Here is a 100,457-nt window from a genome sequence, read left to right on the forward strand (position 1 = left end):
CGGAAACGAGGCGGCGTCGCGCGCGGAGCGGGAGGGCGTCGACCGGATCGCGCTCGATGCCCGTGACGCCGATGTCGAGCTATCCGCGACAGGACAGGAGCAGGCCGAGGCGCTCGGCACCTGGCTCGCTGAGCGTCGCTCAGCCATCGACGGATTCTGGGTGTCGCCGTATGTGCGCGCCCGGCAGACCCTCGCGATCGCGCTGGGGGAAGACGGCCCCCACCCCCCGGTGGTCGTGGATGAGCGACTCAGGGATCGCGAACTGGGGATCCTCGATCTGCTGACCAGTCATGGTGTCGCCCGTCTGGAGCCTGGGGAGATGGAGCGACGCCGTCACCTCGGCAAGTTCTACCACCGACCCCCGGGCGGTGAATCGTGGGCCGATGTCGCACTGCGGCTTCGTTCGTTCCTGCGCGACGCGACGGAGATGGAGGGCGGGAGCGCGATGGTCGTCGCGCATGACGCCGTCGTGATGCTCCTGCTCTATCTGATGCTCCCCATGGACGAGGCGCAGCTGCTGGAGTTCGCGGCGACCAACACCGTCCTCAATGCGTCGGTGACCCACGTCGTGCGGGCCGGGAGGGGGTGGGAGCTGGTCGAATTCGCCTCGGTCGATCACCTCCGCCGTGAGGGCGCCGAGATCACCGTCCACCCGGGGCACCCCGATGTCGAGCCCGAGTAGCCCCGTCGGTCGGCAGCTGCTCCGGGAGTGGGGGCTGCCCGATCCTGGCGAGTCGAAGAAGTCCCGCGGTCGGGTGATGGTCGTCGGCGGGTCGCGTCGCTCACCGGGCGCAGTCCTCCTCGCCGGAGAGGCCGCCCTGCGGGTCGGAGCGGGGCGGCTCGGGCTGGTCGCACCAGCCTCGATCGAGGCGCAGCTCGGGACCGCGATCCGCGAGGCGGCGATCTTCGCCCTCCCCGCCGAGGCGACCGATCCGCTCGGGCGCGCCGTGCGCGAAGAGCTGGAATCGGCTGATGCGGTGCTGGTCGGTCCGGGATTCGACGACGCGGACGAGACGCGCGACACGCTGCTCGCCGTCGCTGACGCGCAGGTGGCCGCTCTGGTGCTCGACGCCTTCGCGATCGGCATCCTTCCTGACATCGACCGCACGCGGCTCCCGTCGACGCTCATTCTGAACGTCAATCTCGAAGAGGCCGCGATCCTCCTCGGCAGGGAGATCGGCGCGGACCGCGTCGATGACGTCCTCGAGATCGCACGGCGGTTCGACGCCGTGGTGAATTGCTACGGCGTCGTGGCCACCCCGTCGGGCACGGCCTGGGAGATCGGCGAAGGTGGCCCCGCGCTCGGCACGTCGGGGAGCGGCGATGTGCTGGCGGGCGCGATCGCCGGCTTCGCGGCACGCGGCGTCGACCCCGACCGGGCCGCGGTCTGGGGGAGCTGGACACACGCACGCGCGGGAGATCGGCTGACCGCCCGCATCGGCATCGGGTTCCTCGCCGGCGACCTCGCTCCGGAACTGAGTCTCGCCCTGGGCGAAGTGCTGTCGACCCCCGGTTCCGGGCACTGACCGCACATTTCGGAGCCCTTGGCAAGGGTGGTCTGGAACACCGTCCGCGGGCGTAGGAAATACGGATGAAGGCTCATCCCCCCACCACCAGCGCCGACGCGCCCGACGTCGTGGCGCCCGACGACCCGCGCAAGCCAGAATCGCCGACGGACCTGGAGAAGCGGTCGTGGAAGTACGTTCTCGGCAAGACGGTCCGCGAGTTTTCGTCCGACCAATGCACCGACATCGCCGCAGCGCTGACCTATTACGCGGTGCTCTCGATCTTTCCCGGGCTGATCGCGATCTTCTCGCTGCTGGGCATCGTCGGCCAGGGCGAGGCAGCCAGCGCGGCCATCCTCGAGATCATCGACCAGGTCGCCCCGGGCGATACTGCGGATGCGATCCGCGGACCGATCGAGCAGATGGCGAGTTCGCCGGCCGCGGGGTTTGCCCTGATCGCCGGCATCGTCCTGGCGATCTGGGCGGCCTCGGGGTACGTCGGTGCGTTCACCCGGGCGATGAATCGCCTCTACGAGATCGACGAAGGACGCCCGTTCTGGAAGCTCAAGCCCGTCCAGCTTCTCGTCACTGTGATCACCATCGTCCTCGTCGCCGCCGCCGCGATCATCCTCGTGGTGTCCGGCCAGGTCGCCGAGGCAGTCGGGAACGCGCTCGGGCTGGGGGAGGTGGCGAAGCTCACCTGGTCGATCGTGAAATGGCCGGTCCTCGCGTTCATCGTCGTCCTGATCATCGCGATCCTCTATTACGCGACCCCGAACGCGAAGCAGCCGAAGTTCCGCTGGATCAGCATCGGGGCGCTGCTCGCGATCGTGGTGCTGGCGGTCGCGACGCTGGCCTTCGGCCTTTACGTCGCCAACTTCTCCAACTACGACAAGACCTACGGCTCGCTCGCCGGCATCGTCGTCTTCCTGCTGTGGCTGTGGATCGCGAACCTCGCCCTGCTGTTCGGGGCCGAGTTCGACGCCGAGCTGGAGCGGGGCCGGGAACTGCAGGCCGGGATCGCCGCCGAGGAGAACATCCAGCTGCCGCCGCGTGACACCCGCAAGAGCGAGAAGTCCGCGGAGAAGGAGGAGAAGGATGTCGCGGAGGGCCGCCGCATCCGCGAGCAGCACGACGACCAGCCGCCTGCCGCGCCCGCGGACCACCGCGAATGAGGGCGTCTGGCCTCAGAGCCCGAGGAAGAGCTTCAGCGACCGCGCGTTGCGGACCGCGTTTCCGTCGCCGTCGTTGTTGAAGTAGGCGAAGACGTCGCGGCCGGCATCCGCCCATTCGCGGATCCGATCGGCCCACCAACGCAGGTCATCGTCGGAATACGAACCGCCATAAAGGTGCTCGTGGCTCGGACCGTGGAGGCGCACATAGACGATGTCCGAGGTCGCGCGCAGGACGCACGGCAGCCCTGCGCCGCTCATGATGCAGTACGCAGCGCGGTGCCGTTCGAGGAGGCGGAACACGTCCTCGTCGTACCAGGACGGATGCCGCAGCTCGACGCTGACGCGGATCCACTCCGGGACCAGGTCGAGGAAGTAGGACAGCCGCGCATCGTCGCGCTGGAACGTCGGGGGCAGCTGCACGAGCAGGACCGCCCTCGTGTCACCGAGTGCGTGCCATCCCTCCCTGACTCGCTCGACCCACACCTCGGGCGCATAGAGCCGCTTGGCGTGAGTCAGACCTCGCGGTGCCTTCGCCGACATCGCGAAACCATCGGGCGTGCGCTGGTGCCAGCTGCGAAACCGGCTCGCCGGCGGCCAACGGTAGAAGCTCGCGTTCAGCTCGACCGTGTCGAACTCCTTCACATACGCCCCGAGGCGGTCGGCGGCGGGAAGCCCCGGTGGGTACAGCACACCATCCCAATGCGCGTAGCTCCAGCCGGACGTTCCGATGCGGATCGTCATCCTGGCGACCGCCCCGCATACTCGCTCACTCGTGCTCCGGCAGCAGCGGCGTCGACCAGCCCGGATCGCGACCGAGCTGCGCCGCGCGGGCGACCGAGGCCGCGCCGAAGCGATCGCGCACCGCGTCGAGCACCGTGTCCAGACGCGCGCCGTCCTCCCAGTCGATCGGCAGCTCCGGCTGGAGGTCTTCGACGTGGCCCAGCTGCGACAGCGAGACGCCGATGAGGGTGATGCCGCGCTCCTCGATCTCCGGCAGCGCGGCGGCGAGCAGCCCTTGCGCGACAGCGAGCAGCACCGCAGTGCGGTCGGTCGAGAAGCGCATGGTGCGGGACCGGGTGGCTTTGGCGAAGTCGCCGTAACGGAGGCGCAGGACGACCGAGCGGCATGTCCGGTCCCGATCGCGCAGCCGGCGCGCGAGCCGATCGACGATCTGAGTGAGGATGACGTCGAGTTCGGCCGTCGTGCGTGGGCGGCTGCCGAGCGCGCGCTGCGAGCCGATGGAGCCGCGTCGCCGTGTGGTGTCGACCGGGCGCGGGTCTCGCAGCCGCGCGAGCGCGTGCAGGTGCGCACCCGTCGCCTTGCCGAGCAGCCGCTCGGCGGTCGCTTCCTCGAGCTCGGCCAGCTGCCCGACGGTGGTGATGCCGAGCCGGTGCAGCTTCTCGGCGGTCACCGCACCGACGCCCCACAGCCGTTCGACCGGCAGCGGGAGCAGGAACGCCTCCTCCCGGTCGGGCCCGACCACCAGAAGCCCGTCGGGCTTGCTGACCGCGCTGGCGACCTTGGCGAGGTACTTGGTGCGCGCGACCCCCACCGAGATGGCGAGGCCGACCTCCGCACGAACCCGCTCACGCAGCCGCACCGCGATCTGCTCCGGTGTGCCGGCTATCCGCCGGAGACCGCCGACCTCCAGAAACGCCTCATCGATGGAGATCCCCTCCACGAGCGGCGTCGTATCGCGGAAGATCGCGAACACGTCCTTGCTGGCTGCGGAGTACGCGTCCATCCGCGGCGGGACGACCACGGCATCCGGGCACACCTCGCGCGCCTGCCGGCCGCCCATCGCGGTGCGCACCCCACGCGCCTTCGCCTCGTAGCTCGCCGCGAGCACCACGCCCCCGCCGACGATGACCGGGCGGCCGCGCAGCGCAGGCGCATCCCGCTGCTCGACCGAGGCGTAGAAGGCGTCGAGATCGGCGTGCAGCACCGTCGCCTCGTCCCGCATCCCGCCCCCACCGATCCACCGTCCTGCGGATCGTCCCACGCACCGCCGACATGAGCCTTCGCGCAGCACCCTGAGCGTTGGCCGTGACCGGAGACGGGACGCGGCGACCGGCGTAGCCTGGTCGAGTGAGCCGTTCCCGTCGTGTGCTCGACCGTCGCCCTGTGCTGTGGACCTCGGCGATCGTCGTGTCACTCGTGGCCGGCGCTGCGATCCTCGTGCCGATGGCGGCGAGCGGGGCCGTAGACCTGCCCGACAAGACCGTCCAGCAGCTGATCGAGTTCGCCGGTGCGAGCGAGGTCGATGCGCTCAGCGGCACGATCGAGCAGACCTCGGAGTTGGGACTTCCGGACCTGGGGGCTCTGACCGGGTCCATGGGCGGGTCCGAAGGCGCCTCGGACGACGAGTCGTCGGCGGCCGACATCGATGACCTGATCGCGCTCGTCACCGGCTCGCACACGGCGAAGCTCTACCTCGACGGTGAGAGCGCCCGCCTGCAGGTGCTCGATCGGCTCGGAGAGCGCAACGTCTACGTCGACGGAGCGGCAGGCGAGACCTGGTACGTCGACAGCGAGACGCAGACGGCCACGAAGCTGAACCTCCCCGGCGACGCACCCAAGGGGTCGGACGCTCCTGACGCGGACGAGACTCTGCCCACCCCCGACGCGATGCTCGACGATGCTCTCACCCGACTCGACGAGACCACCGACGTGACGGTCGGGACCGACTCGCGCGTCGCCGGCCGCGACGTGTACGAGCTGATCCTGGTGCCGCGCACCGCCGACACGCTGATCGGCGAAGTGCGCTTCGCCATCGACGGTGAGAACGGCGTCGCGCTCGCCGCATCCGTCACCCCTCGCGGCGCGAGCGCACCCGCGTTCGAGATCGCCTTCACGCAGGTCGACTTCTCGGCGCCCGACCCCGCGGTCTTCGCATTCGAACCCGGCGCCGACATCACGGTCACCGAGAAGGACGTCACGCCGCCGGATCACCACGGGACGAAGACGGATGCCGCGGCCCCGACGGTCTTCGGAGAGGGCTGGTCTGCGGTGGTCGAACTGCCCGGCACCTCCGAAGCGGGCGAGCAGAGCGTGTTCGCGGACCTCGACCCCGAGCAGCGCGCGATGCTCGAGAGCGTCACCACCGCCGTCGACGGCGGCAGGGTGCTGCAGACGGCGCTCGTCAGTGTGCTGATCACCGATGAAGGTCGTGTGCTGGCGGGCGCGGTGCCGGCATCCCGCCTGGTCGAAGCCACTCAGACCGGTCGCTGACGGCACGCCGGTGACGGATCCGCGGTGACGGGGCCGACTCCCGTGCGCCCGACTGCGGGCGCAGAGCTTGCGATCGAGACGACCGGTCTCACCAAGCGCTTCGGTGCTCAGACCGCCGTCGATGCGGTCGACCTCGCGGTGCCGCGCGGTGCGGTGTACGGCTTTCTCGGGCCGAACGGGTCGGGCAAGACGACCACGATCCGGATGCTGCTGGGGCTGCTGAACGCGACTGACGGCGAGGCGCGGGTGCTCGGCTCGCCGATGCCACGGTCGCTGGACATGGTTCTGCCGCGCGTGGGCGCGCTCGTGGAAGGTCCGGCGTTCTCACCGTTCCTCACCGGGGAGCAGAACCTGCATCGGTTCGACGCGGCCGACCGGCACTCTTCGGGACGGACGCGGAAGGCGCGTGTCGCCGGGGCGCTGGAGCGGGTGGGCCTCACGCATGCGGCGAGGAAGAAGGCCCACGCCTACTCGCTCGGCATGAAGCAGCGACTCGGTCTCGCGAACGCGCTGCTGATGCCGCGGGAGCTGCTGATCCTCGATGAACCCACCAACGGGCTCGACCCGCAGGGCACACGGGAAGTGCGCTCCCTCATCCGCTCCTTCGCCGCCGAAGGCACGACCGTATTCGTCTCGAGCCACCTGCTCGCCGAGGTCGAGCAGCTGTGCACCCACGTCGGAGTGATGAGCGGCGGCAAGCTGGTCGCACAGGGGACCCTCGCGGACTTCCGTCGGGCGGGGGCACGAGCGCGCGTGGAGCTCCGCACCGCCGACCTCGAGGCCGCCCGCGCGGTGCTCGCGTCGCTGGGGGTCGAGGTCGACGTGCGGGACGCGGCATCCGATCTTGATCTGCTCACCGGGGCGATGCCCGACAGCGCCCAGCCCGAGACGATCGTCGCGGCGCTGGTGGCTGCCGGTGTGCGCGTGCGCGGGTTCGAGGTGGTCGGCGAGAGCCTCGAGCAGCGTTTCGTCGAGCTGACCGGCGAGGGCTTCGATGTCGTCGCCTGAGGTCGCCGCGCCGACCGCGCGCGCCGGATCGGGCACCCTCCAGCTACTCGGCAATGAGCTGGCCACCCAGTTCCGGCGGTGGCGCACCTGGGCCATGCTCGGCGCGCTCGCGCTCATCCCCATCCTGCTCGGCATCGCGGTCCGGATCGTCGGCGGGTCCCGCCCCGGCAGGGGTCCTGCCTTTCTCGATCAGATCACCGACAACGGGCTCTTCGTCGCTCTCGCGGCGCTGACCGTCGCCATTCCGCTCTTCCTGCCTCTCACCGTCAGCGTCGCCGCCGGTGATGCGATCGCCGGCGAGGCCAGCCACGGCACGCTCCGCTACCTGCTGATCGCCCCCGCCGGTCGGGTGCGGCTGCTGCTGGTGAAGTACCTCTCCGCTGTGGCCTTCTGCATCGCCGCCACCGTCACCGTGGTCGTCGTCGGCACGCTCGTCGGGTGGATCCTCTTCCCCGTCGGCCCGGTCACGCTGCTCTCGGGTGTGCAGGTGTCGGTCGGTGAGGGGCTGCTGCGGCTGCTCGCCGTCGGGGCGTATGTGTCGGCGTCGCTGTTCGGCCTGTCGGCGATCGGACTGTTCCTCTCGACGCTCACGTCGGTGCCGATCGGCGCGATGGCGGCGACGGCGATCCTGGCGGTCGCCGCCCAGATCGTCGGGGCGATCCCTCAGCTGGAGGCCCTGCACCCGTGGCTGTTCACCGATCGGTGGCTCGACTTCGGCGACCTGCTGCGCTCGCCGATCGTCTGGGACTCGTTCGCGGCGAATGTGCTGCTGCAGGGCGCCTACATCGTCGTGTTCGGCGCTGCGGCGATCGCCCGCTTCCGCACGAAGGATGTGCTCTCCTAGGTGGTGGATACTTCACTCATGACGCAGGGAACCGTGTACCAGCCCGGGGTGTGCAACATCGGCCCGGCCGAGATCCGCCGGCGGCGCAAGTCCGGTTACCTCGGATTGGTGGTCTCGGTGCTCTTCCTGGTGGTCGCGTTCGTGCTCGGGTGGGCGGCCCCGTGGCGGCTGCTGGTCGCGGTGCCGGTGTTCTTGTCGGCGGTGGGCTTCCTTCAGGCGGCGTTCCACTTCTGCGTCGGGTTCGCCTCGCAGGGGCTGTTCAACTTCGGGGAGCTCGGCCACGAGGAGACCGTGTACGAAGCCGAGTTCCGTCGCAAGGATCAGCGCAGGGCGCTCCTGATCACGGGGCTGTCCTTCGCGATCGCCGCGGTCGTCGCGCTGATCGCCTTCCTCATCCCGGTGGCCTGAGCCACCCGCTTTACCCGGGTGTCGGTACGAATCCGCTGGGCGGCTTCTCGTCCAGAAGGCTCCGGACGAAGTGGTCCCAGAACGTCATGAGTGCGTACGGGCTGAGCGTGTAGTGGTTCACGCCGGGCCAGACCTTGAAATCGAATCGCTTCCCGGCCCGGATGAGCGCGTCCGCGAGGGCGAACGAGTGATCGACGGTGGCGTTCTCATCGATCTCGCCGCAGGCGATCAGCAGATCCCCTTCGAGCCGGTCGGCGAGCGGCACGTTCCCCAACCCGACATACGCATCGCTGTTCCGGTCGACGTCCGTGCCGAGGTGCCAGCCCCACCTCCCGTATGGCATCTTCTTCGTCACGTGCACCCCGGCGCTGCTGACCGCGGCGCGATAGAAGTCCGGGAACATCAGCAGCATCCGTGCTGCGTTGTACCCGCCGTAGGAGTGGCCGATTACGCCTACTCGACGCAGGTCGAGCTGCGGATGGCTTTCTGCCAGGGCCGTGATGGCGGTGACGTGGTCTTCCAGGCCGCGACCCGTGTGGAAGTGCTGGAACGTCCACTGCCGGAATCCGCGCTCGCGGCCGGGGGTGCCCCTGCCGTCGACCATGATCGCCGCGAACCCGAGCGCGTTGTATGCGGGGAGGTGCACCTGCCTGCTGGACATCTTGCTTCCGCCGATGAAGGCATGCGGCGCATGAGTCGTCTGAAAGCCGCCGTAGACGTCCTCGATCACCGGGATGCTCTCGCCGTCGTGTGGATCGTCTGGCAGCGACAGCACTCCCCAGAGGTCCGTGACCCCGTCGTCCGCCTTGACCCGGAAGGCCTGCGGCACGACATACCCGGCGTCGAGCAGCGGCCCGATATCGGTGCGCTCGAGTTCGAGCACCACGTCACCGCCGGCATCCGCGTCGCGCAGCACGATGACCGGCGGGTCGCTGACGGTCGACTGGTGATCGACGAAGAATCGTCCACTCGGGCTGATGCTCTGCACCGGCGGCTTGCCCTGGCCGAAGACCAGGTGGAAGAACTGCGGTTCGGGCGCCGCGAGATCGTGATCGGCCGGCTCGGGCGTGAGCAGGCGCTGGGTGCCCCCGTCGAGTCCGGCGCGGTAGACGCGCCGCCAGTAGGGGTTTCCGCCGTCCTCGGCGGTGCCCGCGAGATAGGTGATCTCGCGGCGCTCACTGTCGAGATGGAGGATGTCGCGCACGACGATGTGGCCCGTGCTGATGCGGTTGCGGCACTCGCCGGTGGCGAGGTCGTAGCGGTACAGGTGTCCCCAGTCGTCCCGCTGCGAGAACAGCACCGCCTCCCCGGTCTCGGGGAGCACGCGGATCAGCGGGAGGTTGTACAGGAACTGATTCGATTCGTAGAGCGGCCCCTCGTCGAGGACGATCGCCTCGCGTCGCGCGCCGGTGCGGGTGTCGATCTCGACGAGCGCCGCCCGAGCGCCGCCCTGCTGGTGATGCAGCAGGTACAGGCGGGTCTCGTCGGCGGACCACGTGACCTCGCTGCTGCCGTTCACCATCAGCTGCGAGACGAGCCCGTCCGACGCGTCGACCTGCACCCACGTCCCCGTGTCCAGGTCGATGACACGGCACTCGGATGCCGGTGGCTCGCCCTCGTCCTCGAGTTGGACGCGCCACGAATGCACCTGTGGACGCGCGGCGCCCGACGGTGGCAGGTTCTCGACCATGTGCTTGAACGCCATGCCGCGCTCGTCGGGTCGCATCGTGATCACCCGACGTCCGGAGGGAGAGTGGACCGTTCCGACCGGCGGAAGGTTCAGACCCATCCGGCGGAACGGCACGACCATGTTGTTGTCCGCAGAGAGCTCTCCCCACGCGAAGTCGGTCTCGCCGTCGAACGTGAGCTGCGTCTCTGCGTCGCCGTCCACCAGCCAGAGGTCGTTCTCGTGCCGGCGGAGTCCCCGGCCATCGGGACCGGGAAGGATGCCGGGACGCACCTCGGCCGATGCGACCTCCACGCCGAGTTCGGCGAGGGACGAGGCGACGGTCTTCGTTGCGGCGACCGGGTCGACGAGCACGAACTGCGCTCCGTCGTCGCTCTCGCGGCGGTACCAGAAGGTGTCTCCGTCGCCCGTCCACACCGGCGTCACGCGTCGATTGCTCATGAGGCCCGGGATCTTCTCGGGGGCCAGAGCGGCGGCCCTGTCATATCGATCGAGCATGGAGGTCACAGCATCCGTCCCCTCACCTGTCGCTCGACGAGGGGGAGCGGAAGGCCCGCGGCGTCCAGCACCGCACCGTGGAAGTCGGCGACCCGGAAATCTTCGCCGAGCTCGGCCCGGATATCCTCGCGAAGCCGATGCAGGAAGTCATCTCCCAGCTTGTAGGCGAGCGCCTGCGCGGGGATGTCGCACGAGTAGCGAAGGGTCTCGGACTCGATCTCGGTCTCGCCCATGAACGAGTGCGCGCGCATGTAGTCCCGGCCCCGCTCGAGGCTCCACCCGAAGGCGTTCATCCCGGTGTCGACGACGAGCCGGGAGGTCAGGAATGCCTCCATCACCAGTCGTCCGAAGCGCTCCTCCGGTTCGCGGTACATCCCGATCTCGCCCGCGAAGCGCGCGGCGTACTCCGCCCACCCCTCGGTGAACGCGGTCGCGCCCGAGTGTCGCCGGAGCGGGTGCAGGTCGGTCGTCTCGTGCTGCAGCGCCAGATGGAGGTGATGCCCCGGAACGAGCTCGTGATAAACCAGCGTTGCAACCATCGACAGTGAGGCCTTCGAGAGATTGGCGCCGTTGAAGAAGTACACCCCCGACTCCCGGTCGGGCTGCGGAGGCGAGTAATAGCCGAACGTCATCGAACCGGAGACAGCCGACGGCAGGGGCGCCACGCTGTACCCGGCGTCCGGAAGCGTTCCGAAGTGCTTGTCCGCCTCGGGAGCGAACCGGTCGATGTAGCGCTGGAAATGCGCCGCGATGTCCTCGTCGGTGCTCGCACGCCAGCGCGGATCCTCGGCGAGCGCCGCATGATACGCCTCGGGGCTTCCGTCGAAGCCGACGCTCGCCACGAGCGCCCGCATCTCGTCCTCGATGCGCGCCATCCGCGTGTGCCCGCGCTCGTGGACCTCGTCGGCCGAGAGCGGCTGCGTCGTGTGGATCCCGACGAGCTGCTCGTAGATCTCCGCACCGCCGGGATAGCTGCCGAGCCCGACCGATTCGGGCGCGCGTGCGGCGTAATCGGCGCTCCCGAGCAGACCGAGGAGGTCGTCGAACGCCGGCTCGACCTCCGCGGTGATGCGCCGCTGGATTCGGCTCAGCGCGGCGGGCGAGAGGATGCCGAGCGAACGCTCCGAGACCGCGCGCAGGCTCTTCGTCGCCACGTCCTTGAGTCCGACGACGAGCGGAAGGGCCCGGTCGAGCTGCGCCGCCGGCATGTGAATGCCGCGATCGGCCTGACCCGCGGTGCGCTCGGTGAGCTGGCGAACGAGTCCCCCGTAGTCGCCGATCAGCTCGAGATGCCGCTCGACGTCGGCCGGACCCTGGACGCTGGCGCTCTCGAGCGCCTCGTGGACGATGTTCAGGACGAAGGCGCCGGAGTATGCCGACGGGGCGAACATGCTGAAGAATCCGTCGCCGAGGGGATCGAACGCGAGCCAGTACCAGTCCTCAGAGCGTGTCCACCCCGTCGCCAGCGTGCGGGCGACGGACAGATCGAGGGCGAGATCGGCGGGCAGCGCGGCCGTGTCGAGCCGATCGATCCGCGCGACGATGTCCTTGCCTTCCCGCGTCCGCCGCGAGATCGCAGCGATCCCGATGTCGGGCACCTGCTCGAGGGTTCGCCCCAGCGCACGCGCGACGAGGGGGGTCTCGGACACGACCCGCCACGTGGCGTCGAGCAGTTCCCGAGCGGCCGACTCCGTGTCCATTTCGTGTGCGGTGGTCGTCGGAGGCTGGGCCATGGTGCGCGCTCCCGTGTCTCTGTCGCGTCTCGTCCGAGCAACGATAGGCCGCCGGCAACCCCGCGGGCATCGCCGAACGGTCGAAGACGTTCCCTCCCGTCTTCGGCAGTTGTAGGAATCGCCTCAGGCGTCGGGTCCGTGGAGGCCCATCAGGCGAACGATCCTCAGCCCCAGGTGGGCGGTCAGGCGGTCATCGCCGCTGGACAGATCGAGGCCGGTGAGCTCCTGGATGCGCCGCAGCCGGTAGTAGAGGCTTGTCCGGTGGGCGAACAGCTGCTCTGACGCAGCCTTGACGTCACCGGCATTGTCGAGGAAGACCTCGAGCGTCTGCACGAGCGAGTCGGTGCGGGACCCCTGTTCGATGAGTTCGAGCAGGCCGGGGTGGATCATCGTCCGCAGTGCGTCATCCGGCACCTGGTCGAGGAGCTCGTAGACCCCCAAGGACTCGATGTCTGTGACGGAGCCCAACGTGTGAACGCGCCGGCCCACCCGCGCGGCGCGAAGCGCCTCCGCGACGCCGAGGCGGGCATGTGCGAGGTCGCTGCGGGATCGGCTCACCCCGACCCGGCAGTGCGCCGCGCCCGACTCCGAGAGGACCGTGTCCCTCAGCCCGGTTGCGAGCGCGCGGAGTCGCTCACGCGCGTCGTCGCCCAGGGTATCGGCGACGACCAGGATCACCCTGTCGCCCTGTTCGAGCGTCAGCAGATGCTGCGGGAGGCGCCGGCTGCGCACGGCGGCCAGGCCCGAGGCGAGCGCGAGCCGGTCCGCTTCGGTGGATAGTCCGCGGGGCCGGTCGCTCGCGGCGACCTCGGCCACGATCACGGAGAACGAGGCCGCGTCGAAGAGGCCCTCCGCGCGGATCGCGGCGGCGGCTGAGGCGCGGGCGCCGTCGTCGTCGCCCAGCAGGCGATCGAGCAGTTCGCGCTCGCGGTCGCGGACGGAGCCGGCGCGCAGGTGCTCGCGATGGATGAGCGCAGCTGCCTCCGCGGCGGCACGCTCCGCGGCATCCAGGTGCTCGTCATCCGTCGTTCCTTCGGAGCGCAGCAGCCACACGAATCCGAGGAGCGACCCTTGGTGGAGGATCGGATACCCGACCCGTGCGTCGTCGAGCCCCAGGTCGGCGCGGGGCGTGACCAGGTAGAGGCCGGTCGCATCGTCGCGGCACGTATAGACATGGTCGACCAGCTCTCGCGGCACCGCGCGCCGGATGATGGACTCCGCCCGGGCGCGGTCGACGTCGCCGCGATGCGGGCTGTGCGCCAGAAGGTGCAGCCGCGCGTCGTCGATCGCCACCGAGCGCTCCAGTCTGCCGGCGAGCTCCTCTACGAGCTCCTGGAGGTTTGCGGCCATCCCGCGATCATAGTCAGCGCCGGATGACGGCCACTCACGCGGGCATATGCCGGTCGAACCACCGGATCACGCGGGTGAGGAAGTCGGTCATGACGGAGTAGCTCCGGATCCCATGACCCTCCTGGGGATAGACGACCAGCGCCGACTCGACGCCGTGAGCGGTGAGTGCCTGATGGAACTCGCGAGCCTGCTCGGGTGGCGTGGAGCGATCCCGTGCACCGGCGACGTTGAGGCACGGCGTCCGCACCCTGCTCGCCTGAAGGACCGGGCTGCGGGTGTGCGCCGCGCTCCCTGGATCTTCGGGGTCGGCCCGGAGGAAGGCCTTGCCCCAGCCCGCGACGTTGCTCGTGAAGCTCTGGCTGTACCAGTCGGTGACCGGCGAGATGGGCACGGCGGCGGCGAACCGCTGATCCTGGGTCACCAGCCAGGACGACATGAACCCGCCGTAGCTGCCGCCGATGAGCCCGATCCGGGTCGCGTCGACGATGCCCCGGGCGACGAGGGCGTCGATGCCGGCGAGGAAGTCGAAGGTGTCCCGCCCGCCCATATCGCCGACGACGCGTGCCGCAAACTCCTGACCGCGACCTCCGCTCCCGCGTGGGTTGGGGCTGAGCACCGCATAGCCGCGCGACACGAGCAGCGGCACCCAGGGGTAGCGCATCGACCAGGAGTCCTGGAACGCCCAGACCGGACCACCGTGGATGTTCACCACGAGAGGGAAGGGCCCGTCCCCGTCTGGCAGGGCGAGGATCCCCTCGATCGCCAGTCCGTCCGGTGCCTCCCACGACACGGCCTTCGCGCGTCCGCAGCTCTCCAGCAGGTGATCGGTGCCCGCATGCTGGACGCTCGCGAGTACCAGCGCGGCGCCGTCGGCGATCCGCACGACCTGATGCGGCAGGTGGTAGGCCTCCTCGATCACGAGCGCGTCGCCCGTCGCCGAGAAGGCGGCCTCGGGGTAGCGGTACCCCCAGGACCGTGGCGCGCTGTGGTTCTCCTCAGAGCGACCGGATGCCGCGTCGAATCGTCCGAGGACGGATTCGAGTCCGCGCTGACCGACGAAGCCCAGTCGATGATCGTCGAACCACCGGGCTGAGGTCACGTCGGTGCTGCGGGTGTCCACACGGACCTGCGCGCCCGAGGCGAGGTCGAGCACGATCAGCTCTCCCGCCGCCACCTGCCGGTCGCTGCAGATCGCTTGAACGACGCTCGCGTAGTGCCCGTCCGGCGAACCAGACGGGAGCGCGAGCTGCACGTCGCTCGAGTGGAGCACGTACGACGTGCGCGTCGCCGGGTCGATGATCGACAGCGAGGCGTCGTACCAGGAGTCCTCGCCCGGTGAGTCGCCGGCGATGGCCAGAACGCGGTCCGGCCCGCACCAGCTCGCCTCCCAGCAGTTCAAACCCTCGGGCAACGCCGGCGTGAGCGCCCCGGTATGCGTTTCATAGATCCACAGGGTCCGCCACGCGCACTCCGGTGTACCGGTTTCGACGATCGGGTGCCAGGACGGCAGATCGTCCGCCGGGCGCGTATGCGAGCCCGAGCCCTGCCCGCCCGAGAGCTCGGCTCCACGACCGGCCACGCCGAGCAGCACCCGCTGACCGTCGGGCGACCAGTGCAGATACTCGATGGTGCCGTCGACGGCGGGGGGCTCGATGACGTCGGTTGAATCGGTCACCGCCGCGATGCGAAGTTGGAAGTCGCCCACCCCTTGAGGATCGGCGAGGTACGCGAACCGGGTGCCGTCGGGGGAGAACCGTCCGCAGCGGGAAGCGCCCGTGCCCGCCGTCGCAGGCACGAGTCGTCCGTCCGCGATCGTGAAGAGGCGCGTTTCGGGGACGCCTTCGAGCCGCTCGAGGACCGACCCGACCACGAGTACGTGCGAGCCATCCGGCGACAGCTCGGGGTCGCTGAGTGCGTGGGGGCGGCCGAACGCCGGCCCGTGCCATGCCGTCAGGTGCGCTGCGACAGCGGCGTAGTCGTCGAGATGCCGGATGTCGTGCACTCTGCCTCCTCAGACCGCGGACTCTGTGGCCGATGATCCCAGGCGGAACAGGGGCACGAAGTCGGGGTCGACGATAGCGGGCCGGGTGAGGCGGAACGCGGTGATGTCGTGTTCGCTGCCGCCGGTGGTCAGCAGGTCGGCGAGGATCCGACCGACCAGACTGGCGAACTTCCCCGCGTGCCCCGCGCCGTTGAAGACGGCGACATGCGGATGCCCCGGCACCGTGTCGAGCACGAAGTCCCGGTCGGCGGGCATGTCGTAGACGCAGGTCCTGCTCGCGAGGAGCGGACCGGCCGCCCCCGGCAGGTACTCGGCCAGGAAGGCGTGGAGCACCCGCGCCTCTTCGGCATCTCCTTCGAACACCCGGTCGGCGCTGGAGATGAAGTGGCCGCGCATGTCTCGCGCGATCTTGACCGCCGCTTCGCCGTAGACCGGGAATCCGTAGTGCACCTCCTCGGCGTGGTGGATCCAGATCGGGAATCGGTCGGGCGTGAAGTCGGACAGCTTCGGCCCGGTGAAGTAGCCGACCTGCTCCTGGCTGAGCGTGAGCGGGAACGACAGCCCGAGGTCGGGCATCAGATCGCCGAGCCAGGACGCGGCCGCGACGACGAGGTGGTCGGCGTCGAACGTCCCCTCGGCGGTGGTGACCGTGACTCCGCGCGGCCGGAGCTGCACGCCCGTGACCGTGGTGCGCGGGCGGAATTCCACCCCGCCCGCCAGCGCGAGCGACATGTGCGCAGAGACGGACTTGCGGATGTCGAGGATGCCGCCGTCCGCCTGGTACAGCCCGATCGTGTCGTCCGGCACCCGCCACTGCGGGTAGCGCTCCCGGATGTCGTCGACCGTGAGCTCCTCGTAGGCGATGGCGGCGGCATCCATCGCCCGACGGTAGTCGTCGATCTCCGCGGCGCCCGATCCGACGGCGGCGGAGAGATCGATCCCGCCGGTCTTCGTGTAGAGCTTCAGCCCGGAGCGCTCCTCGACGTGTGCCCACGCGTCGAACATGGCGTCCGTCAGCTTCGTGTAGTCGTCGCGGTGGTAGGCGCGCCGGATGATCCGCGAGTGATCTCCGGACGATCCGAGCGAGTGACCCAGGTCGAACTGCTCCAGCACCAGGACGCGCTCGGCGCCGGCCTCGGACAGCCAGTACGCGGCAGCCGAGCCGATGGCTCCCGCGCCGATGACGATGTGCGAATACCCCGTGGTCATGGTCAGGCCTCCGCAGCGCTGTCGAGGGAGCCGGCCACGACGTCGAGGATCCGGCGTCGCGCCTCCGGGTGCGAGAACCCGTTGTGGCCGTATGAGAAGTGATGGAAGCGCGCGTCGGGATTGCGGTCGGCGAGGACGAGCGCGAAGGGCGCCTGGGCGTCATGCACCCCGCAGAAGAAGTCGAGCGGAGCAGGGATCGCGTAGTGGTCGAAGCCCCAGTCCGAGGTCGCCCACTTCAGCTCGGCCAGGAGCGCCTGCCTTCCCGCTCGCTCCGCGTCGATGCGCCGGTGGAGGTCGGCGACATCAGGTTCGGTACCAGGCGGCGGGCCCACCAGCTCCGAGGTGGCGGCAGCGGGCGTCGGCTCGGAGCGCTCCCGCAGGCGCCGGGCCGCCGTCTTCTCGTCCAGCCGGGCGACGAGCGCGGGTGCATGCCGGAGCAGCCGATACCCCACGGCCGCGGCCGATGACGAAACTCTTCGTGCGACCGGGTCGAACCAAGGAAGCGTGGGATTGATGGGCACAGCACCAGTGACCCGAGCGGGCATGGTCGCGGCGACGGCCATCGTCACCATGCCGCCGTTGGACTCCCCGAAGCAGGCGAAAGACTCGATGTCGAGGGAGTCGAGCAGTTCTCGCAGGTCGTCCGAGTAGGCGGCCACAGGTCGGCCGGGCCGGAGCGTCGAGCCGTGGGCGCCGGGCCTGTTCGTCGCGATGAGCCGAACGTTGCGCCGCACCGCTTCACGGTGGAAGATGCCGCCTTCCGTACTCGTGCTTCCGCCGCCGTGGAAATAGAGAGCCGGCGTGCCGCCCGGCGCCCCGAATTCCTGCCACGTCAGCCGTCGTCCGTCGGCAAGCGTCATCGAACGAAGTGGGGGATCGACCAGGGGGATGTCATCCATCGGTGCCGCCGCGCTCCGCCAGGGCAGTCTGGATCTCTTCGACCCGCCGCTTGTTCAGCGGGTAGTTCCAGATGATGGCCGCTGCCCCGAACAGACCGAGCGCAGGCAGGACGGCGAACGCGAACGTGATCCCGATCGCGGCCGTCGTCGTCTGCACGTCGGCGGTGGCATCGAACCCGAATGCGGCGATCAATGCGAGTCCAAGAGCGGATGCCACGCCGATCAGCGACTTCTGGAGGAAGGCGAACATCGATCCGTAGAGCCCGCCGTGATCCTGCCCGGTGTGGAGCCTGCCGAAATCGACGATGTCCGCCGACATCGTGTAGACCACGACCGACCCCGTGATGACGAGCGTCTCCACCGGGAACAGGAGGAAGCAGGCGATGGCGGCCCCAGGGCCGGGCGTGATGAAGACGAAGGATGCGCTCGCCAGGCCGCCGAGGATCAATGCGATCGCCCACACGCGGTGACGTTCGAAGCGCCCGGACAGCGCCGTCCAGATCGGGATGCCGATGATGCTCGTCAGGAGCGCGATCCCCAGGATGGCGGGCAGTTCCGCGCCGATACCCAGATAGACGTCCATGTAGAGGTACGCCAGTCCCGAGCTCATCCCGGTGAGGAGGTTGACGGGGAGGAATGCCGCGAGCAGGCGCAGCAGAGGTGGGTTGCGGCGGACGGCGTCCCAGAGATCCCGCACACGGTGCCTCGGCCCGGGCACGGGCGGTGCGAAGGGCCGATCGACACTCCGAGCCGGCACCCGCACGATGAAGAGCGCGGTGGCGAGGGGCAGCGCGATGGCGCAGATGACCGCGGTCAAGCCCAGGCTCTGGAAGTCCACCTCGGTGGTGTCCGACACCCCGATCTGCAGTGCGAGGAACGGGATCATGAAGAAGAGCAGCTGTCCCACGACCTGGGCCATGCCACGCCATCCCTGAACGCGGGCACGCTGCCCGTAATCCGCCGACAGTCCGTAGCTCCACGCCTGGATGGGGATCTCCATGACCTTCCAGCCGAGGTAGGTCACCGCCATCCAGATCCCGAAGTAGACCACGTCCGCCCCGGAGGGCGGACGCAGCAGGAACCAGACGCCCAGCACCGAGAGCGCGCATCCCGCGATGAGCCAGCCGCGGCGCGTGCCGGTGCGGGAATAGGTGAGGTCGGAAAGATAGCCGATCAGCGGGTACGTGACCGCGTCGAACATCTTGGTGAGCAGCAGCGCCACGGCCAGCGCGCCGAGCGAGATGCCGGCATTCGCGGCGTACACGCCCGAGATCAGGCCTTCGGGGCCGTGCATCACGCCGAGGATCACCGTGGGGAGGGCGAAGGCCACCAGCATCCCGCGCCGAAGAGGCTGCGCGGCCCCGGGCATCGCGGCGGTGTCGCGGCGCCGCGCTCGAGTCGAACGGTGCGGCATCGAGCTGTCTCCTCTGCTCCGTCGCAAAGCCGACGGGTGCGCCCAACCTAGACGCGCACGGCAGCCCTCGCCAGCTCACGATGTGGAAGAGCGGATGCCGCTGCTTCGACTCATGTCGAAAGCTCGCCTGCCTCAGTGTCTGACAAGGCAGGCGCAGGGAAATACGGCATCCTCCCGATGGATGCCGGGTGCCTTAGCGAGCAGTGTCACTCAGGACAAAGCGCCTGAGGAGGCACCCATGTACGTCAGCGAGGACACGTTCGTCCACCTTCGCCAAGCCGCCGATGAGCGACAGCTCCGGGAGCTCGAATACCGCCGTATCGCCCACGAGCGCGGTGCGGACACCTCGTCGACCGCCGCGCGAGGTCTGCGGCGGCTCGCGCAGCGGATCCGTCGCATGGGGCACCCGGCGCCGAGGCCGCTCACCCACCCGTGACGGCTCCGCAGGCGGGGCCGCTCCCCATCGCGATCGCGCCGCGCTCGACCGTGCCCATTGTCGGAGGACGGTGGGACGATGAATACATGCGAGCTACGGTCAGCCCCTCGCTGGTCGGCCGGGAGGCCGACCTCGACGCGCTCCGCGACGCCTACGCCGAGAGCACCGCGGGCTCCACCAGAGCGGTGCTGGTGGGTGGCGAGGCGGGCATCGGCAAGACCCGGCTGGTGGCAGAGTTCCTGCGATCCCTCCCGCCGGAGGCGATCGTGCTGCGCGGCCAGTCCGTCGACTTCGATCGCGACGCGCCCCCGTATGCGCCGATCCAATCCGCACTCCGGTCGCTCGCACAAGAGATGGGCGAAGCGGCGGTCCTCGACGCTTCGGGTCCGGCGGGCGACGCGCTCGCCATGCTTCTCCCTGAGCTGAGTCCCACCGCATCGGTCGGCGATCCACCCGTCCGGGGTGGGGCCGACCGGCTCTACGACGCCGTTGCCGAGGTGCTCGAGAACGTCGCCGCCGTCCGGCCCGTCGTGCTGGTGATCGAAGATGTCCACTGGGTCGATCCGCAGAGTCTGGGGCTGCTGCGCTTTCTCATCAGGGTGATCGAAGACGCACGAGTGGTGATCGTGCTCACCTTCCGCAGCGACGAGCTCGGCCGTGGCAGCGCCCTGCGGGCCTTGCTGCCCGAGCTCGACCGCAATCGCCGTGTCGTGCGGCTCGAGCTCGCCCGCCTCGACCGCCGGCAGGTGCGGGAGATGGCCACCGCGATCCTCGACGGGCCACCCGACGAAGACGAGCTCGCGCAGGTTTACCTGCGCACGGAGGGCGTGCCGTTCTTCGTGGAGGAGCTGGTCTGCTGCAGCGGGGTGCGCAGCATGGACAGCTTCCCGGACACGCTTCGCGACATCCTGCTCGCTCGCTACGAGCAGCTCACCGACCCCACCCAGCGCATGCTCCGGCTGATCGCCGCCGGCGGCGTGCGCGTGGAGCACGAGCTGCTCGTCGCGGTATGCGACGAGTCGCCCGAGGCCATCGACGCGGCGGCCAGCGAGGCCATCGCTGCCAGCGTGCTGCTGGTCGACGACACCGCCTACGCATTCCGGCACGCGCTCGTGCGCGAGGCGATCCACGATGAGCTGCTGCCGGGGGAGCGAGTGCGGTTCCACACGCGCTACGCCCAAGCCCTGGTGGCGCAGTCCAGCACCAGCGGTGCGGACGCCACAGCGATCTCGTACCACTGGATGGCGGCGCACAACGTGCGCGAGGCGTTCATCGCGTCGATCGCAGCCTTCCAGCAGGCGAGGACTTCGTTCGCCTTCGCCACCGCCGCCACGATGGGCGAACGGGCGATCGAACTGTGGGACCAGGTGACCGACGCGAGCGATCTCGCCGAGCGCACCAAGGTGGAGATGCTCGGCGACACCTCGTATGTGCTGCGGAACGCGGGCGAGAGCGAGCGGGCCATCGCACTGATCGACGAGGCGATCTCGCTCTGCGACCCGACCGACGCGGCGGCCTACGCACTCCTGCTGCGCCACAAGGCGTCGTACCTGGCCAACGTCGGCCAGACCGGATCGATCGAGCTGCTGCGTCAGGCGCTCGCCGTGCTCGACGGGCAGCCGCGCAGCGTGCTTCGCGCGAACGTGCTCGGTGAACTGGCCGCCCGCCTCATGCTCATCGCCCGATTCGACGAAGCCATCGAGATGGCCGACGGGGCTTTCGCCGAGGCGACCGCGGTCGACAACCGAGCGCGCATGTCAGTGGCATCCAACATCCGAGGTTTCTCCCGATTGGCCGGCGGCGACATCGACGCCGGCCTCGCCGATCTCGCGCTCGCCCGGGAGTTCGCCGTCGGCAACGATTCGGCCCGCCTTCGCTACTGGGTCAACCAGTCGGATGCACTGAACCTGCTCGGTCGCTACGAGGAGGCGGTGCGCACCGCCGAGGAAGGCGCCGAGCGCGCACGCCAGCGGGGAGTGGAGCGCACCTCGGGGGCCATGCTGCTGTCGAACGTGATCGGCCCGCTCTATGCGCTCGGTCAGACCGGTCGCGCTGACGAGATGCTCGATCGCGCGCTCGAGCTCGACGCGCCGATCGGCTTCAGCGCGCCGCTGCGGCGCCTCAAGGTGCAGGCGGTGCTGTGGTCGGGCGACCGCCCGCTCGCGGAGCGACTGCTGCGCGGTTGGCGCGGCTCACTCCGGCAACAGGGGCAGATGGATGTGCAGGCCGCGCTCGGTCTCGCCGTCGTGAGCGGTGAGCTCGCGCTCGCCCGCGGCGAGACCCGCGAGGCCTGGGAAGAGGTGCGGGTGCTGGTCGACCCRCAGCGCCGCTCGTTCCCTGCGTACGACCTTCCGCTGATCGCTCTCGCCGCGCGAGTGCTCGGTGCGGCACGCGTCACGGGGATGACGCTGTCCGGCGCGGACGGCGAGCCTTGCTCGACGGATGAGCTCGAACGGGAGGTGCGGTCAGCGCTCGCCGTCGCGAGCAGCTGGCCGGCGGCACCCACGTATGCGGCGATCGTCGATGCCGAACTGGCGGGGCCTCGCGGCACCGGCACGGATCCCGCGCGTTGGCAGCGCGCCGTCGACGCGACTCGCGAGGGGATCGCCCCTGCCCAGCTCGCGCCTTATGCCGCACTCCGCCTCGCCGAAGCGCTCGCCAACGCCGGCGATCGCACCGGTGCGCGGAATGCCGCACAGACCGCACGGGAATGGGCCGAGGCGATCGGCATGGGCCTCATCGTCGACGGCGTGACCGAACTCGAACGTCGCGTCGGCGCCGTGGGCGGCGAGCACCGCGATGGGGGGACGGATGCCGCATCCCTCGAGTCGCTTCTCACCGAGCGCGAGCGCCAGGTGCTCGATCTCGTCGCGCGAGGGCTGAGCAATGGCCAGATCGCCGAGCAGCTCTTCATCAGCACCAAGACCGCGAGCGTGCACGTGTCGAACATCCTCCGCAAGACGGGTGCGACGACCCGCACCGAAGCCGCCTATCTGTCGGCGCACGGAACGCACTGACTTCTGGCGCGGCTCTCCGCAGACAAGCCGGCGCGACCGTCTGAAAGATAGGGCTTATGCCTCATGCCTACGGGCCACCTCAGGGACGAGCGTCGGGTTTGTCGAAAACCCGCCATTGGAGGCCAGTCATGGCAATCATCCTGCTCATCACCATCGCCGTCCTCGTGCTGGTGGCTGTCACCGCGACGCTTGTGCAGGTCGCACGCGACGGCTATCGCGCGGTCCCGACGCGGACCGAGCTGCTCCCGCGCCCCTAGCGGCGACCGGCTGCGCGTGACACGCCCGGCGCGCACGCCCCGATTTGACCCAGTGGAGCGCAGAGCATAAGCTGTACAAGTTGCCCCGCGACGGACAGAGTCGGTCTGCAGGACACAAATTCTCTTCGTGAGACGCCATCGTCGGCCGCTTCGATTTCAATCGAAAAGCGCCGATTTGACAAGCGGAACACGAAGAATAAGATAGAGAAGTTGCCCTGAAGAGGAAGCCGAGAGGCTGAATCGCAGGAGCATCCGATCCTTGAGAACTCAACAGCGTGCACTTGTCAAATTGCCAAAAAACCTCGCGGTCAGCTTCGGCTGGCCGGTGAGATTCTTTTGAGATTAAACGAGATGTCAGCAATGACATCCGATCGTCAGATCAAACTCGCTCAGACGGACCTATTCCGGTTTGTTTGCAGCACATTTCTTTCACGGAGAGTTTGATCCTGGCTCAGGATGAACGCTGGCGGCGTGCTTAACACATGCAAGTCGAACGGTGAAGGAGAGCTTGCTCTTTGGATCAGTGGCGAACGGGTGAGTAACACGTGAGCAATCTGCCCCTGACTCTGGGATAAGCGTTGGAAACGACGTCTAATACCGGATACGAGCTGCGACCGCATGGTCAGCAGTTGGAAAGAATTTCGGTCAGGGATGAGCTCGCGGCCTATCAGCTTGTTGGTGAGGTAATGGCTCACCAAGGCGTCGACGGGTAGCCGGCCTGAGAGGGTGACCGGCCACACTGGGACTGAGACACGGCCCAGACTCCTACGGGAGGCAGCAGTGGGGAATATTGCACAATGGGCGCAAGCCTGATGCAGCAACGCCGCGTGAGGGACGACGGCCTTCGGGTTGTAAACCTCTTTTAGCAAGGAAGAAGCGAAAGTGACGGTACTTGCAGAAAAAGCGCCGGCTAACTACGTGCCAGCAGCCGCGGTAATACGTAGGGCGCAAGCGTTATCCGGAATTATTGGGCGTAAAGAGCTCGTAGGCGGTTTGTCGCGTCTGCTGTGAAATCCCGAGGCTCAACCTCGGGTCTGCAGTGGGTACGGGCAGACTAGAGTGCGGTAGGGGAGATTGGAATTCCTGGTGTAGCGGTGGAATGCGCAGATATCAGGAGGAACACCGATGGCGAAGGCAGATCTCTGGGCCGTAACTGACGCTGAGGAGCGAAAGGGTGGGGAGCAAACAGGCTTAGATACCCTGGTAGTCCACCCCGTAAACGTTGGGAACTAGTTGTGGGGTCCATTCCACSGATTCCGTGACGCAGCTAACGCATTAAGTTCCCCGCCTGGGGAGTACGGCCGCAAGGCTAAAACTCAAAGGAATTGACGGGGACCCGCACAAGCGGCGGAGCATGYGGATTAATTCGATGCAACGCGAAGAACCTTACCAAGGCTTGACATATAGAGGAAACGTGCAGAAATGTACGCCCCGCAAGGTCTCTATACAGGTGGTGCATGGTTGTCGTCAGCTCGTGTCGTGAGATGTTGGGTTAAGTCCCGCAACGAGCGCAACCCTCGTTCTATGTTGCCAGCACGTAATGGTGGGAACTCATGGGATACTGCCGGGGTCAACTCGGAGGAAGGTGGGGATGACGTCAAATCATCATGCCCCTTATGTCTTGGGCTTCACGCATGCTACAATGGCCGGTACAAAGGGCTGCAATACCGTAAGGTGGAGCGAATCCCAAAAAGCCGGTCCCAGTTCGGATTGAGGTCTGCAACTCGACCTCATGAAGTTGGAGTCGCTAGTAATCGCAGATCAGCAACGCTGCGGTGAATACGTTCCCGGGTCTTGTACACACCGCCCGTCAAGTCATGAAAGTCGGTAACACCTGAAGCCGGTGGCCCAACCCTTTTGGGAGGGAGCCGTCGAAGGTGGGATCGGTAATTAGGACTAAGTCGTAACAAGGTAGCCGTACCGGAAGGTGCGGCTGGATCACCTCCTTTCTAAGGAGCATCTGGCATCCTCTTGAGGGTGTCCAGGCGCCAGATTCGAGACACACGTTCTCGACTGGTAGCTCATGGGTGGAACAATTGACAAGGTGCCGGAGAGATCCTCCTGAACTTAGTACGCTGCTTGCAGCTGGAAACGTTGGGGTGGGGAGAGCCGGCACATGCACGCTGTTGGGTCCTGAGGGACCGGGTGCCGCGAAAGCGGCAGCTGAACCTCTGGACCTTCTTCTGTTTGCCGGAACACGGTGAGCGGGGGTGGGTACCGCCCGTACTTTGAGAACTACACAGTGGACGCGAGCATCTTTGAGATGACTTTCGTGGAATGAGAAACCGGCTTGCCGGTGGCTCTGACGCGTGGTCATTTCACATAGATGATCTTTTTAGATCATTAGTCAATTTCATACCGGGTCTTTGATCCGGGCCGAAGAGACGAACTCATGTGATTTTCAAATCTTTAAGAGCAAACGGTGGATGCCTTGGCATCTGGAGCCGAAGAAGGACGTAGCAATCTGCGATAAGCCTCGGGGAGTGGATAAGCACACTTTGATCCGAGGATTTCCGAATGGGGAAACCCCGCTGGGCGGCGTGCCGACCCAGTGACTCCCGCCTGAATATATAGGGCGGGTAGAGGGAACGTGGGGAAGTGAAACATCTCAGTACCCACAGGAAGAGAAAGCAACCGCGATTCCGTTAGTAGTGGCGAGCGAAACCGGAACAGGCTAAACCGAGTACGTGTGATATCCGGCAGGAGTTGCGTATTCGGGGTTGTGGGACTTTTCRGGCTGCTCTGCCGAGCAGCCGGCGTTACAAGAAGGTATAGACGAACGGCTTTGAATGGCCGGTCATAGAGGGTGCGAACCCCGTAGTCGAAATGCCTCTCTTGGCGCGAAGAGTATCCCAAGTAGCACGGGGCCCGAGAAATCCCGTGTGAATCTGTCAGGACCACCTGATAAGCCTAAATACTCCCAGATGACCGATAGCGGACAAGTACCGTGAGGGAAAGGTGAAAAGTACCCCGGGAGGGGAGTGAAATAGTACCTGAAACCGTKTGCTTACAAACCGTTGGAGCCTCCTTAGTAGGGGTGACAGCGTGCCTTTTGAAGAATGAGCCTGCGAGTTAGCGATATGTGGCGAGGTTAACCCGAGTGGGGTAGCCGTAGCGAAAGCGAGTCTGAATAGGGCGATTCAGTCGCATGTCCTAGACCCGAAGCGAAGTGATCTAYCCATGGCCAGGTTGAAGCGACGGTAAGACGTCGTGGAGGACCGAACCCACTTAGGTTGAAAACTGAGGGGATGAGCTGTGGATAGGGGTGAAAGGCCAATCAAACTTCGTGATAGCTGGTTCTCTCCGAAATGCATTTAGGTGCAGCGTTGCGTGTTTCTTGCCGGAGGTAGAGCTACTGGATGGCCGATGGGGCCCAAAAGCTTACTGACGTCAGCCAAACTCCGAATGCCGGTAAGTGAGAGCGCAGCAGTGAGACTGTGGGGGATAAGCTTCATAGTCGAGAGGGAAACAACCCAGACCACCATCTAAGGTCCCAAAGCGCGTGCTAAGTGGGAAAGGATGTGGAGTTGCTTAGACAACCAGGAGGTTGGCTTAGAAGCAGCCACCCTTGAAAGAGTGCGTAATAGCTCACTGGTCAAGTGATTCCGCGCCGACAATGTAACGGGGCTCAAGCACGCCACCGAAGTTGTGGCATTGATATTATTGGTAGGCCTTCGTGGTCCAGCCGTATTGATGGGTAGGAGAGCGTCGTGTGGSCAGCGAAGCGGCGGTGTRAACCAGCSGTGGAGSCTACACGAGTGAGAATGCAGGCATGAGTAGCGAAAGACGKGTGAGAAACMCGTCCKCCGAAWGAYCAAGGGTTCCAGGGTCAAGCTAATCTKCCCTGGGTAAGTCGGGACCTAAGGCGAGGCCGACAGGCGTAGTCGATGGACAACGGGTTGATATTCCCGTACCGGCGAAGAACCGCCCAAACCAATCCAGTAATGCTAAGTGTCTGAATCCCTTTGACGGATCCCTTCGGGGTGAAGCGTTGGGCCTAGCACACGACCCTATGCTGAGGCGGTTAGCGTATTAACAGGTGTGACGCAGGAAGGTAGCCCAAGCCAGGCGATGGTAGTCCTGGTGCAAGTGCGTAGGCCGAGCTGTAGGCAAATCCGCAGCTCACAGAGGCTGAGACACGATGCGGATAAAAAGTGGGTGATCCTATGCTGCCAAGAAAAGCATCGACGCGAGGTTCCAGCCGCCCGTACCCCAAACCGACTCAGGTGGTCAGGTAGAGAATACCAAGGAGATCGAGAGAATCGTGGTTAAGGAACTCGGCAAAATGCCCCCGTAACTTCGGGAGAAGGGGGGCCTTCGGCGTATAGGGATTTACTCCCGAAAGCGTTTGGAGGCCGCAGAGACTAGTGGGTAGCGACTGTTTACTAAAAACACAGGTCCGTGCCAAGTCGCAAGACGATGTATACGGACTGACGCCTGCCCGGTGCTGGAAGGTTAAGAGGACCGGTTAGCCGCAAGGCGAAGCTGAGAATTTAAGCCCCAGTAAACGGCGGTGGTAACTATAACCATCCTAAGGTAGCGAAATTCCTTGTCGGGTAAGTTCCGACCTGCACGAATGGCGTAACGACTTCCCAACTGTCTCAACCGCGAACTCGGCGAAATTGCATTACGAGTAAAGATGCTCGTTACGCGCAGCAGGACGGAAAGACCCCGTGACCTTTACTATAGTTTGGTATTGGTGTTCGGTGTGGCTTGTGTAGGATAGGTGGGAGACTGTGAAGCTTGGACGCTAGTTCAGGTGGAGTCATTGTTGAAATACCACTCTGGTCACTCTGGATATCTAACTTAGAACCGTAATCCGGTTCAGGGACAGTGCCTGATGGGTAGTTTAACTGGGGCGGTTGCCTCCCAAAAAGTAACGGAGGCGCCCAAAGGTTCCCTCAACCTGGTTGGCAATCAGGTGTCGAGTGTAAGTGCACAAGGGAGCTTGACTGTGAGACTGACAGGTCGAGCAGGGACGAAAGTCGGGACTAGTGATCCGGCAGTGGCTTGTGGAAGCGCTGTCGCTCAACGGATAAAAGGTACCTCGGGGATAACAGGCTGATCTTGCCCAAGAGTCCATATCGACGGCATGGTTTGGCACCTCGATGTCGGCTCGTCGCATCCTGGGGCTGGAGTAGGTCCCAAGGGTTGGGCTGTTCGCCCATTAAAGCGGTACGCGAGCTGGGTTTAGAACGTCGTGAGACAGTTCGGTCCCTATCCGCTGCGCGCGCAGGAAATTTGAGAGRATCTGACCCTAGTACGAGAGGACCGGGTTGGACGAACCTCTGGTGTGTCAGTTGTTCCGCCAGGAGCACCGCTGATTAGCTACGTTCGGGATGGATAACCGCTGAAAGCATCTAAGCGGGAAGCCGGCCTCAAGATGAGATTTCCATGCCTTCGGGCGAGAGGCTCCCAGCCAGACTACTGGGTTGATAGGCCGGATGTGGAAGCGTGGCAACACGTGAAGCTGACCGGTACTAATAAGCCGATGATTTGATAACACACCGTTCTAGGTGCTTGCGTCCACTGAGTGGTTCTCGATGTACGGTCGAGAACCGCATGAGCTGCAACAGCAGCCGTCACACACGATGTGACAACTCATGCTTTGAACGATTGAAACATCAATAGTGTTTCGGCGGCCATAGCGAGAGGGAAACGCCCGGTCCCATACCGAACCCGGAAGCTAAGCCTCTCAGCGCCGATGGTACTGCAGGGGGGACCCTGTGGGAGAGTAGGACACCGCCGGACTTCTTTCGAGAAATGGCCACCCAACGCTGGGTGKCCATTTCACGTTAACGCGCACAATCGTTGTCGAGTGAGTTCCCACCGATAGAGAACGTCGGGTTCGCGCTCGTCATTGTCGCCGTCGGTGCTGCGCACTTCGACGAAGCCGCGCCGTTCGTAGAAGGTGCGCGCTCGGGTATTGCGCTGGAACGCCCAGAGCTGCAGATCCTCGGCCGTGCTCTCCTGCGCAAGGCGCAGCAGCCGCGATCCCACGCCCTGGCCTTGTGCCGACGTGGCGATGTAGAGGTGATTCACCCAGCCGGGGCTGAGCGCGAGCACGCCGAGAAGCACTGCGTCGTCCGTCGGGCTGACCGCAACCGTCACGTCGTCGGAGGGCAGCAGGACCCCCGCAACCCACCCATCGTCTTCCTCCAGGGTGTGGATGACCGCGAGCCAGGGCATCGCCTCGGCTCTCGACTGGCGGATGAGCCGGGCGATTGCCGGTGCATCCGCGAGGCGCGCGCCCCTGATGATCTCGCTCGTCGTCATGATCGACACGCTAGCGCGCGCCCCTCGTGAGGAACACCGTGCCGACCCCTACCTCTTCGGCTGAGGTATAGTCCATATGGACTAAACGTCACGGACTATTCGGTCCCACCCCCTTCCCCACGCAAAGGCTCATCATGAGAGACGCCGTCGATCGCCTCACCCCGCTGGCGGTGATGGTGCTCGCGCTGCTCGGCGAAGGCGACATGCATCCGTACGAGATGATGCGGCTCATGCGGCAGCGGCGGGACGACCGGCTCGTGCCGATCGCGAACGGCACTCTCTACCACACGGTCGCGCGGCTGGAACGGACCGGGCTCGTCGCCGAGGTCGGCGTCGACCGTGACGGCAACCGTCCCGATCGCACCACCTACACACTCACTCCGCGTGGCAGCGATTCCGTCTGTGAATGGGTGCGGCGCGAGCTCGCGCGCATCGATCACCCCGCGGAATTCCGCGTCGCCCTCGCCGAATCGCACAATCTCGACCGCGACGAGGTGATCGGGCTGCTGCGCCTCCGCCGTGCCGCTCTCGCCGCGTCGCTCGCAACACTGCGCGAAGGTCGCGCCGCGGCGGTCGAGAAGGGCGTCCCCGAGCAGTTCCTGCTCGAGGTCGAGCGTGCCGTGCTGCTGCAGGGCGCCGATCTCGCCTGGCTCGACGGAATCCTCGAGCGCCTTGAAACCTCCAGCTTCTCGTGGGGAGCGGTCATCGCGCCGACCCCGCACTATCTCGAATCCCGAAAGGCCGCACGACTATGACAGAGCAATCGACGGATGCCGCGGCATCCGCTCCTCTCGGGGAACCCCGCCTGATCACGGGCGTCAACAAGACGCAAGGACCCAAGAACCCGTGGCCGGCCCTGTGGGCCCTCGTCATCGGGTTCTTCATGATCCTCGTCGACACGACGATCGTCTCGGTCGCGAACCCGGCGATCAAAGCCGCGCTCGACCCCGACAGCGCGAACCTCGACAACGTCGTGTGGGTCACGAGCGCGTACCTGCTGGCGTATGCGGTGCCGCTGCTGATCACGGGGCGCCTCGGCGATCGCTTCGGACCCAAGCGCATCTACCTCATCGGACTCGTCGTCTTCACCCTGGCTTCGCTCGGCTGCGGACTGTCGGGCACGCTGACCCTGCTGATCGTCGCGCGTGCGGTGCAGGGCCTCGGCGCTGCGCTCATGACCCCGCAGACGATGGCCGTCATCACCCGCACCTTCCCGCCCGCGAACCGCGGCGCTGCCATGGGTCTGTGGGGTGCGACCGCCGGTGTCGCGACGCTGGTCGGACCGCTGGCCGGCGGGCTTCTCGTCGACGGCCTCGGGTGGGAGTGGATCTTCTTCATCAACATCCCGGTGGGCATCGTCGCGTTCGTGATGGCCGCGATCCTCGTGCCGAACCTGCCGACCCACCCGCATCGCTTCGACATCCTCGGTGTGCTGCTCAGCGCTGTCGGCCTCTTCCTCATCGTCTTCGGACTGCAGGAGGCGCAGCACTACGACTGGGGTGTGATCTGGGGCCCCATCACCGTGTGGGGCATGATCATCGCCGGCATCATCGTCATGGGGATCTTCATCTGGACCCAGGCGCGCACGAAGAACGAGCCGCTCGTCCCGCTGGAGCTGTTCAAGGAGCGCAACTTCAGCGTCTCGAACATCGCGATCTCCACGGTCGGATTCACGGTCACGAGCATGTCACTGCCCCTCATGTTCTTCATCCAGCTCGCGCTCGGCCTGACCCCGACCCAGTCCGCACTGCTCCTCATCCCGATGGCGGTGCTGTCGGGCGTCCTCGCCCCCTTCGCCGGCAAGCTCCTCGATCGCACCGATCCCCGATTCCTCCTGGTGCCCGGGCTGCTGGCGGTCGCCGGGTCGCTGTTCTGGTACTCGGCGATCATGAACGTCGACACCCCGGTGTGGATGTTCCTCCTGCCTTCGGCGCTGATGGGCATCGGCAACGCGGGCATGTGGGGTCCGCTCGCGACGACGGCGACCCGCGGCCTCCCGATGAAGCAGGCGGGCGCCGGCGCGGGCATCTACAACACGACGCGCACCGTCGGCTCGGTGATCGGCTCGGCGGCCATCGCAGCCTTCATGCAGGGTCGCCTCGAGGCGAACCTCCCCGGTGCGTCGCAGGCCGCCAGCGGCTTCGGCGGCGGCACCCTGCCGCCGTTCGTGCTGGAGGGATTCTCCACGGCGATGGCGCAGTCGATCCTGCTGCCGGCCAGCGTCATCCTGGTCGGGCTGGTCGCGGTGCTCTTCCTGCGCCGTCCGGTCGTGCTCGACAAGCACTGAGGTCTCCCACCCGCGACCCGCACGCAGGCCTCAGGTCCGCGTGCGGGTCGCGGCACTTCCGGGAGCGCGCGAGCGGGTGCCGCAGCCGAAGGTCAGTCGGGGTCGGCGGGGTCGATGGGCGCGTGGTGGTCGAAGCCGGCGGTCCCGCGCTTCCAGTAGCCGCTCATCGCGACCTGCTCCGCGGAGAGCCCGAGGGTGCGGCGCAGGTGCCGACGGAGGGCGACGAGAGCGGATGCCTCGCCCGCCGCGAAGACGAAGGTCGAGGGCGTCGGATCGAACGCCGGCAAAGCGGGTGCATCGAGATCGTTCGTCCGCACTCTTTCGAAGAGCGCAATGAGCGCTTCGTCGCCGGCGCCTGCGGGCAGAGGGTTGATGCGGACATCGCGGCGACCGGAGGTCTCGGCGATGTAGTCGCCGACCCAGCCCCCGTCGTCCGCCGTGATCGCAACGAGGTCCACGGATGTCGCGGCGGGCACTTCCGCCGCCCATCGTGTGGCCGAGGGCAGCGCCGTCTCGTCGCACACGAGCACGAGCCGGGCTGCGCCCTGCGGCGCGCCCTTCGAGCCGCGCGGGCCGACGATGACGAGCTCGTCGCCGGTGCGTGCTGCGGCTGCCCACACCGCCGCTGGTCCAGGGGAGGGATGCAGGTAGAAGTCCAGGTCGACGGCGACGTCGGACCCGGTGGTGACCACCCGGAGCGGCGTGAAGTCCCGGGCGTGCATCGAACCCTCCGGCCGGACGATGCCGTCTTCGCCGGGTCCGGCCGCGGTCGGTGCGATGAGCTCGCCGGTCACCGGGTCGGGGAAGAACACCCGGACGTGGTCGGACGGACCGCCGCTGACGAAGTCGCCGAAGTCTGGTCCGGTGACCCGCACGCGCAGCATCGACGGAGCGATCTGCTCGACGCCGATGACGCTGGCCCGACGGGCCGTGAACCGGTGGCGTCCGCCCGCGCGGAAGAACGGCGAGGTCGGGTCGGGGCCGGGTCGGGCGTTCCGTGGAGCGGTCGGACTGGACTGGGTCGCGGCATCCGGCATGAGCACTTCTCCTTCGGCCGCGAAGACGGAGCGGCCCCTTAGAGCAAACCACGTCGGCCTATGCGTGAGGTGCGCAGCGACGAGACGAACCGTGTATCGATGGCTCTGGGCGTTTCGTCTCGCTCGCTCGCTCAACGACCGGGCGGTGAGGTGGGGCGTTTCGTCTCGCTTCGCTCGCTCAACGACCGGGGGCCGCGGCGGACGGTGGCAGCGTCACCACTCCGCTGGCGCCGTCGACGGTCACCTCGTCTCCGGTCGTGATGGCCTCCGTCGCACGCGCCACTCCCACGACAGCCGGAATGCCGTACTCCCGTGCGACGACGGCGCCATGGCTGTTGGCGCCGCCCATCTCCATCACGAGCCCGCCGGCCGTGAGGAACAGCGGCGTCCAGCCCGGGTCGGTGGACGGTGCCACCAGGATCTCGCCCGGCTCCAGGCGGGCGCCGACCGGATCCAGGATGACCCGCGCCGGCGCGGTGACGATTCCCGCCGACGCGGGTGTTCCCCGAAGGGCTCCCTCCTGAGCGGCCTCCGAGCCGGAACCGACGGCCTCGAGCTCTGTTCCGTCCGAGAGCAGCATCCGTGGCACGTGCCGGCGGCGCAGTTCGGCGTCGTACCGTTCCCTGCGTTCGCCGACCGTGGCGCGCAGGTCTTCTCCTGCGGCGGCGCGCTTGGTCTCGTCGAAGTCGAGGAAGAAGACGTCCTCTGCCTCGGCGATCCGGCCGGAATCAGCGAGCTCGGTCCCGATCTGGAGCATCGCTCTGCGCGCCCGGTGCATCGCTGTGATGACGAGGAACTTCGGCATCTCGCGCATGCCGACGAGCGCCCGAGCACGGCGCAGGCAGAACCGCACGGCGACCGCACGAACCCGGCTGACCCGGCGGGCGCGCCGGATCAGCGTCACGCCCATGGCCCGGGCGTCGCGCGCACCGTCCGCGAAATGCTGTTCGGGTGTGGCCGCGTCCGGGTCCAGGCGGAGGTACCCGGACAGCACGCCGAACAGGTGCGCGGGGTCGTCCGACCATCGCGGCATCCCCAGATCGATCTCGGCGACGGCGCGGTGACCGTACTGCCGGAGGAAGTCCGTCATGCCGCGCTGCAGGACAGCGGGCAGGGTGCCCGCCCGGTAGCCGTCGGCGAGGTCGCGGGCGGTCTGCGTGCCCAATGCGGTCGCCGAGTCGGCATCGTCCCGCGCGCGCACGGCGACGCGCCACAATTCGAGATCCATTTCGGTCGTGACGTTGTCGGGCACGCTGCGAAGGACGGTCTGCAGATCACCGGGCTGTGTCGAGCCGCGCAGCAGTCGTCCGGCGAGCCCGAGCATGGCGAAGCCGGCGACGGCGCCCGGCAGGCTGCGCGGTGCGAGCGGCATCGCGTGGAGGAGCAGGTCGACGACGCCGTCGACCCGAGTCGGGATGTCGCGGCCGGCCGGGATGTCTCTCGCACGGACCTCGTCCGCGAGCCGTCGCACTCGGCGCTGCGCGGCCGCCGGGCTGACGAGCGCCTGAGCGACGACGAAGGGCAGCCGGATCCGAGTGGCGAGACGAAGCGCCGGCCCGATGAAGCGGCGTCGGGACCCGGGCAGCACAGCGAACCGCGGGTCGTCGAACAGTCCCCGGAGCACGACGGCGGACCGTGCCTCCATCACATCCAAAGCACGAGGGAAGATCTCACGACCCACCGCAGATCGCACGATCGGAGTCGCGTCCACGAAGATCCGGTCGCCTCCGATCGCGAAACCGCCAGGCCCGTCGATGACTCGGGCAGGTCGGCGGCCGATGAGATCGAGGAATCCCGAGCCGACCACCCGGAACGCGGCGATGCCCATCGGTGTGAGCGGTCGGTGCAGTCCCTGGGCGAGGCTGACGCAGAAGTAGACGCGGGCCTCATCGGCGGGCAGGGGCACAGCGCGCACCGGGACGGGAAACAGCGTCGTGATCGGCCGGGACTGCGTCACCCACGCGTGTCCGTCGGCGTCCACCGCCCACTCGATGTCCTGTGGGCTGCCGAACGCCCGCTCCACCCGATCGCCGAGCGACACAAGGTCTCGCACTTGCGCGTCGGTCAGGCTGGCCGGCCGCTCGGCGGCCGAGCCGCCCCGCCGCCGGTCGAGGATCTGCTCGGTCTCAGTGTCGACGACGAAGTGGTCGGGGTCGACGGCTCCGGACACCACCGCGTCGCCGAGGCCGCGAGCTGCGTCGAGCACCGCCTGCCGTCGCCTTCCGGTCACCGGGTCGGCCGTGAAGAGGACGCCCGCCGATTCGGCGTCCACCATCCGCTGCACGACGACGGCAAGCGCCACCCCGGCGCCGTCGATGCCCTGCGCGGCGCGGTACGCGACCGCGCGGTGGGTCCACAGCGACGCCCAGCACCGGTGCACCGCGTCGAGCACGTCATCGATGCCCGCGACATTGAGATAGGTGTCCTGCTGCCCTGCGAAGCTCGCGCCGGGCAGGTCCTCCGCGGTCGCCGACGATCGCACCGCGACGCGCCCGTCGGCCCCGGACTCCAGGCGCGCGTACGCCTCCCGCACGGCTTCGGCCACCGGTTCGGGGAACGGTGCATGGAGCACCGTCGCGCGCGCGGCCGCGGCATCCGTCCCGGTTCCTGCCTCGACGGCAGTCTCCCGTACGGCCTGCCGGTACGCGTCCGTGGTGATGCAGAAGCCCGGCGGCACATCGAAGCCGGCGTGGATCAGCTCCCCGAGATTCGCGGCCTTTCCGCCGACCGCCGCGACGTCGTCGGCCGACACGTGCGCGAGATCGACCACGAGGGCGCTGTCGCCGTCGGCGGAGGGTGCGCTGCCGGGCTCGACCATCTGTCGTCCTTTGGAACGGGTGCTTCCACAGCTGTCAATTCAGGATCCCGCCGCGCGGACCCGGCCGCAAGACACCGCGTACGCCCACGACGGTTGGGCGCCACTGCCGGCGTGCGAGACGTGCCCGCCGGTGCCGGAGAATCGGCGGGACCTTCGGCCCGGCATCCCTGTCACTCCATCCCGAGGATGGTCCTGTGAGCAGGTGTGAGCGGAGGAGGCTCCGATGGAACGCATAGTCCTCGGCTACGACGGCAGTCCCGCCGCGGTGTCAGCGCTTGACTGGACGGCCGCTCGAGCCGTCCCCGGACACACGAGCGTCGATGTTGTCCTCGTCGCCTCGCCGCTCTATAAGGAGCGCGCGATCGAATGGCAGCGTCTCGGCAGGGCGCAAGCGCTGCTGGATGAGCGCGTCCCAGGTCTTGACGTGGCAGTGCACCGCCTCGAAGGAGGTGTCACGGATTCGATCGCGCGGGCATCGGACGAAGCGGATCTGGTCGTCGTGGGGATCAACCCCGGGCACCCCATCCGCGCTGCCGCCGGAGGATGGATGCCGCTGCGCTTGAGCACCCGCTCCGAGGCGCCGGTCTGCATGATCCCCGTCGGATGGCGAGACACGGACGATCCCGTGACGGTGGGAATCGGGAGCGATGAATCCTCGGATGCCGCACTGGACTTCGCCGCTGCTGAGGCGCTGCGGAGTTCGACCGATCTCCGGCTCGTGCACTCGTGGCTGATGCCCGCGCCGGCTCTCGATGCGTCGACCGTCCTCGCCGTGACCCCCGAGGAAGTGATCGAGGACAACTGGCAGGATCTCGAAGGCGCCGCACAGCGGGTTCTGATCGAGCATCCGAATCTCTCGGTGCAGAGCGAACTCATCAGGGACAGCCGATCCGCAGCGCTGCTGCGATTCGATGGCAGATCATCGCTGATCGTCATCGGCACCCACCGCCGCGGTGTGCTGGTGGGCAGTCTGCTCGGCTCGGTCGGTCAGGAGATCCTCTGGCGGGCGGAGTGCCCGATCTGCGTCGTGCCGCCCCATTACGGCGTGCCCGCTACTTCGGTGGCTGCCCGTCCGGGTGTTCGAGCTGGAAGATAGCGGCCTGCGTCCGCCGCTCCAGCCCCAGCTTGCTGAGCAGGGACGACACGTAGTTCTTCACGGTCTTCTCCGCGATGCCGAGATGCTCGCCGATCTGGCGATTGGTCAGGCCGTCGGCGATCAGCCGGAGGATCTGACGTTCGCGCAGACCCAATGACCCCATTCGCGGATCGTCGGCGGCGCGTTCGTGGATGTGGGCCTTCGCCTGCCGGACGGCGTCGGCGTCGAGGATGATGCGGCCATTCGCGACGGCGCGGATGGCGTCCACCAGGCGGGAGCCGCCGATGTCCTTGAGCACGTAGCCCGCGGCTCCGGCGAGCACTGCGGCCGACACCGCCGCGTCATCGTCGTAGGCCGTCAGGATCAAGCAGGCGACCGAAGGCAGGCGGGAGCGCACGTCGCGGCAGACGTCGATGCCGCTGCCATCGGGGAGGCGGACATCCAGCACCGCGACATCCGGCGTCGTCGCTTCAATGCGGCCCAGCGACTGGCGTGCCGTCGCCGCCTCGCCGACCACTTCCATGTCGGGTTGAGCATCGACCAGGCCGACGAGCCCCCGGCGGACGATCTCATGGTCGTCGACGAGGAAGACGCGGATCATCGGGCGTCCCCAGAGCGGTCGGCAGGTGAGGACGACGCGATGGGCGCCGTCCAGCGGGCGGCTGTGCCGGCTTCCGACGATCTCACCTCGAACTGCCCTAGCCGATCGGCCGCGCGCGCCTGGAGATTGTCGAGCCCGCTGCGTGGTGCGCCGTCGTCGATCCCGACACCGTCGTCGTCGACCACGACCGTAACGCTGCCGTCCTGCGCCGCGACCTCCATTGAGATGTGGTCGGCGTGCGCGTGCCGTGTGGCGTTGCTGAGCAGCTCCCGCGCCACCGCGACCACCTCGGTGGCGAGGTCATCGCGGACCATGAGGTCGACGGGACCCGTGAAGCGGATGGCGGGCGGCCGGCGTGCCGACCCCGACACCGCGCCGACGACATCGAGAAGACGATGGCGCAGCGATTCCTCGTCTCGATGGGAGAGCGCGAAGATCACCGTTCGGATCTGCCCGATCGCGTCGTCGAGCCGATCGATCGTCTCGTCCAGGGTGTCGGCATCGGGTCCTGGTCCAAGTCGGCTGCTCAGCGCCTGCAAGCCCAGTCCGGCCCCGAAGAGCTGCTGGATGACGTGATCATGCAGGTCGCGGGCGATCCGCCGTCGGTCGTCTGCGAGGAGTGCTCGCTGGGCCTCCTCGCCGGCCCGCGCGAGTTCGAGCGCGATGCTTGCGCGAGAGGCGAGGTCCGCGGCAGCCTCGGTCTCGGCGGGGGAGAAGCGGCCGGCATCGGGGCTTCGGGCGATGCACAGGATGCCCCAGAACTGGGCGTGCGTGCGCAAGGGGACGGCCAGGGCTGGACCGCTGACCCCGTCGAGCGTGACGAGGAGAGGATCCCGATCGGTGGTGTGCTGCTGCGGCCGAACGTGCGCGGCAGCGTCATCCAGGACGCGCCCGGCGAACGAGCGGAACGGCTCGAAGGCTGCTCCGCGCAGCGATGCTTCATCCGGACCCGTTGCGGCGCCCACCTGAAGCCGGCCATCATGCGCGTTGAGGATGAGCACCGTGACCTGGTCCGCGCCCGAGATGTCTCGCACGCGATGGGCGATGAGATCCAGCGCCTTGTCGGTCGGGGTGGCGCCGATCCCCGCCGAGAGCTCCGCAGCCGCGGTCATCCACCGGGCGCGAATCCGGGTCTCCGCCAGAAGCCGGGCGTTCTCGATCGCGAAACCCGCGGTGAGGGCCAGCGCCCCGACGAGCTGCTCGTCCTCTTCGGCGAAGTCTCGGCTGCCGGAGTTCGTCAGATAGAGATTTCCGAAGACTTCACCGTGCACTCGCACGGGCACACCGAGGAAGGACTCCATCGGAGGATGATGCGGAGGGAAGCCGACTGATCGCTCGTCGTCCGCCATGTGGGCCAGCCGAATCGGATGGGGATCGGTGAACAGAGCTCCCAGCAGGCCGCGTCCTTCGGGCAGATGGCCGATGGCGGCTGCCTCCTCCTCGGTCAGCCCGACGTACAGGAACTGCTCGAGCCCGTCGCGTTCGGGGTTGATGACGCCCATCGCCCCGTACTGTGCGCCGACCAATTCGGTCGCAGCTTCGACGATGCTGCGGAGGACGAGGGTGAGATCGCTCTGCTCCAGCACCGCCTGTGTGGCGCGGAGCAAGGCGCGGAGTCGTCCTTGGGCGCGCAGGACGCGCTCACTCTGCGCTATGAGTGACGAGATCGCCTCTTCGAGCTCGGTGCGCGGTCCGTCGGGAAACGAGAGTGGCCCGGATTCGGTCACGGTGATCCTCCGTCCCCAGCCGTCTCCGCAAATCTAGGACGGCGACCGTCGGTTCGCCAGCGTCAGGTCCACTCGTCGTTGCTCGATGCCGCGTACCGATCAGGTTCCGGCCCGCGCTCGAAGGAGCGACCGCTGATCGACGCCGGGACGATGCGCACCCAGCGGTATTTGAGCGTCGGAATCCACGGCGTCAGTGGGAGCCCATCGGCGTCGTCGATCTCGTGCTGCAGCTCAAGACGCTCTGCGACACCTTTCACCACAACGCTCGCCGCATACGTCTCGTCGTGTTCGTCGACTTCGAAGGCGACGTGGGGGTTCACCGCGAGTTCTGACAGCTTCGAGCCGGGGGCTGTACGGAAGAACAATCTGCCCCCGTCGACCGCGTAGTTGACGGGGAAGATGTCGGGCTCGCCCTGCACGGTCAGGGCAAGACGACCCAGTTCGGACCGCGACAACAGCGCCCAGCACTCCTCTTCACTGAGCGCTGCGACGACCGCATCATCCGTAGCATCCATGACGTCATCTCCATCGTTTCTCTCGGCCGCAACGGCGGCTGCCCTTCTCTCAGCGAACCCCAGGATGCCTCCACGGGCAGGGCCGAAGGTCCCGTCGCCCCAACCCGCTCCGACCGGCGCGACTACGCGAAAGCCATGCGTTTGCTATGAGCTCGCCGGGCGGCCCCCATTCTTAGCGCTGTCTCAGAAGCGGCCCAGGAAGGTGGGTCCCATGGCTGCCATCACCTCTCCTCCGCACCCCTCCGGCACGCCCTCTGCGCGACCGGTCGCCGCTGCGCCCGAGCGACGTGCTCCCGGGGCGAGCCGGGGGCGATGGAACGTCCTGGCAGTTTCCCTGATCTGGATCACGAGTCTGCTGATCGTGGCGCTGTGGGTGCAGGGCGGAGGCATCGTGGCGCTCCTCGCTCACAACGCCGAGACGCTCAACACCCTCGGCCGGCTCACCGGGCTGGTATCGGCGAACCTCCTGCTGTACCAGGTTCTGCTGATGGCCCGCGTACCGATCTTCGAGCGGGGGTTCGGGCGCGAAGGAATCACCCGGATGCATCGCATCGTGGGCTTCTGGTCGTTCTGGCTGCTGCTCCTGCACATCGTCCTCCTCGTGGCGGGATACGCCGCCGCGGCGGCGATCAATCCGTTCCTGCAGCTGTGGCAGTTCATCTGGGACTATCCGGGCATGCTGCTCGCGACAGCGGGCACGCTCCTTCTCGTCATGGTGGTCGTCACCTCGATCCGTCGCTCGCGCCGCCGGCTCCGCTACGAGTCGTGGCACCTGCTGCACCTGTACGGCTACCTCGGCGTCGGTCTCGCCATCCCGCACATGCTGTGGACGGGGGCGGACTTCACCGCGTCGCCGCTCGCGACGGCGTACTGGTGGGGACTGTGGGTCGTGGTGGCGGCATCCGTCCTCTTCTTCCGGATCGGCGTCCCGGCGGTGCGGGCGATGCGCCACGAAGTGCGGGTGGTCGGCGTGAAGCCGGACGGGCGCCGGGGAGTGACGGTGCGGATGCGCGGTCGCGACATGAGCCGTCTCGATGCGCGGGCCGGCCAGTTCTTCGTGTGGCGATTCCTCGACGGCTCCGGCTGGATGCGCGGTCACCCGTTCTCGCTCGCCGCTGCCCCGCAGGGCGATGACCTCGTCATCTCGGCACGGGTTGTCGGGGATGGCACGCATCGCCTGACCACGCTGCGACCGGGCACCCGGGTGATCTTCGAGGGCCCGTACGGGCACATGACGGGCGAATCCCGCACCGGGACCAAGCTGCTCATGCTCGGCGCGGGTGCCGGCGTCGCTCCGCTGGTGGCCCTGCTCGAGTCCGAGCCGTACGGACGGGGCGATGCGACGCTGATCACGCGCGACCACGATGACGACGAGCTGCTGCGGCGTCTCGAGATCGAGACGCTCGCTGCGGCGCGCGGCGTCCGTCACTTCACGCTGAATGGGGCCCGCTCACACAGCGGGTCCATCTGGCTCCCGGCCTCCCACTCGGCCTGGAGCGGTGCGCAGCTGATCCACCACCTCGCGCCCGATCTCGCCGAGTACGACGTCTTCCTCTGCGGGCCGATCCCGTGGATGGACGCCGTGCGCGCCGACCTCGCGGCCGCCGGCGCGGCACCAGATCGCATCCACAGCGAAGCTTTCACCCTCTAGCCCCACCGGCGATCGGAGACCCTATGAAGAAGATCATCTACGGCGCGTTCGCGACCCTCGCAGGTCTGGTGCTGCTCTTCAGCTACCGCACCTCGGTCGGCGAAGCTCTGCCCACCGGTCAGTCGACGAACACGACCGGGACGACTTCGACCGGGACGAGTTCGACCGGGACGACTTCTACCGGGACCGATTCGAGCAGTACCGCGTCCGGGCTGACCGACGGCACGTTCACGGGCGCGGCGGCGAACACCCGCTACGGCGGGGTCGCGGTGCGGATCACCGTGTCGGGCGGGATGATCACGAAGGTCGACGTCCCGCAGTATCCGTCCAGCAACGGCCGCGACCGGCAGATCAACCAGCAGGCGATCCCGATCCTCGTGTCCGAGACGGTCTCCGCGCAGAGCAGCCGCATCGACATGGTCTCGGGCGCGACGTACACGAGCGATGGCTACCTGCAGTCGCTGCAGAGCGCCATCGACCAGGCGACAGCATGACCTCCGCCACTCCCGCGCGGCGTGCGTGGGTCGAGACCATCATGGGGACGGCGATCAGCATCCACCTGATCTCGGAGTCGGCGGCCGACCGGCCTGCGGTGGATGAAGCGGTGTCCGGATGCTTCGACCAGCTGCGTGAGATCGACCGGCTGTTCTCGACCTATCGCGCGGACTCGGACATCTCAAGGCTGCGACGAGGTGAAGCAGCGATGGCCGACCTCGACCCCCGCGTCGGCGAGGTCGCGGAGGCGTGCCTCCGGTGGGAACAGGCGACGGGCGGACGCTTCTCCGCGCACTGGCAGGGCTGGTTCGACCCGACCGGGTACGTGAAAGGCTGGGCGGTCGAAGCCGCTGCGCGCCGCCACCTCGCGCCGCTGCTGGCGGAGCCCGGAGTCCTCGCGGTCGGCGTGAATGCCGGAGGCGATCTGCAGCTGTTCACCGCAGACGGGGCGGACTGGACCTGGACGATCGGCATCGCCGACCCCGCACGACCCGGCGAGGTCGTCGCGACGCTGGAGGTCCGCAACGGCGCGGTCGCGACATCCGGCACTGCCGAACGCGGCGAACACATCATCGACCCGCGCACCGGCGAGCCGGCGCGGAGCGTGCTGAGCGCGACCGTCGTCGCGGACGGGCTCGCGGCGGCCGACGTATGGGCGACCACGGCGGTGGTCGCCGGGATCGACGACCTCTCCTGGATCGGCGAGTCCTCGACGCACACGGGCCTCGTGGTGGGGCAGGGCGGCACAGTGCGGCGCTGGCTCGGCGCCACCGAGGTCAGCACGACCGCAGCGGTCGCACCGGGCCCCGCGCTCGTCTAGGCCGAGGGGAGGACGAGGAGGAAGGTCGTGCCCTGAGGCGAGGTCGTCTCCACCGCGACCGTGCCGCCGTAGCGGGTCGCGACATCGCGCACCAGCGCGAGCCCGAGCCCGAATCCGCGCCGTCGCCCCGTCTCGCCGGCGCGGGCGAACCGCTCGAAGATGCGCTCCGCGTCGGCTTCGCGGATCCCAGGACCGTGATCGCTCACCCGGATCTGCACCGACCGGCCCGCCACGACGGCGGACACCCGGATGCCGCTGCCCGGCGGGGCATGCTGGATCGCGTTGTCGACCAGGGCGACACACAGACGGGTGAGCGTCACCGAGGGGATCGAGGCACGCAGCTCCTTGCCCGCGGCAACCTCGATCGCCACGTTGGCATCGTCGGCGAGGGGGGTCAGCGCCTGCACCGCGGACTCGAGACCGCGTCGCACGTCGGAGGGCTCCGCGGGGCCGGCGGCATCGCCTTCGGCGGACAGCAGAAGGTCGGTCAGCACGTCGTCCATCGTGGCCGCGTTGCGGCGCAGATCGGCGATCGTCTCGTCGAGGGACTCACCGCGGGTGTGGCGTCGCTGCACGATCTGAATCCGGCTCGTGAGCGCGGTCAGCGGCGTGCGCAGCTCGTGGCTCGCGTCCGAGACGAAGTTCCGCTGCGCCTGCAGCGCCTCGGCGAGCGGGCGCACCGAACGGCTCGCCGCCAGCCAGGCGACCAGGGCGAGCAGAAGAACGCCCACGATGCCCAGCACGATGATCCACGGGACGACCCGATCCACGTCCACGACGACGTGGTCGCCGTCGTGGTCCTGACCGCGACCGACCTCGCCCCGCTCCGGACGGGAGGTCACCAGGATCACCGCCACCAGGATTCCGACCCCGCTGGCGATGATGACCGCTGATGCCGCGGCGACCCACACGCCGACCGCTGTCGACGCGCGGCGCACACGGACGCGGTCCTCGGCATCCGTCACGTCGGCGCCCCGATGCGGTAGCCGTGGCCGCGCACGGTCTCGATCAGCTCCGGGGTCGACTTGCGACGGATGTAGTGCACGTAGGTGTCTACCGATCCGGGCGCGTCCGCGGCGGTGAAGACCGCGTTCAGGATCTCGTCTCTGGAGAAGACATGGTCAGGGCTCTCCGAGAGCAGGCCGATCAGCGACGTCTCCGTCTCGGTCAGCGCCACCCGCAGTCCGGTCGGGGAGTACAGCGACCACGACCCGGGCGTGAACAGCCACTCGCCCAGGTGCCGACGCTCACCCTCCGCGCGGTAGCCGCGCAGCAGCGCCCGGAGCCTCGCCAGCAGCTCATCGAAGTCGAAGGGCTTGACCAGATAGTCGTTGGCGCCGGCATCCAGTCCTTCGACACGATCGTGGATCGCGCCCAACGCGGTGAGCAGCAGAATCGGTGTCGTGATGCGCGCCGTGCGCACCGCCGCCACGAGCTGCGTCCCGTCCATTCCGGGCAGCCGCCGGTCGATGAGCATCAGGTCGTAGCGATGGCCGAGCGCCCGCGCGAGGGCCACCTTCCCGTCGGCGACATGATCGACGGCATAGGCGTCGGAGAGCACTTCGATGGTCATCTCGGCGATCTCCGGGTCGTCTTCGACGTACAGCAGGGACGGATGCGTGGACTCGTTCAGGATCGGTCCCTCCGCTTGACCCGCTCGACGTCTCCATTGCACAGCATGCCGTCCAAGAAAGCACCAAGGATCGTCGACCCGTGGGACCTTCGGCCCTGCGACCCTGCGCCGCAGGGGGTGGAGTGGACTCGAGCGAAGGAGCTCCAACCATGAACGATTCGAATCGAGGACCCCGCGCGCCGGTCGAGCGCCGATCGGTGCAGCATCTGTCGACGGCGGAGTGCTGGGAACTGGTGGAGGCCCGGTTCTTCGGGCGTCTCGCGGTCGAGGGTCTGGACGGCATGCCCGACGTGTTCCCGCTCAATTACACGGTGCATGACGGCTCGATCTACATCCGCACGGCGCGAGGCTCCAAGCTCAAGGCGATCTCGGTGCACCCCGTCGCCGCTTTCGAGATCGACGGTGAAGATGACGGCTTCTATTGGAGCGTCGTGCTGCGGGGCTCTGCCCGACGAGTGGCCATCGACAGCGAACTACATGAGTCGGGCGTGCTCGCCCTGATCTCGGCGAGCCCCACCAGCAAGCACGACTTCATCTGTGTGACGCCGGTGTCGATCTCGGGACGGCGGTTCGCGGTCGAGACGCAAGACACCGCGGCACCGCGCAATCCCCCGATCTGGCGGACACCCGTGAGTGCCCACGAGCCGACGCGACCGTACGAAGACACGACGACGCTGCCGGATGCCGGTCACCCCGCGTCGAAGCGGCCGACGCCGATCTCGCACTTTCCGCCTCGTTAGAGGCTGGATTCAGCACGTCACTCCGACAGCGAGGCCACGATTTCGCGGAGCGCGGCGACATGAGCCGCGTACGCGTCTCTGCCGCGCGCGGTCAGCCGAACCCACGTGCGCTGCCGGCCGATATTCGCGGCCTTGCGGATTGACACGTACCCCGCCTCGGCAAGGACCTTGAGGTGCTTGCTGACGACGGAGTCGGCGACGTCGAGGGCGTCACGTAAGGCCGAGAATTCGACGTCGCCCGAGATGGCGTCGAGCATCGCGAGGATGCGCAGCCGCTGCGGAGCGTGGACGACCTCGTCGAAGTGCGGCTCCGTCACGGTGCGACCCGGGACGCTTCCCATCGGCGGTTGAGGATCGCCGACCCGAATCCTGCGCTGAGTCCCCCCACCACGGCGACGAGAACGATGGTCCAGGCGGGCGCACCGGTGAAGTGAAGTGCGACCGCCGCGAGCACGGGCACGGCGGCAAGGACCGCGGACCATGCCCAGACCCACGCCGGCCACGCGCTGCCGGGCACCGATGTGCCTGTCGCGCGGCGATGCACGCCGATCACAACCCCCTCCGCCACGAGCACAAGGAGGATCGCCGGCAGGTACCACGACGTTCCGATTCCGAGACCGATCGTGAGGACGAGCACCGCGATGAGCACTCCGACGAGCGGGAAGTACCAGGTCGGCGTGCCGCTTCGACGCACGATGGCGGCGCGCGCTGAGGCGATCGTGTCGAGATCGTCAGCGAAGGAGTGGTCGTCAGTTTCCATGTTGGAAAGTGAATCACTTTCCAACATGGAAAGCAAGCGGTTCTGTCCGAACGGGGTTCTGTCAGTGACTCCCACAGGCGGGCCGCGATGCCTAGCGTGGAATCACGACGAGGATAGCGACGATCGTCGGCCAACTGACACCGAAAGGAAAGGCAGATCATGCACAGGAGAACTCTCGGACAGGGCCTCGACGTTTCGGCCATCGGCTTCGGCGCGATGGGGATGTCGCAGAGCTACGGGCCGAACCCCGGCGACCGCGCCGACATGATCGGCGTGCTGCGGTACGCCGTCGATCACGGGGTGACGCTCATCGACACCGCTGAGGTCTACGGACCGTACGACAACGAGGAGCTGGTCGGCGAGGCGATCGCCCCGATCCGCGATCGGGTGACGATCGCGACCAAGTTCGGCTTCCACATAGTCGACGGAAAGATGCAGGGCGTGAACTCGCGCCCGGAGCAGATCCGCCGCGCCGCGGAAGGATCGCTCACCCGCCTCGGAGTCGAGTCGATCGACCTGCTCTACCAGCACCGCGTCGACCCGAACGTCCCCATCGAAGACGTCGCCGGCACCGTCGGCGAGCTGATCCGCGAGGGCAAAGTGCGCCACTTCGGGCTCTCCGAGGCAGGCGCCGGCACGATCCGCCGCGCCCACGCGGTGACCCCCGTCACCGCGGTGCAGAGCGAGTACTCGCTGTGGACCCGCGACCCCGAGCCCGAGGTCCTGCCGACCCTGGCGGAACTCGGCATCGGGTTCGTCCCGTTCAGCCCGCTCGGCAAGGGCTTCCTCACCGGCACGGTCACCCCGGACGCGACATTCGCGCCCGACGAGATCCGCGCCCGAGTGCCCCGATTCGCCGCCGACAACCTCCGCGCCAACCAGGCGATCGTCGACCAGGTCCGCAGCCTCGCCGAGGCTCGCGGCGCAACCCCCGCACAGGTGGCGCTCGCGTGGCTGCTGGCGCAGCATCCGTTCATCGTTCCGATTCCAGGAACGAGACGGCGCGAGCGACTCGACGAGAATGCCGGCGCGACGTCCCTCGCGCTGTCCGCTGACGACATCGCCGACCTGAACGCGCTCGCCGATCGGGTCGGCGTCGCGGGCAACCGGTACGACGACGCAGGCATGGCCGCGGTCGGCCTCTGACCAGGCTGGACCCAGCGTGTAAAGCGTGCTTTACTTGGCTCGAGTAAAGCACGCTTTACACGTTGGAAGAGAGGGCTCGAGCCGATGAGCGATCACCCGGTGACCCGACGGGCGCCTGCGTCGCACTACCTGCTCGCGATCGCGTTCGGCGCGATCGCGACGATCGCGGTCGCGTTGGTGGTGGGCGCGACGAACCCCGACGACTTCTGGCTCGCTGCGGGGATCGGCGCGCTGTGCGCCGCCTACCCCTCCTTTTCGCTCGGCGCCCGGATCTTCGTCACGAACAACACGGCCACCCGTGATCCGCGTGGCGGGGAGAGCGTTGAACTGGCATGGATCAGGCAGGCGGCTGCCGGCGCTTTCATCGACGTCCTCTTGACGACGATCGTCCTGGCCGTCGTATTGATGGTCTATCGGCCGGACGTCGAGGCGCTGGTCGTCGTGCTCGCGCTGATCGCATTGAGCGCGGCCGACGCTGGCCTGCGCTACCTCGTGATCCGCCATCGCGCGCTGAAATGAAGAATAACCTCGCGGAGCGACGACTCGAGCGTGGCTGGACTCAGGCCGACCTCGCGACGGCGCTCGGCGTCTCCCGGCAGACCGTGATCTCGATCGAACGCGGGCGATTCGATCCATCGCTTCCGCTTGCGTTCCAGATCGCGCAGACGTTCCGCTGCCGCATCGAGGACGTGTTCACCGCAGCGGACCAGGGCTAGCCTGGGGCGCATGTCGAAGGTCATCTACTCGATGGGCGTCTCGCTGGACGGCTATGCCGAGGATGCGGACGGAGGTTTCGCCTGGTCGGCGCCCGATCCCGCCATCCACCAGCTCGCCAATGACCAGGCGCGCGCGGCGCGCTTCTTCGTCTACGGTCGTCGCCTCTACGAGACCATGGAGCCGTTCTGGCCGGCCGCCGTCGGTGACCCCTCGCTGTCGCCGGTCGAGGCCGAGTTCGCGCGCCTGTATTCGGACACACCTCGCATCATCGTGTCGGACACCCTCGAGGCGGTGGGGGAGAACTGCACCCTCATCCGGCGTGCTGATGCACGAGCAGAGGTGCAGCGGTTGAAGGCCGAGCCGGCCGAGGGGCACATCGACATCGGCGGCCCGTCGCTCGCCGCCTCCTTGATCGACCTCGTCGACGAGTTCCGGATGTGGGTCAATCCGCTGGCCGTCGGTGGGGGCAAGCCGTTCTTCCCGGCCGGGGTGCAGGTGCCGCTCGAGCTCGTGGAGTGCCGCCCGTTCGACTCCGGTGTGGTGTGGATGCGGTACGCGCGCGTCCGCGACTGAGGAAGGCCGGTCGGCCGTGGCGATGACCGCTCGGTACACTCGCACGGTGTCCCCAGCGCCCCCGCGAGAGCCGTCCCAGTACCAGCGGAACGCATTGGCCCCAGCGATCCTCGCCGCAGTCGCCTGCCTCGCGGGCATCGCCCTCGTGGGCCACGAGTACTACCAGGTGGTCCGCTACATCATCGCGATCCTCGCGGTCATCATCGGCTGGTTCGCCCTGCAGGCGCGGCAGTGGTGGTGGGTGCCGGTGATGGTCGCGATCGCGATCCTCTGGAACCCGCTCTACCCGTTCGAGTTCTCCGGCACGGTGTGGGATGGCGCGCACATCGTGGCCGCGGCGGCCTTCCTCGCTGCCGGGGCGACCATCAAGACGCCGCGCCAGACCACCGGCTGAGCGCCGCCCGCCTTCGGGTCAGGCTTGTGCTCTACCTAGCCCCTAAGTAGAATACGACCGTGATGACGAAGACCCCGAAGATGACCCTCAGCACCCAGCTTGTCCTGCGCGCTCTGCTGGTCGATCCCGCGGCCGAGCTCTACGGGGTCGAGATCGGCGCTGCTGCCGGTTTGCCGAGCGGAACCGTGCACCCGATCCTCGCTCGCCTCGAGGGGTTGGGCTGGGTCACCTCCCGTTGGGAGGACATCGATCCGTCGGTCGAGGGCCGACCGGCTCGCCGCTACTACGCGCTCGACGCCAAGGGTGAGACCGCCGCGCGCAGCGCTCTGGCCCGGGCTTATCAGTCTCGGCGTGCTCCGAGGGGCGCGCTGATTCCACAACCGGGGCAATGATGCACCCGACCAGGAGTGCCAGCGAGACGCCCCCGGCGCTCGTCCCCTCGTTCCTGGTCGAACTGGCAGCACAGGTCCTGCCCGGGGGTTCGAGGCGGAACCGCTACCTTCAGGAATTCCAGGCGGAGCTCTATGGGATGCCCACGCGGCGACAGGCCGCGTACGCGCTGCGAATTCTGGGGTCCTCGTGGTCGTTGCGTCGCGCGACCGCGAACCCCGACCCGGAGAGGAGGACCCTGATGACAATGCTGCGAAGCAAGCCCTTGCTGTGCCGGCTCAACATCCGACATCACTGGGAGTGGCAGATCAGCCCTGACGGCGGCCGCTACGAGCGCTGCACGAAGTGCGGCGAGGACCGATTGCCGTTTGGCTGGAACCTCGACTACCGCCCAGGTCAACGCAAGAGTTAGTGGCGATCCGCTCGCACTCCTTCGCGAATTGACGCGGGTCGCCGGATTTGCGGCGCTCGAGGCTCAGTGTCGGAGGACGGCGTCCTGAAGTCGGGTTTTCGAGGTGGTGACGGGCCGCCATCGGAGGGGGCGTCGCACCAGCTGGGGGCGCGGACTTCGGGGACGCCGTGGTTCATTCGGATCTTCCAGCCGCAGAAGTCGATGAAGCGGTGGTGGCCCCAGCGATCCTCGCCGCAGCCGCCTGCCTCGCGGGCATCGCCCTCGTGGGCCACGAGTACTACCAGGTCGTCCGCTACATCATCGCGATCCTCGCGGTCATCATCGGATGGTTCGCACTGCAGGCGCGGCAGTGGTGGTGGGTGCCGGTCATGCTCGCGATCGCGATCCTCTGGAACCCGCTCTACCCGTTCGAGTTCTCCGGCACGGTGTGGGATGGCGCGCACATCGTCGCCGCGGCGGCCTTCCTCGCTGCCGGGGCGACCATCAAGACGCCGCGCCAGACCACCGGGTGAGGGAATCCTTCAGAACGGCTCGCCCAGAGGATGGTGGATCCATCCCGCTCCCAGTTCGGTGATCCGGCCGGCCTGCGCCTCGGGCGCGAGGCGGGCAGCGAAGGCTTCGGCATCGTCGACCGGCACATATCCGATCTCGGCGCCCGCCGAGAGGTCGGCGAAGCCCCGCTGATTCGCGGAGAGGCCCCAGACCGTGTGGAAGCCCGGCTTCTCGAGCCTGGTGACGGCTGCGACGAGGCGCGCCAGATCGGCGATCGACAGCCAGGTGGACAGAGAGCGGATGCTGGTGGGCTCAGGTTCGACGGTCCCCAGTCGTGCGGCGACGACCGACATGCCGAAGCGGTCGGCGTACAGCTGGCCGAGAGCCTCCAGCACCACCTTGCCGACCCCGTAGTAGGTGTCGGGCCGGAAGGGCGGCACCGCCGTTCCCTCGACGGACGCCGGCGTGTGAAACCCCACCGCGTGGATCGAGCTCGCGAGGAGCACGCGTCGCACGCCGGCGCGGCGGGCGGCTTCCAGCACCCCGCGCCCGCCGTCGATGTTCACGCGCAGGATGTCAGCCCACGGCATCTCCCCGGCGAATCCAGCGAGATGCACCACGGCGTCCGCCCCGGTGAATGCGGCCGTCAGGGCGTCGACATCCGTCACGGATGCTGTCACCGACCGCTCGGAGGGTGCAGGATCCGGGGGAGAAGCGATGTCCACGAGCGTGAGCTCGTGGCCCTCTGCGCGAAGGAGCGGCCGCAGCCGCGTCCCGACGCTGCCCGCGGCGCCGGTGAGGACGATCGACGATGGCATGGTGCCCTTCGGTGGCAGCTGGAGATTCGCATTGACACGCTTGCGATAATCGATAATAGTCGACAAGGTCAGTGCGCGCAGGTGCGATGAAGGGATTCTCGTGATCATCCAAGACGTCATCGTCACCGCGGTCGCGTTTCCCGATCCGCCTCTCCTCAACGCGGCGGGCGTCCACGAGGCGCTTGCGCTTCGCAGCATCGTCCAGGTCGTGGTGCGCGGCGGTGTGATCGGGCTGGGCGAAGGGTGGGGCGAGCGGGACATCGTCGACGCGCTGACGCGGGCGCGCGATGGCCTGCGGGGACTGAACATCTTCGACCTCGCCGCCATCGAGACGGCGGTCGGTCGCGCGATCGGCGAGGAGGGAGATTCTGCCGGGATCCGCAGGGCGGTCTTCGCGCCGATCGAAGTCGCCTGCCACGATGCTCAGGGCAAGCTTCTCGGCGTTCCCGTCAGCACGCTGCTGGGTGGCCGAGTCCGAGACAGGGTCGAGTACAGCGGCTACCTCTTCTACAAGTGGGACCGGCACCGGGACGCCGCAGAACCCGATCGATGGGGAGCGGCACTCGACCCGGCCGGCATCGTCCGTCAGGCCCGGGCGATGATCGATGAATTCGGATTCCGCTCCCTGAAGCTGAAGGGCGGCGTGTTCCACCCCGACGACGAAGCCGCAGCCATCGAAGCGCTCGCCGAGGCCTTCCCCGGCATCCCGCTGCGCATCGATCCCAACGGAGCGTGGTCGATCGAGACCTCCCTTGACGTGGCGGCGCGCCTGCGCGGGAAGCTCCAATACCTGGAGGACCCGACGATGGGCATGGCCGGGATGGCCGCCGTCGCCCGCGCGGCCGGCATCCCACTCGCGACGAACATGTGCGTCGTCGGCTTCGACCAGATCGCGGAGGCGGTGCGGACCGACGCCGTCCAGATCATCCTGTCGGACCACCACTTCTGGGGAGGGCTCCGCCGTACCCGCGAGCTGGGGATCATCTGCGAGACGTTCGGTCTCGGCCTGTCGATGCACTCGAATTCGCACCTGGGGATCTCCCTCGCCGCCATGACCCACGTTGCGGCGTCGATGCCCCGCATCGACTATGCGTGCGACACGCATTACCCCTGGAACGGCGCCTACGACATCATCAAGCCAGGCGCGATCGAGATCCGAGACGGGGCGGTGCAGGTCCMCACCGGTCCCGGCCTCGGCGTCGAGCTCGATGAGGACCGACTGCGCGAGCTGCACGGGGTCTATCTGGCGTCCGGAAGAACGCATCGCGACGACGCCGCCTACATGCGCGTGGCCCAACCCGATTTCGTCGATGTCCGACCGCGGTTCTGACGTGCCGGCCGCCGGGACTGCGCATGGCGCCCGCCATGCCCGCGACACGCTGAGGAGAACGATGAACCCGCCCATGGACAACTACTACGAGAGCTGCACGCAGCTGGCGCCCGGAGCGGCGGCGGATTACGAGGCCTTCCATCGAGCCGTTCCTCGACTGATCGATCGGCACCTCCGGCGCGGCGGTGTCGTGTCGTGGCAGATCTACCTGCGCGGCGACGTGCTCACGCACTGTGTCGTGAGGGATGGGCGTGAACCGATGCAGGCGGACCCCGAGGACGAGGCGATCAGCGCCTGGTGGCGCGAGCTGGTGAAGCCGTTCCTGGTGGAAGGATCATCGCCACCCGTCGAAAGGCCGCTGGGACGATTGATCTGGGACCTCGACTGGCCGACGCGCGAAGACCTCGAAGAAGCAGGCCGGAGCCCGAAACCGGCCGTTGGCTAGCGATTTTCGATAGACTCCGGGCGTGTCGGATCTTGGGGGAATGTCACTGGAGTTGGATCGCGGTCTGCTCTCGGATCGCATCTATGTGCTCGTGAAGGCGATGATCAAGGACTCGACCTTGAAGCCCGGCGAGCAGGTGGTCGAGTCGTTGCTGGCGCGACGACTCGGAGTCAGTCAGGCGCCAGTGCGAGAAGCGCTCAAGCGACTGGCGCACGAGGGCCTGGTCACGCAGGTGCGGCACCACGGCACATTCGTGGCCGAATTCTCCCCGCGCGAAGCCGAGCATGCCCGCATCGCACGAGTGGCGCTGGAGGGCCTGGCCGCGCGTTTGGCGCAGGGGCGCATCGACTCGGCAGTCAGAGCCGTGCTCCTCTCGATCATCGACCAGATGCACGCCGCGGCCGACCAAGGCGACATCGCGGCGTTCCGCGAACTGGACTTCGAGTTCCACAAGGCGGTGGTGCTCGCCGGCGGGAACGTCTACCTGCCGCGGATGTGGGACATCCTCGAGCCGAGTCTCCGATCGATGCACGTGCTGTCAGACCCCGCGTACGACGGCGATTGGCATGTCGTCGCCGACATGCACCGCGCCCTTCTCGAGGTGCTCGAGGGTGATGACCCAGAAGCCGCCGACGACCTTTTCAGCGCGCATGCCATCGGCATGGCCGGTCATCCCGAGCGACCCATGGGGCCCATCATCAACCGCTTCATCGCGGACCTGCACGCCGACCAGCCGGGCGCCGACCCGGCGCAGGCCGAACGCTGAATCGCCGGGCTTACGCGGGACCGTAGATCCGCTGTGCCGTGCGTCTCCAGATTGCCGCCGACTCGCTCGAGGTCAGCACCGGGAGCGCGCCGGCCGTCCGGTCGATGATCTCTGCGTAGCTTCCGACCCGCGTCGACATCGGCCAGTCGCTGCCGAACATGAGGCGATCGGGGCCGAGAGCGTCGACCGCGGCGTCGATGGCACCTCGCGCGGCGGCATCCGCCTCCGATCGCGTCTCATGCCGAGTGAAGACGCCGGAGATCTTCGCCGAGACGTGGGGGCTGCCGCTCAGACGCGCCAGAGCGGTCCGCCACTCCGGCGTCGGGGCGAGCGCGCCCAGCCCCAGATGGCAGAGCACGATCTCCAACCGCGGGTGCGTGGCGGCCAACTGCTGGACGACGGCGATCTGGTCGGGCCGGAGCAGCAGCTCCAGCACGATGCCCTGCTCCTCAAGACGTTCGAGCAGGCTGTCCAGGCCATCCAGATCCAACCAATGCGCAGCGCGGCGATGGAGCGGCAGGCGCACACCGGCCGGCACGATGCCGAGCCGGTCGACGGCCGCCTGCACCCGGCCAAGCCACGTCCCGGCAGCCGCCTCGTACTGAAGCACCACCCGGAAGGGAAGTGCAGTCTGCCCGCCCGCTTCACCGAACAGCCATTCCGCTTCCTCGGCCGACTCGCCGGCCTGCACCGCCACCGCCTGCACGACCGGGCGATCGCCGATCGCCGTCTGGAGATCGACGACCCGGTAGCGCGGCGCGAGCTCGGGCACGCCGGCGAGCCAGGGCAGGTCGAACCGGCTCGTGTCCCACAGGTGGACGTGCGCGTCGATGATCGGGGGCACGGCGTCAGCCATCGAGCTCGTTCCACAGCGCGGCCGGCACGACGGCGGTGGCGTCCGCCGCGAACTGCCGGACTTCGTCGGCTGTTCGCGCCCCGACCACAACGCCCGTGATGGCCGGGTGCCGCAGCGGGAAGCCGATGGCGGCGGCGGCGAGTCGCACCCCATGATCGGCGCACTGCTGCTTCATGGCGCGGGCCCGCGCGAGCTCATCGGCACGAGCGGGGCGATAGTCGTAGCGGGCGTCGTCGGCAGGATCGGCAAGGATCCCGGTGTTGAAGACCCCGGCCGCAATGACGTCGACGCCGTGCGAGGCTGCCGCCGGGAGCAGGTCCTCGGCGGCGGAATGGTCGAGGAGTGTGTAGCGCCCCGCGACCATCACCAGGTCGACATCCGACTCCGCGGCGAACCTCGCGAGCGGTGCGGAAAAGTTCATGCCCACGCCGATCGCTCTGACGACGCCCTCCGCGCGCAGCCGGAGCATCGCGGGGATCGCGGTCCGCAGTGCGAGATCGACGTCGTCGGGGTCGTGCAGGTAGAGCACGTCGATCCTGTCGACGCCGAGCCGGGCGAGACTCGATTCGAGACTGCGGAGCACGCCGTCACCGCTGAGATCCCCGATCGTGCGGACACCGACGCCGCCTGGCGGGACGACGTCGCCGTGCGCGTCGACGATCTGGCGGCCGACCTTGGTCGCGATCGCGACGCTGTCGCGGTCGACGCCCTCGAGGGCGCTGCCGAGCCGGCGTTCGCTGAGCCCGGCACCATAGTGCGGGGCCGTGTCGAAGAATCGGATGCCGGAGGCGAGCGCCGTCGCGACGGTCTCGTCGGCGTCGGCCTCGCTGACGGCGGTGAACAGGTCGCCGATCGGAGCGCAGCCGAGGCCGACGCCGGCGAGCAGTCCTTCGGGTGGGATCAGCGGGGCGAGCTGGTGGCCGAGCGCCATGCCTCGTACTCCTCGCGGGTCGCCGGGGTGAGGGGGTAGTAGTCGCTCAGCCGGGCGCCGCTGTCGAGGCGCTCACGGCTGAAGACCTCCCAGTCCTGGTGGTCCTTGGCGGATTCGCGCACATCCCGCGCGAGAGCCTGCGGGACGACGACGGGGCCGTCGTCGTCGGCGACGACGAAGTCGCCGGGCATGCAGAGCACACCGCCGACCGCGACCGGCACGTCGTAGGCCCAGGGGAAGAGCTCCGACTGCGAGGCGTAGTGCGGCGTGGTGCCGGTGCACCAGACCGGGATACCGAGTTCGCGGATGCGGCCGGCATCGCGGATGCGGCCGTCGACGACGATGCCCGCGCCGCCCTTGCGCTGGAAATAGCGGGCGAGGATGTCGCCGATGCATCCGGAGAAGGCGCTGCCATACGCCTGGATGACGAGCACGTCGCCAGGCTGCACCGTCTCCATCACGGCCCAGAGCGCCGTGTGGCGCTCGACGTATTCCTGCGAGAGCCCCGAGGCGAGGTCTTCTCGCTGTGGCATGAACTGCAGGGTGAGCGCCGAGCCGACCACCTTCTGGCCGGGCACGAGCGGGCGGGGCCCCTCGACGAACGTGCGACGGATGCCGAGCCCATGCAGCTTCGAGCAGGCGGTGGCCGACCCGATCTCCTGCATGGCCGCGAGTTCTTCCGCGTCCGGACGGCTCCACGCGCCGCCCCGGATCGGCAGGTCGACGGCGCGGGGCGGTGGGGCGGTCACCTGGTCGGTCATGATGGGGTCCCTTCGGTTGATGCTGGACGGGCGACGCGATGCCGCGGCGGTCTGATGGGTTCGGTGATGGTCAGCACGAGATCGGCGCGATGCGCGGGGGGAAGCTCTACGAGCAGGTCCGGCGCATCGACGGGCGACTCGGCCGTGACGATCTTCCCGGGCACCGAGGTGTACCGGACCGGGTCTCCCGGGTAGGCGGAATCGACCTCCCCGGTCGATTGCACGGTGCTGATGTCGCGCTCGCCGAACCGGCCAGGGCGGATCCGGATGCGGCGCGACTCCAGATTCGACAGGTTCACCAGTTCGATCGCAAGTCGATCGCCGTCGATCGAGGAGACGAGGGCCGCGACATCCGGTGGCAGCCCCGGACGCGCCAGGTCGGCGTCCTCGTAGCTGACCGCGACCAGCGGAAGCCCGCCGTTGTAGAGCACCTGCGGCGCGCCGGAGATGAGCTGGGTGAGCACCTCGGTCACGACCGGCTGCACACGCTGCCAGAAGTGGATGTGCATGGTCGCAGGGTCGGGATCCTCGGTCTGCATGAGCGCCACCCGGCGCGCGACCTGTCCGAGTGCCATCGAGAGCGCACGTTCGGGGTAGTCGGGGTTCTCGCCGGCCAGGAAGCTCAGCCACGGCAGGTCGTGACCGCCCTCCGCCTTGTCGCGGAACGGCTTGACCGCGGTGGGCGACTCGGGCTGGACGGCCATCAGCCGACGGAGGCGTTCGAGATCCCCGCGGTCTCGCGACACCCACCAGAGCCAGGTCGGCAGTTCGAGCGGGATCGGGCCGAAATCGAACCAGCCGCTGGGCCGGTACCGGTGCGGGACGAGCAGGGCAGGCGTCGCCGCGTCCTCGCCGAGACGGCTGAGCCAGTTGTCGCGGAGACTCATCGGGGTATCTGCGACGGATGCCGTGATCCCCGCCGCGACGACGGTGTCGAGTGGCACGCGGGCCAGCTCGAGATACCCATCGTCGCCGGTGACCAGCGCGGCGTTCGTCGCGCCGATCAGCGCGGCCATGCCGACGCAGGGAAGGCCGTGGGGCCAGGTCCAGCCGTAGTGGCCGCCATACCAGCGCCCATCCTGAAGCGATCCCACGATGCCGTCCGGGCCGACGTTGTCGGGGAGGAGCCCGCCGTTCGCCCTGGCCCGCTCGAGCCATCCATCGACATAACGCGTGATCCACGCGGCCGCGCGCTGATCTCCGTCATAGAGCCAGTGGTTCGCGACGAGACTCGTCGCCCCGAGATTGACCGCCACGTCTCCGTGCGCACGGCGGCGCATCTCGGCGCCCATGAGGTCTGCGTTCGCCGGATCCTCGAGGTCATCCCACGTGTCGATGCCGGGGATCCCCTCGAGCGGCAGCCCGTACGGCTTCATATTGAGCTGGCCGGCCGAATACGACTCCCACTCGTCGCCGACGCCCTCGAGCGCCCCGCGTGCGCCGTTGTGGGGAGCGAGGATCACGTTGGCTGCCGGGTCGTAGTTGCCCTTTGCCTGATCCAGATAGAGCTCGGCGAACCGGCGCGCACGCTCGCGAAACTCGGCGTCATCGGGGTCGGCGGCGCAGAGAGCGTAGAAGAAAATGAGCGATTCGCCCTGGTGGAACCAGTCGTAGCCGTTCTCGTACTCGTCGGTGAGCATGCCCGCTTCGGTGAGCTGTGCGGTGACCCCACGCCAGTGGTGTTTCGCTGCTTCGAGGATCTCGTGCCCGCCGCCGAGTGCGAAGAAGGACGGCCAGTTGAAGAACGGCTCGTAGAAGTCGTCCACCCCATCACGGCTCTCGAGGGGTCCGGTGTAGCGAAGGCGTCCATCGCTCTCGCAGTAGCGTTCCGCGAACCGCGGCCACGCCCGCTCGATCTCCTCGAACAGCCTCCGCTCCAGCACCGCCCAGGCGGGGATCTCCCGGAGGGGGGTGGTCAGGATCTCCCAGTCCGGCACGGGATCAGCCCTTGGTCGCCCCGGCGACCAGGCCGCCGATGATGTGACGCTGCATCACGATGAAGAAGATGAGCGCCGGCGCGATCGCGAGCAGCAGCGTCGGGAAGACGGTGGTGTAGTCAGTGGAGTACTGATCGACCGCCGCGTACACGCCTGTCGTCACGGTGTAGATCCCCGAACCAGGGCCGAGGATCACCTGCGGGTTGATGAAGTCGTTCCAGACGCTGATCGAGTTCAGCACCACGATCGTCGCCACGGCCGGCCTCATGATCGGGAAGATGCACGACCAGAACGCACGGATCTTTCCCGCGCCGTCGAGGGACGCCGCCTCGTCGATGTCCCGCGGCACGGTGCGCAGGTACGCCGTGAACAGGAAGATCGTGATCGGCAGGGTGAGCGCTGTCTCGAACAGCACGAATCCGGGGATCGTGCCGATGAGTCCGAGCATCCGCAGCACGAACACGACGGGAATGAGCGTGACCTGGCCCGGGATGAACAGCCCGGACACGAAGAGGAGGAGCAGCGCGAGGTGCCATTTGCGCCGACCGCGTGCGATCACATACGACGCCGGCGCGGCGAGGAGGATGCAGAAGAGGTTGACGAGCAGCACGAACAGCAGCGTGACGCCGTACGCGGCGATCACGTTGAATCGCTCGCTCGTGGCGGCTTTCACGAGATAGTCCAGCGTGAACGAGCCCGGCGAGAAGCCGAGCGGGTTCAGCAGGATGTCCTGCGCCGGCTTGAAGGCGCTGATCACCATGATGTACAGCGGGACGAGCATGACCACAGCCACGAGACCGAGGATGAGCCACTTGAACACCTTGCCGGCGAGGGGCTCCTTGATCTTCGTGGTACGGCTGCGGCGCTTGCGGTTCTTGACGGCGGTGTCCTTCTCGGTTGCGGCCTCGCTGGTGAGGTCGGCTGCCACGGGAGTCATGACCGCATCGGTCGTCGACATCACTCGCTCACCTTCTTCTCGGCTCCACGACGGGAGAGGGTAACGGCAAGACCCAGGATCGCCGTGACGATCAGCAGGATGACCGATTGGGCGGCACCGAAGCCCAGCTTGGCGTTCTGGAACGAGTCCATCAGGATCTGGTAGACGATGGTCTGCGTCGAGGCGGCCGGACCGCCGTCTGTGAGGGCGAGCACGATGTCGTAGACCTTGAGGAATCCGACCAGCGTGAGTACGACGTTCACGGTGACGATCGGAGCGAGGAGAGGCAGCGTGATGTGGCGGAACCGCGCCCAGCGGTTCGCGCCGTCAACGGTGGCGGCCTCGTAGTACTCGGCGGGGATCGACTTGAGGCCCGCGATGTACAGGATCATGTTGAAGCCGAAGTGCGACCAGACGACCGTGAAGATCACGGTGGCTTTCGCGAACATCGGATCGGTGAGGAACGGGATCGAGCCCCACCCGGCCTGACCGAGCATGCTGTTCACGACGCCATGCGGGGCGAGCAGCGCCGACCACAGGAACCCGATGATGAGCGCGCTGATGATGTAGGGGTAGAAGAAGACCGTGCGGGCGACCGCATTCGTCGCGCCCGGTCCGCTGATCAGCGCGGCCAGGCCGAGGCCGACCGCGTTGCACAGGATGGTGCCCGCGACGGCGAGGATGGCAGTGAAGATCGCTGCGTCGAGAGTGCGCGGGTTCTTGAAGGCGTCGAGGTAATTGTCGAAGCCGATGAAGTCGAGGTTGAGGCTGTAGCCGGTCCAGCTCGTGAGGCTCAGCACGAACGCCAGCCCCATCGGAATGACGAACATCGCAAGGAACACGATGACCGCCGGGGCGCTCATGAGGAAGCCGGGCAGTCGACGCTTCCAGACAACCAGGGCGCGGGATGCATCTGCCATCGTCGGCCTCCATTCATCGTTGAGTGGTGGGGGTGGGGGATGGGGGCGCGAGCCGGAACTCGCGCCCCCGATGAGTGGTGCTTTTTAGCGGTTCGCTTCGAACCAGGCGTCCATCGCCGCGAGCATGGCATCGGCTGATCCGCCGGTGATGAGGCCCTGGGTCTGGGTGTTCAGCTCGGCGCCGTAGCCGGCCGGAACGGTGCGCCCGCCGTAGCCGTCACCGGAGGGGGTGAAGGACTCGGCAGGGGTGTCTGCGATGATCTGCTGCAGTTCCTCACCGAGCGGCGTGGTCTCGTACTCGTAGCCTTCGCGGAAGTTTCCGTCGATCTTGAGCTGGGCGATGACGGCGTCCTTGTCGGTCACGAGGAATTCGACCAGCTTCGCCGCCGCGTCCTGGTGCTTGGACGCCTTCATGATGACGTAGGGGGCGGCGAGGTTCGCGATCTGCGCCGGAGTGACACCCTCTACGGCCGGAGCCGCGAAGACGCCGATCTCGGGCTTGTCGGTTGCCTTCGCCTCGGCGGCGGCGAACCAGCTGCCCATCGGGTACATGGCCGCCTTGCCTGCGAGGAACGACGTCTCAGCGTCGGGGTACTTCACGCCCACGGAGTCGGCTGGGATGTACCCATCCTTAACCCACGACGCGTAGCGCTCGACGGAGTCGCGGTAGGTGTCGCTCCAGATGAGGTCACCCGAGGAGATGCCGTGGTACCAGTCGGGCTCCTCGCCGATGACGGACGGGATCGCGGTGTACTGCAGCGAGAGGTTGGTCATCCACTCTCCGCCGGACTGGATCGGCGTCCAGCCCGCATCCTTGAGCTTCTTCAGGTCGGCCTCGAACTCCTCCATCGTCGTGGGGGTGGCCTCGATGCCGGCATCCTTGAACGCCTGCTTGTTGTAGAACACCGTTCCCTGAAGCTGGAAGCCGACGCCGGCCGTCAGGATCTTGCCGTCCATCGCGTACTGCTCGGCGAGGGGACCGTTCTTCGCCCAGTCGTACTGCGAAAGGTCGACGAGTTCGGGCGCGAGCTCCGCGGTGGGCGCGAGCGTCTCGACGATGTCCGGGACGTCGCCGGACGCGAGGAGCGTCGGCAGCGTCTTCGCGACGGACTCAGCCGGCGGCTGGATCTTGACGTCGATGTTCGGGTTCGCCTTCTCGAACGGCGCGACCAGCTCGTTCCAGAACTCCTCGGTGAGGTTGGGCGTGATGTTGACGAGCATGCTGAGCTCGACCTTCTCATCGGAGGCGGCAGGCGTGTTTCCTGAGCTGCTGCACCCGGCGAGGGCGAGGCCGGCGACAGCGAGACTCGCTGCTGCCGCCAGGCTGAAACGGCGTGTGATCATCATTGAACCTTCCGTAGTATTTCGGGCCCCTTGGTGAGGGTCGGGGCAAGCGTACGATAATCGATAATCGTTGGCAATAGCGAAAATCGATAATCGTCTTGGCGATGTCGGGCTCGCTCCACACGTCGGGTTCGGGCGGGGCGGATCGCGCATGGATCAAGCGCGACGACGACAGCGGGCAATTGTAGAAAAAGCAAGCTGAGTGGCTGGTGGGAACCGGTGCGAGACGCCGAGCGGCTACGGCTCGGCGGTCTGCGACTCCTGGCTTCCATGGCGTTCGGAGAGGTGGAGCTCGCCGCTCGCATGACGGCGGAAGAGATCCGCCGCGCGGTCCGGCGCATCGCCTTCGAGGACGTCGAGCAGATCGCGATGCGACTCCGCGACGTGGTGCCAGTCCCCGGCATAGCCGGGATCTGACAGGACGTGCAGGGAGCGGAGACTCGGCTCGATGATGTCCCACATGCGCGGAAGATAGCTGTTGCCGCTCGCGACGATGACCGCCCGATGGAACTCGAAGTCGAACTCGCGGAACGCGGTCACATCGTTCACCATCGCCGACCTCGACATGTCCGCGATCAAGGACTCGAGTGACGACCGGGCAGCGGCATCCAGTCGGCCGCACGCGAACCGTGCGGCGAGCTCCTCGAGCGTCACCCGTGCGACTCTGGCCTGTTCGACCTCGGCTCGCGAGTAGTCGGCGACGAAGCTGCCATGGTGTCGCACCTGCTGCACGAGGCCGTCGTGCGTCAGGCGCTTGAGGGCCTCCCGCACGGGGGACTGGCTGACCTTCAGCTGTCTGGCCAACTGAGACTCGACGAGCTGCTCGCCCGGCTGCAGCGTCGAATCTCGGATCATGCCTCGAATCATCGAGTAGATCTGATCAGACAGCAGGCCCCTGTCGAGACCCTGCATTCGCGCCGTTGCATCGGACATGACCACACAGTACCCGATAATCGACTATCGCTAGTCGATCCGCGGTCGACGAGTGCGGCAACGCCGACCCGGGTTCAGTGTCGGAGGACGGCGTCGTGGAGTCGGGTTTTCGAGGTGGTGACGGGCCGCCATCGGAGGGTGGCGTCGCACCAGCTGGGTGCGCGTACTTCGGGGACGCCGTGGTTCATCCGGATCTTCCATCCGTGCCAGTCGATGAAGCGGTGATGGAACCAGCAGAGCAGCACCCCGTTGTCGGTGTGGGTGGGTCCGCCGTTGACGTGCTCCTGGACGTGGTGGATTTCACACCAGCCGGCGGGAACACCGCAGCCGGGGATGATGCACCCGCCGTCGCGCAGCGCGATGGCGCGGCGCTGGTGCCGGTTGAAGACGCGTTCTTCGATGCCGATGCGGACGATGCGTCCGTCGTCGCGGGACGTGATCCGTTGGATGGCACCGGCACACCCGACATGCAGCGCCGCCCTCATTCCGAGCGGCATGTCACAGCCTTGGGCGTGCGCGTATCCCTCCCCGCGTTGGGCGTCTTCTTCGCGCACGGACACGATCAGGGTCGGGGCGGCTCCGCCGATCGTGGGCAGCAGACCACTGGAGGCCGCCACCGACAGGGCGCTCGCGAGCGCGTCGTGCTGCTGCTGCGCCCGCGTCCGGAAGTCGCGCGGAACCACAGCGTCATCGGGTTCCCCGTCGGTGGGGGACTCTTCGGTGAACTGGACGCCGTGGTAGGCCGGGTTGCTGTGCGCGTCGAAGATCATCTGCAGCTGCGCGGCCACCTCGGGCATCAGATTCCCCCGGCACGGCACGCCCCCGTCGGTGGGGGCGCCCAGCGTGAACCCGCGTTTCCGCTCGGTCATCCGCTCCCGCGGTTCGGCGCCGTCCTGATCGAGCGCGATCGACCACGCCTGCGCCTGCACACGGAGGAGGTCGGCACCCATCGGCGGCGCCCCATCCGGACCCTCACCGCGCGACTGAGCGGACAGTGCCGCGTCGGCGGCGAGCAGCTCCTCCTGGGAGATCCGCGACCCGGCGGAGAGCAGCGGACCGGCGACCGCGACCAGCCCATCGACGCCGACGAGACCCTCGCACATTGCCGCGCGCATGCCCGGGAGTACCGGGTCGAGCAGCTCACCCGTCGTGAGCGACACCTCACGCTGCACCGGCCCCCGAAGCGCGACGCAGCCGCGACACCGACGACCGGGAGCACAGCGTCGCACGCTCCACCAGCTCGCTGACATCGTGGCAGCCGAACCGCGTTGTCATCCGATCGTCCCGGTCCCCCGACGACGACCGCGCCTCCACCTCGCCGACCGCCTCGATCAGCACCGCATCCAGCCGCCGGCCGATCCGCGCCGTCGTCGACAGCAGCTCGACGATCCCGGCTTCGTCGGCGATCCTCAAAGCCCCGCCCATGACAGCCTCGGATACGACCTCAGCCATCATCGCGTCGAGTGCTTCGAGGCGATCGATGAGGTCTTTCATACCCCTATTCTGCTGAGGGCCACCGACATTCCGACCCCGAATTCCACCTGATCAGCAGATGTTTTTCGACCAATTTCGAGATGCCGAGCGCGGGCCTGACGACGACTGCCTGGGCACACCGCCACGCCCTCTCCTGGCGCGTCAACGCAGGGCGAGCTCCGGAGTCACGCCGGCGTCGGCGAGATCGCGCAGCCGCGCCGTGATGGCCCCGGCGACGCGGTCGGTCTGGCGAAAGGACAGCGAATCGCCGCGCGGGCGCGTGAAAGCTCCGGCCTCGGTGGCCGCGGTGAACGGTCCGACGCCGAACAGCGACTCGTGGGCGAAGCCGTCGCGAGCGACGACGCGGCCGTCGGCGTCGACGTCGATGCGCCCGAGCGAGCCTTCGAACGAGGCATCCGCGACGCGGAACTCCCGGCCATGCGCGGCGGCGAGTTCTCGGAGGGCGTGGTTGTCGCTGACAGCCGCACCGGACTCCGGCAGCCAGGCGTCGACGAGCGCGCGGGCGACCGTCTCGCCCGCCACGCGGGGGCTGGATGCCACGAACCCGCGCTCTGCGTCGATCCGGACATCGACATCCGGGCCGAGGAAGCGGACGACGCCGGCCTCGGAGAGCGCGAGGAGCTCCTCGAGCCGGTGCGCGGGCGGCCCGCTCGCGACGTAGCTGAAGAACGTGTGCCAGGTCACGGGCAGTGACACGGCGCGCGACCGGGCGCTCCACCGCTCCGGCGGAACATCGGCGAGCGCCAGGAACGACAGCAGCACCGCGAAGAAGACTGCCTGGGCGCTGCTGCGCTCCTGGGTGGTGCGCAGGGTCAGGTCGTCGGCGATGTGGCGGCGGATGCGGTGCTGCAGCTGCTCGTCGGTGGCGAAGGTCTCCTCGCCGAGCGGTCGATCCAGGCCGGGCACATCGAAGCGGTCGAGGGGATCGGGGACGAACCGCTCGGCGGCTCGACGCAGCACGTCCACCTCATCCACGTCGCCCCCGTGGTCGCGCAGCACCTCGCGGAACTCGTCCCAGGTGCAGGTCACCCGCTCGGGGTGTCCGGTGAACAGCTCGCGGTAGTGGCCCCAGACGAGCTCCTGGGCGATGAGCGGCCAGAGGTCGCGCTCGAAGTCGACCGGCGCGGGGCGGGCGACCAGACCGGCGACGGCATCCTTCGTCAGCACCTCGAGCTGCGGCTGAGCGCCCTGGATGACGGACGACACCTTGGACCGGTAGGGCACACCCCGGCGGGAGCCGATGTGCAGCCGCGGCTCGCGGCCGGACGGCTCGTAGCGCAGCGGGCCGTCGGCATCGCGGGTGAACCGGCCGCCGCGGCCTTCGGCGAGCAGCACCACGAGGTCGACGGCGGCCAGACCCATGCCGCGGACGATGACATCCTCGCCCGCCCCGAGCGCGGACAGATCGGCGTCCGCGGTGAAGTCCGGGGGAACGTACGTCAGCCCCGCCCGGGCGGCGTCCGCGATCAGCGCGGCGGTCGGCCCGGCCGGCGTGCGGCCGTTATGTCCGACCGCGTAGATCACGAGGTCGGCCCCCAGTCGGTCGCCGCCGGCGAGATCGACAGCGTGCCCCGAGGCGTCGGGCCGAACCCCGGTCACGGTGTCCTGCAGCCAGCGCACCGACACCCCGGGGGGAGCCGCAGCGACCGTCGTACGCCAGAACCAGTCGAGGTAGCAGCTCTGCAGCCGCCGGGTCGGGAAGCTGTCACGGGCCAGACCCTGCAGTTCGGCGGCGACTCCGGCATCCGTGAGCTCGACATCCGGCAGTGCACCGTTGCGGACGAGCTCCGCCCACTCGATCAGCGACGGACCTGGACGCACCGGACCATCGATCGTGCAAGTGTCGTCGGTGAAGACCGTGACATCCCGCGCCATCGAGTTGAGCTTGAGCAGTGGCGACTGGTCGTACCGCCAGATGCGTCCGGCGCCGGGCGGGTGCGGGTCGACGAGCGTGATGTCGAGGCGGCCGGGCTGCTCGCCCCGGTGCGCGATGACGCGTTCGAGCAGCATCACCGCGCGGGGGCCGGCGCCCACGAAGACCACCCGCAGGACCGTGGCCGCGGCATCCGTCTCGGTCACCGGCCTGCGGCGACCGGCGCCCCCGCCCGCACCGGGGCGAGCTCCAGCAGGTCGTGCAGCGTCGCGCCCTCCTCGTACGACGTGCGGTACGAGCCGCGCTCCTGCAGGAGGGGAATCACGCGCTCGGTGAACTCGTCGAGCCCGTGCGGGGTGACGTGCCCGATGACGGTGAAGCCATCGGTCGCGCGCTCCTGCACGAACCGGTCGATCTCGGCGGCGACGAAGTCAGGCGTCCCGACGAACGTATGGTTCGCGGTGAGCCGGATGATGAGATCCCGGATGCTGAGATTCTCGGTCGCGGCGACCTCACGCAGGCTCGCGATCCGCGCGCGCACCGCCGCATGGCGGTTCGCGAAGCCCTGGGCGGACTCGACGCCGGTGTCGGGCTCGACATCCGGAAGCGGGCCGTCGGCGTCGTAGCCGCTGAAGTCGCGGTTCCAGATCTGCTCGAGATAGGTGATCGCCGTCTCGGGGCGCACCTGCGCCAGCGCGATCTCGCGTGAGCGCTCCTTCGCCTCCTCGAGGGTGTCGCCGAGGACGAAGCTGGCGGCGGGAAGGATCTTGAGCGAGTCCTCTGAGCGCCCGCGCTCGGCGAGCCGGCCCTTCACATCGCGGTAGAAGTTCTGCGCGTCGGTGAACTCGGTGTGCCCCGAGAAGATGACGTCGGCGTGCTCGGAGGCGAAGTCCCGGCCGTCCGCGGAGTCGCCGGCCTGCACGATGACGGGGCGTCCCTGGGGGGAGCTCGGCACATCGAAGAGGGCGTCGATGTCGAAGAGGCGACTGTCGAAGCGCACCGGCGCGACACCTGCGTCGTCGAGGAAGACGCCGGCCTCGGCATCCGCAACGATCGCTCCGTCCTGCCACGACGCCCACAGGCGCTTGGAGATCTCGGCGAACTCGGACGCCCGCGTGTACCGGTCGGCGTGGTCGAGGTAGCCGCCGCGGCGGAAGTTCGCGCCGTGGAAGGCGTCGGAGCTGGTGACCGCGTTCCAGCCGGCGCGACCGCCGGACAGGTGGTCGAGCGTCGCGAGCTGACGGGCGAGCTCGTACGGCTCGTTGAACGTCGTGGAGAGCGTCCCGACGAGACCGATGTGCTCGGTGACGCCGGCGAGCGCCGCGAGGATCGCGAGCGTGTTCGGCCGGCCGAGCACGTCGAGGTCGTGCACCTGCCCGCGGTGCTCGCGCAGCCGCAGGCCCTCGGCCAGGAAGATGTAGTCGAACAGCCCGCGCTCGGCGTTGCGGGCGAAGTACTCGAACGACGCGAAGTCGATCTGGCTGCCCGCGGTCGGGTCGGTCCACACTGTCTGGTTGTTGACGCCGGGGAAGTGGGCGGCGAGGTGGATCTGGCGCTTCGATGCAGAGCGGCTCATGCCGAAACCTCCTGTCGGGTGTAGCGACTCGCGCGCAGCGGCAGGCCGAGGCGCTCTCGCAGGGTGGCGGCGCCGTTGTCGGGCTGCCGGATGCCGGCCGCGCTCGCGCGCGGGATCACGTTCGCGGTGATGGCGGTGAGATCGGCGGGAAGACGAGCCGGGCGCAGCCGCACCCCGTCGACACCGGCGGCGGAGAGCTCGCGGATGACGTCGACGACGTCGTCAGCGGTGCCGACCACGACGCGCGCGTCGGTGACGAGCTGCTCGTGCGACTGCAGGCGAGCCCACGCCGCATCCGCCGCCGCCTTCGTGGCCTCGATCACGACGATCAGGTCGGCGAAGACCCGCAGCGGCTCGGGCTCCGAGCGCACCTCGGCGGCAGCTTCGGCGAGTTCGGAGAGGATGCCGGCGGTCGCGGCCGCGTCGGCGGGCGTGATGAACACGACATCGGCGTGCTCGGCGGCGAAGCGATACGGCACCGTTTGATGCGCGAGCGCGGTGATGAGCGGCTGCCCCTGCGGCGACCGAGGCACGATCGATGCGCCGGTGATCGAGAAGAACTCACCCTCGAATTCGAGGTTGTGCACCCGGTCGCGGTCGAGGAATCGCCCGGTCTCGAGGTCGCGGATGATCGCGTCGTCCTCCCACGAGTCCGAAAGGCCCCGGATCGCCTCGACGACCTCGCCGGCTTCGCGGAAGGCCGCCTGCCACGCGGTGTCATCCTCGACGCGGCCCGACGCCGGGAAGCCGGTCGGCCCGTCCGTGCGGCGGCCGAAGTTCGCCCGCTCGGCGGGTGATGAGCCCGCGACGATGCGTGCGCCGGCGCGGCCGTGGCTCGCGTGGTCGAGGGTCTGCAGTCCGGTGGCGAGGTGGAACGGCTCCGGGTGGGTCGTGGTCACCGTGGGCACGAGTCCGATGCGGCGTGTGAGGGGCGCCAGGTACGAGGCCAGGAGGACGGCGTCGAGGCGTCCGCGCACCCGGTCGGCCCGGGGCTCGCCGTCGCCGCTGGCGCGGCCGCCGAAGGAGAGGGCGTCCTCGATCGTCGCGAAGACGATGCCCGCGGCATCCGCTGGCCTGACGAGGTCGCGCCAGTAGCGCGGGGAGGTCAGCTCGCGCGGCTGGGCATCGGCCTCCCGCCAGGCGGCCGGGTGCCAGCCGGCACCATCCAGTGCCACCGCGATCTGCACGGGTTCGGTCACGATGAGGCTCCTTCTGTAGGGGTGCGCACGGCCGAGAAGGTCGTGCGCGTGCGCAGGGCGAACCCGAGGCGCTCGTACGCCGCGATGGCGTTCACGTTGGTCGCTGCAGCGTGCATGAGCGCCCGGTCGCCGCGCTCCTGGATATGGAACGCGACGTCGAGCACGAGCCGCGACGCCAGTCCCTGCCGGCGGTACTCGGCATCCGTGGCGACCGCGCTGATCTCGGTCCAGCCCTCCGGGTGCATCCGCTCCCCGGCCATGGCGACGAGCCTGCCTTGGCGACGGATGCCGACATACCGGCCGAGCTCGTAGGTGCGCGGGCGGAACGGGCCGGGCTGATTGCGTTCGACGATCGCGAGCATCTCGKGCACGTCGTCGGCGCCGAGGAGGATCGCCTCGTCGTCGGGGCGCGTAGTCAGGACGTCGGTCTCGACCAGCTGCACGCCGGCACCGTGCCCCAGGACGTCCCACCCGGCCGGCGGCTCGGGGTAGGAGCCGGAGAGGCCGATGTCCTCGCCCGGACCGACGAGCTCGAGGAGCGCCTCCCAGACGCGCGGCTCATCCCAGGTGCGCACGGCGACGAAGGGCGCCACGTCCGCCGGGTAGCGGCGCACCAGATCGTCGCCGATGGCGAACGAGGCGTGCGGACCGTTCAGGGCGTGCCAGGCCGGGTTGTCGAGCAGTGCGGCGTCGTGGTGCGGGGCAAGGGTGTGGCTCATCGGCGTGTGCGGGTTCCTTCGTGAGTTGCTTCCGAAAAGCCTGCGGCACCGGGTGGTCGGCGGGGTCGGATGCCGTCATCCGAGTTCACACGACGACTCATGAGTCACGTGGCGGAGGCCGGCGAGTCGATGTGTGACCCCCGGTGACAGGACATGAACGTCGATGACGCCGAACCGGACATGGCGCTTGCCGGGGCTGTCATCGTGGCCGACGGACTCGACCGCCGAGACCGCGAACCGAGCAAGGAGAGCGCGTGACCCTCTACATAGGCAGGCGTCTGCTGCAAGCAGTGGTCGTGCTGTGGGCTGCCTACACGGTGTCCTTCATCGTGCTCTACGCGCTGCCCGCCGACCCCGTGAGCCTGCTGGCCGGCGGCGAGGCGACCGACATCTCGGCTGCACAGCTTGACGAGCTGCGCCAGCGTCTCGGGCTCGATCGCCCGCTCATCGTGCAGTACTTCACCCAGCTGGTGGACGTGCTGCACGGCGATCTCGGCACATCGATCGTCACCGGCCGGCCGGTCACCACAATCCTCGCGGAGGCGATCCCGCCGACGCTGCAGATCGCCGCGGCCGGGTTCGTCCTCGCTGTCGTGTTCGGCGGAGGCATCGCGTTCTTCGCCACGTTCACCCGCAATAAGGCGCTGTCCGACTTCCTGATCGGACTGCCGCCGCTCGGCGTCGCGGTGCCGTCGTTCTGGCTCGGCCTGCTGCTCATCCAGTGGTTCTCGTTCGCGATCCCGCTCTTCCCGGCCGTGGGCGACGGGGGACCGATCTCGATCGTCCTTCCGGCGATCACGCTGGCCGTGCCGACCGGGGCGGTGATCGCCCAGCTGCTCGCGAAGAGCCTGGACACGACGCTGCGTGAGCCCTACATCGACACCGCGTGGGCCAAGGGCGTGCGACGCACCCGGCTGCACCTGCGGCACGGCCTCCGCAACGCCGCCCTGCCGGCGCTGACCATGACGGGCCTGATCGTGGGACAGCTGCTGGGCGGCACGGTCGTCACCGAGACGGTGTTCTCCCGGCCAGGGGTGGGCCGGGTGACCGCGGCGGCGGTGCAGCAGCAGGACATCCCGGTGGTGCAGGGCGTGGTGCTGTTCGCGGCATCCGTCTTCGTCATCGCGAATCTGACGGTCGACCTGATCTACCCGCACCTGGACCCTCGCATCGTGCTGGCCGGCGGGCGCAAGCGGCGACGCGGCACAGCCTCGACCACGTCTGACGACGCCGCCGCGCCCGTCCCGTCCGACGCCGAATCCGAGGCTCTCGAGCCCGTGGGAGGAGCACGATGAGCGACACGACCGCCTTGCTGCCGGATGCCGCCGAGCGCCCCGCAGACACCTTCACGCAGACCTCGGCGGATCGGTTCGAGGATGCCGTCGCCGACCGCGCCCGCCGCCCACGGGTGCGGCGCCTGATCGAACTGCTGCGCCGCCCGACCGTCGTGCTGGCCGTCATATGGCTCGCGCTCGTGGTGATCGCGGCGATCTGGCCGAGCCTGCTGGCGCCGGGGGATCCGCTGCTCGGAGTCCCCGCGGACAAGCTGCAGCCGCCGTCGGCCGAGCACTGGTTCGGCACCGATCAGATCGGGCGTGACCTTTACACCCGCGTCGTGCACGGCACCCCGCTGACGATCTCGGCCGCGGTCATCGCGGTGTCGGTCGGGATCCTGGTCGGCGCGGTCCTGGGTGTCATCGCCGGGTTCGCCGGCGGAGCCGTCGACGACCTGATCATGCGCGGCGCCGACGTCCTGCTCGCGATCCCGGGGCTCCTGCTGTCGCTCGCCATCATCACGGCCCTCGGCTTCGGAACCGTGAACGTCGCGATCGCGGTCGGCGCGGCCAGCGTGGCATCCGTCTCCCGCATCATGCGGTCCGAGGTGCTGCGCGTCCGCTCGGCTCCCTACATCGAGGCGGCCTACGCCTCCGGCAACCGATGGGGCCGGGTGCTCGGCCGGCACGTGCTGCCCAACTCGCTCGGCCCGGTGCTGGTGCTGTCGGTGCTCGAACTGGGCGGCGCGATCCTCGCCGTGTCGGCGCTGAGCTTCCTCGGCTACGGCGCCCAGCCGCCGCTCGCGGAGTGGGGTTCGCTCGTGTCGGGCGGCCGCGACTACCTCCGGTCCGCCTGGTGGCTGACCACGTTCCCGGGCATCGTGATCGCCCTCACCGTGCTCTCGGCGAACCGGCTGTCGCGTGCCCTCGACCCCGATCGGAGCGTCCGATGACCGCCGCAGCCTGGGGCACTCCCGTCCTCCGCATCGAAGGACTCGCGGTGACCTACCGCACCGCACGCGGCCCGGTCGAGGCCGTCCGCGACGTCTCGTTCGACGTGGCTGCGGGTGAGAYCGTCGCGATCGTCGGCGAGTCCGGTTCGGGCAAGTCCACCACCGCGCACGCGATCGTGCGGCTGCTGCCCGCCGCCGCGACCATTCCGGTCGGGAGGCTGCTGCTCGGCGACCCCGACCTCGATGGCATCGACCTCGTGACTGCGACGAGCGCCGAACTCGCCCCGATCCGCGGGCAGCGGATCGGCTTCGTCCCGCAGGACCCCACGGTGAGCCTCAACCCGGTGGTGCGGATCGGCGCCCAGGTCGCCGAGGTCCTCCTCGTGCACGGGCTCGCCGATCGGCAGACCGCTGCGGAACGGGCGATCGAGGCGCTCGAGCGCGCGGGCCTCTCCCGCGCCCGGGTGCGTGCGAGGCAGTATCCGCACGAGCTCTCCGGAGGCATGCGCCAGCGTGTGCTGATCGCGATCGCGATGATCGGCCGACCGGAGCTGATCGTCGCCGACGAGCCGACCAGCGCCCTCGACGTGACGGTGCAGCGGCAGATCCTCGATCAGCTCGACGAGCTGCGCGCAGAGACCGGGACGAGCATCCTGCTCATCACCCATGACCTGGGAGTGGCCGCCGACCGGGCCGATCGCATCGTCGTGATGCATCGCGGACGCATCGTCGAGGCGGGCACGCCCGCGGAGGTGCTGTCTGCTCCGGCCGATCGCTACACACAGCAGCTGATCGCGGCGGCGCCGAGCCTCAGCGCCCGGCGGGGCGCGGCATCCCGACTCGCCACAGTGCGTGTCGCCGACCGACCGGCGCTCTCCGGTCGGCCGGGCGATCCGTTCGCATCCGCCGGTGAAGCGGCGCCCACGCCCGGGGCCGCGCCGGTGCTGGAGGTGCGGGACCTCGTCAAGGAGTTCGCGCTGCCCCGCAGCGCCGGCTCGGGCACGCAGCGCGCCGTCGACGGCGTCTCGTTCGCGATCCCGCGGGCGCGCACGCTCGCCCTCGTCGGAGAGTCCGGCTCGGGCAAGACGACGACGGCTCGGCTCGCGCTGCGCCTCGTGCCGCCCACGTCGGGAGTCGTGCGCCTGGACGGCGACGACGTCACGAACCTGCGAGGCGCGCGCCTTCGCGAGCTGCGCCGCCGGGTGCAGCTCGTGCAGCAGAACCCGTACGCCACCCTCAACCCGCGCCAGTCGATCGAGCAGATCATCGCCGACCCGCTGCGCGCCTTCGGGCTCGGCGATCGTCGCAGCCGTTCGGCGCGCGCCGCCGAGCTGCTGGATGTCGTCGCCCTGCCCGTCTCGGTGCTGCAGCGGYGACCGGCGGAGCTCTCCGGCGGGCAGCGCCAGCGGGTGGCGATCGCCCGCGCCCTGGCGATCTCACCCGAGCTGCTCGTGCTCGACGAGCCGGTCTCGGCCTTGGACGTGCTGATCCAGGATCAGATCCTCACGCTCCTGGTCGGGCTGCAGCGCGACTTCGGCCTCACCTACCTGTTCATCTCGCACGATCTCGCCGTGGTGCGCCAAGTCGCCCACGAGGTCGCCGTGATGCGCCAGGGGCGCATCGTCGAGACCGGCTCCGCCGACGACATCTTCGAGCGCCCCGCGCACGACTACACCCGAGCCCTCATCGACGCCATCCCTGGCGGGCAGGCCTCGACCTCTCTCCCGCCCCACCCGTAACCGCACCCGTACCGCAAGGAACCCACCATGAGAATCCGAACCACCCTCTCCGCCGCAGCGATACTGACGACCGCGCTCGTGCTCGCCTCGTGCGCCAGTGCCACAACGCAGACCACGTCAGCGGATGCCGCGTCCGGCCCCGTCGACGGCGGCGACCTCGTCTTCGCGATCGCGAACGACCCGATCTCGCTCAACCCGTCCGGCACCGGCTCGGGCAACGACACCTGGTACGTGACCCGTCAGCTGGTCGACTCGCTCCTCTACCAGGACCCCGAGACGAGTGAGCTGGAGCCCTGGCTCGCCACCTCCTACACGGCGAACGCGGACGCCACCGTCTTCACCTTCGAGCTGCGCGACGACGTCACGTTCTCCGACGGCACACCCCTCACCGCCGAATCGGTCAAGGCGACCTTCGACGACATCGTCGCGGCCGGCGCGCTGAGCCCGTCCGTGGCCGCGTTCGTGGGCTACCAGGAGACCGTCGCGGTCGACGACGACACCGTCGAGGTGCACTTCGCGAAGCCGAACGCCGCCTTCCCCAACGCGACGGCCGCGGTCGGTCTCGGCATCGTCGGTGCGGCGACACTCGCCGTCCCCTACGCTGACCGCGCCGACGGCGCCTCCCTCGTCGGCACCGGCCCGTTCACGCTCGAGTCGTACACGAAGGACGTCTCCACCGTGCTCGATCGGCGCGACGACTACGCGTGGTCACCGGCCGTGCGCGGCAACGATGGCGCCGCGCACCTCGACACCGTCACCTTCCAGGTCGTGCCCGAGGCGAGCGTGCGCACCGGCGGGCTGGAGTCCGACCAGTTCGACGTGATCGGAGGTGTCCAGCCGACGGATGTCGACATCATCAAGTCCGCGAACCTGCCGCTCGTCTACCGGGCGAACCCTGGTCTGAGCTTCGGCCTCACCTTCAACGTCTCGCGCCCGCTCGTGTCCGACGTCGTCGTGCGCGAGGCGATCGCCGCGGGGATCAACGCCGAAGAGGTCCGCGACACCTCGCTCAACGACCTGTTCAACGTCGGCACCAGCGCACTGGCGAAGAACACGCCCTCGTGGGCTGACCAGAGCTCGTACTTCGCATTCGACGCCAAGAAGGCTGCCAAGCTGCTCGATGGGGCCGGCTGGGTCGCCGGCGATGACGGCATCCGCGAGAAGGACGGCGAGCGCCTCTCGCTCAACCTGATCTGGATCACGAACTTCGGCCCCAACCAGACCAGCCTCGAACTGATCCAGCAGCAGCTCAAGCAGGCCGGCATCGAGCTGAACCTCGCGGGCAGCGTCGTGCCGGACTACCTCGCCAAGCAGGAGGCCGGAGACTTCGACATCGCGTGGGGCAACAGCTCACGCGCCGACGGCGACGTGCTGCGCACGACCTTCTCGAAGGCCACGACCAAGCTCCGCATCGACGACCCGGAGCTCGAGCAGCTGCTCCAGGCCCAGCTCGCCGAGGGCGACCCGGCGGCACGCGCCGACATCCTCGCCGAGGCGCAGGAGCGGATCGCCAGCCAGTACTACCAGATCCCGGTGCACGAGCTCACGTCGATCCTGGGCACTCAGGCCGACGTCCACGATGTCACGCTGGGCGCCGACTCGCGGCTGGAGTCGCTCGTGACGGCCTGGAAGGACGCCGAATGACGCAGCGCCTGGTTCCCCGCGCAGGATTCATCCTCGCGGGGAACCATCCCGACCGCCGGCCTCAGGTCGGACTCGAAGAGACGCTGCGGCTGTTCGCCTTCGGGGAGCAGCTCGGCTTCGACGTCGCCGGCATCCGGCAGCGGCACCTGGAGCGGGGGATCTCGTCCGCCCTCCCGTTCCTGGCCGCGGCCAGTCAGCGCACCGAGACCATCAGGCTCGAGACCGACGTCGTGCCGCTGGGGTACGAGACGCCGTTCCGCCTCGCCGAGGACTTCGGCACCGTCGACGCACTCGCCGGCGGGCGGGTGAATGTCGGGATCAGCACGTCCTCGCCGCACGGCGAGCTGCTCGCCCCGCTGGGGCGGTCGGAGGAGCCGATCGACCCCTACGCGCTGATCGAGCGGTTCCTCGAGGCGCTCGAGGGGCATGCGCTCCACGCCGAGCCGCTGTACACGCCGTACGGCCCGCAGATCCCGCGCATCGAGCCGCACGTCGCGGGCCTCCGTGATCGGGTCTGGCTCGGCGGCGGCTCGGAGCGGTCGGTGCTCTGGGCGGCGCGCCGCGGACTGAAGCTGCTGCTCGGCAACCTGAGCGACGCCGAGGGGCACGACCGGTTCGAGCCGGCGCAGCGGGTGCACCTCGACGCCTACTACTCCGAGTTCGCCGGCCCCGGCACGCCGGTCGTCGGGGTGGAGCGGGTCATCGTGCCCACCACGACCGCCACCGCGGAGCAGCGCGCGCACTACCGCGACTATGCCGAAGGGCGCAATGCGCGCACGGCGGAGCCCGCGATCCTCGGCGGCCGCCGGGTGGTCTTCCAGCGCGACCTGATCGGCAGCGCCGAGGAGATCGTCGACCGGCTCCTCGGCGACCCGTCCATCGACGGCCGCACCGAGCTGCGCGTCGCGCTGCCGTACGGATTCGCCGAGGACGAGTACCGCCAGATCCTCTTCGACATCCGGCACGCGGTGCTGCCCGCCCTGGGCTGGCAGCCCGCGCACGACGCGCGCATTACCTCGCGTGAAGTCGCATGACGGCCTTTGACGCACACCCGCCGAGGCATCCCCGCACCCGCGGAATGCTGGCATCCGGAGCGCGAGACCACCGTGCGCCGCTCACCCACGGACAGGAGTACTGATGACTACGAGTGACGGACTGCGTCTCGGCGTCGCGCTCGAGGGCGCCGGCTGGCATCCGGCCGCCTGGCGGGAGCCCTCGTCCCGCCCGGATGAGCTGTTCACCCCGGACTACTGGGTGCAGCTCGTGCAGCGCGCCGACGCCGCGGGTATCGACTTCGCCACGATCGAGGACTCGTTCGCGCTGCAGTCCAGCATCCCGTTCGGTCCCGATGAGCGCACCGACGAGGTGCGCGGCCGCCTCGACGCGCTGCTGATCGCCTCCCGCGTCGCGCCGGTCACCCGGCGCATCGGCCTCATCCCCACCGTGACGACGACCCACACCGAGCCGTTCCACATCTCGAAGGCGGTCGCCACGCTCGACTACACGAGCCTGGGCCGTGCGGGCTGGCAGCCCAAGGTGTCGGGCCGGTGGGACGAGGCTCGCCACGTGGGGCGCCGCGACATCCCCCGGATCGAGGAGCTGAGCGACCCCCGCCTGCAGGAGGCGAGCGCTGAGCTCTTCGCCGAGGCGACCGATGTCGTCGAGGTGGTCCGCCGGCTCTGGGACAGCTGGGAGGACGACGCCGAGATCCGGGATGCCGCGACCGACCGCTTCCTCGACGCCGACAAGGTGCACACCATCGACTTCGACGGCGAGCGGTTCAGCGTGCGCGGACCGTCGGTGACGCCGCGACCCCCGCAGGGCCAGCCGGTCATCGCCGCGCTCGCCCACGCCGCACTGCCGTACCGGTTCGCCGCGGCATCCGCTGATGTCGTCTTCGTGACGCCGCAGCGCATCGCCGATGCGGCCGGCATCCTGGCGGAGGTGCGTGCGGCCGAGGCCGCCGTGGGACGCGAGGGCGAGCCGCTGCAGGTGTTCGCCGACATCGTCGTCTTCCTCGACGGCGACGAGTCGGCGGCCCTGCGCCTCGACCGCCTCGACGGACTCGGGCGCCTGCTCGTCTCCGACACGCGCATCTTCGCCGGCTCGGCTGCAGCGCTGGCCGACGAGATCGCCGCCCTCGGCGACGCCGGCTACGCGGGCGTGCGCCTGCGCCCGGGTGTCGTCACCGACGACCTCCCGCGCATCGCGGACGACCTCCTCCCCGAGCTGCGCCGCCGGGGCCTCCTCGCTGCGAGCGATGCCGCGTCGCTGCGCGGCGTGCTGGGTCTTCCCACCACCGTTCCCAACCGCTACGCGCCTGCACTGGCCGGCTGAGTCGACACCAAGGAGCCGAACATGAGCACGACACCTCGCAAGCAGATCATCCTCGCCGCGTACGTCGGCGGGGTCAACGAGCACACGCTGTGGGAGCACCCCGACGCCGGCAGCCAGATCGAGTTCGACACGTTCCGCCATGTCGCGCAGACCGCCGAGCGCGGCCGGTTCGACTACTTCTTCCTGGCCGAGGGGCTCGCACTGCGCGAGCGGGCCGGGAAGGTGTTCGACCACGACATCGCGGGTCGGCCCGACACCCTCCCGGTGCTGGCCGCGCTCGCCGCGGTCACCGAGCACATCGGCCTCATCGGCACGCTGAACGCGACCTTCAACGAGCCGTACGAGCTGGCCCGTCAGCTCTCCAGCCTCGACCACCTCTCCGGCGGCCGTGCCGGCTGGAACATCGTCACCAGCTGGGACGCGTTCACCGGGCAGAACTTCCGCCGCGGCGGCTTCCTCTCTCGTGAGGACCGGTACGCGCGCGCCGAGGAGTTCGTGAACACCGTCCGTGAGCTGTGGGACTCGTGGGCCGAGGACGCCATCGTCGCCGACAAGGCGACCGGGCGGTTCCTCGCGGACGAGACCGCCGGCGCATTCGAGCACACCGGCGCGCAGTTCGACATCGAGGGCCGCTTCACGGTGCCCCGCAGCCCGCAGGGCCGGCCGGTGCTCGTGCAGGCCGGGGTGTCTCCGCAGGGCCGGGACTTCGCCGCCGCGAACTCCGACCTGATCTTCTCGCCGTACTCGCGCCTCCCCGAGGCGCAGGAGTTCTACGTCGACATCAAGGGGCGCGCCCGCGCATTCGGCCGCAACCCCGACGACCTGAAGATCGTCCCGGGCGCCGGCTTCGTGCTGGGGGATTCGAAGGCGGATGCCGAGGAGAAGGCCCGCCATCTGCTCGAGCAGCAGCTCAGCGACCGCACGGTCCAGGTGCTCTTCGAGCAGCTCTGGAACGTGGATCTCTCCGCGTACGACATCGACGGACCGCTGCCCGACATCGATCCGGATCCGGCCGCGCCGCCGATCATCCAGGGCCGCGCGTTCATCCACCAGGACCGGTTCGAGGTGGTGCGCCGCTGGCGCGAGCTGTCCGAAGCCAAGGGGCTCAGCATCCGCGGCGTCGCCGCCGAGGTGTCGGCGCGTGCCGACTACATCGGCACCCCGCAGCAGGTCGCCGACGCGCTCGACGACTTCATCCAGAACGACGGTGCGGACGGTGTCGTGCTGGGCGGGCACATCACTCCTGGCGGCATCGACGAGTTCGTCGACAAGGTCGTGCCGCTCCTGCAGGAGCGCGGCTCGCTGCGCACCGAGTACACCGGCAGCACGCTGCGCGAGAACCTCGGTCTGCCCATTCCAGAGCGTCGCGGCCAGCTCGCGACCACGGTGGGGGGCGGACGATGAGCGACACGACGAGCGCACCTGTCCTGGACCGCGCGCAGTTCGGGCGGGACTGGGAGGACTGGCACCGCACCCACGAGGCGCGTCGCGCCGATCCGCACGGCTTCCTGGCCGTCACCGGTCTGCACTGGCTTGGTGCGGAGCCGCTGCAGATCGCGGGGCTGCCGGGAGAGTGGTCGACCGGACCGGGGGGCCCGGTCGTCCAGCTGGGCGACGATGAGCGCCTCACGCTCGACGGCACGGTGCTCACCGGCCGCCACGAGTTCGGGGTGATCCCGGAGCGGGGCGGGGTGACGGCCGCATTCGACGGCGGCGTCATCGAGATCGCGCGGCGCGGCGGGCACGACATCGTCCGTCCTCGACGCCCCGATCATCCCTTCCTGGCGGACTACGACGGCACGCCCGTGTACGTGCCCAATCCGCGCTGGCGGGTGCAGGCCCAGTTCGTGGCATACGACGCGCCTCGGCCGACCGAGGTCGGGGCGGCGGTGGATGGGCTGAAGCACGTCTACGACGCGCCTGGATACCTGGAGTTCGCCCTGCACGGCGAAACCTTCCGGCTGACCGCGTTCCCGGGTCACGGCCAGGGGGACCTCCTCGTGCTCTTCACCGACGCGACGAGCGGACTCACGACCTACGCGGCGAACCGCAGCCTCAGCATCCCTGCCCCCGATGCGGATGGCGCGACGGTGATCGACTTCAACCGCGCCGTCAACCTCCCGTGCGCGTACACCGACTTCGCGACGTGCCCGCTGCCGCCGGCCGAGAACCGGCTGCCGATCGGCATCGAGGCCGGGGAGAAGACGCCGTTGGCGCGCGTGCACGCCACCGAGCCGGCGGGGGCGACCGCGTGAGGTTCCAGCTGCTGGACATCATCCCCTACCGTGCCGACCCGCTCACCGGGCGCCAGTCCTCGCCCGCGGACAGGTTCGATGAGACCCTGCGAGCGGCGGTGCGGGCGGAGGAGCTCGGCTTCGACGCGGTCGCCGTGGGCGAGCGCCACGCCGGCCACTTCCTCTCGTCGTCGCCGACCGTGCTCCTCGGCGCGATCGCCGCGCGGACGCACCGGATCCGGCTCAACTCCGGAGTCACCGTCATCCCGATCCTCGACCCGGTGCGCGTCGCAGAGGACTACGCGACGATCGATCAGCTGTCGCGCGGGCGCCTCGAGCTCACGATCGGCAAGGGCAACGAGGCGGCGCAGTTCCCGCTGTTCGGCCTCGAGATCGACGACCAGTGGGAGCTGCTCGCGGAGAAGTACGCGGTGCTGCGCGCGCTCTGGGATGGGGAGGAGGTGACCTGGCCGGGCGGCGAGTTCACCCGAGCCCTTCACGAGGTCACCACTCTGCCGCGGCCGTTCGACGGCAGCCCGCGGGTATGGCACGGCTCGGCGACGACGCTCTTCTCCGCCGCGCTCGCCGGCAAGTGGGGCGACCCGCTGTTCAGCGCGAACGCCCTGCAGCCGCTCGAGGTGTACGGCGTGCTCGCCGACCACTACCGGTCGGAGTACGCCCGGCACGGACACGTCGCCGGGGGCGACTACGTCGCGGCCGGCGCCGGCGCGCTGTTCCTCGCCGACACCTCGCAGGACGCGGTCCGCCAGTACGGCCCGGTGTACGACGCGCTCGTCGCCGCGACCAACGTTCCGGGCAACAACACCCCGTACCGCGACATCGACCACGCGGTCGCCGACGGTCCGGTGCTCGTGGGGACCGCCCAGCAGGTGATCGACAAGATCGCCCGCTTCCATGGCCGGCTGGGCCACTCGCTCCAGTCGATCAGCCTGCCCACTACGGTCCCGTTCGAGCAGCAGCTCGAGATCCTGGAGCGCTTCGCCACCGACGTGATCCCGGTGCTGCGCAGGGAACTTCCGACGACCCTGTGGACGGCGGATGACCCGGGCGCGCGCGGTTCGAGGACCCCCGCGGTCGTCGCCGCGTGACACATGCAGCAGCGCCRCTCGCCGATCGCGCTCGGCGAGCGGCGCTGTGGTCGTGCCTGGGCGCCGGGTTCGCGACGCTGTTCGACGCGACGACGGTGTCGTACACCGCGCCGGCGCTCGCCGAGACGTTCGACGCCTCGGCGGCCGGCATCCAGTGGTTCCTCGCTTCGTTCTCGCTCACCTTCGGGCTCGGCCTCGTGCCGTCGGGCCGGCTCGGCGATGCCTACGGGCGCCGCCGGCTGTTCATCGCGGGCCTGGTCGTCTTCCTGCTGGGTGGAGTGCTCTCAGCCGGCGGGCCCGATGTCGTCTGGGTGATCGGCGGGCGGTTCGTGCAGGGCCTCGGCGCAGGATTCGTCAGCGCCCAAGTGCTGGGCGTCATCCAGGATCTCTACCGAGGGCCCGCGCGGATCCGCGCGTTCGTCGCCTACTCCGCGGTCGGCGCGGCCGCGGGCCTCGTCGGCCCGATCGTGGCGGGCGTGATCCTCACCGCCGCGCCCACCGAGGTGGCGTGGCGGCTCATCCTCCTGGTGCCCCTGCCGCTGACCATCCTGGCGATCGTGCTCGCCTGGCGCGGGCTCCCGCGCACCGATGTGCGTGCCGCGCGGGTGAGCCTCGACCTCCCGGCGATCGCGCTCCTCGGCGGACTCGTGGTGCTCCTCATGCTGCCGGTCATCGAGCCCGGGCTGCCGGCCCAGACCCAGTCCTTCGTCTTCGCGACCTGTGCGCTCCTCGCCGTCGCGCTGGTGTGGTGGGAACGCCGCTACACCCGCCGCGGCCGCCTCGCCCTGTTCACCCCTGTGCTCATGCGCTCACGGGGCTTCATCGCCGGCAACCTCGTCGCCCTGACCTGGTTCGGGGCGCTGCTCGCGCAGGGCGGGGTCCTCACGATCTACCTGCTCCAAGAGACCGGTGCCCCGGCGATGGTCGTCGCCGCCGCGCTGATCCCGGGGGCGGTCGGCAGGCTGCTCGTCTCCCTGGTCAGCCGTCGCCTGTTCGCGCGGTTCGGCATCGCGGTGCTCGTGGCGGCGCTCGCCGCCGAGACCGCCCTCACCGCGTCACTCGCCTTCGCCGTCCCGGTGTTCGACGGCGCTGCGCTGCTCGTCTTCGTGGCCGTGGTCAACGGCGTCCTCGGCATCGCCGGAGGCCTCGTCGAACCGCCGCTGCGCGCTGTCACGCTCTCGCATGCGCCCGCCGCACTGCACGGGGTCGCGGCATCCTTCCTGCAGCTCACTCAGCGGCTCTCGGCCACCTATGTCGTCGCGCTGGCGACGGGCATCCTCCTCGGCGCTGCCGGCGGGGTGTCGGCCGAATCGCTGCAGCGTGCCCTGCTCGTGTGTGGGGGGTGCGTGCTCGTATCGAGCATCGTCTCGCTCGACCCGTCGCTGCGCCGCGCGGCCGATGCATTACGGGGTGTTGCCACTCCGGGCGAGCGCCCAGCCGACTCCAGGGATACTGGCGCCATGCCGAATGCCGCCGCCACCTGGAATCTCGAGACCGTGCCGTGGGACGACCCGCGCGCCGTCCTGCTGCGCGCCGAAATGGACGGCGAACTGGGTCCGCGCTACGCCGACCGGCTGGACGATATCCCGCCCGAGGTCGCCGCGCGAGTCGGCCAGGCGCTGTCGGTCGACCCTGACACGATCGTCGCCACGATCATCGCGGTGGATGCCGAGGGCGACCCCGTCGGTCATGCCGCGCTTCGCGACCTCGGTGGAGAGCTCGCCGGTTCGCTCGAGGTCAAGCGCGTCTTCGTCGCACCGCCCGTGCGCGGCACCGGCGTGAGCCGCCTGCTCATGGGCGAACTGGAGCGGATAGCGGCGGACCGCGGCGCCGAACGGCTCATCCTGCAGACCGGCGACCGGCAGCCCGACGCGATCGCGCTGTACGAGAAGATCGGCTACACGCCGATCCCGGTCTACCCGCCGTATGTCGAGATCACGTTCTCGCACTGCTTCGAGAAGCCTGTCCCCGCGTGACCGGATCCACCCAGGTCGTCGTGATCGGCGGCGGCGTGATGGGTGCCGCCTCGGCGTGGCAGCTCGCCCGACGAGGGATCGACGTGACCCTGGTCGAACGGTTCGGACCGCTGCACCGGCACGGTGCATCCCACGGCACGGCGCGCAACTTCAACGTGAGCTACGAAGATCCTGGCCTGCTGCGCTGGCTGCACGAGGCCGCCGATCTGTGGGGTGAGCTCGAGGGCGAGACGGATGCCGCGATCCTGACCCGCACCGGGATCATCAACCACGGACCCGGCCGCGACTTCGAGCAGGCAGCGGTCGCACTGGCCGTCGGCGGGTTCCAGGCCGATCTGATCGATGCGTCGGAGGCGAGGCGCCGCTGGCCGGGGTTCCGCTTCGAGGGGCCGGTGCTGCACACACCCGAGGCCGGTCGCCTGCACGCCGATCGTGCCGTCGCCTCGTTCGTCGAGGCGGCGGTCGCGCACGGCGCCCGGGTGCTTTACAACACGCAGGTGCTGGGCGGGTCGATCGATGATGACGGCATCCGCCTGCGCGTGCGGACCGCATCCGGGGCCGATGAGGTGATCGACGCCCGTCGGGCGATCGTGACGGCCGGCGCCTGGACGAGCGACGTGCTGGCGACGCTGGGGGCGACGTTCGTCCTGCCGCCGCTGCGGGTCACGCAGGAGCAGCCCGCGGTCTTCGCCCCGTGGGACCTCGATGCGCAGTGGCCCGGGTTCAACCACGCCCCCGCGGCCGACGATCCGGCGACGTCGTGGTTCCCCAGCGGCGTGTACGGCATGGGGGTGCCCGGCGAGGGGGTCAAGGCGGGCTGGCACGGCGTCGGCCCCGAGATCCACCCCGACCGGCGTTCCTACCTTCCCGATGCGAAGCTCTCGGCCGCGCTGCGGCGCTACGCGGCGGAGTGGCTCCCCGGTGTCGATGCGAGTGCGCCGACCGAGGTCACCTGCACGTACACCTCCACGCCCGACGCGGTCTTCGTGCTCGATCGTGTCGGGCCCGTCGCGCTGGGCGCGGGCTTCTCTGGGCACGGCTTCAAGTTCGCCCCGGTGATCGGGCGCGTGCTGGCCGACTTCGTCGACGAGCGCTGATCGGCTCACGCCTCGCGCAGGATCCGCTCCGTCACGAGCGCGGAGAACTCGAGGCTCGCCACCGGGATGCGCTCGTCCGCGCTGTGGAACTGGCCGAACACGTCGAAGCCGTCGGGAACGCGCAGCGGCACGAAGCCGTAGCCGGCGACGCCGAGCCGCGCGAAGTGCTTGTTGTCGGTGCTCGCCGGCAGCAGGTACGGCACGACGAGTCCGTCCGGATCCTCCGACCCGATGGCCGACTGCAGCACGGCGAGCAGCGGCGCGTCGACGTCCGCCTCGGTCGCCGACCACCATCTGCCCCATCGAATGTCGATGTCGTCGCCGAYGACCCCGCGCAGCCCGTCGCGCAGGGCATCGTCCTGCCCGGGGAGCACCCGGATGTCGAGGCGCGCCGTCGCTTCGCCCGGGATGATGTTGGTCTTCGACCCCGCTGACAGCACCGTCGGGGTGGCGGTGTTGCGCAGGCTGGCGCCGATCAGCGAGGACACGAAGCCGAGCTGCGCGAGGTCGTCCTGCAGGCTCTCGTCGGAGAAGGCCAGTCCACGTGCGGCGCCGAACTCGTCGAGGAACGCCTGCAGGGCAGGGGTGCGGACGATCGGGAACGTGTGCGCGCCGACGGCCGCCACCGCGTGCGCGAGGCGCACCACGGAGTTGTCGTCGGTGGGGCGTGAGCCGTGCCCGGCGCGGCCGCGTGCCGTGAGCGTCGCCCAGGCGACGCCCTTCTCGCTGGTCGCGGCGAGATACGCGCGGCGCCCGGCGGTGAGCGGAATGGAGAACCCGCCGACCTCGCTGAGGGCCTCGGTCGCTCCGGCGAACAGCTCAGGGCGGTTGTCGACGAGCCAGCCCGCTCCCCACACCCCGCCCGCTTCCTCGTCGGCGAGGAACGTGAAGATGAGGTCCCGACGGGGCGTGATCCCCTCGCGGGCGAAGTGCCGCGCGACCGCGAGGATCGTCCCGGCGAAGTTCTTCATGTCGACGGCGCCACGCCCGTACAGCCAGCCGTCGTGCACCTCGGCGCCGAACGGCGGGTGCGTCCAGTCCTGCCCCTCTACCGGGACGACATCAAGGTGTGCGTGCACGATGAGGGCCCCCTGCGACGGATCCGACCCGCGCACCCGCGCCACGACCGACCCGCGGCCCGGGCGGGACTCGATCAGCTCGGCGGCGATGCCGACTTCGGCGAGCTTCTGCTGCACGAAGCGCGCAGCCCGCGTCTCGCCGTCGCCGATCGTCTCGGCGATCCCGGTGTTGACGCTGTCGATGCGGATCAGGTCCCGGATGAGCTCCACGCTCTCCTGCTGCAGGCGTGCGAGCGCGGTAGCCGGCACCGGGTCGATATCGAGTCCGAAGGCCAGCAGCTCGATCCAGCGTCCGGGCTCGACCTCCCAGCGGCCTTCCCGCTCGGTCAGCCGGCGGAAGCCCAGCTTGGCGTAGAGCGCGTGGGCGCCGATCATCTGCGGTCCGCTGTTCATGACCACACGGTGCGAGCCGCGCTCAGCCGCGAGCGCGATCACCTTGCGGGTGAGCGCCTCGCCGATCCCACGTCCACGAGCGGCGGGCGCGACGGCGAGCTGACGAAAGTCGGTCTCGCCGGGCTGCGCCACCTCGGAAAGGGGGCGCCCCTCCGCGGCGATCCACACCGTGCCGAGGATGGTGGCGTCCGCATCGACCGCGACCCAGACCTCGCCGCGCTCGAGCCGCCCCGCGACATCGCGGAGCGACTCGAGGTAGCTCTCCGAGAGGTCTCCGTAGCTGGCCAGATAGGCATCTGCCGTGACGCGGCCGGCTTCGGAGTACTCGTGGGGCCGCACTGGCCGCAGCACGATCCGGTCGGCGTCCCGCGCGGTCGCCTGCTCCACGATGGTCATGCTGCTCCCACCGTCACGAGGCCAGTGGTCGCGGCATCCGTCTCGGTCAGACCCCACGCGCGGCCCAGCAGCTCGTACGAGCGCTCGCGATCGGCCGGGTCATGCGTGATCGTCGTCACCAGCAGCTCGTCCGCGCCGGTCGCACGCCGGAGCGTCTCCAGCTGCTCGGCGACGTTCTCGGGGCCACCGACGAACCGGGTCGCCAATCGGTCGCGGACGACGTCCAGCTCGGCGGCGTCCAGCGGGTGCGCCCAGGCGCTCGCGGGGGAGGGAAAGGGGATCGCCCCGTTGCCGGCGCGGATGCTGTGCACCCAGTGCGCGTAGCCGGCGGACAGACGCCCGGCCTCGGCATCCGTATCGGCGACGAGCACGTCCACCGACACAGTGACGTACGGCTCGGCGAGCGTCGCGCTGGGACGGAAGGCCGCGCGATAGGCGGCGACCGCGTCCAGGACGAAGGTCGGGGCGACGTGATAGTTGGCGCCGAACGGCAGTCCCAGCCGGCCGGCGAGCTCTGCGCTCGGGCCGGCGGTGCTGCCGTGCAGCCACACCCGGATGTCTTGACCCTCCGCGGGCGTGGCGTGGATCGGAACGCCTTCGGGGGCGACGTACGTACCGTCGATGAGATCGAGGATGTCGTGGACGTCCTGCTCGAAGCGGTCGGCGTCGCCCGCCGTGCGCCCGAGCAGGCGTGCCTGCGCGATGAAACGGGCGGCATCGAACGCGAACGATCCAGACGCGGGAAGCAGGAGGCCGTCGACCACGCGATCCTGCGGCCGGCTCGGGGGAGGCGTCTGCGCGGAGCTGGTCGCGCCGGAGCGGCCGATGCCCAGGTCGAAGCGGCCGGGGTGCAGGGCGGCGACCACACCCGCGGCCTCGACGACCTGCAGGGCGGAGTAGTTGCCGATGATCGTGGCGGCGGTGCCGACGCGGATGCGGGAGGTGGCGGCGGCGATCGCGGCGAGGAGCACGTGCGGCGCGGACCCGGCGACACCCGGGTTGAGGTGATGCTCGGCCACCCAGTAGCGCGCGTACCCCAGTCGTTCCGCGTGCTGCGCGAGGGCGATGCTCGCCCGAAGCCCGTCGGCGGGGGTCTGGCCTTCTCCGAATGGAGACAGGTCGAGGATGGCGAGGGGAGTGGTCATCGGCGTCTCGTTCTCGAAATGGTGTGGGGGGCGGAGAAAAGACGTGGCGGGGCCGGCGAACCGGCCCCGCCACGCAGAGGACTACGACTTGGGGAGCCCTGGAGGGTTGATCTCGGAGGAGTCGATGCCCTCGGAGTCCAGGCCCCAGAAGGTCAGGAGCTCGGTGTAGGTGCCGTCCTCGATGAGCGCGTTCAGCACGATGCTGACGGGCTCGATCAGGCCGTTGCCCTTCGCCGTGCCGGCGGCGATGTTCGCCGTGTTCGGCCAGCCGCCGGGGACGATGCCGACGAGCTTCGTGTCACCCGTCTCGAGCGCCGACCATGCCGCGGTGGCGTTGGGGCCGAACGAGGCATCGACACGACCGGACTGCAGGGCCAGGGTCGCGGCCGCAGCGTCGTCGTAGTAGCTGAGCTCCGCGGGCGCCTTGCCATCCGCCTCGAGTTCCGCGTTCCACGCCAGGAGCACCTGCTCCTGGTTGGTGCCGGAGCCGACCGTGATCTTCAGGCCCGAGATGTCCGCGGCCTCCTTGATCGAGGTGATGTCGCTGTCCGCCTGCACATAGAAGCCCAGGAGGTCGTCGCGGTAGCTCGCGAAGTCGTAGAGCTCCTTGCGCTCCTCGGTCACGGTGACGTTCGCCGTGATGAGGTCGTACTTGCCGGACTGGATGCCCAGCGGCCAGTCCGCCCATGCCACGACCTGCGGGTTGTATTCGAGGCCCAGGCCTTCGGCGATGAGCGCGCCGAGGTTCGGCTCGGTGCCGGCGACGTCGGTGGCCGCGGTGGTGCCTTCCGGCTGGTAGCTCAGCGGCGGCGTGAAGGCGCCGACCGCGACGGTGAGCTTGCCGGGGTTGATCGGCGTGAAGCCGCTCGCGGCCAGCGCGTCGACAGCCTCCGGAACAGGATCGGTGTGGAACCAGGTGACCTCGTCGGTCGCCGTGTTGGTCTTCGTGGGCTCGGGCGCTGCCGCCTCTGCGGTGCCGCTGTTGAGGTTGATCGCGGCGAACACGCCGCCGACGATCGCGGCCACCGCGACGACGCCGACGCCGATCGCGATGCCCTGCTTCTTGCTGATTGCCATGGTGCGGTTATCTCTCTCTTGGGTGATGCGGGTGGGCTCTGACGCGGCGCGTCAGGCCAGTACCTTGGCGAGGAACTCCCGCGTGCGCGGGTGCTCCGGGTGGGTGAGGACGACGTCGGGGGTGCCCTGCTCGACGATGACCCCGTCGTCGACGAACACGACCCGATCGGCGACTTCGCGAGCGAAGCCGATCTCGTGCGTGACGATGATGAGCGTCGTTCCGCTGCGGGCGAGGCCCCGGATGACGTCGAGGACCTCGCCGACCAGCTCAGGGTCCAGGGCGCTCGTGGGCTCGTCGAAGAGCAGCACCTTCGGGTGAAGAGCGAGCGCGCGGGCGATCGCAACTCGCTGCTGCTGGCCCCCGGACAGCTGGCGCGGATAGTGCCCGGCCTTGTCGCTCAGGTCGACTCGCGCCAGGAGGTCCAGCGCCTGCTCGCGGGCCTCGTCCTTGGTGGCGAGTCCGAGGTCGATCGGCGCTTCGGTGATGTTCTCCAGCGCGGTGAGGTGCGGGAACAGGTTGAAGTTCTGGAACACGATGCCGATCTGCGTGCGGCGCTTGAGGATCTCCTTCTCGCGCAGCTCGTAGAGCTTGTCGCCGCGGCGCTCGTAGCCGATCAGCTGACCGTCGACGGTGACCGAGCCCCGGTCGACGGATTCGAGGTGGTTGATCGTGCGCAGGAGGGTGGACTTGCCCGAGCCGCTGGGACCGAGGATCGCCACGACCTCGCCGGGCTGCACCGTCAGGTCGATACCCCGAAGCACCTCGACGCCGCTGTACGACTTGTGGACGTTGTGGATCTCGACGAGGCCCCTGGTGGTGGGGGTGGCGCTCGTGTCGGTGATCGTGCTCATCGGGTTTCCTCGTTCGCGTCGATTCCGGCATCCGGAGTCAGGGAAAGGGGCGGGATGCCGCGGCCCGCCGGCGGCGCCTTCGCGCTGCTGTCGTCACCGAGGCGAGCCCATTGCGCACCCGACCAGCGGCGGAATCGCTGGAACGGGGTCGGCGGGAGGGTGCGGACGGACCCGCGGGCGTAGTGGCGCTCGATGTAGTACTGCAGGACGCTCAGGATCGTGGTGATGAGCGTGTACCAGACCACAGCGACCAGCAGCAGCGGGATCACCCGGCTGTTGCGGTTGTAGATCACCTGAACGGCGTAGAAGAGCTCGGGGATCGCGATGACGAAGACGACCGATGCGCCCTTGACGAGACCGATCACCTCGTTGGTCGCGTTCGGGACGATCGAGCGCATGGCCTGCGGCAGGATGATGCGCAGGAGCCGCTTGCGGGCCGGGATGCCGAGGGCCGCGGCCGCCTCCTGCTGGCCCTGGTCGACGGAGATGAGGCCGCCGCGGATGATCTCCGCGGAGTAGGCGGCCTGGTGCAGGCCGAGTCCGAGGATCGCGGCGGCGAAGGCGCTGATCAGCTGGACCGTCGGGAACTCCACGATCCAGAAGTCGGTCGTGAACGGAGTGCCGAGCCCCAGGGTGGGGTACAGGTAGCCGAGGTTGTACCAGACGATGATCTGCACGACGAGCGGCACCGAGCGGAAGAACCAGATGTACGTCCAGGCGATGGAGCTCAGCAGCACCGACTTCGACAGCCGGCCGAGGGCGAGCACCGTGCCCAGCGCGAATCCGATCGTCGCCGCGATCGCGGTCAGCGACAGCGTGTACCCGATCCCGACGAGCACCGGCGTCGAGAAGAAGTAGCTCGCGAAGACGTCCCACTCGTAGTTCGCGTTAGTGACCAGCGACCAGACGAACTGCGCGATCGCGAAGATGAGGATCGCGCTGAGCGTCCAGCGGAACCAGTGGCGCGTGTGGACGACCTGCATGCTTCCCAGATCGGCGCGCTCCGAGCCCGCGGCCGGCGCGGTGAGTGGGGGCGGGTCGCTTACTGCGACGGGTGCCGTCGTGGTGGTCGTGCTCATGGGGTGGTGTCCTCTTCGCTGGGAGGGAGTCCGCGATCACCGCGGGTGCTCCGCAACGTTATGAACCGGCCGCGCGGCGCGCGATCCGCGTCATCACATGGCGCAATGACCGTTCACGCGGCGTAACATCCGCGCGGAGAGCGGCCCCCAGGCACCGGAATGTGTCGGAATGCGTCGTGAATCGACGTCAGATCTCGCCCAGGTTGCGCTGTATGTCGACCGTTGTGGGAGCGCATCCACCGACGGCGGGACACTCGTCCTGTGCCCCACCTGATCCACCCGAACGAACTCGCCGCAGAACTCTCCGCTGACCGGCTGGTGCGCGTCCTCGACGTGCGCTGGCGCCTGGACACTCCGGAGGGCCGGCCCGCGTACGTCGCCGGGCACCTGCCCGGGGCGGTCTACGTCGATCTGGAGTCCGATCTGGCCGTCCGCGGGTACCCCGAGGGCGGACGCTATCCCCTCCCGTCGGTGGACCGCCTCGAGCAGTCCGCGCGTGGCTGGGGGATCGACGACGGCGACCTCGTCGTCGCGTACGACGACAACGATGCCGTCGCGGCGGCGCGCGCATGGTGGCTCCTGCGCCGCCGGGGAGTCGACATCCGGGTGCTCGATGGCGGGATCCGGGCCTGGGTGGCCGCAGGACTGCCCCTCGAGGTCGGTGACCGCGTGTCCGAGCCGGGCACGGTGCAGCTGCTCGACATCGACCCAGGGGTCGCGACGATCGATGACGCCGCCCGCGCTCCGATCGACGGATTCCTCATCGACGTCCGGGCTCCGGAGCACTATCGCGGGCTCACTCCCGGACTCGATCCGGCCGCCGGCCACATCCCCGGCGCTGTCAACATCCCGACGGTGACCCACATCGCACCCGACGGCACGCTCAAATCTCCCGAGGCGATCCTCGCCACGGTCGAGGCGGCCGGGGTGGATGTCCACCGCCAGATCACGCTCTACTGCGGCGCGGGGATCGCGTCGACGCACTCGGCGCTCGCGTTCGCGCATGCCGGAGTCGAAACGCGCATCTACACCGGTTCCTGGAGTCACTGGTCGCGGTCGCGGGAGCGTCCGGTCGCCGTCGGGCGCACGCCCGCCGACGCCCTCGTGGGCTGGTAGCCCGGCAGGCGGTCTCCCGCTTCCCGCGCGCCTTCCCGACGGATGGCTGCTCGGCGCGACTAGCGTGGGCACCAGGACCGCGATCCCGGGGGGGACCATGACCGATACCGAGCACGGTCACGAAGAGCCCTCTGGGCCGCCCGTCTCCCGCCGGACGGTGATGAAGTGGGGATGGGCTGCACCCGCGATCCTGGTCGCTGCACCCACGCCGGCCTTCGCGGCATCGCCTCCGCAGAACATCACGCTGAACGCCAACATCGGGATCTACCCGAACAATGTGCAGGGCAACCCGCGGATGGGCTCGTTTCCGCAGGGCTTCGATCCCGCCGACGGGCACTACATCGAGGTGACGATCACGGCACTGGCCGGGGCGGGCATCGCGCTCGACAGCATTGGCGCCAACCCCCCGACAAATCTGCGCACCTGGGTCGTGATGTCGCTCTCCGCGACGCAGGTGGTGCTGCGCTGGCCGAGCCCACTCAGCGGCACCGGCCAGAACACGGGAACATTCCTCTGGTACTGGCTGGATACGGCCGAGAAGTTCCAGATCCGGGTGACGGGTGCGATCACGGGCACCGACGTCACCTTCCTCGAGGGCGTGCTCTTCGGACCTACCTTTCTCACGGGAATCATCGACGATCCGCCGGTAGGCCCCTAGGTGAGGAGGCCCCTAATCGAGCGGCCCGGAGTCGTCAGTCGGCTGGCACCGCCACGACGCTGCCGCCGGGCATCAGGGTGTACGACACCAGTTCGCCGACCGGTGCGTACGGATCGCTCTCCAGGTTGGGGTACCAGGCGGGAAGGGTGACCGTCACCGGCGTCCCGTTGGAATTCCGGCCGGAGATGCAGGTAATGGATGCCGCGGGCACATCGGCGATGATCATGCAGAACTGGCGGTCGACCGTTCGGCCGACGCCAACCGTGCGGCCGTACACGAGCCCGTACGGCCGGAGCTCGTCGCGCACCAGCAGCTTCGTGATGCCCACGCCGGGAAGCGCCAGCACGTCGTCGCGCAGGTCGTCGAGCACCCGCTGGTCAGCGACCTCGCGCTGCGCCTTCACGGCCGCGTTCGGGGCGGATCCGACCGGGAGATCGTCTGCCGGAGCGCTCCGGATTCCACTCCAGGCGATCGCGCCGATCAGAGCCGCCGCCGCCACCGCGCCGGCCACGAGGGTCGAACGCCACCGTCGTGCGCGCGCCGGTGCGGTCTCGACGATCGTCACCCCGGACGGGGGATCCGTGCCGGGCGCAGGGGAACTCGGCCGGTCCGCGACGATCCCGCCGACGAAGGGGACGCGTGCCGGGTCTACCGCAAGGCGCTCGGGCCGAACCCGATCCTCGAGTTCTCGCAGGCGCGCCAGCGCCAGAGGGTCGCCATGGATGTCGGCATCCGGTCCATAGGCGCGCCTACGGAGCGCGTCGAGCTCGCTTCGCTCGGCGTGCGTGACGCCGCCCGACGGCTCGTCTCCCACCTCTTCAGAATAGGTGCGCGGCCGGTCGCACGGGCGGGGGGTCGGAATCCGTGCGCGATGTCAACCCTGTCGGCGCACGACGTGTGCCGCACGAAGATGGCATGAGGAGGGGTTCCATGCGGAGCAAAGGCTAGCGTGAGCACGGCGTGGGGCGTTCTCAGCAGTGTCGCGGGCGCGGCGATCGTCGCCTACGGGTTGTCCGACATCTTCCTGACCCTCGTGCACCCGCACGCCCGAGGGCGGCTCTCGCGCGGGATCGTCGTCGGCATCTGGCGGCTCACCTCGCGCTGGGGGCGACGAGCGCGCGCCGCATCCGGGCCGCTGGCGGCCATCAGCGTCGTGCTCGCGTGGGCGGCGATTCAGGCGGTCGGCTGGGCATTCCTCTATCTTCCGCACGTCCCCGACGGATTCCTCTACTCCGCAGGGATGGATCCAGCGCGATACCCGGATGCTCTGGAAGCCCTCTACTTCTCGCTGGTGTCGCTGTCGACGCTCGGCTTCGGGGAGGTCGTGCCCATCGATCCGGTCGTCCGCCTGCTTTCGCCCCTGCAGGCGGTGACCGGATTCGCGCTGCTGACCGGCGGGGCCACCTGGCTGCTCCAGCTCTTCCCGACCCTCGCTCGCCGTCGTTCCACCGCGCTGCACCTCACCTTGCTCGGACGCGCGGGATACCCCGAGCAGCTGGGAGAGATCGATGCTTCCACCGCAGCCGTCGTCCTGCACACGGTCGCGCAGCAGATCGCGGGGGCACGCGTCGACCTCAGCCAGAGCCCGGAGTCGTACTACTTTCGCGAGGGTGAAGCGCCCACATCGCTCGGGCACGCGCTGCCGGTCGCCCAAGCACTGGCCGATGCCGCCACCAGGTCACCGCACGCCCAGCTCCGCCTTGCCGGGTCCGTCCTGGACGGCGCGCTCGAGGAACTGGGCGGATGCCTGCGCGACGACTTCGGTGCAGTCGGCGACTCGCGGGTCGACGTCATGGCGGCGTTCGCTCGCGACCACTCGTAGCCCGGCAGACCGCGGGTCAGAGCTGCGTACTGCTCAGCACGTCCGTCGCGGCGATCTTGAGCGCGCCCTCTTCGTCCACCAGCTGGAAGCTCGTCACCTCCTGCACCACGCGCCCGTCCCGGAAGTGATACGTGAGCGTCGCCTGTGCCCGATCGGGGGCAGAGGCGCTGACGTCGGCGATCTCGAGGGCGTCGACGGTCGACCAGAAGGCCTCGTAGCCCCCGCGCCCTCCGGCGTGGTTCTCCTGATAGTCCGCCGTCATCGTGGGCCACGCACTGTCGAGGTCGCCCGGAAGCATCGCGTAGTAGCCCGAGATCGTCTCGATCGCGCGCTGCTTTCCGGTAGGCGGCGGCGCAGGCTCCGCTTCCGGCGAAGGGGGAGTCGAGGCGGCCGGCGGGAGGGGGGTGGCCTGAGGGTCGGGTGTCTCGATGATCGCGGGCGGTGTCGGGCTCGCGGATGAAGCGGGCGTCTGGCTCGCGGTCGGACCGGCAGCGTCGCCTGCGGGCCGCAGCGGGTTCAAGAGCATTGCGGCACCTACCGCGATCCCGAGGAGCAGAACCAGGAGGCCCACGATCACATCGGCACGGCGACGACCGCGGCGGCTCGTGGCGCGCTCGGCCGGCGGCGCTCCCTCCACCGGCGGGACGCCCGCCTGCCCCGTCGAAACCCGGGCCGGAACGGTCGCGCCGGCCAGCGGCTCGGTCTCGGCGGTCGGCGGCTGGTAGCGAGTGGGCTGATCGGCGGCAATGGTCTGCGCGGTGGGAGTGTGCGGCGCGAGGGTCGGTCGAAGCTGGGCATCGACGGGGACAGTGGTGGTCGCGGGCGGGTGCTGCTCGAAAGCCTCGGTCGTGACGTCCGGGTCACTGGCCGCGGGCGGGCCGTGCTCCACAGCCTCGGTCGGCACATCGTCGCCACTCGCGATCGGTGTGCCGTCGATCAGCGCCGCGGCCGCGACCGCGCCACCGGCCGGCAGGGCCGCCGAGGGTGTGGAGTCCTGATGCACGGCGGACAAGGACGCGACGACGGAGGCCATGCTGGGTCGGCGCTTCGGGTTGGTCGACAGCATCTCGCTCAGCAACGGCGCGAGCGGGCCGGCATGTTGGGGTGGCCGGTAGCCACCGCGGGCGACCTTGTGCAGCAGAGCGATCGCGTTCTTGTCGGACCCGAACGGCGGGGCGCCCTCCAGCACCGCGTACAGGGTCGATCCGAGCGAGAAGACATCGGAGGCGAAGCTTGTCGGCAGCCCTCGCGCCACCTCTGGTGCGAGGTAGGCGGGAGTGCCGTGAATCAGGCCAGTCGCCGTGATCGTCGCGTCGCCGAGTGCGTGGGAGATGCCGAAGTCGCTGATCATCGCGGAGCCGTCCGCCGTGATGAGGATGTTGCCGGGTTTCACATCCCGGTGCACGATCCGCAGCTTGTGGGCGGCCGCGAGCGCCGAGGCGACTTCCGCCCCGATCCGCGCTGCCACAGCCGGGGTCAGCGTGCCGTGTTCGCTCAACAGGTCCGACAGCGGCGTCGACTCGATGAGCTCCATCACGATGCAGGGCTGTCCGTCGTGCTCGATCACGTCGAACACCGTCACGGCGTGGGGATGACGCAGTCCGGCCGTGATCCGCGCTTCCCGCAGAGCTCGGTCGGTCGACTGCTGACGCTCGGCGTCCGTGAGCTCTGGTTGGGTGCGCAGCATCTTGAGCGCGACCGGACGGTGGAGCCGCTCGTCCCACGCCTGCCACACGATCCCCATCCCGCCCGCGCCGATCATCTTGACCAGTCGATAGCGATCGGCGACGAGGCTGGACGGAGTACTCATGGTGCGAGAAGTCTTACCCGCTGTGCCGCTGGGGGAACGGCCTTGCGCGCCCTGGTCCGGCCTGCTAGCGGACTGCGGAGCGCCGGTTAGAGTTCTAACTGTCAAACCTCTAACTATTGGAGACGGCCGCTCGCTCCACCCGCCGCCGGCGGATCGTCTCGACGACGGCCCACACCAGGGTGCCGACGGCCACGCCGAGGAAGAGGCCGCCGATGATGTCGGTCAGCCAGTGCGCGGAGAGATAGGCGCGAGCCCCCATCATCCAGATGACCCACACTGCTCCGAACACCCACCAGAGCCAGTGCCGGAACAGCAGCGCCAGGACCGTGACGAACGCGGCAGCGAACGCGACGTGCCCCGACGGGTACGAGGTGGGGACGATCTCGGCGAGCGAGTCTTCGGGCCTGATCCGCCCTACAATCCGGGCGAGCGGTGCGGCGATCAGGATGCACACGGCCAGCGTCGCGGCGACGGTGATCGCGGCCCACCACCATCGCAGGATCAGCAGTGTCGCGACCACGGCCACCGAGGTGACCGCGGCAACGGCCGGCCCGCCGAGGTGGCTGGGAATCCACGCGAGCACGAGTCCGGCATCCGTCCGACTCGCGAGCATCAGCTCGTGCCACCACACGTCGATCGGGAACGGCTGGTCTCGGCGGGCCGAGATGACCACCCACAGGAAGATGATCGCGACGATGGCTGCTCCGGCGCCGACGATCAGCGGCGTCAGCCGCGGGAGGTCGGCGCGCTCATCGGGACGTTCCATGCGGCCATCCTGGCAGGGGGTGCGGGGGCTACTCGTCTCCCTTGCGCGTGCCGCGGACGTATGCCTTGACCGTCGCGAAGCGCTCGCTTTTCGAGTCCGCTGTCCGGCGGATGAGGTACGGCCCGACCGCGGCGGGAACGATGAAGGTCTCTGCGTAGTGGATGCGATACGGCGCGAAAGCATCGGTCGGACTGGCGATCTCCACTTGGTCGCCCTCTACGAGGTTCAGCACGTTGACCGTGCCGTCGGTGTCGTGCCGTGCTTCGTCGGTGAACCAGTGGCGCCGCACCTCGATGAACTCGAGGTCGTGCAGCCCGGTGCGCTCCTCGCGCAGCCCCTCCCGCTCACCCACGAGCTCGACCTGGTCGAGCAGGTGGCTCTGCACCCACGCGGTGTCCCGCTCCCACTGGATGTTGCGGCTGCCGTGGTCGACGTGGATCGGCCGGGGGATGCCGTCGATGCCGACTCGTCCCCAGTCCCACAGCTTGAAGGTGAAGATGAATGGGGTGGCGGAGATCTCGAGGACCATCGAGTTCGCCCCGGAGGCGTGCACCGTGCCGGCCGGGATCGAGAAGTGGTCGTGCTTGCGGGCCGGGATGCGGTTGACGTACTTCTCGGCGTCGAACGGATGCTGTCCATCTGTGGCAGCCCGCAGGTCGGCGATCATCGCTTCAGGGTCGATCCCGGTCTTCAGGCCGAGGTAGACCACCGCATCCTCGTCGGCGTCGAGCAGGTAGTAGCTCTCGTCCTGGGTGTAATGCATGCCGAAGGCGTTCTGGATGTAGTCGGTGAGCGGGTGCACCTGCAGCGACAGGTTGCCGCCGCCCATCGTGTCGAGGAAGTCGAAGCGGATGGGGAACTCGGCGCCGAACCGCGCGAACGTCTTCTCGCCGAGCAGTCCGCGCGGCTGGCTGAGAACGAGGTCCATGGCGGGGATCTCCACCACGCGCCCGTCCGCTTCGAGGAGCAGTGAGTTCTCTTCCGGCACGCAGTCGAAGCACCACGCGTAGTTCGTCGCCTCACGGTCGAGATCGAGGCGGTTCTTCATCCACTGTCCGCCCCACACGCCGGGGTCGAAGAACGGCACGACACGCAGCGGTGCGGCCGATGCGCTCTTCAGCGCGAGCCGGAAGGCGTCACCGGTGATCAGACCAGCGTCGCGGATGCTCCTGTTCGTGTCGAGCAGATAGTCGATCCGGTCGAACAGATCGCGCTTGTGCCGGTCGGCGACCCGCCACTCGACGAAGAACCCGCGCTTGTACTTGCGGAGGATGTCCTCGCGGGGGTTGTCGGTGCGCCAGTTCGTCGCCCCACGGCGCTGGCGCAGCTGGATCTCCCAGCGGGCCAGATCGGCGAGCACGAGCACGTCCGGGCGCACCGGGACCAATGCCGCGCCCCAGCCGACCAGGATGACGGGTCGGGCGGCCGCGACGATCGAGGCCGCGAGGGTTTCGAGCTTCTGGCGGTCGTAGAACTCGTCGAGGGTGAAGTGGCTGAGCACGCCGAACACCCGGTCGTCGGTGAGGTTGCGGCCGATGAGGTCGTCGATCACCGTGATGGGCTGGGCTGCGGCATCCTCTACGTCGACGACGTCGAACTCAGGGAGGTTCTCGCGCAGCTCCGCGATCAGCGCTGGAAGGTCGACGCCCGGGTAGGTGTCGATCGCCACGACGGCCGGGCGCTCGCCGGCCGCGGTCTGTGCGGCCGCGCGGAGTTCCTCCCAGGCCTCGCGGCCCGACCAGATGGGGCTCCCGGGCGGCAGCGCGATGGACGGCTGCTTGTCGTAGGTGGTCGGCGAGTGCTGATCGTCGATCGTCACTGAGCGTCCTTTCGGGGGAGGGCGGTGCGGTCGCCGATGTGCCCGGCCAGGGCGGACAGACCGAGCAGGACGGAATGCTCGGGAGCCGCCGGGGTGACGAATCGGGGTCGGTGCGACGACGACCACAGGTGTGCGTGCACATAGTCCGACAGGGCGGGGAGGATGAGGTCGGTCGAGCGCATGACGCCCCCCGCGACGACGACGACGTCGGGGTCGTAGGCATGGCAGAGGGTGACGATCGCGGCACCCCATGCGCGCAGATAGCGGTCGAGCAGAGCGGCGGGAGCGGGCTCGGCGCGGGTCTCGACGAGATCGCGGAGCCCGATGGGGCCGCGCGCGGCGCGTTCGCCGAGTGCGGATGCCGCGAGAGCCGGATCGGATGCGACATCGCGTTGGAGGGCCCAGGTGCCGGCGACCGCTTCGGCGCAGCCCGCGTTTCCGCAGTTGCACATGGGGCCGTCGAGGTCGACGGTCATGTGCCCGCCGAGGATTCCGGCGTGGTCGTGCGCACCGCGCAGCACCTTCCCGCCGATGATCGCCGCGGTGCCGATGCCCGTTCCCAGGGTGACGAGCACCGCGTCGGTGGCGCCAGCGGCAACGCCATAGGTCGCTTCCCCCACGAGTGCGGCGCGAGCGTCGTTCTCGACGACCACGGCGTCCACGCCGAACGCGTCGTTCGCCCACGCGCGGAGATCGCGATCCCGCAGGTAGGGGTATTTGCCGTGGGCCGCCACGAGGCTCGCGTGCGCGCGGTCGACCACACCGGGTACCGCGATGCCGACCGCGGAGACAGCCCCGCTCTCGACGCTCCGGCGCAGCTGATCCACGGTCTCGCGCACCCGCTGCAGGTCTCCGTCGCTGCCCTGATTGGGGAGCGATGCGCTGACGAGGAACCGCGAACGCTCGAGAATGCCGAGCTTGATCTCGGTGCCGCCGAAATCAACGCACAGTGTCGACATGAGGCTCCCTTCGACTCGACATCGAATCTTGATATCGTTACCATAGTGCACGACAGAATCGTTTGCGCAACCCCTGCTGGGTCATTAGGCGCGCACTACCCGCACGGGGGTCGGCATCTCGACCTGCCGCCCGTGATCCGAATCGTCGTCGCCGGTGAGGCGTGCGAAGAGGATCCGGGCTGCTTCCCGGCCGAGCTCGCGGGCGTCGTGGTCGACCACGGTCACGGGTACGGGCATCATCTCGGCCAGCTCGAAGTCGTCGAAGCTGACGATCGGCGGCAGCGGAACTCCGCTCTGCGCCGAAGCCGCGAGCCGGGTGCCGATCTGCTTGAGCGCACCGATCGAGTTGCGGTTGTTGGCGCAGAACACGGCGGTGGGCGGATCGTCGAGGTCGAGCAGCTGCTGCATCGCGGCGCTGGCGGCTTCGACATCCTGCTGTCCGCGGCGAACCAGGGTCTGGTCGACATCGATCCCGAACTCGGCGAGCGCCTGCGCGTAGCCTTCGAACCGCCTCCGGCCGGTGAACACGCTCGTCACGTTCCCGAGATAGCCGATCCGCGTGTGGCCGGCCTCGAGCAGGGTCTTCGTGCCTCGGTAGGCGCCTCCGACGTCGTCGAGCACGACGGAGTCGGCGTCGAGGCCGGCGACGGTCCGGGAAGCCAGCACGAGCGGAGTGTGCCGGAGCACCGCCGGCTGCAGGTGTGCGGAGTCGTCGGTCGACGGCACGAGCACCAGCCCTTCCACCTGGCGGCCGATGAAGTCAGCGATGAGCTGGCGCTCTCGGCCGAGGTCCTCATCGGTGTTGCCGAGCATGATCCGGCAGCCGTACTGCGCAGCGACCTCCTCGACGCCGAGGGCGAAGCTGCTGTAGTACGGGTTTCCGAGGTTCGTGATGGCGACGCCGATGAGGCGCGTGGACTGGCCGGGACGGATGCTGCGGGCGTTCTCGTTGCGGTGATAGCCGAGGGTCTCCACGGCTTCGAGCACCCGCTCCTGCACCTCGGGGCGCACATTCTTGCCGCCCGCGAGGGTGCGCGAGACAGTCATCGGGCTCACGCCGGCCAGGGCGGCGACGTCTTTGACCGTCGGCTGTGCGGCTGCACCGTTCAACGACGTCGTCGTCATGCTCGCTCCTCACCCGATCGGTCGTGCGGCACTCGGGTGAACCCCGAAGACCGGTAGGGATCCGAGGGCGGCACGCCCGAGATCGCCCCCATCGCCCCGTCGATTGCTAACGATACTAGCGAGCTGGCCCGCGAATGGGATCGTTATCAAAAAGTCYGCAATGGTGCTTGACATGATCCTTTGGCCTGTGCTTTGGTAACGATATCAACCAAAAGCTGATCGCCAGCGTCGGTGAGAAAGGCCTCGAAAACCGCCCGGAGCGGCCCGAGGAAGATCACCGCCTCGCTGTTGAAGTGAAACCGCCTCATGACGTCGTGCGGCGTCAGAGTTCGCACACAAAGGAGTGGATCGTATGGCAGTTGCAAGGAAGCGAGTGGGAATCACCCTCGCAGCGGGTGCGGCGGCAGCCGCGCTGATTCTCACGGGTTGCAGCGGCAACGCGTCGGACGACTCGGGTCCGAAGGAGGTCATTCTGGCGAGTGACAACGTGGACTGGGCCGACGACTTCGCCAAGATGGGCGAGCTGACGTCTGAGACGACCGGCTACGGCATCAAGTCCCTCGCTCTCCCCGACACCGTCAGCTACACCCAGGGTGTGCTGCAGTCCATCGGGACGAACAAGTCGCCTGACATCGTCAAGTGGTGGAGCGGAAAGATGGTCGAGGCGCTCGCGGCCTCGGGCAACCTCGAGGACCTCACGGATGTCTGGGACAAGGCGGTGGCCGCGGGAAACCTCGATGACGCGCTGCGGCCGTACTACTCCTACGAAGGCAAGGTGTTTGCCATCCCGCTCGGTGTGTCGGACTCCGTGCACTACTACTCGAAGGCGGCCTTCGAGGCCGCCGGGATCACGGAGATGCCCCAGACGTTCGCCGAGTTCGAGGACGACATGGACAAGCTCAAGGGGGCTGGATACATCCCCCTCTGTCTGCCGGCTGCAGACGCGTGGCCGGTCATCATGCCCTACCAGACGATCGCGGGTGCGATCGACCCCCAGTTCTACTCGGACCTCACGCAGAACAAGGCGAAGTGGAACGACCCGGCCGGTAAGAAGGTGCTCGAGAAGATCTCCAGCTGGATCAAGGCCGGCTACACCACCGCATCGGACACCAAGGGTGCGGACTGTGCCGCTCTCCTGGCCAGCGGCAAAGTCGCCATGACGAATTTCGGCACGTGGTACAACGGCTCGATGGCTGCGGCGGGCTTCACTGKAGACGGCTATGGCGCATTCATCGCGCCTTCGGCGTCCGGACCCGGTGCGGCGAACTACTTCGTCGAGGCGTCATCCTTGGCCGTTTCCAAGAACGCGCCGCACAAGCAGGCCGCGCTCGACACGCTGCTCGCATGGCTGGACGTGAAGCCCCAGGAGCAGTGGCTGAAGACGACCCTCGACCTGCCGGTCAACCCCAAGGTGACGAGCTCCGACCCCGTCCTCGGCGAGATCACGGCCCAGGTTGAGAAGGAGGCGCCGGCCCCGCTCAACCGCTATTACGAGGCGTTCCCGCCGAAGCTCGTGCAGTCCACGATCGCGACCCTCCAGGCCTTCTACGTCTCGGGTGACGACCCGGACGGTGTCGCCGACGAGCTGCAGCGTCAGGCGGACATCGAGTGGCCTGCGTGGGAAGAGAATCCCGCGATCGGCTGATCCTGTGGTGGCCTCGGAGGTCTGCACGTCGACTTCTGAGGCCACCGCACGTTGTGCCCACGAACCCCTAGTTTCGTAAGAAGGAAGCATGCTCCAGGCACCGAGCGCTGTGAGATCCGCACCGCCCACCACACCCATCTCGACCAGGTCCTACAAGGTGAGCTGGCGCGACAAGCTCTCCGCGATTCCCTTCCTCGCACTGGCCATCGGAGTGGTCGGCGTCGTCCTGATCGTGCCCTGGATCGTCACGCTGGTCAGATC

General features: G+C 68.7%; 88 protein-coding genes and 3 rRNA genes. 46 read left to right on the plus strand and 45 right to left on the minus strand.

What is annotated here, in order from left to right:
- The 3 genes from ACXJ3V_RS15535 to ACXJ3V_RS15545 all read left to right on the plus strand — a co-directional run.
- The coding region (locus tag ACXJ3V_RS15535) for a histidine phosphatase family protein (RefSeq protein WP_457101239.1) at positions 1-682 on the plus strand (682 nt) is incomplete at its 5' end.
- Positions 666-1,526, plus strand: coding sequence for an ADP-dependent NAD(P)H-hydrate dehydratase (locus ACXJ3V_RS15540; RefSeq protein ID WP_457101240.1), 861 nt, complete (start codon positions 666-668; stop codon positions 1,524-1,526). The genes ACXJ3V_RS15535 and ACXJ3V_RS15540, both read left to right, overlap by 17 nt.
- A 65-nt stretch (positions 1,527-1,591) precedes the next feature.
- Entirely contained in the window at positions 1,592-2,680 is a 1,089-nt protein-coding gene (locus tag ACXJ3V_RS15545; protein ID WP_457101241.1) for a YihY/virulence factor BrkB family protein, read from the plus strand.
- Positions 2,681-2,692: 12 nt separating this feature from the next.
- On the opposite strand, the gene ACXJ3V_RS15550 is transcribed toward ACXJ3V_RS15545, so the two are convergent.
- Together ACXJ3V_RS15550 and dinB are read right to left on the minus strand one after the other, a co-directional pair.
- A complete protein-coding gene (locus ACXJ3V_RS15550; RefSeq protein ID WP_457101242.1) occupies positions 2,693-3,421 on the minus strand; it encodes a DUF72 domain-containing protein in 729 nt (242 codons plus the stop codon).
- A gap of 25 nt (positions 3,422-3,446) precedes the next feature.
- Positions 3,447-4,643 carry a DNA polymerase IV gene (gene dinB / locus ACXJ3V_RS15555; protein ID WP_457101324.1) on the minus strand — a complete coding sequence of 399 codons (1,197 nt, stop codon included), beginning with the start codon at positions 4,641-4,643 and terminating at the stop codon, positions 3,447-3,449.
- A gap of 125 nt (positions 4,644-4,768) precedes the next feature.
- Between dinB and ACXJ3V_RS15560 the strand changes: the two genes are divergently transcribed.
- From ACXJ3V_RS15560 to ACXJ3V_RS15575, 4 genes are read left to right on the plus strand one after another with little or no spacing between them, the layout of a single operon-like run.
- On the plus strand, positions 4,769-5,911 hold the full coding sequence (locus ACXJ3V_RS15560) for a LolA family protein (RefSeq protein WP_457101243.1): 1,143 nt from the start codon (positions 4,769-4,771) through the stop codon (positions 5,909-5,911).
- Between the two features lie 24 nt (positions 5,912-5,935).
- The gene (locus ACXJ3V_RS15565; protein ID WP_457101244.1) at positions 5,936-6,919 is read left to right on the plus strand and encodes an ATP-binding cassette domain-containing protein; all 984 of its coding nucleotides are present in this window, start codon (positions 5,936-5,938) and stop codon (positions 6,917-6,919) included.
- A complete protein-coding gene (locus ACXJ3V_RS15570) occupies positions 6,906-7,763 on the plus strand; it encodes an ABC transporter permease (protein WP_457101245.1) in 858 nt (285 codons plus the stop codon). Before ACXJ3V_RS15565 ends, ACXJ3V_RS15570 begins: the two co-directional genes overlap by 14 nt.
- Before the next feature lie 18 nt (positions 7,764-7,781).
- Positions 7,782-8,171, plus strand: a complete 390-nt coding sequence (locus ACXJ3V_RS15575) for a hypothetical protein (protein ID WP_457101246.1) — start codon at positions 7,782-7,784, stop codon at positions 8,169-8,171.
- Positions 8,172-8,181: 10 nt separating this feature from the next.
- On the opposite strand, the gene ACXJ3V_RS15580 is transcribed toward ACXJ3V_RS15575, so the two are convergent.
- The 7 genes from ACXJ3V_RS15580 to ACXJ3V_RS15610 form a co-directional block, all read right to left on the minus strand.
- Entirely contained in the window at positions 8,182-10,356 is a 2,175-nt protein-coding gene (locus ACXJ3V_RS15580; protein WP_457101325.1) for a prolyl oligopeptidase family serine peptidase, read from the minus strand.
- Between the two features lie 5 nt (positions 10,357-10,361).
- Positions 10,362-12,089 carry a DUF885 domain-containing protein gene (locus ACXJ3V_RS15585; protein ID WP_457101247.1) on the minus strand — a complete coding sequence of 576 codons (1,728 nt, stop codon included), beginning with the start codon at positions 12,087-12,089 and terminating at the stop codon, positions 10,362-10,364.
- 123 nt (positions 12,090-12,212) lie between these two features.
- Complete coding sequence (locus ACXJ3V_RS15590; protein ID WP_457101248.1) at positions 12,213-13,439, minus strand: PucR family transcriptional regulator; 1,227 nt, start codon at positions 13,437-13,439, stop codon at positions 12,213-12,215.
- 34 nt (positions 13,440-13,473) lie between these two features.
- Positions 13,474-15,441: an alpha/beta fold hydrolase gene (locus ACXJ3V_RS15595; protein WP_457101249.1), complete on the minus strand. Its 1,968-nt coding sequence runs from the start codon at positions 15,439-15,441 to the stop codon at positions 13,474-13,476.
- Between the two features lie 9 nt (positions 15,442-15,450).
- Positions 15,451-16,650 (minus strand): N-methyl-L-tryptophan oxidase, encoded by a 1,200-nt coding sequence (solA, locus tag ACXJ3V_RS15600; protein WP_457101250.1) that lies wholly within the window; start codon positions 16,648-16,650, stop codon positions 15,451-15,453.
- Between the two features lie 2 nt (positions 16,651-16,652).
- Positions 16,653-17,549, minus strand: a complete 897-nt coding sequence (locus ACXJ3V_RS15605; RefSeq protein WP_457101251.1) for an alpha/beta fold hydrolase — start codon at positions 17,547-17,549, stop codon at positions 16,653-16,655.
- Positions 17,542-18,963: an MFS transporter gene (locus ACXJ3V_RS15610; RefSeq protein ID WP_457101252.1), complete on the minus strand. Its 1,422-nt coding sequence runs from the start codon at positions 18,961-18,963 to the stop codon at positions 17,542-17,544. The genes ACXJ3V_RS15605 and ACXJ3V_RS15610 overlap by 8 nt, the downstream gene beginning before the upstream one ends.
- A gap of 238 nt (positions 18,964-19,201) precedes the next feature.
- Here ACXJ3V_RS15610 and ACXJ3V_RS15615 point away from each other — a divergent pair, with 238 nt between their 5' ends.
- From ACXJ3V_RS15615 to rrf, 6 genes are all read left to right on the plus strand, one after another.
- Positions 19,202-19,399, plus strand: a complete 198-nt coding sequence (locus ACXJ3V_RS15615) for a hypothetical protein (RefSeq protein WP_457101253.1) — start codon at positions 19,202-19,204, stop codon at positions 19,397-19,399.
- Positions 19,400-19,485: 86 nt separating this feature from the next.
- A complete protein-coding gene (locus ACXJ3V_RS15620) occupies positions 19,486-22,416 on the plus strand; it encodes a helix-turn-helix transcriptional regulator (protein ID WP_457101254.1) in 2,931 nt (976 codons plus the stop codon).
- A 128-nt stretch (positions 22,417-22,544) separates the two neighbouring features.
- Entirely contained in the window at positions 22,545-22,673 is a 129-nt protein-coding gene (locus tag ACXJ3V_RS15625; RefSeq protein WP_457101255.1) for a hypothetical protein, read from the plus strand.
- Positions 22,674-23,101: 428 nt separating this feature from the next.
- A 16S ribosomal RNA gene (locus ACXJ3V_RS15630) occupies positions 23,102-24,622 on the plus strand.
- Positions 24,623-25,072: 450 nt separating this feature from the next.
- Positions 25,073-28,177 (plus strand): 23S ribosomal RNA (locus ACXJ3V_RS15635).
- Between the two features lie 130 nt (positions 28,178-28,307).
- A 5S ribosomal RNA gene (gene rrf / locus ACXJ3V_RS15640) occupies positions 28,308-28,424 on the plus strand.
- Together the 16S, 23S and 5S rRNA genes form the textbook arrangement of a ribosomal RNA operon.
- 39 nt (positions 28,425-28,463) lie before the next feature.
- Here rrf and ACXJ3V_RS15645 read toward each other — a convergent pair.
- Positions 28,464-28,949, minus strand: a complete 486-nt coding sequence (locus ACXJ3V_RS15645; protein ID WP_457101256.1) for an N-acetyltransferase family protein — start codon at positions 28,947-28,949, stop codon at positions 28,464-28,466.
- Positions 28,950-29,083: 134 nt separating this feature from the next.
- Between ACXJ3V_RS15645 and ACXJ3V_RS15650 the strand changes: the two genes are divergently transcribed.
- Positions 29,084-29,704, plus strand: a complete 621-nt coding sequence (locus ACXJ3V_RS15650) for a PadR family transcriptional regulator (protein WP_457101257.1) — start codon at positions 29,084-29,086, stop codon at positions 29,702-29,704.
- Complete coding sequence (locus ACXJ3V_RS15655) at positions 29,701-31,236, plus strand: DHA2 family efflux MFS transporter permease subunit (RefSeq protein WP_457101258.1); 1,536 nt, start codon at positions 29,701-29,703, stop codon at positions 31,234-31,236. Before ACXJ3V_RS15650 ends, ACXJ3V_RS15655 begins: the two co-directional genes overlap by 4 nt.
- A 92-nt stretch (positions 31,237-31,328) precedes the next feature.
- Here ACXJ3V_RS15655 and ACXJ3V_RS15660 read toward each other — a convergent pair whose 3' ends face one another.
- Complete coding sequence (locus tag ACXJ3V_RS15660) at positions 31,329-32,273, minus strand: siderophore-interacting protein (RefSeq protein WP_457101259.1); 945 nt, start codon at positions 32,271-32,273, stop codon at positions 31,329-31,331.
- A gap of 178 nt (positions 32,274-32,451) precedes the next feature.
- Positions 32,452-35,091 carry a PEP/pyruvate-binding domain-containing protein gene (locus tag ACXJ3V_RS15665; protein WP_457101260.1) on the minus strand — a complete coding sequence of 880 codons (2,640 nt, stop codon included), beginning with the start codon at positions 35,089-35,091 and terminating at the stop codon, positions 32,452-32,454.
- A 223-nt stretch (positions 35,092-35,314) separates the two neighbouring features.
- Here ACXJ3V_RS15665 and ACXJ3V_RS15670 point away from each other — a divergent pair, with 223 nt between their 5' ends.
- Positions 35,315-36,187: a universal stress protein gene (locus ACXJ3V_RS15670; protein ID WP_457101261.1), complete on the plus strand. Its 873-nt coding sequence runs from the start codon at positions 35,315-35,317 to the stop codon at positions 36,185-36,187.
- Here ACXJ3V_RS15670 and ACXJ3V_RS15675 read toward each other — a convergent pair.
- From ACXJ3V_RS15675 to ACXJ3V_RS15685, 3 genes are all read right to left on the minus strand, one after another.
- Entirely contained in the window at positions 36,144-36,788 is a 645-nt protein-coding gene (locus tag ACXJ3V_RS15675; protein ID WP_457101262.1) for a response regulator, read from the minus strand. The two genes, ACXJ3V_RS15670 and ACXJ3V_RS15675, sit on opposite strands and share 44 nt — an antisense overlap.
- Positions 36,785-38,515, minus strand: a complete 1,731-nt coding sequence (locus ACXJ3V_RS15680; RefSeq protein ID WP_457101263.1) for a GAF domain-containing protein — start codon at positions 38,513-38,515, stop codon at positions 36,785-36,787. The genes ACXJ3V_RS15675 and ACXJ3V_RS15680 overlap by 4 nt, the downstream gene beginning before the upstream one ends.
- Positions 38,516-38,577: 62 nt before the next feature.
- Positions 38,578-39,030: a pyridoxamine 5'-phosphate oxidase family protein gene (locus ACXJ3V_RS15685; protein ID WP_457101264.1), complete on the minus strand. Its 453-nt coding sequence runs from the start codon at positions 39,028-39,030 to the stop codon at positions 38,578-38,580.
- Between the two features lie 211 nt (positions 39,031-39,241).
- Here ACXJ3V_RS15685 and ACXJ3V_RS15690 point away from each other — a divergent pair, with 211 nt between their 5' ends.
- From ACXJ3V_RS15690 to ACXJ3V_RS15700, 3 genes are read left to right on the plus strand one after another with little or no spacing between them, the layout of a single operon-like run.
- A complete protein-coding gene (locus ACXJ3V_RS15690; RefSeq protein ID WP_457101265.1) occupies positions 39,242-40,681 on the plus strand; it encodes a ferredoxin reductase family protein in 1,440 nt (479 codons plus the stop codon).
- A 23-nt stretch (positions 40,682-40,704) separates the two neighbouring features.
- The gene (locus ACXJ3V_RS15695) at positions 40,705-41,175 is read left to right on the plus strand and encodes an FMN-binding protein (protein WP_457101266.1); all 471 of its coding nucleotides are present in this window, start codon (positions 40,705-40,707) and stop codon (positions 41,173-41,175) included.
- Positions 41,172-41,996 (plus strand): FAD:protein FMN transferase, encoded by an 825-nt coding sequence (locus ACXJ3V_RS15700; RefSeq protein ID WP_457101267.1) that lies wholly within the window; start codon positions 41,172-41,174, stop codon positions 41,994-41,996. The genes ACXJ3V_RS15695 and ACXJ3V_RS15700 overlap by 4 nt, the downstream gene beginning before the upstream one ends.
- On the opposite strand, the gene ACXJ3V_RS15705 is transcribed toward ACXJ3V_RS15700, so the two are convergent.
- Positions 41,993-42,961 (minus strand): sensor histidine kinase, encoded by a 969-nt coding sequence (locus tag ACXJ3V_RS15705; RefSeq protein ID WP_457101268.1) that lies wholly within the window; start codon positions 42,959-42,961, stop codon positions 41,993-41,995. The genes ACXJ3V_RS15700 and ACXJ3V_RS15705 overlap by 4 nt on opposite strands.
- The gene (locus ACXJ3V_RS15710; RefSeq protein WP_457101269.1) at positions 42,958-43,671 is read right to left on the minus strand and encodes a response regulator transcription factor; all 714 of its coding nucleotides are present in this window, start codon (positions 43,669-43,671) and stop codon (positions 42,958-42,960) included. The genes ACXJ3V_RS15705 and ACXJ3V_RS15710 overlap by 4 nt, the downstream gene beginning before the upstream one ends.
- 107 nt (positions 43,672-43,778) lie before the next feature.
- Between ACXJ3V_RS15710 and ACXJ3V_RS15715 the strand changes: the two genes are divergently transcribed.
- Positions 43,779-44,369, plus strand: a complete 591-nt coding sequence (locus tag ACXJ3V_RS15715) for a pyridoxamine 5'-phosphate oxidase family protein (protein ID WP_457101270.1) — start codon at positions 43,779-43,781, stop codon at positions 44,367-44,369.
- Between the two features lie 17 nt (positions 44,370-44,386).
- Here ACXJ3V_RS15715 and ACXJ3V_RS15720 read toward each other — a convergent pair whose 3' ends face one another.
- Both ACXJ3V_RS15720 and ACXJ3V_RS15725 read right to left on the minus strand, forming a co-directional pair.
- Positions 44,387-44,686, minus strand: coding sequence for a transcriptional regulator (locus tag ACXJ3V_RS15720; protein ID WP_457101271.1), 300 nt, complete (start codon positions 44,684-44,686; stop codon positions 44,387-44,389).
- Positions 44,683-45,129: a hypothetical protein gene (locus ACXJ3V_RS15725; RefSeq protein ID WP_457101272.1), complete on the minus strand. Its 447-nt coding sequence runs from the start codon at positions 45,127-45,129 to the stop codon at positions 44,683-44,685. The genes ACXJ3V_RS15720 and ACXJ3V_RS15725 overlap by 4 nt, the downstream gene beginning before the upstream one ends.
- 159 nt (positions 45,130-45,288) lie before the next feature.
- On the opposite strand from ACXJ3V_RS15725, the gene ACXJ3V_RS15730 reads away from it, so the two are divergent.
- The 8 genes from ACXJ3V_RS15730 (at position 45,289) to ACXJ3V_RS15765 (ending at position 49,273) form a co-directional block, all read left to right on the plus strand.
- Entirely contained in the window at positions 45,289-46,275 is a 987-nt protein-coding gene (locus tag ACXJ3V_RS15730; RefSeq protein ID WP_457101273.1) for an aldo/keto reductase, read from the plus strand.
- An 84-nt stretch (positions 46,276-46,359) separates the two neighbouring features.
- Positions 46,360-46,794 carry a hypothetical protein gene (locus tag ACXJ3V_RS15735; RefSeq protein WP_457101274.1) on the plus strand — a complete coding sequence of 145 codons (435 nt, stop codon included), beginning with the start codon at positions 46,360-46,362 and terminating at the stop codon, positions 46,792-46,794.
- Positions 46,791-46,991, plus strand: a complete 201-nt coding sequence (locus ACXJ3V_RS15740) for a helix-turn-helix transcriptional regulator (RefSeq protein ID WP_457101275.1) — start codon at positions 46,791-46,793, stop codon at positions 46,989-46,991. Before ACXJ3V_RS15735 ends, ACXJ3V_RS15740 begins: the two co-directional genes overlap by 4 nt.
- A 10-nt stretch (positions 46,992-47,001) precedes the next feature.
- On the plus strand, positions 47,002-47,565 hold the full coding sequence (locus ACXJ3V_RS15745) for a dihydrofolate reductase family protein (RefSeq protein ID WP_457101276.1): 564 nt from the start codon (positions 47,002-47,004) through the stop codon (positions 47,563-47,565).
- 46 nt (positions 47,566-47,611) lie between these two features.
- A complete protein-coding gene (locus ACXJ3V_RS15750; protein ID WP_457101277.1) occupies positions 47,612-47,959 on the plus strand; it encodes a DUF6804 family protein in 348 nt (115 codons plus the stop codon).
- Positions 47,960-48,021: 62 nt separating this feature from the next.
- Positions 48,022-48,351, plus strand: coding sequence for a PadR family transcriptional regulator (locus ACXJ3V_RS15755; RefSeq protein ID WP_457101326.1), 330 nt, complete (start codon positions 48,022-48,024; stop codon positions 48,349-48,351).
- A complete protein-coding gene (locus ACXJ3V_RS15760) occupies positions 48,348-48,761 on the plus strand; it encodes a hypothetical protein (protein WP_457101278.1) in 414 nt (137 codons plus the stop codon). Before ACXJ3V_RS15755 ends, ACXJ3V_RS15760 begins: the two co-directional genes overlap by 4 nt.
- A gap of 212 nt (positions 48,762-48,973) precedes the next feature.
- Positions 48,974-49,273, plus strand: a complete 300-nt coding sequence (locus ACXJ3V_RS15765; RefSeq protein ID WP_457101279.1) for a DUF6804 family protein — start codon at positions 48,974-48,976, stop codon at positions 49,271-49,273.
- Positions 49,274-49,282: 9 nt separating this feature from the next.
- On the opposite strand, the gene ACXJ3V_RS15770 is transcribed toward ACXJ3V_RS15765, so the two are convergent.
- Positions 49,283-50,071 carry an NAD-dependent epimerase/dehydratase family protein gene (locus ACXJ3V_RS15770; RefSeq protein WP_457101280.1) on the minus strand — a complete coding sequence of 263 codons (789 nt, stop codon included), beginning with the start codon at positions 50,069-50,071 and terminating at the stop codon, positions 49,283-49,285.
- Positions 50,072-50,171: 100 nt separating this feature from the next.
- Here ACXJ3V_RS15770 and ACXJ3V_RS15775 point away from each other — a divergent pair, with 100 nt between their 5' ends.
- From ACXJ3V_RS15775 to ACXJ3V_RS15785, 3 genes are read left to right on the plus strand one after another with little or no spacing between them, the layout of a single operon-like run.
- A complete protein-coding gene (locus ACXJ3V_RS15775) occupies positions 50,172-51,401 on the plus strand; it encodes an enolase C-terminal domain-like protein (RefSeq protein WP_457101281.1) in 1,230 nt (409 codons plus the stop codon).
- The gene (locus tag ACXJ3V_RS15780) at positions 51,382-51,846 is read left to right on the plus strand and encodes an L-rhamnose mutarotase (RefSeq protein WP_457101282.1); all 465 of its coding nucleotides are present in this window, start codon (positions 51,382-51,384) and stop codon (positions 51,844-51,846) included. The genes ACXJ3V_RS15775 and ACXJ3V_RS15780 overlap by 20 nt, the downstream gene beginning before the upstream one ends.
- 22 nt (positions 51,847-51,868) lie before the next feature.
- The gene (locus ACXJ3V_RS15785) at positions 51,869-52,612 is read left to right on the plus strand and encodes a GntR family transcriptional regulator (protein ID WP_457101283.1); all 744 of its coding nucleotides are present in this window, start codon (positions 51,869-51,871) and stop codon (positions 52,610-52,612) included.
- Positions 52,613-52,622: 10 nt separating this feature from the next.
- Here the strand turns inward: ACXJ3V_RS15785 and ACXJ3V_RS15790 are convergent, their stop codons facing one another.
- The 14 genes from ACXJ3V_RS15790 to ACXJ3V_RS15855 form a co-directional block, all read right to left on the minus strand.
- Positions 52,623-53,468, minus strand: a complete 846-nt coding sequence (locus ACXJ3V_RS15790) for an amidohydrolase family protein (RefSeq protein ID WP_457101284.1) — start codon at positions 53,466-53,468, stop codon at positions 52,623-52,625.
- Entirely contained in the window at positions 53,461-54,399 is a 939-nt protein-coding gene (locus ACXJ3V_RS15795; protein WP_457101285.1) for an aldo/keto reductase, read from the minus strand. The genes ACXJ3V_RS15790 and ACXJ3V_RS15795 overlap by 8 nt, the downstream gene beginning before the upstream one ends.
- Positions 54,369-55,160: an RraA family protein gene (locus tag ACXJ3V_RS15800; RefSeq protein ID WP_457101286.1), complete on the minus strand. Its 792-nt coding sequence runs from the start codon at positions 55,158-55,160 to the stop codon at positions 54,369-54,371. The genes ACXJ3V_RS15795 and ACXJ3V_RS15800 overlap by 31 nt, the downstream gene beginning before the upstream one ends.
- Positions 55,157-57,097, minus strand: coding sequence for a hypothetical protein (locus tag ACXJ3V_RS15805; RefSeq protein ID WP_457101287.1), 1,941 nt, complete (start codon positions 57,095-57,097; stop codon positions 55,157-55,159). Before ACXJ3V_RS15805 ends, ACXJ3V_RS15800 begins: the two co-directional genes overlap by 4 nt.
- Positions 57,098-57,101: 4 nt before the next feature.
- The gene (locus ACXJ3V_RS15810; RefSeq protein ID WP_457101288.1) at positions 57,102-58,055 is read right to left on the minus strand and encodes a carbohydrate ABC transporter permease; all 954 of its coding nucleotides are present in this window, start codon (positions 58,053-58,055) and stop codon (positions 57,102-57,104) included.
- The gene (locus tag ACXJ3V_RS15815; RefSeq protein ID WP_457101289.1) at positions 58,055-58,954 is read right to left on the minus strand and encodes a carbohydrate ABC transporter permease; all 900 of its coding nucleotides are present in this window, start codon (positions 58,952-58,954) and stop codon (positions 58,055-58,057) included. Before ACXJ3V_RS15815 ends, ACXJ3V_RS15810 begins: the two co-directional genes overlap by 1 nt.
- Before the next feature lie 84 nt (positions 58,955-59,038).
- Positions 59,039-60,298 (minus strand): ABC transporter substrate-binding protein, encoded by a 1,260-nt coding sequence (locus ACXJ3V_RS15820; protein WP_457101290.1) that lies wholly within the window; start codon positions 60,296-60,298, stop codon positions 59,039-59,041.
- A 237-nt stretch (positions 60,299-60,535) separates the two neighbouring features.
- Positions 60,536-61,231 (minus strand): GntR family transcriptional regulator, encoded by a 696-nt coding sequence (locus ACXJ3V_RS15825; RefSeq protein ID WP_457101291.1) that lies wholly within the window; start codon positions 61,229-61,231, stop codon positions 60,536-60,538.
- Between the two features lie 74 nt (positions 61,232-61,305).
- Positions 61,306-62,391, minus strand: a complete 1,086-nt coding sequence (locus ACXJ3V_RS15830) for a DUF222 domain-containing protein (protein WP_457101292.1) — start codon at positions 62,389-62,391, stop codon at positions 61,306-61,308.
- Position 62,392: 1 nt separating this feature from the next.
- A complete protein-coding gene (locus tag ACXJ3V_RS15835; RefSeq protein WP_457101293.1) occupies positions 62,393-62,725 on the minus strand; it encodes a hypothetical protein in 333 nt (110 codons plus the stop codon).
- Positions 62,726-62,866: 141 nt separating this feature from the next.
- Positions 62,867-64,804 (minus strand): FAD/NAD(P)-binding protein, encoded by a 1,938-nt coding sequence (locus ACXJ3V_RS15840; protein WP_457101294.1) that lies wholly within the window; start codon positions 64,802-64,804, stop codon positions 62,867-62,869.
- Entirely contained in the window at positions 64,801-66,174 is a 1,374-nt protein-coding gene (locus tag ACXJ3V_RS15845; RefSeq protein WP_457101295.1) for an NtaA/DmoA family FMN-dependent monooxygenase, read from the minus strand. Before ACXJ3V_RS15845 ends, ACXJ3V_RS15840 begins: the two co-directional genes overlap by 4 nt.
- Entirely contained in the window at positions 66,171-67,373 is a 1,203-nt protein-coding gene (locus ACXJ3V_RS15850; protein WP_457101296.1) for an LLM class flavin-dependent oxidoreductase, read from the minus strand. The genes ACXJ3V_RS15845 and ACXJ3V_RS15850 overlap by 4 nt, the downstream gene beginning before the upstream one ends.
- On the minus strand, positions 67,370-68,092 hold the full coding sequence (locus tag ACXJ3V_RS15855; protein WP_457101297.1) for a GNAT family N-acetyltransferase: 723 nt from the start codon (positions 68,090-68,092) through the stop codon (positions 67,370-67,372). Before ACXJ3V_RS15855 ends, ACXJ3V_RS15850 begins: the two co-directional genes overlap by 4 nt.
- A 254-nt stretch (positions 68,093-68,346) precedes the next feature.
- Here ACXJ3V_RS15855 and ACXJ3V_RS15860 point away from each other — a divergent pair, with 254 nt between their 5' ends.
- From ACXJ3V_RS15860 to ACXJ3V_RS15910, 11 genes are all read left to right on the plus strand, one after another.
- Positions 68,347-69,387: an ABC transporter permease gene (locus tag ACXJ3V_RS15860; RefSeq protein ID WP_457101298.1), complete on the plus strand. Its 1,041-nt coding sequence runs from the start codon at positions 68,347-68,349 to the stop codon at positions 69,385-69,387.
- A complete protein-coding gene (locus ACXJ3V_RS15865; protein ID WP_457101299.1) occupies positions 69,384-70,319 on the plus strand; it encodes an ABC transporter permease in 936 nt (311 codons plus the stop codon). Before ACXJ3V_RS15860 ends, ACXJ3V_RS15865 begins: the two co-directional genes overlap by 4 nt.
- Positions 70,316-72,058, plus strand: a complete 1,743-nt coding sequence (locus tag ACXJ3V_RS15870) for a dipeptide ABC transporter ATP-binding protein (protein ID WP_457101300.1) — start codon at positions 70,316-70,318, stop codon at positions 72,056-72,058. The genes ACXJ3V_RS15865 and ACXJ3V_RS15870 overlap by 4 nt, the downstream gene beginning before the upstream one ends.
- 27 nt (positions 72,059-72,085) lie before the next feature.
- Positions 72,086-73,702: an ABC transporter substrate-binding protein gene (locus ACXJ3V_RS15875; protein ID WP_457101301.1), complete on the plus strand. Its 1,617-nt coding sequence runs from the start codon at positions 72,086-72,088 to the stop codon at positions 73,700-73,702.
- Positions 73,699-74,736, plus strand: a complete 1,038-nt coding sequence (locus ACXJ3V_RS15880) for an LLM class flavin-dependent oxidoreductase (protein WP_457101302.1) — start codon at positions 73,699-73,701, stop codon at positions 74,734-74,736. The genes ACXJ3V_RS15875 and ACXJ3V_RS15880 overlap by 4 nt, the downstream gene beginning before the upstream one ends.
- 103 nt (positions 74,737-74,839) lie before the next feature.
- Positions 74,840-76,039 (plus strand): LLM class flavin-dependent oxidoreductase, encoded by a 1,200-nt coding sequence (locus tag ACXJ3V_RS15885; protein WP_457101303.1) that lies wholly within the window; start codon positions 74,840-74,842, stop codon positions 76,037-76,039.
- 21 nt (positions 76,040-76,060) lie between these two features.
- Positions 76,061-77,443, plus strand: coding sequence for an NtaA/DmoA family FMN-dependent monooxygenase (locus ACXJ3V_RS15890; protein WP_457101304.1), 1,383 nt, complete (start codon positions 76,061-76,063; stop codon positions 77,441-77,443).
- Positions 77,440-78,294 carry a DUF1684 domain-containing protein gene (locus ACXJ3V_RS15895; RefSeq protein ID WP_457101305.1) on the plus strand — a complete coding sequence of 285 codons (855 nt, stop codon included), beginning with the start codon at positions 77,440-77,442 and terminating at the stop codon, positions 78,292-78,294. The genes ACXJ3V_RS15890 and ACXJ3V_RS15895 overlap by 4 nt, the downstream gene beginning before the upstream one ends.
- Positions 78,291-79,382, plus strand: a complete 1,092-nt coding sequence (locus ACXJ3V_RS15900) for an LLM class flavin-dependent oxidoreductase (protein WP_457101306.1) — start codon at positions 78,291-78,293, stop codon at positions 79,380-79,382. Before ACXJ3V_RS15895 ends, ACXJ3V_RS15900 begins: the two co-directional genes overlap by 4 nt.
- The gene (locus ACXJ3V_RS15905) at positions 79,379-81,358 is read left to right on the plus strand and encodes an MFS transporter (RefSeq protein ID WP_457101307.1); all 1,980 of its coding nucleotides are present in this window, start codon (positions 79,379-79,381) and stop codon (positions 81,356-81,358) included. The genes ACXJ3V_RS15900 and ACXJ3V_RS15905 overlap by 4 nt, the downstream gene beginning before the upstream one ends.
- Entirely contained in the window at positions 81,355-82,455 is a 1,101-nt protein-coding gene (locus tag ACXJ3V_RS15910) for an FAD-dependent oxidoreductase (protein WP_457101308.1), read from the plus strand. The genes ACXJ3V_RS15905 and ACXJ3V_RS15910 overlap by 4 nt, the downstream gene beginning before the upstream one ends.
- Before the next feature lie 5 nt (positions 82,456-82,460).
- On the opposite strand, the gene ACXJ3V_RS15915 is transcribed toward ACXJ3V_RS15910, so the two are convergent.
- The 5 genes from ACXJ3V_RS15915 to ACXJ3V_RS15935 all read right to left on the minus strand — a co-directional run bounded on the left by ACXJ3V_RS15915 (position 82,461) and on the right by ACXJ3V_RS15935 (position 88,476).
- Positions 82,461-84,323 (minus strand): M20/M25/M40 family metallo-hydrolase, encoded by a 1,863-nt coding sequence (locus ACXJ3V_RS15915; protein WP_457101309.1) that lies wholly within the window; start codon positions 84,321-84,323, stop codon positions 82,461-82,463.
- A complete protein-coding gene (locus ACXJ3V_RS15920) occupies positions 84,320-85,468 on the minus strand; it encodes an LLM class flavin-dependent oxidoreductase (protein ID WP_457101310.1) in 1,149 nt (382 codons plus the stop codon). The genes ACXJ3V_RS15915 and ACXJ3V_RS15920 overlap by 4 nt, the downstream gene beginning before the upstream one ends.
- A gap of 81 nt (positions 85,469-85,549) precedes the next feature.
- A complete protein-coding gene (locus ACXJ3V_RS15925) occupies positions 85,550-86,545 on the minus strand; it encodes an ABC transporter substrate-binding protein (protein WP_457101311.1) in 996 nt (331 codons plus the stop codon).
- A 51-nt stretch (positions 86,546-86,596) separates the two neighbouring features.
- A complete protein-coding gene (locus ACXJ3V_RS15930; RefSeq protein ID WP_457101312.1) occupies positions 86,597-87,397 on the minus strand; it encodes an amino acid ABC transporter ATP-binding protein in 801 nt (266 codons plus the stop codon).
- Positions 87,394-88,476, minus strand: a complete 1,083-nt coding sequence (locus ACXJ3V_RS15935; RefSeq protein WP_457101313.1) for an amino acid ABC transporter permease — start codon at positions 88,474-88,476, stop codon at positions 87,394-87,396. The genes ACXJ3V_RS15930 and ACXJ3V_RS15935 overlap by 4 nt, the downstream gene beginning before the upstream one ends.
- Positions 88,477-88,737: 261 nt before the next feature.
- Here ACXJ3V_RS15935 and ACXJ3V_RS15940 point away from each other — a divergent pair, with 261 nt between their 5' ends.
- Together ACXJ3V_RS15940 and ACXJ3V_RS15945 are read left to right on the plus strand one after the other, a co-directional pair.
- Complete coding sequence (locus ACXJ3V_RS15940) at positions 88,738-89,592, plus strand: sulfurtransferase (protein ID WP_457101314.1); 855 nt, start codon at positions 88,738-88,740, stop codon at positions 89,590-89,592.
- Positions 89,593-89,689: 97 nt separating this feature from the next.
- Positions 89,690-90,250 carry a hypothetical protein gene (locus tag ACXJ3V_RS15945; protein ID WP_457101315.1) on the plus strand — a complete coding sequence of 187 codons (561 nt, stop codon included), beginning with the start codon at positions 89,690-89,692 and terminating at the stop codon, positions 90,248-90,250.
- A 34-nt stretch (positions 90,251-90,284) separates the two neighbouring features.
- Here ACXJ3V_RS15945 and ACXJ3V_RS15950 read toward each other — a convergent pair whose 3' ends face one another.
- Positions 90,285-91,064, minus strand: a complete 780-nt coding sequence (locus tag ACXJ3V_RS15950; RefSeq protein WP_457101316.1) for a hypothetical protein — start codon at positions 91,062-91,064, stop codon at positions 90,285-90,287.
- Between the two features lie 135 nt (positions 91,065-91,199).
- Here ACXJ3V_RS15950 and ACXJ3V_RS15955 point away from each other — a divergent pair, with 135 nt between their 5' ends.
- Positions 91,200-92,072 (plus strand): potassium channel family protein, encoded by an 873-nt coding sequence (locus ACXJ3V_RS15955; protein ID WP_457101317.1) that lies wholly within the window; start codon positions 91,200-91,202, stop codon positions 92,070-92,072.
- A 16-nt stretch (positions 92,073-92,088) separates the two neighbouring features.
- Here ACXJ3V_RS15955 and ACXJ3V_RS15960 read toward each other — a convergent pair whose 3' ends face one another.
- The 5 genes from ACXJ3V_RS15960 to ACXJ3V_RS15980 form a co-directional block, all read right to left on the minus strand.
- The gene (locus ACXJ3V_RS15960) at positions 92,089-93,882 is read right to left on the minus strand and encodes a protein kinase domain-containing protein (protein ID WP_457101318.1); all 1,794 of its coding nucleotides are present in this window, start codon (positions 93,880-93,882) and stop codon (positions 92,089-92,091) included.
- Positions 93,883-93,991: 109 nt separating this feature from the next.
- Entirely contained in the window at positions 93,992-94,648 is a 657-nt protein-coding gene (locus ACXJ3V_RS15965) for a phosphatase PAP2 family protein (RefSeq protein ID WP_457101319.1), read from the minus strand.
- A 28-nt stretch (positions 94,649-94,676) separates the two neighbouring features.
- Positions 94,677-96,467 (minus strand): class I mannose-6-phosphate isomerase, encoded by a 1,791-nt coding sequence (locus ACXJ3V_RS15970; RefSeq protein ID WP_457101320.1) that lies wholly within the window; start codon positions 96,465-96,467, stop codon positions 94,677-94,679.
- Positions 96,464-97,426, minus strand: a complete 963-nt coding sequence (locus ACXJ3V_RS15975; RefSeq protein ID WP_457101321.1) for an ROK family protein — start codon at positions 97,424-97,426, stop codon at positions 96,464-96,466. Before ACXJ3V_RS15975 ends, ACXJ3V_RS15970 begins: the two co-directional genes overlap by 4 nt.
- 84 nt (positions 97,427-97,510) lie before the next feature.
- Complete coding sequence (locus ACXJ3V_RS15980) at positions 97,511-98,551, minus strand: LacI family DNA-binding transcriptional regulator (RefSeq protein WP_457101322.1); 1,041 nt, start codon at positions 98,549-98,551, stop codon at positions 97,511-97,513.
- A 373-nt stretch (positions 98,552-98,924) separates the two neighbouring features.
- Between ACXJ3V_RS15980 and ACXJ3V_RS15985 the strand changes: the two genes are divergently transcribed.
- On the plus strand, positions 98,925-100,196 hold the full coding sequence (locus ACXJ3V_RS15985; protein WP_457101323.1) for an ABC transporter substrate-binding protein: 1,272 nt from the start codon (positions 98,925-98,927) through the stop codon (positions 100,194-100,196).
- Positions 100,197-100,457: the final 261 nt, after the last annotated feature.

The organism is Microbacterium sp. P5_E9, from assembly GCF_054049175.1.

Bases quoted from the DNA above. Each gene is read 5' to 3' on its own strand.
- ACXJ3V_RS15540 (WP_457101240.1), top strand. From the start codon at position 666: ATGTCGAGCCCGAGTAGCCCCGTCGGTCGGCAGCTGCTCCGGGAGTGG.
- ACXJ3V_RS15545 (WP_457101241.1), top strand. From the start codon at position 1,592: ATGAAGGCTCATCCCCCCACCACCAGCGCCGACGCGCCCGACGTCGTG.
- ACXJ3V_RS15550 (WP_457101242.1), bottom strand. From the start codon at position 3,421: ATGACGATCCGCATCGGAACGTCCGGCTGGAGCTACGCGCATTGGGAT.
- dinB (WP_457101324.1), bottom strand. From the start codon at position 4,643: ATGCGGGACGAGGCGACGGTGCTGCACGCCGATCTCGACGCCTTCTAC.
- ACXJ3V_RS15570 (WP_457101245.1), top strand. From the start codon at position 6,906: ATGTCGTCGCCTGAGGTCGCCGCGCCGACCGCGCGCGCCGGATCGGGC.
- ACXJ3V_RS15575 (WP_457101246.1), top strand. From the start codon at position 7,782: ATGACGCAGGGAACCGTGTACCAGCCCGGGGTGTGCAACATCGGCCCG.
- ACXJ3V_RS15580 (WP_457101325.1), bottom strand. From the start codon at position 10,356: ATGCTCGATCGATATGACAGGGCCGCCGCTCTGGCCCCCGAGAAGATC.
- ACXJ3V_RS15585 (WP_457101247.1), bottom strand. From the start codon at position 12,089: ATGGCCCAGCCTCCGACGACCACCGCACACGAAATGGACACGGAGTCG.
- ACXJ3V_RS15590 (WP_457101248.1), bottom strand. From the start codon at position 13,439: ATGGCCGCAAACCTCCAGGAGCTCGTAGAGGAGCTCGCCGGCAGACTG.
- solA (WP_457101250.1), bottom strand. From the start codon at position 16,650: ATGACCACGGGGTATTCGCACATCGTCATCGGCGCGGGAGCCATCGGC.
- ACXJ3V_RS15605 (WP_457101251.1), bottom strand. From the start codon at position 17,549: ATGGATGACATCCCCCTGGTCGATCCCCCACTTCGTTCGATGACGCTT.
- ACXJ3V_RS15610 (WP_457101252.1), bottom strand. From the start codon at position 18,963: ATGCCGCACCGTTCGACTCGAGCGCGGCGCCGCGACACCGCCGCGATG.
- ACXJ3V_RS15615 (WP_457101253.1), top strand. From the start codon at position 19,202: ATGTACGTCAGCGAGGACACGTTCGTCCACCTTCGCCAAGCCGCCGAT.
- ACXJ3V_RS15625 (WP_457101255.1), top strand. From the start codon at position 22,545: ATGGCAATCATCCTGCTCATCACCATCGCCGTCCTCGTGCTGGTGGCT.
- ACXJ3V_RS15645 (WP_457101256.1), bottom strand. From the start codon at position 28,949: ATGACGACGAGCGAGATCATCAGGGGCGCGCGCCTCGCGGATGCACCG.
- ACXJ3V_RS15650 (WP_457101257.1), top strand. From the start codon at position 29,084: ATGAGAGACGCCGTCGATCGCCTCACCCCGCTGGCGGTGATGGTGCTC.
- ACXJ3V_RS15655 (WP_457101258.1), top strand. From the start codon at position 29,701: ATGACAGAGCAATCGACGGATGCCGCGGCATCCGCTCCTCTCGGGGAA.
- ACXJ3V_RS15660 (WP_457101259.1), bottom strand. From the start codon at position 32,273: ATGCCGGATGCCGCGACCCAGTCCAGTCCGACCGCTCCACGGAACGCC.
- ACXJ3V_RS15665 (WP_457101260.1), bottom strand. From the start codon at position 35,091: ATGGTCGAGCCCGGCAGCGCACCCTCCGCCGACGGCGACAGCGCCCTC.
- ACXJ3V_RS15670 (WP_457101261.1), top strand. From the start codon at position 35,315: ATGGAACGCATAGTCCTCGGCTACGACGGCAGTCCCGCCGCGGTGTCA.
- ACXJ3V_RS15675 (WP_457101262.1), bottom strand. From the start codon at position 36,788: ATGATCCGCGTCTTCCTCGTCGACGACCATGAGATCGTCCGCCGGGGG.
- ACXJ3V_RS15685 (WP_457101264.1), bottom strand. From the start codon at position 39,030: ATGGATGCTACGGATGATGCGGTCGTCGCAGCGCTCAGTGAAGAGGAG.
- ACXJ3V_RS15690 (WP_457101265.1), top strand. From the start codon at position 39,242: ATGGCTGCCATCACCTCTCCTCCGCACCCCTCCGGCACGCCCTCTGCG.
- ACXJ3V_RS15695 (WP_457101266.1), top strand. From the start codon at position 40,705: ATGAAGAAGATCATCTACGGCGCGTTCGCGACCCTCGCAGGTCTGGTG.
- ACXJ3V_RS15700 (WP_457101267.1), top strand. From the start codon at position 41,172: ATGACCTCCGCCACTCCCGCGCGGCGTGCGTGGGTCGAGACCATCATG.
- ACXJ3V_RS15715 (WP_457101270.1), top strand. From the start codon at position 43,779: ATGAACGATTCGAATCGAGGACCCCGCGCGCCGGTCGAGCGCCGATCG.
- ACXJ3V_RS15725 (WP_457101272.1), bottom strand. From the start codon at position 45,129: ATGGAAACTGACGACCACTCCTTCGCTGACGATCTCGACACGATCGCC.
- ACXJ3V_RS15730 (WP_457101273.1), top strand. From the start codon at position 45,289: ATGCACAGGAGAACTCTCGGACAGGGCCTCGACGTTTCGGCCATCGGC.
- ACXJ3V_RS15735 (WP_457101274.1), top strand. From the start codon at position 46,360: ATGAGCGATCACCCGGTGACCCGACGGGCGCCTGCGTCGCACTACCTG.
- ACXJ3V_RS15740 (WP_457101275.1), top strand. From the start codon at position 46,791: ATGAAGAATAACCTCGCGGAGCGACGACTCGAGCGTGGCTGGACTCAG.
- ACXJ3V_RS15745 (WP_457101276.1), top strand. From the start codon at position 47,002: ATGTCGAAGGTCATCTACTCGATGGGCGTCTCGCTGGACGGCTATGCC.
- ACXJ3V_RS15755 (WP_457101326.1), top strand. From the start codon at position 48,022: ATGACGAAGACCCCGAAGATGACCCTCAGCACCCAGCTTGTCCTGCGC.
- ACXJ3V_RS15760 (WP_457101278.1), top strand. From the start codon at position 48,348: ATGATGCACCCGACCAGGAGTGCCAGCGAGACGCCCCCGGCGCTCGTC.
- ACXJ3V_RS15770 (WP_457101280.1), bottom strand. From the start codon at position 50,071: ATGCCATCGTCGATCGTCCTCACCGGCGCCGCGGGCAGCGTCGGGACG.
- ACXJ3V_RS15780 (WP_457101282.1), top strand. From the start codon at position 51,382: ATGTCCGACCGCGGTTCTGACGTGCCGGCCGCCGGGACTGCGCATGGC.
- ACXJ3V_RS15790 (WP_457101284.1), bottom strand. From the start codon at position 53,468: ATGGCTGACGCCGTGCCCCCGATCATCGACGCGCACGTCCACCTGTGG.
- ACXJ3V_RS15795 (WP_457101285.1), bottom strand. From the start codon at position 54,399: ATGGCGCTCGGCCACCAGCTCGCCCCGCTGATCCCACCCGAAGGACTG.
- ACXJ3V_RS15800 (WP_457101286.1), bottom strand. From the start codon at position 55,160: ATGACCGACCAGGTGACCGCCCCACCGCCCCGCGCCGTCGACCTGCCG.
- ACXJ3V_RS15810 (WP_457101288.1), bottom strand. From the start codon at position 58,055: ATGTCGACGACCGATGCGGTCATGACTCCCGTGGCAGCCGACCTCACC.
- ACXJ3V_RS15815 (WP_457101289.1), bottom strand. From the start codon at position 58,954: ATGGCAGATGCATCCCGCGCCCTGGTTGTCTGGAAGCGTCGACTGCCC.
- ACXJ3V_RS15820 (WP_457101290.1), bottom strand. From the start codon at position 60,298: ATGATCACACGCCGTTTCAGCCTGGCGGCAGCAGCGAGTCTCGCTGTC.
- ACXJ3V_RS15825 (WP_457101291.1), bottom strand. From the start codon at position 61,231: ATGTCCGATGCAACGGCGCGAATGCAGGGTCTCGACAGGGGCCTGCTG.
- ACXJ3V_RS15835 (WP_457101293.1), bottom strand. From the start codon at position 62,725: ATGAAAGACCTCATCGATCGCCTCGAAGCACTCGACGCGATGATGGCT.
- ACXJ3V_RS15845 (WP_457101295.1), bottom strand. From the start codon at position 66,174: ATGAGCCGCTCTGCATCGAAGCGCCAGATCCACCTCGCCGCCCACTTC.
- ACXJ3V_RS15865 (WP_457101299.1), top strand. From the start codon at position 69,384: ATGAGCGACACGACCGCCTTGCTGCCGGATGCCGCCGAGCGCCCCGCA.
- ACXJ3V_RS15875 (WP_457101301.1), top strand. From the start codon at position 72,086: ATGAGAATCCGAACCACCCTCTCCGCCGCAGCGATACTGACGACCGCG.
- ACXJ3V_RS15880 (WP_457101302.1), top strand. From the start codon at position 73,699: ATGACGCAGCGCCTGGTTCCCCGCGCAGGATTCATCCTCGCGGGGAAC.
- ACXJ3V_RS15885 (WP_457101303.1), top strand. From the start codon at position 74,840: ATGACTACGAGTGACGGACTGCGTCTCGGCGTCGCGCTCGAGGGCGCC.
- ACXJ3V_RS15890 (WP_457101304.1), top strand. From the start codon at position 76,061: ATGAGCACGACACCTCGCAAGCAGATCATCCTCGCCGCGTACGTCGGC.
- ACXJ3V_RS15895 (WP_457101305.1), top strand. From the start codon at position 77,440: ATGAGCGACACGACGAGCGCACCTGTCCTGGACCGCGCGCAGTTCGGG.
- ACXJ3V_RS15920 (WP_457101310.1), bottom strand. From the start codon at position 85,468: ATGACCACTCCCCTCGCCATCCTCGACCTGTCTCCATTCGGAGAAGGC.
- ACXJ3V_RS15925 (WP_457101311.1), bottom strand. From the start codon at position 86,545: ATGGCAATCAGCAAGAAGCAGGGCATCGCGATCGGCGTCGGCGTCGTC.
- ACXJ3V_RS15930 (WP_457101312.1), bottom strand. From the start codon at position 87,397: ATGAGCACGATCACCGACACGAGCGCCACCCCCACCACCAGGGGCCTC.
- ACXJ3V_RS15935 (WP_457101313.1), bottom strand. From the start codon at position 88,476: ATGAGCACGACCACCACGACGGCACCCGTCGCAGTAAGCGACCCGCCC.
- ACXJ3V_RS15945 (WP_457101315.1), top strand. From the start codon at position 89,690: ATGACCGATACCGAGCACGGTCACGAAGAGCCCTCTGGGCCGCCCGTC.
- ACXJ3V_RS15960 (WP_457101318.1), bottom strand. From the start codon at position 93,882: ATGAGTACTCCGTCCAGCCTCGTCGCCGATCGCTATCGACTGGTCAAG.
- ACXJ3V_RS15965 (WP_457101319.1), bottom strand. From the start codon at position 94,648: ATGGAACGTCCCGATGAGCGCGCCGACCTCCCGCGGCTGACGCCGCTG.
- ACXJ3V_RS15975 (WP_457101321.1), bottom strand. From the start codon at position 97,426: ATGTCGACACTGTGCGTTGATTTCGGCGGCACCGAGATCAAGCTCGGC.
- ACXJ3V_RS15980 (WP_457101322.1), bottom strand. From the start codon at position 98,551: ATGACGACGACGTCGTTGAACGGTGCAGCCGCACAGCCGACGGTCAAA.